We start from the raw sequence: 113,875 nt of genomic DNA, 5'->3' as shown, positions 1-113,875 counted from the left end.
ACCGCTCCGATCTCGCCGTCACCTTTGCCGCCAAGAACGCGCCGGCGGCGCTTTCTTCCACCGGCGAGCAGAAGGCGCTGCTGCTTGCCATCATCCTGGCGGAGGCGGAGCTCGTTGCCCGCGTTGCCGGAATGACGCCCATCCTCCTCCTCGACGAGGTCGCCGCCCATCTCGATGAGGGACGGCGTGCCGCACTTCTTGCGCGTCTCGAGGCGCTCGGCGGGCAGAGTTTTCTCACCGGCACCGACAAGGCCCTCTTTTCTGCCGTCAATGACAGCGGCCAGTTCATCGAGGTTGTCGACGGGCAGCTTTCGGTTGCTTAAAAGAGAAAAGCGAAAAGCATCGCGGACCGCCTTCATTGGCGTTGCCACAATCCCCATCTATAAGGGGAAATCCCATCTCTCTAGCCGATTCGAAAGCTTATGACGGACACACCCGAGACGCCACGCATTAGCCTCCCGTCAGATTACGGGGCGGGCTCCATCAAGGTCCTCAAGGGCCTCGATGCCGTGCGTAAGCGACCCGGCATGTATATCGGCGACACCGATGACGGCTCGGGCCTGCACCATATGGTCTACGAGGTCGTCGACAACGCCATCGACGAGGCGCTTGCTGGCTGGGCCTCCGAAGTGTCGGTCACGCTCAATTCCGACGGCTCGGTCACGGTGATGGACAATGGTCGCGGCATTCCGACCGATCTGCACCCCGAGGAGGGTGTTTCGGCCGCCGAAGTGATCATGACGCAGCTTCATGCCGGCGGAAAGTTCGACCAGAATTCCTATAAGGTTTCCGGCGGTCTGCATGGTGTGGGCGTCTCCGTCGTCAATGCGCTGTCCTCCTGGCTCAAGCTCAAGATCTGGCGCGACGGCAAAATCAACGAGATGCGTTTCGTGCACGGTGTCGCCGAGCAGCCGCTCGCGGTGATCGGTGAGGCGGGCGATATGACCGGCACCGAAGTCACCTTCATGCCGTCCACCGAAACATTCACGATGACGGAGTTCGACTTCGACACCTTGGAGCGCCGCCTGCGCGAGCTCGCTTTCTTGAATTCGGGCGTCAAGATCCGCCTGACCGATCGCCGTCATGCGGATGTGCGCGAGGAGCTCCTGGAATATGAAGGCGGCCTTGAAGCCTTCGTGCGCTATGTCGACCGGTCGAAGAAGCCGCTGATGCCGGCGCCGATCGCCGTCTATCACGAACGCGACGGCATCACCGTCGAGGCGGCTTTGTGGTGGAACGACAGCTATCACGAGACGGTGCTTCTCTTCACCAACAACATTCCGCAGCGTGACGGCGGCACGCATCTCGCCGGCTTCCGAGGGGCGCTGACGCGGCAGGTTTCCGCCTATGCGGAGAGCTCCGGCATCGTCAAACGCGAGAAGGTGTCCCTGACCGGCGACGATTGCCGCGAAGGGCTTTCCTGCGTCCTGTCCGTCAAGGTGCCCGATCCGAAGTTTTCCTCGCAGACCAAAGACAAGCTCGTCTCCTCCGAAGTGCGGCCGGTGGTGGAATCGGTCGTCAACGAGGCGCTCTCCACCTGGTTCGAGGAGCATCCGGCGGAAGCCAAGATCGTCGTCAGCAAGGTGGTCGAAGCCGCGGCTGCGCGTGAGGCGGCGAGAAAGGCGCGCGATCTCACCCGCCGCAAAGGCGCGCTCGACATCTCCTCGCTGCCCGGCAAGCTCAAGGATTGTTCGGAGCGCGATCCCTCCAAATCGGAAATCTTCATCGTCGAGGGCGACTCGGCCGGCGGGTCGGCGCAGATGGGCCGCGACCGCGGCTATCAGGCGGTGCTGCCACTTCGAGGCAAGATCCTAAATGTCGAGCGCGCGCGCTTCGACAAGATGCTCTCCTCCGATCAGATCGGCACCTTGATCACGGCGCTCGGCACCGGCATCGGCAAGGAAGAATTCAACGCCGACAAGCTGCGCTACCACACCATCGTCATCATGACGGATGCCGATGTCGACGGCGCGCATATTCGCACGCTGCTTCTGACCTTTTTCTATCGGCAGATGCGCGAGCTGATCGATCGCGGGCACATTTTTATCGCCCAGCCGCCGCTCTACAAAGTGACGCGCAACCGTTCCGAGCAGTATCTGAAGGACGAGCGGGCGCTCGAGGATTACCTCATCCGCGGCGGTCTGGAAGAGACGGTCCTGACGCTCGCCCATGGCGAAGAGCGGGCGCTCGAGGATCTGCGCGCCATCATCGACGAGGCGCGCGGCTTGCGCACGGCGCTCGACCGGCTGCATTCGCGCTACAATCGTGCCGTCGTGGAGCAGGCGGCGCTTGCCGGCGCTCTCGATGCGGAGCGCATGGCGGTGCCGGCGGAGGCGTTGCAGATCGCTGCGAAAACGGCAGAACGCCTCGATCGCATGGCCGATGAGACGGAAAAGGGCTGGCAGGGCGAGGTGCGCGACGGTGGCGTGCTCCTGCAGCGCACCTTGCGCGGCGTGACGGAGGTCGTGCGCCTCGATTCGGCGCTGATCGGTTCGGCCGATGCGAAGTCGATCAATCATCATGCCCAGCCGCTGATGGCCGTCTTCGACGAGCCGCCAAGGCTGCGACGCAAAGAGGTCGACAGCACGGTGTTCGGGCCGATGCAGCTTCTGGAGGGCGTCTTCGCCGTGGGGCGCAAGGGCATCACGCTGCAGCGCTATAAAGGGCTCGGCGAGATGAACCCGGATCAGCTCTGGGAGACGACGCTCGATCCGGAAAGCCGCTCGCTTCTGCAGGTCTCGGTCAAGGACGCGGACGCGGCCGAAATGATCTTCTCGGGCCTGATGGGCGACGATGTCGAGCCGCGGCGCGAGTTCATTCAGACGAACGCGCTGCAGGTGGCGAACCTCGACGTCTGAGGCTCGGCTCAGCGGTGGGCGCGCCCCGGTGCTTTGCCGGGGCGAGGTGCGTCTGCCGCTCGTTTCAAAGGCCGAAGATTTCGCCGATGCGTTCGAAGAACGTCGTTTCTTCGCGCACCAGCCGGATGCCGAGATTGGCGGGCGGGATGCCGACCGAACAGGCGCCGGCCGACGGGTTGCGCACGAAGCTCGTCAGATAGGCCCGGTGCTCGCCTTCGGCGATGCGCACGCCGCAGCTTTCATGGGTGCTCGCAACACCCTTTTCGTCGAGCCGGTGGCGCGTGAAACAGGTCGACGTCCATTCCCAGACATTGCCTGAGATATCCAACAGGCCGTTCTCGTTTTCACCGAAGCTGCCGACGGGCCGCGGTTCGGCCTCGACCTTGCGGGCGCGCGCGGCCTCTGCGTCATAGCTTGCCAGCCAGCGTTCCGCCGGATTATCCGTATCGGTCGTGACGCCGAGGCCATCGTCCTGAAAGCGCGAGCCGGCCGCGATCGCCCATTCCTCGTCCGTCGGCAGGCGGTAATGGTCGCCGGTCGTCTCCGACAGATACGCGGCATAGGCCATGGCATCGTCGTAGCTGACGCCGACGAGGGGGAGCGACGCTTCTCCCGCCTCGTCCAGCGCCCGGCAGGCGCCCGCGGCGACGCAAGCGGAATATTCGCCGCGCGTCACCTGCCGTTTCATGATGAAGAAGGCGCGATCCGGCGTGATCGTCGCAAGCGGGGGATCGACGGGGTGGCTGCCGCGAAGAAATTCGCCGGAGGGCCTGTAAGCGACTTCCTGGCTCTCGATGCGCACGAAGACGGGATCGTCCTGCGCCTTATCCGCGGCGATCGCGGGCTCGATGAAAACGGAACCGGAAAGGGCGAGGAGGAGCGCGCCTGAGGCCATGGCGTCGCGAAGCGTCTTATGAAGCTGCATCGTCCCCTCCTCGCATCTTGAGGGTAGGTAGGGCGGCCCGCCGGGGGGCGTGGCGGGCCGCTCCGCCGGCCTGTCGGTCGGCGGGAAGGTTCGTCCTCAGGTCTTCAGGCCTGGATCGGGCCCGGAGCGCTCACCTGGGTCATCAGGTCGTTGTCCCAGTCGCCTTCCACCTTCACATGACCGGTGGCGCCGAGCTCCGCCGCCTCGATCAGGTTGTGGTTGACGTAGGCGTAGATGCCGGGCTGGCGGAAGGTGTAGACGGCCGCCGCCGCGCTGCCGCCGCGCACGAACCAGGTCTCCTGGTCCTTCTGAGGGGCATTGGCGAATTTGCCGTTTTCCCAGACCCAATCGCCGTGCCCGCCGATGAGATGCGGGCGGCTGTCGCGGTTGGCGCAGGAATGGATGAAGAGCACCGTCTCGCCGACCTTGGCCGTCATGGCATTCTCGCCGGTCAGTGCACCGACCTTGCCGTTGAAGACGACATGGGTCGGAATGAGGCCGCGCATCACGTCGAGCGTGTCGGAATAGGATTCGCCGGGGCCGTCATAGGTCTTGTAATTCCCGTCCTCGTCGCGCGGGATGTAGAGGTCGAATTCCCCGATCGTGTAGATGCGGTCGTAGTGGAGTGGCTTGCCCTCGCCGTCCTTGAGGCCGTCGCGCGGCAGAACCAGAACCGCACCGCTCATGCCGGAGACGACGTGCCAGGGCACCATGCCGGTCGGCGCGCAATGGTAGATGAAGACGCCGGGGCGGAAGGCTTTGAAGCGCAGCACCGTCTGCTCGCCCGGATTGATGAGGGTGAGGCCGCCGCCGCCGAGCGCGCCCGTGGAGGCGTGGAAATCGATATTGTGCGGCATGGTGTTGGTTTCCGGATTGACCAGGGTCAGCTCCAGATAATCGCCCTCATGCACCACCATCGTCGGTCCGGGCATGGAGCCTTCGTAGGTCATGGCCTGGAATTCGGTGCCCTGGTCGTCGACGACGACCTTCTTTTCCTGCACCGTCATCTTGAATTCGACGATCTTGGGTCCGCCCTTGGCGACCTGGTCGTGCGCCATGACATGCGGCGGTGTCACGAGCTTGCCCTTCACGCGCGGCAGATCGCCGACCTTGGTCGCGGGAGCGAGGCCATCGGAGGCCTTCTCGGTGGCACGGGCAGGAGCGCTCGCCAGAAAGGCGGCTGTGGCGGCACTGGCGGCACCCATCAATGCGGAGCGGCGGGTGATCATCGATCTCGTCCTTCTATCTCGATCTCGTTCGATGACAGGAATGAACACCCGATCGTGGAAAGTGTTTTTGCGGAAAAGCAAAGAACCGAACGTTCGACCATTTGGGGTGGTGCGACATTCTGTCAGTAAAAGCGGGCAGGACGGTTGCGACATCCTGTCAAAACTGGTGCGGAGGCTCCCGATTTATTGGCCTTGTCGGCGGCGTCAGCGTGCTGCGGTGGCTCGGAAAGACGTGACAAGCAGGCTTCGGGCGCGTCGTCCTGTCCCGTGAGGTTCGCAGCAAAGGCCGCATTTGAGGCCTATGGAAAGCGCCTCCTTGCAGAGGGGCTTTGTGGATGAGCGATGCGGATCGAGAAGAGGCGTGTGAGCCGGCGTCGGTGCCCGGCCACATGTCCGGCGACCTGGCGGGGTATCGGTGGATGCGCGACAGTGTCGGTCAGTCGGGGGGGTCTGTCTTTCGGCTGCACGGCAAACCGAACGGCCCGGACGCGTTTGTGAAGCACGGCGAAGGTGGCCTTGCGGATGATCTGAGCGATGAAATGGTGAGATTGCGCTGGCTCGCCGGATACATATCGGTGCCGGCCCTCATCAGCTTCACGCGGACGTCCAGCGAGGCATGGCTTGTGACGACGGCTCTCCGCGGGAAGACGGCCTATCAGGTGTTGGAGGCCGATCCCGCGACGCGCTTGGCCATTGTCGACGCGCTGGCGGCATTCTTGCGCCGGCTGCACGCGATCCCGGTGTGCGTCTGCCCCTTCAAAAGCGATCACGCTTACAGCCTCGCCCGTGCGCGAGAGCGCCTCGATGCGGGCCTGGTCGATGTTGACGATTTCGACGCCGAGCGGAAAGGATGGACGGCCGAACAGGTGTGGGAGGAGATGCATCGCCTGTTGCCGCTTGCGCCGGATGCGGTCGTCACGCATGGCGACTTTTCGCTCGACAATCTCGTGATCTTCGAGGGCGAGGTGACGGGGTGCATCGATGTCGGGAAGGCCGGTGTCGCGGATCGATACCAGGACCTTGCCATCATGTGGAACTGCCTTGGTGAGTTCGACCGTTCGCTTCAGGAGCGGTTTCTCCAGCAATATGGCGTCGTCGACGTCGATTGGCGACGGCTGCAATTCCACCTCATGCTGGATGAGTTTTTTTAAGGGCAGGGAGAGACGGCCAGATTGGTGCGTCGTCCCTTCGCAGAGGAAGCCTCGCGTCCCCAGTTTGTGGTGGCGCAACGAGCGGCGGCGGTCGCCGGCCTAGATTTCAGCCCTGTTTGGAACGTGGAGGATGAAGGCATGACCGTTTCTGCCGCCGAGGACCGGCTCGTCGATTTGCGCGAGGTCACGAAGCCGATGCGCCGTGTCGCCTTCTTTGCCGCCTTCGATGAGCTTCAGACGGGCGAGGCCCTTCTCATCGTCAACGACCACGATCCGATGGGTCTGTTTCATTATCTGCAGATCGCCATCCCGGGCGACTTCACCTGGGAATATGTCGAGCGCGGCCCGGACGAATGGCGCGTCAGGATCGGCCGGATTTCGAGCTGAGCGATGTCTGCGTTTTCCGCTGCGGCCGCCGCGGATCCCGGTCGGCGGAGCGGCTGGTTTCTTGCTGCGCCCTTCCGACCGTTCTTCATCGGCGCCTCGCTTTTTGCCGCCTCGGCCGTACCCGTCTGGCTGTGGCTTTATCTGTTTGAGCCCGTCGAGGTTGCCGGCATGCCGGCACTTGCATGGCACGCGCATGAAATGGTGTTCGGCTATCTGCCGGCGGTGATGGCGGGCTATCTTCTGTCGCTTGCTGGCGAGGGTGCGGGGGAGGGGGCACTGCCCGGGCGGTCGCTCGCGCTTCTTTTCTTCCTCTGGATCGCCGGCCGCCTGCTGCCGCTCTTCGTGCCATTCGCCATCGGAACGGCGGTCGACGTTCTCTTTCCTCTCGCCGTTGCCGGCGTGCTCTTAAAGCTGTCGCGCTTTCCGGGCGCAAAACAGTCCAAGCACGGGCTCGTCCTCTTCCCCCTTCTTGCGGCGGCCTCTCTGGCGCATCGCGTCTTCGCTTTGGGTGATGGGGCGGCCGATTATGAGATGGTGGCACTTCTCTCCCGCCTCGGCATTTCCGTCGGGGCTCTCCTCATCGGGGCCGTCGGGGGGCGTCTCGTGCCTGAGCTCACGCGTCTCGCTCTCGGAGATGAAGCGGGTGGGCGCGTGCCGGAGCCCTATCGCCGCTTCGATCTGATCGCGCTTCTGTCTCTCTCAGCCGGTCTTGTCGCCTGGGTGCTCGTGCCGTCGCATCCGCTCACTTTCGTGCTGGCGGGGATGGCCGCCCTCATCAACCTTGCGCGCCTCCTGCGCTGGCGGGGCTTCCTTCTCGGTGATCTGCCGACGCTTGCCCTTCACGGCGGCTATCTCTGGCTGATTGCCGGGCTTTGCCTCGCCGCCCTCGCCGCGTCGCCTGCCTCTCTCGTGCCCGCCGATGCGGCGCTGCATGCGCTCTCTGCCGGGGCGATCGGCACGATGACGCTTGCCGTCATGGCACGCCTTGCGGTTTCGGTTGAGCCGGGGCGGCCGGTCGGGAAGGCGGTGCGGCTCGCCATTGTTCTCGTCCATGCGGGCGCCCTTTTGCGGGTTGCGGCGCCGCTCGTCGTCGATCTCTACCGTCCGCTCCTGGCGAGCAGCGGGACGTTCTGGTCGGCCGCCTTTTTTCTCTTTTTCGTCGTCCAGATCATGCCGCTCTTTGGGGGACGCGGCCGTATCCGCGAAACCTGAAAAGCCTCTCGCCTCACAGCGATTTGTCCAAGGCGCGCTGCCGGCGACCTGACAAGCGCCGTCTGCCTCCTAGTTTCGGTTGCGAGACTTGACCTTGAGGGAGGTTCGTATGCATCTCGACAGGAGATCACTTTTTCTCACCCTGGCCGCCGGGACAGCCGGTGCAGCCGCCTTGACGCGCGGCATCGGCAGAGCCGACGCGCAGAGCGCATCTGAAGGAAATCAAGAGATGGCCGGAATGTCGGCGGCGCCGGACGAGCAGCTTCCGAGCGCCTATCGCTATCAGCTCGGCGATTTCCTCGTCACGCAGCTCTCCGACGGCATGGCGGAGCGCCCGCTTCAGGACGGTTTCGTCGTCAATGCCGAGCTTCAGGACGTGAAGGCGGCGTTGCGCGAGGCGTTTCTGCCGGAGGACAAGCTCTTCATTCCGTTCACGCCGCTCACATTGCGCAAGGACGAGGATCTCATCCTCTTCGATACCGGCTTCGGCGAGAAAGGCCCGCCCACGGCCGGCCAGCTGAAGCGCGGCATGGCGGCGGCGGGCATGGCGCCGGAAGACGTCACCAAGGTGGTGATCAGCCATTTCCACGGCGATCACATCATGGGGCTCACCACCAAGGACGGCGCGCCGGTCTATCCGAATGCCGAAGTCTTCGTGCCGGAGCCGGAATATGCCTATTGGATGAGCGACGACAACAAGGACAATGCGCCGGAAGGGCGGCGCGGGAATTTCGATCTCGCGCAGCAGATTTTCGGCACGCTCGATGATCGCCTGACGCAGTTTTCCTGGGACGAGGAGTTTTTGCCCGGCATCACCGCGATCGACGCGCATGGCCATACGCCGGGACACACGGTCTTCGCGATCGCATCGGGCGACGAGAAGATGATGTTCCTGTCCGATACGACCAACCATCCGGCGCTTTTCGTCACTCATCCGGACTGGTCGGCGGTGTTCGATCAGGATGCCGATGCGGCACGCGAGACGCGCCACCGCATTCTCGACATGGTGGCCGAGGAGCGCATGCGCATCGCTTCCTATCACTTCCCGTTCCCGGCGACCGGGCATATCGGCAAGGACGGCGACGGCTATCGTTATGTGCCGGCGCAATGGATGCCGGTCTTGAAGGGCGTCAGCTGACGCGGCCCTTGAGCGGCGCAGGGGAGGCCTAACGTGCTTGCACCAAAATCTCCCGCCTTGCGCGGGAGATTTCTCCTGAGCCGGCGGATGGCCGCTAAAACCCGAGAAAGCCCGCCATTTCGTTGATCAGAACGCGCTGGAAAGCCCGGGCGCGCGGCGAGGGCTGCTGGCCCGCGATGCGCTCCTCCAGCGGATCCGGCGCATGGATCTGCGAGCGCGACAGTGTCTCGATGACCTGATGCCCGCAGAAGGGCACATGCAGCTCAGAATAGCCGCCTTCATGGACGACGACGAGGCGGCTGCCGCAGAGTTCGAGCGCCCTTTCCATCAGAATCCGTGTCATCTGGCGGAAGGTCGAGGCCGAGGTAAGCATGCGCCCGAGCGGATCGACGCCGGAGGAATCAAAGCCGCAGGCGACGATGATCGCGTCCGGCCGAAACCGGGTGAGGGCCGGGCTCACGATCTTCTCGAAGGCGTAGAGATAGGCGTCGTGGCCGCCGCCCGGCAGGAGCGGGACGTTGATGTTGTAGCCTTCGCCGGCTCCTTCGCCGCGGGCCTCGATCTGTCCCGAGCCGGGCGGGTAATTGTTTTCCTGGTGGAGCGAAATCGTCAGGACGTCGCTGCGGCCGTAGAAGATCTCCTCGGTGCCGTTGCCGTGATGCACGTCCCAATCGACGACGGCGATGCGCTCCGCCCGCCGCTCGGCGAAGGTCGTCTCGATGGCGATGGCGATATTGGCGAGAAGACAAAAGCCCATCGGCCGATCCGGCAGGCAATGATGTCCCGGCGGGCGCGACAGCGCATAGGCGTTGACCATTTCCTCACCGAGGACGGCGCGAAGCGCTTCTGTCGCAAGGCCTGCCGAGAGAGCGGCGATCTCGTAACCGCCCGGCCCGAACGGGGTGCGTTGACCGAGCTCGCCGCCGCCCGCGTCGGAGAGCTGTTTGAATTCGCGGAGATAATGTTCCGGATGGACCCGGCGCAGCATCTCGTCCGTCGCCGGTGCGGCAGAGCGCTGATCGAGCTCGGCGATGAGGCCGGTGCGCTCCAAGAGGTTCTTGAGCCGCCGTTTGCTCTCCGGGCTTTCCGGTAGCCCGTTCATGGGCTGAACCAGCCCGCCGGCCGGCACCATGAAGGCGTAATTGCCGCCACCGTGCCAGAAACAGGCCTCGTCGCTGAAGAAGCCGGTATGTCTCAGTCCATCGCTCATCCGATATGGCTAGACTGCCTGTTCTTGTCTCACAAGCAAAGAGAAGGCGAGCCGGGCATTTCGCCGGGGCTTACCTTCTCACCATTCGCCGCGTCTTTCTTTCTTCAGCGCGCCGCGGGCCTTCTTCGTCTGCAAGCGCCGCTCCTTTGAGGCGCGGGTGGGTCGTGTCGGGCGGCGCTTCTTGGGTGCGGTCAGAGCCTGGCGGATGAGCATGACGAGGCGCTTTTCGGCATCCTCGCGGTTCTGCTCCTGGCTGCGGAAGCGTTCGGCGCGGATGACGAGGACGCCATCCTTGTTCAGGCGGCGGCCGGCAAGGCCGGTGACGCGCTGCTTTACGTCGGGTGGCAGGCTCTGCGAGGCGGCAAGCGCAAAGCGCAGCTCCACCGCGCTCGCCACCTTGTTGACGTTCTGCCCGCCGGGGCCGGACGCCTGGACGAAGCGCTCTTCGATTTCGTCTTCGGCAAGCGCGATGTTGGTGGAGATGCGGATCATGCTCAAAGATCGCGGCCGGTTGTGTTGTTCTCAATCATCAAATGGCTTCGTCAGGCCGCCCGCCACCTTCCACGATTGCGCCTCAGCCGTGGTCTTCCAGAAAGGCGTCGAAGGCTCTGAGGGCCGCACCTCCATAGACCACCGAGGGGCCGCCGCCCATATGGATGGCGGTGCCGATCGCCTCGGCCACCTCCGCGCGCGTGGCGCCGCAATCGGCCACGGCTTTGGCATGGTAGGCGATGCAGCCATCGCAGCGCACCGATACGGCGATTGCGAGCGAAATGAGCTCTTTGACCTTCGGCGACAGGGCGGCCTCCTCGGAGGCGGCTTCGCCGAGCGCGCCGAAGGCCTGCATCAGGTCAGGGATGGCGCCTTGCAGAAGCTCGATGCCTTCGGTGACCTCCTGCAGGGTTTCCGGGAAGTTCTCGCTCATGGGCCTGCTCCTCTGTGCGGGGGCCGTGGCGCGGGGCCTTGGCAAGACCATGCTATCGCGGCTTTCGAGGGCAGGGCGTGACACGTATTGACGCGCTTGCGTCTCTCCCGAGACGGGACTGTCTCACGCGGCAGACAGCAGGCACAGCCGGCAGCGATAGCCCTCGCGTTCGTGATAGGGCGCTTCGATGAGCTCGTTGATGCGCAGATGTCCGTCCGCCTCGAAGCGGCTGAGCGCATCGGGATAGGCCTGCGCCTCCCAGACATTTTCGTGCACGGTGATGACGAGAGGCGCGTCCTTCTTCACCACGCGGGCAAGATCGGCGATCGCATCGGGGCCGACATGACCGGAAGTGAAAACCCCGACGCTGATCGCCGCGTCATAGCTGCCGTCGGCAATGTTCAAAGGCTCCGTCAGATCCGCCACGTCGAGATTGCGGTAGACGTTCTTCTCCGCCGCCACATCCAGCATGCCCGGCGACAGATCGATGCCATCGACGGCGCCCAGCCCATGGCGGGAGAGTTCTTCGCCGACGAGGCCCGTGCCGCAGCCGGCATCGAGCACGCGCGCCGTGGCGTCGACGAGGTCGGCAAGGGCCGCGGCCGCAAGCTTCGGCGCGACGTAGCCCATGCCGCGCAACGTGTCGGTGTCGTAGTCCCTGGCCCATGCGGCATAGACATTGCGCGTTTCGTCGCGGTCCCCGGCGAGCGCATAGACGCGTTTCAGGATCGGATTGTCGCTCACGGCTTTGTGCCTCCCTGCTTCGCTTGAGCAAGAACTAGGCAGATGTGGGGGCGATGGCAAATCGGCGCCGAGGCGGAGGGTGGTAACGCCCGCCGTGACGAGGAGAGTGCGGCGCCGAGCAAAGCGCTTCCGCGTTTGCTCTTCCATAAACGCGCCGCAGGCGTCGACACGCCGTTGCAGGCCCGCCTTTGATCGGTTACATGGGCGTGAGCAGCACCCGTAGCTCAGCTGGATAGAGCGCTGCCCTCCGAAGGCAGAGGTCACAGGTTCGAATCCTGTCGGGTGCGCCAAATTCCCCTTGAGGTTCCCGCAGCTTGACGTCCCGGCACGGTCGGGTGAGGGCAGTATCGGGCGTTGAGTGGCACAGGCGCGCCAGCATCACGTGAAAAAGCCGACTATGAGCACATTTCTGGCTTCTGCGCGGCAGTTGCTCGATCAATACCAGGACCACCCGCATCAGACGCCGGAGACGATCACGGCGCTGCCCGGCTACCACGAGATGCTGGAGGCGGCGGTGGAATGCGGGCTTAGCGGACCGGACGTCGAGTTCGACAGCGAGTTCTCCTGCCGATCACCGGAATGGATTGCCGGCGCCTCAGCGGAGGAGCGCCGCAAGTGGCTGCATTCCGTGGTGCGGGCGGAGCGGTGGAATAGCGAATGTCCGATGGCCGTTCTGGAGGCGCTCGAGGGCGGCCAGTTCGCGGCTCTGGTGCGGGGCATGGCAGTGGACGCTCCGGGGAAGTAGCCCAGGCTCGCAGCGTGCACGCGATCGTGGCTGGAGCGCTTCGCTCCCTCGCATTGCATCATTTCAACACGAAGATCCTCTCGCCAATCGCGACCTCCGCCGGGTCTCGGTGCGGGCTGTGGGGCGGGAGCGGTCTGCTCCCTCTGCCGTTCCAACAGGTCTGTGGGGCGTGAAAAACACCCGGCGGGCCTGGACGCGCCGGTTTCGCGCCGGTACGTCGCCTCGGGCGATAAAGGAGAAGCAGAATCATGACGTTGCACCGACTGGCATCGATGTCCGCTCTCATCGTGGCAAGCGCACTGATCGGTGCCTGCAGCCGCGAGCCGGTCGTTGAGGACAATGCCCAGCCTTTCAGCGTCGTCGGCGTGCAGCTCGGCATGGCGAAAGATGCCGCCATGGAAGCGATCGGCTTCTCCTTCTGCGACAACGACGCGCCGGATCGGGCCAAGTGCTTCTTTGAGGACAGCGAGCGCGACCTCCGTTTCTTTGGCCGCCATATCGATCTGGCCACGGCCGAGCTCCGCGATCCTTATACGACGATCACGCGCATCTCTTTCAGCTATGACGGGGACAGGCCAAATCCCTATGCGATCGAGGACGATTGGGGGCTCGACGGGCGTTGCCTCGACGAGTGGAACCTCGATCGCATCGTGGACAAGTCGGGCTCGTCGGACCTCGCGGCCGTCGCCCGCCAGCTGCGCGAATGGGGCGCGGCGCCGACGACGGGCGACGTCGTCTGTGTCTCGACCGAGGGTGAGTTTGTCGAAATCTCGGATTTCGGTGTGGATCAGGGGAATGTGGAGATGTTCTACATCAACGATACGCTGTTTCGGCTCTTCGGCTATGTGTTCGAGGCGCGCGAGGCTTCGGAGGCGGCCAAGCGCGAGCAGAACGAGCAGATCTTCGGCGAGCCAGAGAGCTGAATCCGAATCCCTGTCGAAGGGGATTCTCGCAGACGCATCATCCGCGTCGGAACGAGGAGCCATGGAGAGGTCCGCCACCTGCGTCTGGGACGCGCTCTGCGCCACACCTGAAGAGGCGCGGGAGATGCGTTCGCGTTCCAATTTGATGATGTGTCTCGCTCAGGCGCTCGACGGGCTCTCCGATGAGCGCGCGCAGCAGCTCCTCGATATTCCGGTGGAGCGCGTCCATGCGCTGCGTCGCGGCAAGCTCCACCAGTTCCCGCTTTTCGAGCTGACGAACCTGGCGAAGCAGGCCGGCATTTTTCTTGTCCGGATCGACGGCGAAGCGGCGGCCATCCAGCATCAGCCCGAAACCGGCCTGTATCGTGGCGTGTTCATCGCGCTCGCCGGCCGCCCCGAGTTTTGCGCGCCCGATTTCTCTGCCATTGAGCGCGACGACCTCGAACGCGCGGGGCGGTTGTCGCTCAAAGCCTATTCAGGGGCCTGATCCGGGAAGGAGCTGAGCGGTCCCTGCTCCCCCTCTCTCGGGCTCCCGCGCCCTTCACCGACAGCTTCACCCAGGATGTGCGCCGGACGCTCAGGCACGCGCGCTCGGGCATGTGCGCTCGGTGGTCGCGTGCGTCGGCCTTTGCCTGCTCTCTGCGGTGCAAACCCCGGATTTTGACACCCGTCCATGTCAGTCCAATTTGTACGACATGATTGTGCGTAGATTTAAAATCAAAATGTATCGTTATATAATGTTTGTATCTATTCCTAAATATAAGACTTCTTTCTATATTATATCCTTATAAATTACATATCGTGACCGGTTAAATTCACATAGCCGGCTACGATTTGCGGTCTATTCAAAAATGTTCTACCTGTAGATGCAGATCGAGTAGTAATGCGGCCATTAATCCTCTCGCAATAATTGTTGTCTAGCGCTGAGGACGACGTGCGGCAATTTGCTCGCCTCCCACCAAACAAGGAAGACGACCGCGATGGCAATTATCAACGGCAGCAACAACGACGACACCCTCCAAGGAACGGCTTTTGCCGACACCATCTACGGTCTAGAGGGTGCCGATTCGATCTCGGCGCTTGAGAGCAGCGATGACATCCGGGTGGTTGCCGATGCCGTAGGTGGCGGCGACACCATTGATGGTGGCGACGGGACGGACACTGCGCGGCTTGATGCGACCGGCATAGCCGCAGCTGTGGATTTCACGTGGGTCGATGGGGGCACCAGCCTCATGACGTCCGGCGCCGACACGCTGGCGAGCCTCACCACTGTCGAGCGCTTCGACATCTCAACATCTGGCGATTTTGATGATTCAATCGCAACCGGCACCGGGGGCGATACGATTTCGACCGGCGAAGGCGCCGATTCGATCGATGCCGGAGATGGCAATGACCGTATCAGTGTCATCGCCGATGTGAGCGGCGGTGACAGCATCGACGGCGGCGTCGGCACCGATACGCTGACGCTCAACGCCAGCGCGCTTGCGACCGACGTCAACTTCGTCTTCGACAATTCGGCATCCAGCGTCATGACGTCTGGGGCCGACACTCTTGCGACGGTCGACAACGTCGAGACCTTCAATATCAACACCGGCAGCGGTGCGGATTCGATCATCACTGGCGACGGAGGTGACACGATCGTCAGCGGCGGCGGCAATGATACCGTTGCTTCCGGAGCCGGGGGTGACACGATTTCGGCCGGCAATGGCGCAGATTCGATTGATGCCGGTGCGGGCTTCGATACCATCACCGTCCTGGCGGGCGACGGTGACAGCATCGACGGCGGGGCTGACACCGATCGGCTTTATCTGGACGCCAGCAACCAGGCCGGCCCGGTCATTTTCACTGGCGACAGCATCGATGGCGGGGTGATGACGGATGGTACTGGAGCGACAACGCTCTCGACCGCTGAAAACATCGAGCAGTTTTATGTGACGGGTACCTCGGCTAACGACACGTTGAGCGGCAATGTCGACAACGACACGCTGTTCGGCGGCGACGGTGCGGACAGCATCCTCGGCGGGGGCGGGAATGATTCCCTCAACGCCGGCATCGGCAGCGACATCGTCGATGGCGGTGACGGCAACGACAGCATCTATGTCGCGGCCGATGCCGGAGAGACCGATACGGTCGACGGCGGCGCGGGCACCGATACCCTCTACATCGATGCGAGCAGCAATGTGGGGCCGGTCGTCTTCACGGGTGACGATTCCCTGAGCGGGGTGATGACAGATTCCACCGGCGCCAGCACGCTGGTGGGTGCCGACAGCATCGAGTCTTTCAGGGTCGTCGGCTCCAGCGATAATGATACGATCAACTCCGGCGGCGGGACCGACACGCTCGTTGGCGGCGCGGGCGCCGATTCCATCAGCGGTGGCGGTGGCGCCGATTCGATCGACGGCGGTGCCGATGACGATTCCCTCGTCGGCGATGCGGGCGTTGACCGGATCTTGACCGGAACGGGTACCGATACGGTCAATGGTGGCGATGACGGTGATTACATCACCGTGCTTGCCGGTGGTGGCGACAGCATCAACGGCGGTGACGGCGAGGACACCGTTTATATCAGCGCGGAAGGCGGGACCGGCGTCGGGCTCGAAATGAGCGTCGATGGGTCCAACGTGGCCACCGTGACCGACGGAGCGGACACGCTTGCGACGTTCGAAAACGTCGAGGCCTTCAACGTCACCGGCAGCACGTCGGCCGCGGATACGATCACGGGCGGCGCCGGCAACGACACGCTCGACGGCAATGGCGGCAACGATACGCTCGATGGCGGTGCCGGCAACGATTATCTTTACGGTGACATCGGCGACGATTCGCTCATCGGCGGGGCCGGGAACGACTACCTCTACGGCGATGTGGGCAACGATACGGCCGAAGGTGGCGACGGGAACGACACGATCTACGGTGTCGACGGTGCCGACAGCCTGAGCGGCGACGCCGGCAACGATACGATTTACGGCGGCAACGACAATGATACCGTCCTCGGCGGTGCTGGGGCGGATTATCTCACCGGCAATGCCGGCAACGACACGATCTCCGGTGGCGATGACAACGACACCATTTATGGCGGCGACGGGGCGGACAGCCTCGATGGCGGTGCCGGAAATGACACGATTTATACGGATGCCGGTACGGATACCGTCGATGCCGGAGCCGGCAACGACTTTGTGTCCGTGTCGGTCGAGGGTAGCGACAGCATCGCTGGCGGCGACAGCATCGATCTTGGGGATGGAGCCGACACGGTCTCTCTGGCGACCTCGGTCACTGGAGCGCTGACCTTTAGTGTCGATAACATGAATGTCGCCACGTTCAGCGAGGGGGCCACAACCCTTGCGACGACGGAAAATGCCGAGAGCTACATTGTCTATGGCTGGTCGGGCGACGATACGTTGAGCGGCGGCAGCGCGGCCGATACGTTGCGCGGCAATGACGGTGCCGACAGTCTCGTCGGCAATGGCGGCAACGACCGGCTCTACGGCCTAAACGGCGACGACACGCTCTCCGGCGGTGCCGGGGCCGACACCCTCGATGGGGGCGCCGACGTGGACGTGATCTCCGGCGGCGACGGTGCCGATTTCATCGTCGGTGGCGCAGGGGCCGATACGCTGACCGGCGGTGCCGGCAACGACACGTTCTCGGGTTTTGCCTCCGAGCTCAACGGTGACACCATCACCGACTTCGGTCTGGGTGACGTCATCTCGGTGCAGCTACTGGGCGGCGAAACCATCGACTCGTTGGAGTACAGCAGTGGTTCGCTGACGATCAACGTCAATGGCGGCAGCACGCCCCAGGTCATCATCGACGTGCCGGATGATCTGAACGCCAGCTATTTCTCGTTCACCGGCGGAACGATTTCCTATCGAATGCCGGGTGGCGGCCCCTCGGAACCGACGCCTCCTGTCGGCACAGACGAAGACGATGATCTCCAAGGGTCGGATAATTCGGAATCGATCGCCGGCGGTCTCGGGGCCGATACGATCGAAGGCGGCGGCGGTGCCGATACGCTTTTCTCCGGTGACGGCGACGACCTCTCCTTCGGCGGCGACGGCGACGATCTGATGTTCGGCGGCAACGGCAACGACACGGCGGCCGGCGGCGAAGGCAACGACCAGATGTATGGCGGTGCCGGCGACGATGAGCAGGCCGGTGGTGGGGGCAACGACTTCATCGGTGGCGGGACCGGCAACGATCTCGGCTTCGGTGCGGCCGGGCAGGACGTGCTCTTCGGTGCCGAGGGAGCCGATACGACCTATGGCGGCGACGATGACGACACGAGCTATGGCGGCAACGAAGACGATGTCGTCCTGTCGGGCAACGGCAACGACGTCTCTGGCGGTGGGCTCGGAAACGACGAGCTTGGCGCCGGTGCTGGCAACGACACCATCTATGGTGGTGCCGGCAACGATACGATCTTCGCCTCCGACGGCGCCGATGTCGCCTATGGCGGCGCGGGCGATGACGTCATCTATCTCGGGGCCGATGACGGGGCGCAGGACATCTACGTCTCCGTCGCCGACAATGGCTCGGACATCGTCTGGGGCTTCGAGAACGGCACCGATCTCATCAACCTGACGGGATCGGGCTTTGGAAGCTTCGCCGATGTGCAAGGGTCGATCGGCAGCGATGCTGCTGGGAACGCCACGATCGAGCTCGGTGACGGCGACATTCTGACCCTCGTCGGGGTCAACGCCGCCGATCTCGATCAGGCTGACTTCCAGTTCTGATCGGCTGATACCGACATCAACGCTTAAAAGCGGCCCGGGGATGAGATCCATCCCCGGGCCGTTCGCTTTTGTGCGGCGGGTGTTTTTCGGGCGCGTGAGCTATTCGCTCGCGCCTATTCGCTTGGTTCGGGCCTATTCGCTTCGCTGGGGGAAGCCGCCTTCGTGGAGGCAGGTGGCGCTGGCGCGGCTTATGCCGGCCCTGGCCGCCTCCGCGTCGTCGGCGCCTTGAAGGCGCGCCACCAGGAAGCCTGCGATGAAACTGTCGCCGGCGCCCGTCGTGTCGACGGGGCTGATCGGCTCGGCTGGCAGATGCAGGCTGCGGCCTAAGGAAATCACGGAGGCGCCCTCTGCGCCGCGCGTGACGACGACGAGGCCTGCGCCTTTTTCGAGCAGGCCTTTGCCGAGCGTTTCTGCGGCCTGCGGTGAGCCCGGCTGCGAGCAGAAGGCGATGTCGAGGGCGTCGGGCGTCAGGTGCTCCGGCGCGTTGTTGACCGAGAGATCCTGGGAGAGCGAGCAGCCGGCCGCCTTGAGGCGCCGCTTCAGCGCACCGCCATCGTCGAACCAGCCGATATGGATATGCGCGGCTTCAAGAAGACGCTCAAACGCCGCTTCGCTCGGCCGGTAGCCGGCGCAGGCGCCGAAATCCTCAAGCGCGATGATGCGTTCGCCTTTGTCCGTCACATGCACCTGGGTGACGGAGGTCGACTTCGCCCGGCGGACGAGAAAGCTCGTATCGACGCCGTTGCGATGAAGCTCGCGGGCGATGATGTCGCCATTGGCGTCGCGCCCGACGGCGCCGAAATAGGCGGAGGGCAGGCCCAAGATCTGGGCCTGCACCGCGACGTTCACGGCATTGCCGCCGGCAAGCCGCACCGAGGGGTGGAAGCCGGCGCCTTCGTCCGGCTTCGCCCCGATTTCGTCGATGCAATTGTCACCGACGGCGGCAAGCCATGGCTCAGTATTCGACACGGCGATAATAGCGGCGCGTCGTGAGCGGATGGTCGCGCATCACCTCAAGGTGCGCACTGATGCGCTCCAGCATGGTGGCGAGGAAGGCCGGAGCGAGCAGCTCTCGCGCTTCCGCCGACAGCCCCTCGGTCGGGTAATCCTTGGTGTCGAGGATGGTGAGCGAGCCGCCGACCTTCGGCACGAAGGCTTCGACGCGTTCGGCCAGCGCCCGGTTCGGGCCTTCGCCCTTCATCAGGATGACGCTGACGCCCTTTTCCACGAGCTCCAAAGTGCCGTGGAAGAAATCGCCCGCATGGATCGGGCGGGTGCGGATCCACTGCATCTCTTCCAGAATGCACATGCCGTAATAGAACGCCTCGTACCAGACATTGCCGGCGCCGCAGACGATGTGCCAGTCGGAGCCCGCGATCACCTTGGCGTAATCTTCCGCCTTCGGCTCGACCGCCTTTTTCATGCGCAGAAGCTCGCGCGGCAAGTGCTGAATTTCGGCGACGAGGGCATCGTAATTATCGATCTCGCCGCGGTGTTTCATCACCGAAAGCGCGGCAAAGAGCGACTGGACGTAAAAACTCTCCGATGACGTGTCGTCGGCAGCGAAGTTGACGATCGCATGGTCGGCGTCGCGGCCGAGCGGCGTATCGGCGTGGCCGACGAGAGAGACGACCTCGGCGCCCCGTTTCTTGGCGAGTTCGAGGAAGGCAACGCTCTCCTTCGTCGTGCCGGACAAGGACGGGAGAATGACGAGCGAGCCCTTTTTGAGATTGGTGGAGCCGGCGGCGAGGAGCTCCGCCGTGTGGCCGCCAAAAACCGGGAAGGCGGAGCGGGCGCGCAGAAGGTCCACGGCGGGCTGCATCAGGATCGCCGCGCCGCCCGTGCCGAGGAAGAAGATGTTGGGCGCGCCGGCCTCGAGAGCCGCGCCCACGATCGCGTCGAGCTCTCCGGCCGTTGCAACCGCGCCCGATTGGATCGCGAGAAAACGCTTTTCGTCAAAATTGAGCATCAGCGGATGATCCTTCTTACCGTCCAGACAGGTCGCCTTTCGGTGACGGCCATGTTGTCTGACAAGTTGATGGCCCGACAACAGGCACTTGTCAACTCGCTACGTTCCGCCTTAGGCGGGTAAGGTGTCGATGCGGGCGCTCAGCGTCCGCGCATGGCAGGGATCGGGGCAGGGATTGAGGCAGGGATTCGGGAGGACCGACGACCCGATGCCGCAAAGAGGCGAGGACGCAGACATGGCTGGCGCTGGTGGGGGAGGGCAGACGACTGTCATGCGGTTCCGCGACGGCATTCTCAATCTCGTCGCGGAGCGGGGCCTGAAGGCTGGCGAGAAGATCCCGACGGAGGCTGAGCTCAAGGCGCATCTCGGCGGTTCGCGCCCGACCATCCGCGAGGCGCTCAAGCTTTTGGAGCAGGCGGGGATTCTCTCCGTCGAGCACGGGCGCGGCCGTTTTCTGACGGCGGCCGGGACGCTGCATGTCGCCCGCTCGATCACGCATTTCGAGAGCATTACCGAGATGGCCGGCCATTTCGGTTACAGCTATGAAAACCGTGTGTTGGGGTTTTCCGAGGAGACACCTGACAAGGCGGTGCGGGCGGCGTTGAAGCTGGCGCCCGGCGAAACCATCATCCGGCTGGAACGGCTGCGGCTGCATGAGCGCAAGCCGCTCATCTACTGCCTCGCCATGATCCGCCGCAGCCTCATTTCCGATCCGATCTACGAGGTGGATTGGAGCGGCTCGCTCAATGCCGTCCTGGAACGCTATGGCTACCCACCGCGCATGTCGACGGCGGAGGCGCGCGCGGAAATGCTGCCGGAAAGCGCCGTCTCCCGCCACGGGCTCTCCGATTTCGGCCCGGCCTTTCTGATCGACGAAACGGTTTTTACGCGCTCCGGCGAGCCGATCATGTTTGCCAGCGACTGGTACAAGGGCAGCCATTTCGCCTTCAATTTCGCGCGCAAGTGAGGAGGCTGAGGCGCCCGTAGAGGCCTGTTGCCGGTGGAGCGGTGCTGCCGCGGTATGTGCTCCTGAATTGTCAGACGTCTGATCTGCTGGTATCGATCGGCCGCGAAATCGCGTGACGAACAGAAAACCGGGCAGGGAAATCATGGCGAGGCTTGCGGCAGGTCAGCTTTGTGGGATGAACTTCCATTATTTCCGCCACTCCTTTGCGCGGTTTCTGGACGATGTCGCGGAAGCCGGTCTGACGCGTGTCGAGCTGTGGGGCGCGCAGCCGCATTTCTACCTCGGCGATCCGTGGCTCCAATCGGCGCGCGAGATCCTCGACGATCTTCGGGTGCGGGGGCTTGAGCTCGTCTGTTTCACGCCGGAACAATGCATCTATCCGATCAACATCGCGGCCGAAGAGGCTGTGATCCGCGAGCGCAGTTTGAGGTATTTTCTCGAGAGCCTGTCGGCCTGCGTCGAGCTCGAGAGCCCCTATCTCCTCGTGACGCCGGGTTGGGGCTATGCCGACCAGGATGCGGGAGAGGCCTGGAAACGCTCGGCTGACGGCCTTTCGCTGCTTTGCCGGCACGCTGAAAGGCTCGGTATCACGCTTCTGCTGGAGCCTCTGACGCGGGCCGAATCGAACGTCATCAATACGAGCGCCGATCTCGCCCGGATGATGGCGGAGCTTCGCTCGCCGGCCGTGAAGGCCATTCTCGATACGGCGGCGATGGTGGCTGCCGGCGAGACGATCGGTGATTATCTCGCGCGCTTCGGCCCCGATTTGGCGCATGTGCATTTCATCGACGGCGATGATGCGGGCGCCCATCTCGCCTGGGGCGACGGATCCTACCCGCTTCAAACGTTCCTCGCCGAGCTTCAGAGCGGCGGCTATGCGGGAAGTCTTTCGTTCGAATTCACCTCTTCCCAGTACTGGCTCGACCCTTTGCCGCCGATGCGCGACAGCGCGGCCTTGATCCGCGGCGAGCTTCAGAAGCTGTAAGGTCCGAGGCGAGGTGAGGCAGAGGGCAGGGCGGCGTCTCTTCGCGCGCCGGGCTTTCAGCGCTTGTCTTTTTTCATTTGCAAAGCACAATTTATTGCCCGCCGTTTCGGGTCGGAGCTACCGTAGCGTAGGGCCTTCTCTCGGATGCTGCTGTCCTGCTTTTCTCGGAAAAGCCAAAGAATGCAGGTTTCGGAACTCGCGAATGCTGCGTTGCAGCAATATTGAGCACGGCGAAATTTCCGCCTTGACACTCCGCCGACGGCAATGTTGTCTGACGTCTAATGGAAAGGGTCACCTCTTTTCAGCGACTTTGACACCATGCCAAAGGGGTTGGCGCGATGGGCTCAGGCGAGATCAGTGTTGCTGCGGCAACCCCTGTCGACGCCGGGCGCAACTTTGGCGCGGTGGCAGACGCAAACTGCTGCGCGCGTGCTTCCGCACAGCTCGCCAGCGCCCTGAAGGCTCGCAAGTCCGCCGATAACGCCGGTTTCCAGGCCTCTCTCCGTGTGCCTGCGCAGGATTTTCCACGCGCCTCGGAGGCGGCCCATGTCCGCCATGACGGCAGTCGTTGGGCGCGGGGAGCATGCGCGCTGCATTCGCTGCGACCTGCAATCGGTTCTCGATCCCGACGCTCGAACGCGGGCTGCCGCCCCTATGCCGCCGTCGCCTCTCGCTCAAAAGATGTCAGACTAGTTTTGCCGCAAACCCATTTGCCTTGCGGATGCGTGCCCATTGGGCGCCGGCCGCTCGATGTGCCGGCGGCAGCCCGGAATGGCCGCCTCGCCGACAGAAACCTCGCCCGCGGGGCGATGCGAACAATGGGTTCAACCGCACTGAAGGAGAAGCAATGAAGCATCCACTGAAGGCCGCGGTGATGGCAGGCGTCGCCGTCTCCGCACTGACCCTTTCGACGGCCGCGGGTTCGGCTGCACCGCTGAAAGAGGTCGTAGTGGCCGATCCCGACGCCCCTGTGACGTATGAGGGGACGATCTCCGTCCTCACGAAATTCGGTCTGGAGCAACTTTCGCCGTTCTTTGTGGATCTGGCGAAGAAATATGAAGAGCTGCATCCGGGCGTGACGGTCGAGCTCGACCAGGAGAGCGACGACAGCGTCAAGGGCAAGACGAAGACGCTCGTCGCCTCCAACTCGCTGCCCGACATCTATTTCACCTGGACTGGCAATTGGGGCCACAATTTCGTCCGCGGCAACCGCGCCGTCGATCTGACGAAGGTGATCGGACCGGGCACGGAATGGGGCGAGACCTTCGCGCCGGCTGCCGTCAAATCGTTCATCTACAACGATAAATATTTCGGCATCCCGCTTTATCTCGACGCCAAGTTCATGGGCTACAACAAAGCGATGTTCGAGAAGGCCGGCATCGACAAGCCGGAAACCTTCGACGAGCTGATCTCCGCCTGCGACGCGCTCAAGGAGACGGGCGTCACGCCGATCTCGCTCGGCAACAAGGAAGCCTGGCCTGTCGTTCATTATGTCGGCCAGCTGCTTGCCTACAACGTGCCGCAGGCGACGCTCGAGAAGGATTTCGATCCGGAACAGGCGGAATACGCGCATCCCGGCTACGTGAAGGCCCTCAAAGAGTTCAAAGAGATCGAAGAGCATTGCACGGACGGCGCCTCGATGAACGGCACGTCCTATGCGTCCGCTCTGCAGGCGTTCAGCAACGCTCAGTCGGCGATGTACTATCAGGAAATCCTGGAGTTCGATCAAAGCGCGACGGAGGATTCTCCTCTGAAGGTCGAGGATTTCGGCTTCTTCCAGCTGCCGGCGCCGGCCGATGCGGAGGGCGATCCGAAGGCCATCGAGGGGGCGCCGGAGGGCTACATGATCAATGCCCGCTCCTCCAACATCCCGCTTGCGATCGACTTCATGAAGTTCGTGACCTCGCCTGAGAATGCCAAGATCGTGTCGGCACCCCCTTACGGCCAGCCGACCGCGGTCAAGGGCGTCGTCAACGAAGAGGTGTCGAGCCCGACCGTTGTCGAGGGCATGCAGGATATCGCCGAGGCGTCCTACCTGATGCCCTGGCTCGACACGGCCAACACGCCGCATGTGGCCGCGGCGTGGCTGACCAGCCTGCAGGCGCTCGCCGGAGATACCATGACCCCGGAAGAGGTCGTGGAGAAGGTCCGGGAGGCGGCCAAGGCGGAGGCCCGTCGGTGAAAACGACAGGTTCGGATCTGGGGCGGCTTTCCGTCAGCACCGGAAACGAAGATGCGCTTGAAACGGTGGCAGGTGGACGCTGGCGCGTCCACCTGCGCAACGCCGCGTCGCTTCGCTGGGTGGCGATCTCGCTGATCGTCCTGTGTTGGTTCGTCTATTATCCGATCGTCGACAATTTTCTGATCAGCACGACCGAGGAAGACATTTTTACCGGCGAGGTCCTGCATGTGGGGCTCGCCAATTACGAGCGGCTGATCAACGACCCTGTCGTCTGGCGCGCGCTCTGGAACAATTTTGCCTATGCCGGGCTGTCGATCGTCTTCCAGGTCTTCGGTGCCTTCGTTCTGGCGGCGACCATCGAGGGGCTCGCAAGCGATCGCTGGCGGCGTTTCTGGCGCGCGGTCTATTTCATTCCCTCCGCCATTTCGATCACCGTCACCGGCCTTCTCTTCTATTTCATCTACCAGCCCAAAATCGGCCTCCTGAACGCGGCCCTCGAGAATGTCGGGCTCGGTTTTCTCATTCAGCCCTGGCTCGGCAGCGAACACACGGCGATCTACGCCATCATCGCGATGAGCCAATGGCAGGGCTTTGGCTATTCGACGCTCTTGTTTGCTGTCGCGATCCAGAAGATCCCGCGCGAATTGTTCGATGCGGCTATCATGGACGGGGCGGGCCCGATCCGGCGGCTGTGGAGCCTCACCTTTCCGCTCACCCGCGAGATGACCGGTCTCATGGTCATCGTCACCATCACCGGCGCCTTCCAGGTGTTCAACGAAGTCATGGTGATGACGGGCGGCGGGCCGAACAACAGCAGTCAGGTCCTGGGAACCTGGCTCTATCAGCAGGGCTTCATCGAGAACAATTTCGGTTATGGCGCGGCGATCGCGGCGGTGGTCTTCGTCGTCACGCTCCTCACCGGCATCGCCCAGCTCTGGTATACGAAGCGGCGGAGGGTGCAATGGTGAGCACGGAAACGGCGGCACCCGTCAAGGAAACCAGCATCTGGACGCCGCTCTCCAAGGCCTTCCTGTGGTCGTTCCTCATCTGCCTCGGGATCGTCGTCGTCTATCCGCTTCTGTGGATGGCGATGAACGGCTTCAAGAACAACGTCCAGATTTTTGGCGACCCGTTCGCTTTGCCCACGCATTGGTCCTGGCGGAACTACGTGCGTGCCTGGAACCAGGGTGTGCGCGATTATGTCGTGGTGAGCGTTCTCGTCACGGTCGCGTCCGCGATCTGCACGGTCATGATCAGCGCCTGGACGGCGTTCGGGCTGACGCGCAGCAAACTGCCGGGCAAGCCGATCGTTCTGATCGTGGTTCTGGGCGGCCTGATGCTCAGCCCGACCGTGGCGCTCATTCCGCTCGTCAAGATGTTTCAGGCGCTCGGCCTCTACAACTCCTTCTGGGCGCTCATCATCCTCTACACGGCGTTTCGCGTGCCGTTCACCACCTTCCTCATTCGTGCCTACATGCTCGATCTGCCGAGCGAGCTCGACGAGGCGGCGACGATGGATGGTGCGAGCGAAGGCCAAAGGTTCTGGCGGATCATCCTGCCGATGTGTCGGCCGATCATCGCGTCTTGCATCATCCTGCATGTCTTGTTCGCATGGAACGAATACATCTTCGCGATGGTGTTCACGAGCGGCACGGACATGACGACTTTGCCGGTCGGGCTGACGGCCATCATGGCCAAGCACGGCACTGACTATTCCGTCGTCTTCGCCGCGATGACCATCTCGGCTTTGCCGATCGTCATCATCTTCTTCGCGACCCAGCGCTACTTCATCCGCGGTCTTGCCGAGGGCATCGGCAAATAGGCGATGGGCGCGAGGGATCTTCGATATCTCGGGGGCCGGCAGGGGTCTGTCGTTGCGGACGGACTTGCCGCGGCCCCGGTCGCAAAGTCCGACTGCCTGACCGCGTCGTCCGGGCTTCCGCAATTCGTCGTTACGGCTAGGAAAATCTGATGGCCACAATCACTTTGAGGCAGCCGAGTGCCGCGCAACCGAGCGACCGGGCATTCTGGCTCCAGGATATCGGAGCGGATGCGGCAACGCCGCCGGTGGCGGGGAGCGTAGGCGCCGATATCGCCATCGTCGGGGGCGGGTATACCGGCCTGTGGACCGCCTTGCGGATCAAGGAAACCGCGCCCGACACCCGGGTCGTCCTTCTGGAGGCGGATTTCTGCGGTTCCGGCGCGTCGGGGCGAAACGGCGGTCAGGTGCATTCCTGGTTCGCCGAGATCGATCGGCTGAGCGCGGTCGTCGGCGAAGAGGAGGCCCGAAGTCTCTGCCTTGCCTCCGTCGATGCGATCGCCGAACTCGACGAGCTGCAGCGTTCCGGTCTCGTCGATATGGATCTGAGGCTCGACGGCTGGCTGTGGACGGCAAGTTCGATCGCGCAGGAAGGTGCCTGGGCGAAAGCCGTTGCCATGACCGAGGCGGCGGGCGCCGATCGTTTCGAGCTGCTCAGCGCAGAAGACATCGAGCGGCGCACCGGGTCGAGCGCATCTTATGTCGGCGTCGTCGAGAAAAACGCCGGCACGGTGCAGCCGGCGAAGCTGGCGCGCGGTCTTCGCGATCTCGCGATCTCGCGCGGTGTCACGGTCCATGAGCACAGCCCCGTGCAGGAGATCGCCCCCGGCGCGCCCTCAAAGTTGCGCACGCCGAACGGCGTGGTCGAGGCCGATAAGGTCGTGCTGGCGGCGAACGCCTGGCTGTCCGCCCTGCCGGAACTCAGGCGCCATATGTATGTGGTCGACAGCCGGGTGATTGCGACGGGCAGGACGCCCGACACGCTCGATCGCATCGGCTGGCGAGACGGGGCGGCCATCTGCGATTCCCAGGACCAGGTGCTTTATTACCAGCGGACGGACGAGGGGCGCGTCGTTCTCGGTCGCGGCACCGGCGGCGTCGCGTTCCGCGGCGATTTCGGTGCGAGTTTCAACCGCAACCCGCAGGGGGCCCGCGATAATGTGCGCGAGCTTCATCGCCTCTATCCGCAATTGCGTGGTGTGCCGATCGAATTCGACTGGGCCGGGCCGATCGACTGCGTGCCGGAACATGTGCCGGTGTTCGATCACCTGAAGGGCCACCCCAACATCTTCTTTGGCATGGGCTACAACGGCACGGGCATCGCGCAGGCGCCGATCGGCGGCCGTATCCTCGCGAGCCTGGCGCTCGGTCACAAAGATCGCTGGAGCCAGTGCGGGCTCGTGGGCCTTGCCGGACGTGCGAGCCTGCCGCCGGAACCGTTCCGTTATATCGGCGCGAAGCTCGTCGGGGCTGCGATCAACCGCAAGAACGAGGCGGAAATTCGCAACCGCGTTCCAGGTCCGCTGACACGTCTGGTGATCAAGCTGATGCCGGGCGCGTCAGAGCATTGAGCCGTGTCGAAAGAGCAGGCCGGGTGAGGCTTTCGCTCCGGCCGGGTTGTGAGAGAAGACGATTTTGGATTGCCCGGTGCCGCGCGAGGCAGCGCCACCGGAACGAAGCAACGAGGAAGTAAGCCATGGTGGGTGTTGCGCTCAAGCAGGTGAAGAAATCCTACGGCAATCACGAGGTTCTTCACGGCATCGATCTCAATATCGATCCTGGCGAATTCATCGTCTTCGTGGGGCCGTCGGGTTGCGGAAAATCGACCCTGTTGCGCGTCATCGCGGGTCTCGAGGAAATGACCTCCGGTGAGTTGCGGATCGGCGGCCGGCTCATGAACGACGTGCCGCCCGCCAAGCGCGGCATCGCCATGGTGTTCCAGTCCTACGCGCTCTATCCGCATATGACGGTCTACGACAACATGGCCTTCAGCATGAAGATTGCGCGCGAGAAGAAGGCGAAGATCGACGCGCGCGTGCGCCAGGCGGCGGAGATCCTGCAGCTCACCCCCTATCTCAACCGGCTTCCCAAAGCGCTTTCCGGTGGGCAGCGGCAGCGGGTCGCCATCGGTCGTGCGATCGTCCGCAATTCGGAGGTCTTCCTGTTCGATGAGCCGTTGTCGAACCTCGACGCAGCCCTGCGGGTGGCGACCCGTATCGAGGTGGCGAAGTTGAAGGAATCTCTGCCCGACACGACGATGATCTACGTGACCCACGATCAGGTGGAGGCGATGACCCTGGCCGACCGTATCGTGGTGTTGAAGGACGGCTTCATCGAGCAGGTGGGGACGCCGGAAGAGCTCTACCGAGAGCCGACGAACTTGTTCGTCGCCCAGTTCATCGGCTCACCGGCGATGAACCTTCTGCGGGCACGGATCGAGGAACCCGGTCCGAAAACGCTCATCGCCTATGCCAACGGCACGAAGATGCAGGTGCCGGTTCCAACGCCCGCTTCCGCCAAAGGGGCTGCCGTCGATGTCGGTGTGCGGCCGGAGGAGCTTCGCATCACCGAGGGCGAGCACATCTTCGAGGGCGTCGTCGATTATGCGGAATATCTCGGTGAGGTGCAGCTCGTCTATTTCAAGACCGAGGATGAAGAGCATCCTTTCATCGCCAAGCTTCCCGGCAACGTGCATGTCGAGCGCGGGGCGCGTCTCAAGCTCGGGGCGGATGTCGGCAGCCTGCATGTCTTCGATGCCGAGGGTCGGGCGTTTCGCGGCAAAGGCGGGACGGAAGGCGAGGGGGCCGCGCGTCCGTCTGTGATGGCAACGCACTCCTAGACGAGAGACGTATCCCGCGGCGGATGGTTTTCGCCACCCGGACCGGGTCTCGCGGCCGCCCGGCCGCCTGCGTTTCCAGTTTTCCGCTCCCGGCGCCGCGATGACCACGCCGCGCGCTGGGCCCCGCCGGTTGGCTTCTCCTGCTCGCCGCCCTTCGGCGTTTGTCTGGATTTCCCGGGCCTCTACCGGCGCGACGCCTTCCGAGACGCCATTCCTCCCGTTTGAGCCGTCATCGCTGCTTCCTGGTCCCCGGCTGGCTCCGGAAGGCGGAGTTAGGCGTTCTGGACCGTGAAAGCGGCTAAGTTCTAATTTTATCCAATAATTTCTATAAGTTTTTTGTAATTATCTTATGGTGAAGTAGAGTAAGCTCTATGATCTAAAGTTAACCAGAACATAACTGGTCGCAATGATGGCAGTTTCTTATCTCATTTCTAACAATCTGCGTGCCCTTGGTGGCCTCGAGTTTTTGCGGGCGGTCGGGCTCTGCTTCGGTCTCTTCGGCGCAGGTTCCGCCCCGGCATCAACTCCAACGGTCAACAACGGTTGGATTGATATGGCCTCCACGACACGCACGGGTGCGCTCACCGTCGATTTGAAGAGTGCGATGAGCGCCGATGCGTTCGTCGATACGATCGGCGTCAACACGCATCTGAACTGGACGGACACAGCCTATGCCCGCGCCGGGCTCGTCGAGAGCGAGCTCGCCTATCTCGGTATCGACAATCTGCGGGACGTCATCCCGCTCGATTTCCAGGCAAAGGTCTATGAGGATTTCGCGGCCAAGGGGTACGACTTCAACTTTCTCGTTCAGGTGGTCGACGGGACGCCTCTGATCGATCAAGGGGTCAAGACGGCCGCCGAATTTCTGAAAGCCCATCCGGGCAGCATCGACGCGATCGAAGCTCCCAACGAGATCAATCTCTGGCCCGCCAGCCTTGCGGGCAAATCGGGTCTTGCCGCCGGCAGCTCGATCCAGGCGCATCTTTATCAGGCGGTGAACGCCAATGCCGTCCTTGGCGATGTTTCGGTGGTCGGTCTCTCGGTGGCCTATGCCAACGAGAAGCTGATGACTTCGCTCGGCGATCTCTCGAAATGGGCCGATTACGGCAACGCCCACATCTACTTTCCGAACTCTTCGAAGCCTCAGGAGCAATGGGATACCATTCTTGACGCAAGCCGGATTCCAACCGGTGACAAGCCTGTCGTCGTGACGGAGACCGGCTTCTACACTCTCGCCGACACCACGATGGGCGTGAGTGAAGAGGTGCAGGCGAAACAGATCCTCAACGTGCTGATGGATGCGGCCGAGGACGGCGTCGAGAAGACGTATATCTATCAGCTGATGGACCCCTACAGCGATCGCAACCTCGATCCGGAGAATAATTGGGGGCTTTTCAACGCCGATGGCTCGCCGAAAATGGCGGCGACGGCTCTGCACAATCTGACGACGATCCTCGGCGACAATTCGGATGTTTCGGCGACAGTGCAGGGGACGCTGCAATACGGGATCGAAAACCTTCCCGACACGGCGAAGCATATGGTTCTGACGGAGGCCGACGGGACGGTCGATCTCGTCATCTGGAACGAGGAATTGATCTGGGACAGTGCGACGGCCAGCGAAAAGCCGGCTTCCGCCTATGTCTCGACGGTGACGGTCGAAAGCACGGCGGACCTCTCCGTCTACGATCCCATGATCAGCGGCACCGACGCGATCGCGCACACCGAAGACGGCAAGCGGGTTTCCTTCGAACTCTCCGATCATCCGATCGTCATCGAGATCAGCGACTATGACGGCGCAGTGGTGTCGCCGGCCGGCGGATCGCTTCCCGTCACACCGAAAGTGCCGCCGGCCGCGCCCGCCGGGCAAGATTCCTCCACGGGGCCGCGGAGCCTCTTCGGGGCGTTTGCAGCCCGCGCCGAGCAGCGTGGCGCGTCGGCGGCGGGTGAAGATCACGAGCCCGCCAGCGGTTTCATTGCCCACGCCGTCTCGCGGTCCGTCGCCAGCGCCGATCTCGGATTGGGCGTCGAGGCCTTCGACCATGCCGCGCACGGATTGGCCGATATCTTCGATGATGTGCTGCAATCGGACTGGCTGACGTTTTGACCGGCTTTTGATCGAGGCGAGAATCTCTCGGCCGTACCGGGTCAGATGATCTGCGGCACGGGCGGGGGACAATCCGGCTCGGGCAGGTGCGCGCTCCAAACCTCCTGGGATGTGTCCTCGGTGGGGCTGTTGCAGCGGGAGAGCGCCTCATCGAGGGCGCGCGCCATCTGGTCGAGGCCGAGGCCGCTCCAGATTTCCGTGTGGGTGCCTGCCACCCGTGCGTGGCTGAGGTTCCCCTGGACCAGCCCGGTCCAACCGAAGGCCTGGTCGATGAAGCGACTTTTCGGCTGATCGTCGCTCCAGATGGCGAGGACATCGCCGGGGTAATCCTGCGTCGCGTGCCTTTCGCCCGCGGCGTCGATCGCCCTGAAGATCGCAAGGTCCTCCGGATCGAGCGCCTGTTCCGGCTCGTTCATCATACGTCGAATGAGATTGCGCGCAGAGATCAGGCGCCGGCGCACCGTGTCGCTCCGTCGGTGGAGGTCGCGGAGCCCGGATATTCCGTTCGGCAGCGCCTCTCTCAGATGGGCCGAGGCGCGATGCAGGAAGAAGGCCGTTCGCCCGAGCATCGTCCCGCCGCCGGCGCGATAGCCCGGCGCCCAGCCGTCTACGACGATGACGAGAGGGATGGTCTCGCTCGCCTCTTTCAGCTGGCGCGCGATTTCGAGCGAGAGACGTCCCGCAAAGCAGAAGCCGATGAGGATATAGGGGCCCCGCGGGTGCGCATGGCGGATCGCGGTGACGAAATGCGCCGCGATTTCCGAATAGGACTGGGAAAGAGGATCGACCTCATCCGGCATCGGCACGGCGAGGAAGGGCTGGTCGCGGCCGAGCCTTTCTGAGAGCTCGCGGTAGATGACCGTATCGTGCACGGCGACGATCGGAATTCGGGAGCCTGTGGGCTGGAGGGCGATGGCGCGCGCCTGCGGCTCGCTTTTCGCGGCGATGATTCCGGCAACCGCCGTGACGGTCGGGGCGCGATAGAAGGTCTCGAGCGGAATGTTGCAGCCATAGAGCCTGCGGATCTGCGCAAGACAGCGATAGGCGGTGAGCGACGAGCCGCCGAGAGCGAAGAAATCGTCGTGCGGCCCGATCTCCGTCACATGCAGGAGGTCTTCCCACGCCGCCAAAAGTGCAGCGGTGATGGGCGCGTTCCCGCAGGCAGGATCGGACGATCGCGCCGGGGCGTCATCGCTCTGATAAGGCTCTTCCGGTTCAACGAAAGCGCCCTCCGGGAAGACGTTCTCAGTCAAGGTCGGGCTCCCTGAGATGGTGCCTGGTCGCGCTGTCCTCTCTCATGCGGCCTCTTCCCTCGCTGCCTTGTGCTGGGCCGGCGCCATGGCCGGGTCGCCGCCGTTCTCGCTGGACGGGTTTCCGGGAGGCTCAAAAAGCGTTGCGAGAAGTGCCGCCCGGTCGAGCTTGCCGTTCCGGTTCACCGGAAATCTTTCCATCACGATCAATCTTGCGGGGACGGCCTCCGGCGAGAGGGTCTCGCGCAGCCTTGCCATGATCGCCGCCTCGTCGGGCCAAGCCTGCGCAGGCCGCAGGAAGGCGACGACCTGCTTTTCGCCGGGACGGATCTCGCGCACCGACGCGACCGCGTCGGCGACGTTCGGCATCTCCTCCAGGATGGCTTCGATCTCGGACAGCTCGACGCGTTTGCCGTTGATCTTCACCTGCAGATCGGCGCGTCCGACGAATTCGATGTTTCCCGCGGCATTTCTGCGCACGAGATCCCCGGTGCGGTAGAGTTTCGCCCCGCTCTCTTCGGCAAAGGGATCGTCGAGGAACGACCGCTCGGTCCGCTCCTTGTCGGCGAAATAGCCGAGCGCCACGCCGAGGCCGCCGGTGTAGAGTTCGCCGACCGCGCCATCCGGGACTGGATGCATGTTGCTATCCAGAATATGCGCCGTGGTGCCGGAGATCGCCTGGCCGATCGGCGCCGGAGACGGCAGCGGGCCCGTCGATGGCAGTGTGTAGGTGGTGGTGAAGGTGGTGTTTTCCGTCGGACCGTAACAGTTCACCAGATGCACGTGCGGGAGCAGTCGGCGCGCCTTTTCGGCATGTGCGACGGAGAGAACGTCGCCGCCGGTCAAAATCTGCCGGAGGGGTGCGATATCCTCGGGCACCTCTTCGATCATCAGATTGAAGAGACCGGAGGTCAGCCACAATGTGGTGACGCCATGGCGGCGAACGGCCTCGCCGATATCGAGCGGCGAGGGCTTCGGATTGTCGACGAAGGCGAGTGCGCCGCCATTGAGAAGCGGTGCCCAGATCTCGAAGGTCGAAGCGTCGAAGGCGAGGGGGGCGAATTGAAGGAAGACCTCGCTGTCGTCCATCCGGGCGTAGTGGGCGTCTTTCACCAGACGCACGATGCCCCGATGGGGGACCATGACGCCCTTCGGCGTGCCGGTCGAGCCGGACGTAAACATGATGTAGGCGAGATCCTCCGCGCCGGGAGGAGGGCTTTCGAGGCGAGGGTCGGCAGTGTCGATCCGCTCGGCCTCATGCTGCGGACAGACGACGTCGCCGCTCCATTCGGTGCCTGCGGGAAGGCGGGCGAGCAGCTCTTCGTCGGCCATTGCGAGAGGCGCGTTCAACCGTGCGAAGAGCGCGCCGATCTGGCCGTCGGGCAGGTTCGGATCGACTGGCACATAGGCGGCGCCAAGCTTCAGAATGGCAAGATAGACCGCCACACTGGCCGGCCTCTGGAGGGTGAGGGTCGGGACGAGATCGCCGTGTCCGACGCCCCGTTGCCTCAGAACCTGGGCGATGCGGTTCGACCATTGGTCGAGCGCGAGATAAGTGATCGGGCCGCCGTCTGCGAGAAGTGCTGCGGCGGCGGGGCGCCGGGCAACCTGCTCGGCAAAACAGCTGACGACGGAGCGAGAGGCGGTCGATGCCTGGGAAATTCCAGCGTCATCTTCCATTTCCATAGGCCCTATCGGCCGCCCGGCCGCCCGCTCTGTCTGAGCTCGATTGCTGCCGCCGAACAGTGCTGCAAGCCTGCCGGCACCTCGTCCCGTGAAAGCCATTTTGCGTTCCTGTTGTTCGTTTCGAATGACGGCGAGGCGTCGTTTGGAAATTCCGCCGCCGTGCGATCAGTTGAGTTGCGTTGTGAAAAGCTCCCGCGGCAGCTCCAGCTTCACCTCGACGACATCGCCCGGCATCAGCCGCGCATCTTCGGAGGCGGGCATGCTCTGTGGCTCACCCTCTGGATCGCTGCGGTGGATGATGATCTCCGCGGGGGCGTGGCGGCGCACGAGGTCGGACTGCAACAGGCCGGCGTAGAGGAGTTTCTGACCCGCGGAGCGCAGCCCTGTCCGGGTCGTCTCCAGTTCTAGCCGGGCATCTTTCAGAGCTTCGAGCAGGGTCACCTCGCGCTCGGCGTCGAGGGTGTCGTAGCGGCGCGCGAGCCCGTCGCGCTCGACAGTCGCCCGCAGCTTTTCGACTGTGGTTTCGAGCTGCTGGCTGCTCGTCAGCAAGATGGCTCGGCGTGCATCGCTGATGCGCGTCGATTGCGCGAGGCCCTTCTTGTCCAGCTCCTTCAGATTGTCGAGTTCCGCTCGGGCTGCCGCCAGTTCAGCAGTCTGCATGTCGTCCCGCTCTTCCAAAGTCGCGATCTGGCGCTCGGTCTCCTTGAGGGTCTTGGCGAGCTGCTCGCGGTCCAAAACGTGATCGGAAAGGTCGAGGGAGAGCTGCTTTTTCTCCGTCCGCAGGATCTGGGAGACGAGTTCAGGGTCGACGGGGACGGTGGGAATGTCCGTGTGCCCGATGTCGTCGCGTCCCTTCAGCTCGGCTTCGAGGCGCCATACGGTCGCCTGCTGATGCGCGAAGGCGATCCACAGAGCTGCGTAATCGGTGCGGGCATTCTCCATCTCGATGAAGGGATCGGCCTGCCGCAGCCGTGCCACGTCGTAACCGCCAGCCAGCGTCACCGCCTGGCGGACCGTGAGATCGGGGCGATACGTGACTTCGCCCGGTTTGCCCACATCGCCGTGAACGTAGACGGGGCGGCTCGCAATGAGATCGAAGAAGACGTCCTCTGCCGTGATCGATACCACCTGCCCATTAGGATTTTGTAGTTTTGGACGATAACTTTTCCCCGGTGCATCGTGTTTCAGCCGCGTGCGCACCTGTGAGGGCGAAAGCCCTGAGACTTTGATGTCTCCAAAGAGAGGTAGTGAAACGACACCGTCTTCTGCAACCGTGGTGCGTCGCGTCAGATCCTGAACCCCAGTGACCGTCATTTCTACGGTGTCGCCGGCTTGCAGCAGGAGTTCGTCAGCCGCAGATACGGTGGTAAGCGAAAGCAAAAGAATGAGAACAACTAGTTTCATTAGCTTTCTCGCGCATTTAAACTTGTGGAGAAAGTGCGGCTCGAGAGGCGCATTCCTGTTTCACTCAAGTTTTGACTTAACGAGGATGTTGACAGGAATTCTAACAAATGTCTAACTGAAATTAGGATAATTTTAATCTTTGAGGCTGGTGCTGTCGATGAGCGAGCTTTCGGACTTCGAGTTTGCCTCGCGTCCCGGCAATGCGTCGGCCAGTCCTGTTGCCGTGCAGGAGGCCGCGATCCTGGCGCGGCGAATGCCTGTCCTCGTGAGGGGGGACTGTGATGTCGAGGTTGGAGAGGGCAACCCTTATCTCTTCGCGTCCTCCAAACGGACGGCCGACATTGTTATGGCTCTCGCGCTGATCGCGCTCTTTCTGCCGCTGATGGGGCTCATCTATGCCGTGGTCAGGATCACGAGCCGGGGTCCGGTCATCTTCCGCCAGGAGCGAAGCGGTCTGCGAGGGCAACCCTTCCAGATCTACAAGTTCCGCTCGATGTATTTCTCGATCGGCGAGGATTTTCGCCAGGCCGGTCGCAGCGACGGGCGCGTGACGCCGGTCGGCCGGCTTCTGCGCATGACGAGCGCGGATGAGCTTCCACAGTTGTTCAACGTGCTCTTCGGCGACATGTCGATCGTGGGGCCACGCCCCCATGTCGCGTCGCTCGATGCGGCGTATGCCACGCTCGTGCAGGGCTATCCTGGCCGTTTGCAGGCGCGACCGGGCATCACCGGGCTCGCCCAAATCCGCGGGCAGCGGGGCGAGACACCGACGGTGGAGGTGATGCAGGCGCGCGTCAATTCCGACCTGGAATATGTCCGCGAAGCCTCGCTCCTCCTTGATGCCCGAATCCTCGCCGTGACCATCATCTACGTGTTGTTCAGCAAAGATGCGTACTGACCCTTTCTCCATCGCCGGGGCGCAGGAGACGCCCGCTCAATCCGGCGTCGAAACCGGTGCCGGCAGTCTTCTGTGGATGCTCCGCCTCCTCGTCCGGCGCAAATGGGTGGTGGTGCTCGTCGCCGCGGTCGTCTTCATGGGGATGGCGGCGGTGATCGCGAAACTGACGCCGTCCTATCGCGCCACGGCTCTCGTCCTGCTCCCTTCGGTGCCGGTTGATGATCCACGGACGGCCGAGGAAAAGACCGTCTCACCCATGCTGCCTTCCTTCATCATCGCGTCGGAAGCGGCCGTTTTGGGCAGCGAGGAAGTTGCCCGCAGGGTCATCGAGACGCTCGATCTCCAGGACGAGCCGAGTTTTGCCGAGAAACCGTCCTGGCGAACCAGGCTGCGGAGCTGGAGCGCGCGCTTCCTCGGAGAAAACGAGGTGCGACCCTCGGCCTGGAGTGCCGACGAGCTCGAGCGGGACCGGCTTCTGCAAATCTATATGAAGAAGCTCTCCACCTATAATGACGGTTTGTCGACGGCGGCCCTGATCAGCTTCACCTGGAGCGATCCGCATCTCGCCGCAAAAATCGTCAACGCGCACGCGGCGGCCTATATCGGCATGCAGGTCGAGCGACGCACGCTCGCGCTCCAGCATGTCGTCGACCTTCTGAGCGGGCAGATGCAAGAGCGGCGTGCGGAGGTCGAAGCGGCGATGGATGCGCTGGCATCGGCTCAAGCCGTATCGGGCGGGAACGCGCCGCTCGCTGGTTCAGTCCTCGGTTCAGGGGCCGGTCCGGTGGCAGGTTCGCTCGGAGATTCGTTGCCGGATCTCCAAAGCGATCTCGACAGAGCCCGGGGTGCGCTGGCGCAGACACAAAGCCGGCTTGTCGAGGCCACATCGAGATTGCACGACGGCCAGCTGCAGAGCGCAGATTTCGTCGCCGACGATGCAAAAGTCGTGTCGCGGGCTTCGGTGCCCACGCGCCAGATCTTTCCCAAGGTGGCGCTTTTCCTCCTCCTTGCCGCCATCGTTTCCCTCGCGGCGGGCCTCGCGGTCGCGATGGTGGTCGATCATCTTGCAAGCCGGTGGCGGCGCAATGCCGCTCAGGTCGAAGGCATTGGTCTTCCGATCTTGGGGGCGATCTCGCTCAACGTCTTAAGCCGCCTACCGTCGAACCGAGGCAGCCGTGTGAGGTTCTGGGAGGAAATCCGTTTCGTCCGGAACCGCCTGCTTCATGACAATGGAAAACCCACGCGCGTGGTGCTTGTCGTCTCGGCGATGCCGCGGGAAGGCAGGTCGCTTGCCGCGGTCGCGCTCGCTCAAAGCTTCGCGGCGACAGGGAGAAGGGTTCTCCTGCTGGATGCCGACCTCCGGCATGGGGCGGGTGACCATGCGGCCGCGCCATCGGCTGGGAAAACCGGGCTCAGCGATCTTCTCGGTGCGTATGGCGGGAAGGGACAAGCCGGGCTGCGTGACGCGATCATGGCGGTCGAGGGGACCTCGCTTCATGTTCTCGCTGCCGGGAGTGCTGCTGGAAGTGATGCAAAGGCCATCGATGCTCTCGCATCGCCGGTCTTGCCGAAGCTCATCGAAGTCCTCAGACGTGACTACGACGTGATCGTCATCGACAGTCCGCCGCTCAACGTGGTCTCCGACGCGACCTCCCTCGCCACGCTCGCCGATCAAACGCTGCTTCTCTGTCATATCGGGCGTTTCTCGCCGGATGCCGTCGACCAGACGATCACGCTCCTGCGTGCCTGCCGCGCAGAGATCGCGGGTGTCGTTCTGACCGGCAACAGCGTTTTCGCGAAAGAGGGCATTTTGCGCCACGGCGCGCCGGTCTCGTCGCGGGCGCAAAAGGGGCTGACGAAACTGCGTCCGACCCTCGCGGGCGCCTCGCTCGTGAAGGCCTATCCTACCCCGCAGCCCGTTGGTGGGGCATCCCTGCCGGAAGCTGCGGCCGCCTCTCCGTCCTAGGATGAGCGCCGGGGGACCGGCGGTTCCGCCGCCGGCGAGCGACACTGGGCCAGATTGGGTCTCCGAGGGAGCGTCGCGCGCCCGTGCTTCCCCAAGCGGATCCGCGCCCGCCGGCGGTGGGCCGGGTCGTTTCGTTTCTGCTTCTGGCGGGCCTGCTTCGCGTGGACCTGCTTCTGACGGGCTTTTGGGCCGTGCCTTGCTGCAGGTGCAGGTTCTGGCGCTGATCGGGATCATGACGGCGCCTGCGTTCACGAGGGCGGCCGGCCTTCTGCGGCTTGGCCTTCCGGCGGGGGCTCTTGCCGTTGCCGTTTTCTTTCTGCTCCGGGGCGATATGAGGCGGTATATCGCCTTCTGCCTGTGGCTCTTCGTTCTGACGCCGTTCATCCGGCGGATGGTCGATTTTCACGCCGGCTTTCTCGATTACAGCCCTCTGCTGCTTTCGCCTTATGCGGCGCTCGCCCCGTCTGCCGGCGCCCTTGCCTTTGCCATGGCGAATCTCCGTCACCCAATGTCGGCCGGGCTTCTCCTCGTCGTTGCCGCTGCGGTCTATGGGCTGATGTTGGCCGCTCTCAACGGCCAGTTTCTCCCTGGTGCCTTTGATTTCCTTCTCTGGGTGTTGCCGGCCGCATTCGGTATGTTCGTGGCGTGCAACCCCTCCTGGGTTGGACAGCTGCGGCGCGATCTCACCGTGTTTTCGCTCTTCGCGGGCATCGTTCTCGGCCTCTACGCGCTCTATCAGTTTCGCTACATGCCCGGCTGGGACGCGCTTTGGATGAAGAAGACGCTCATGCCGACGATCGGCGAACCCTATCCCTATAAGGTTCGCGTCTTCGCCACGATGAACTCGCCCGCATCCTTGGCCTTGTTTCTGCTCCTGCCGCTGTCGATGCTCATCGTTTCAAAAGACGCCCTGCGCTGGGTCGCTTTGGCGCTCGGCTTCGTGGCGCTCGGCCTCACGGCGGTGCGGACCGCCTGGGTCGGCATCTTCATCATCGGTGCTTATTGTTTTCTCCTCGGCTCCGGCCGCATCAGAACCTCGATGCTTGCGCTCGCCCTCGTGCTCGTGGTGGTGGCGCCCATGGCCTTGCTGACCGACCAGGGGACGAGGATTGTCAGTCAGCGGATTGAATCCATGCTTGATGCCCGCTCCGACGTCAGTGCCAATGAGAGGCTTCACGTCTATTCGGCGGCGTTCGAGGAAATGGAGCGGCATGTTTTCGGCTCCGGTCTCGGGGGATCGCGGGCCGATCCGGCCACCAAGAGCGGCGTTCAGGCGATGCAGATCGATAGCGGCCCGATCGCCGCGATGCTGGCGGTGGGTGTCGTCGGCGCTCTCGTTTATTACGTCGGGATCGGCTTCGTCGTTGCCTTTCTCTTCGTTCAGGGCGCCGCGTTGAAGGCGGAGGAGAGGGCGCTCGTTCTCGCCTCGCAGGCGATCGCCGTGTCCTATCTCGTGATGAGCCTCCTGATCCCGGCCACTTTCGGGGAGCATGGGGTCGTCTTCTGGTTCATGCTCGGGATGGGGGTGGCGCAGATCACGGCTGCGCGTGCGAAGATGCGCCTGCCGTCACAGGATCGAGCCTCGCTGGATGCCGGCGTCGTGGCCGGCCCTGTCGCCGCCACCCTGCCCACGCACCCCTGATTGCCGCTTTCAGGCCGGGATCGATGGCCGGCAGCGTGCCGCCTGGTGCCTCTTACAGATGGATGAGCCGATCACGCAGATAGCGGAGGTCCGCAAGGGTCAGATAAGGACGCGGCAGCGGCAGCTTCAGCGAGATTTTGATCCCGATCAGGATGAGGGTGAGGCGGAGAAGCGTGACCGCGAGGATCGCCCAGGCCGCTCCGAGTGCGCCGTCACGGGAGGCCATCACGTAAACCGAGACCAGCATGGCCGCAAAGCATGTCGCCTCCACGGCGGAGACATAGCCCGGGCGGTTCAAGGCCTGGAAGAGCTGCGCGCTGATATTGGCGAGGCCGAAGATGATCGCCTCGGCAAGAAGGACGTGGAAGATTGGAACCACGGGCGCGAATTCCTGGCCATAGAGCAGCACCAGGAGCGGCGGTCCCCACCACATGCCTGCCAGCCAGGTGATCAGCAGAAGGGCAAGGGCAAAGCGAAAGGTCTGGTCGAAATGGCATTTCGCAATGTTCGCTTCGGCCCTCGCCATCTTGGAGAGGAGCACGCTGTTGATCGGCATGATCCACGCCATGGCGATGCGTGAAAAGCTGAAGGCGATCACATAGAAGCCGAGCTCTGCGGGGGCGACGAGGCCGATCAGGATCAAACGGTCGGTATATTCCGCACAGGTGGTGACGATGTCGGCGGGCCCGGCGCGCAGGCTGTAGGAGAGCATCGATCGTGCATGGCGTCGAAAATCGCCTCGTGCGACGCCCATGCGGACCAAGAAGGCCGGAATCTGCGTGACGACAGCCAGGCTGATACCCGCAATCGACGCCAGGACGGCGGCTTGCCAATTCAGGTCGGCGAAGCCCAGCACTCCCATCAGCGCGAAGAAATAGAAAAGGTTGGGGGCGAGGCGGCCGTAATTGTTGAAGGTGAAGGCGCCCAATCCGATGAGGACGCAGCACAGAAGCGCCTGCGAACCGCCGAAGACAGAGGCAAGAGCTGCGATGCGGGCGTAGAGGATCGCTTGCTGATCGTACTGCGTCATCAGGTGGGGGATCGCGAGGAGCGCGACCGTCAGAACGAGGCTTCCCCAGCCGGCCGCCAGCATAAAAGCGATCTGCGCGATCCTTGCCCGGTCATCGCGGTTCTTGGCCACATGATAGGTCGTGGCGGCGCCGATGCCGGCCGTGGAGATCAAAGCCAGGAACTGCGTCCAGAGCACGACCGCGGAATAGATGCCGCGACCATCCGGCCCGAGCAGCCGCGCGGTGATGATGCCGGTGACGATGTTGACGAAGAGGATGGCGGCAAAGGTCGCCATCGATTGCATGACGGCATAGATGGCGGTGGGCGCTTTGAAGATCCGGCCCGGCAGATGCAGGAGGCTTGCGGCGATAATGGCGCGCATGGATGGGGCGGCCGCGGCGCCATCGCCACTGATGGGCGCGATGTCGGCTTTCGCCTGATCGGCTCCTACAACCACAGGGCGGGCTTCCGGGTGCATTCGGGCCCTTCTTGATTGGCGGTGCCGGGATTGCCTTTGATGAGAGCCGGGTTTGCCTGTGAGGAGTCCGGCCGAGAGGCCGCGAACAGGCCCAGATGCCAGCGCGGACCCGGGGTGGTTTCTTCGCAGGCGAGCCGCATCCTGCGGTCGCCGAGAACCCTCTCGTAGATCTCGGCAATGCGGGCCCGGAAGACGTCCGGCGAAAACTGCTTCCGCGCGATGCTCGCGACAAAAGAGGCAGGTACGTGCTCTTGCTGTCTCAGGACCGCGAGCACGGCCTCAGCCACGGCGTCCGCGTCGTCCCTGGGGACGAGAGTGCCTCCTGTCTCCGTGCAGACGGCCTCGCGCACGCCGCCGATATCCGTGGCGACGACCGGTCGGCCCACGATTTGTGCCTCGGCGAGGACCATGCCGAAGGATTCGTTGCTCGTTGAGGTCAACGCCACGACATCCATCCCGGCCATCCACGATGGCATGTCGGCCTGAAAGTCAGTGAAACTGACCCGGCCGCGCAAGGCCGGGGTCTCCGCCACGCGATGGAGACGCTTTGCGTAGTCTTCCTTGTCTTTGAGGGCGAGCGGTCCGACGACCCAGAAATGCGCGCCGGGCTCCTGAGCTGCGATCTTCTCGGCAGCCTCAAGGAAAATATGCTGCGCTTTTCGCGGCTCGATGACGCCGAAGATGCCGATATTGTAGCGTGCGCCTTTTTCGACGATCGGCGCGGCAGGGCGTGCTCTGGCCGCCTTTTCGATGAATTCCGGATCGACGCCGTTCGGGACGATCTCGATGCGTTCGTGGGAGACGCCGATCGTCTCGAGAAGTTCGCGGCTCGCTCCGGAAACGCAGATGAAGCGGTCGACATGACGGGCGGTCCAGCGGAGCGCGAGGCGGTGCTGTGGTTTGATGGGCAGGACTTCATGCACATGCATGACGACCGGAATGCCGAGGCGACGGGCGGCGGGGAGCGCGTACAGCGCACCGACCGGGTGGTGAACGTGAACGAGCTTGATCTCTCCGGAGGCGAGCAGTCGTCCAATCTGGCGGCTGCCGGCTCGCCACGCCTGGAGATAGTGCCATAGTGCGAGAGGGTCCGAGGTGGCGCGCATCCGCTCGAAGCCGCAATCGGCAAGCGGGATCGAAAGCGAGCGGGCCGCCGCCGCAAGATCACCGCCGCCGGGGCAGGCGAGGACAGGGGAATAGCCGTAAGGCTCCATTCCTCGCGCGAGCGTCAGGATCACGCGCTCGGCGCCGCCGAGAAAGCCGACGCGGCTCACATGGAGAATGGCGCGCTCTGCACACATGCTGGGACCTCTGTCTTCAACCCTTGGCGCACGGGCGCGGACCCGTGCCGAGCGTCTGCTCACAACGGTGTGCCGTTTGGCTAAGTTTTTAGATGAAGACGGAATATTCTTGGCGCAGTCAATATAGAATGCTAATTAAATTATAATTATGCTAATTCCTGGATGGGCCAGGCGCTCGAATGGTGGAAAGCCGTCGCAGAGCGGGTGCTGCGGGATCGGGGCTGCGGTTGGGACGCACGCGTGTGGTCGCTGTGCCAGCCGGCCGTCGTCTCCTTCGGAAGCGGCAGGGCGAGGGGTTTTCGGGTCTGGAGGGAGAATGCGGGTTGCTCTGATCCACGAAGCGCTGACCGTCTACGGCGGGGCGGAAAAAGTGCTCGAGGAGCTGATGCGGATGTTTCCGGAGGCTCCCGTCTTCGTTCCGCTCTACGAGCCGTCGGCGTTTCCTGAGATTTTCCATAAGGCCGATATTCGTGCCACTTGGATCAACCGGCTCCCGCTGGTGCGGCGCCATCACCGCGCGCTCTTTCCCCTCTATCCCCTGCTGATGAGCTCGATCGACCTCTCCGGCTACGATCTCGTCATCAGCAGCTCTTTCAACTTCGCGCACAACGTGGTCACGCCACCGGAGAGCTGCCATGTGTGCTACTGCCATTCCCCGCCCCGCTTTCTCTGGGATTACAACGCCTATGCCCGGCGCGAGGGCTTTGGCGTCTGGAAACGGCGGGTCGTGGAATCCATGCTGCCGCGGCTTCGTTCCATGGACCGGGCCGCGGCGCAGGGGGTCGATTTCTGGGTGAGCACGAGCACTCTCGTGGAACAGCGGATCCGGAAAACCTACCGCCGTCGCAGCACCGTCATCCCCCCGCCTGTCGATGTGAACGAGTTCCGGCCAGGAAGCGGTCGTGGCGAGTACTTCCTGCTCTTGATGCGTCTCGTCGGCTGGAAGCGGCCCGATATCGCCGTAAAAGCCTGCAGCGAGCTCGGCGTGAAGCTCGTCGTGGCCGGGGACGGCCGGGAGATGCGGCACCTCAAGGCCCTTGCCGGGCCGAGCGTCGAATTCGTCGGTCGCGTGGACGGGGAGGCGAAGGCCGAGCTTTATCGCAATTGTACCGCCCTGATCCTCACCTCGGTGGAGGATTTCGGCATCACGCCGCTTGAGGCGATGGCCTCCGGGCGTCCCGTGATCGCATTGGGTGAGGGGGGCGCTCTCGACACGGTCGTCCCCGGCGAGACCGGGGAGCTGTTTGACGAACAGACCTGCGAGAGCCTCAAACGGACCCTCCGACACTTCAATCCGGAGCGCTATGATCCTGCTTTCATTCGCCGGCATGCAGAAATTTTCGACAGCCGCCAGTTTCGGACAAAGCTGAACAGCTTTCTCGGTCGCTCGGTCCGCCTCTACTCTCAGAGGATGAGCGAAACCCGTGTCGCCAGCGTGGATGAGCCAGACCTCGGAGGGGGTCCAGAGGCGCGTGCTTCGGGCTGGCAAGAGAAGCCTCGGTTTCCGGCGCAAATCCAGCTTTAAGTTTTGTGTACTGATAGGTGTTCGATCGTTCAATCTTTCCAATCTACAAGGAAACCGGAAAGTTCCCTTAGAAAATAGATGGTATTTTAATTCAATTTGAAATCCATCTTGTTATGTCTCTCATTTCTCCATATAATTTTTCGAGGTGATTGCTTGTAGGTGCGTGTTTATGCCGTGTCGCGATATCTCCACTGGCGAAAGCTGTGAGCAATGCCGTTTCTGGGCGCGTCAAGGCAATAAATTTGCCGGGGAATGCCGCCGTTACCCGCCGCACTTTTCCGAAGGGTCACATGGTCGCCCGCTGGAATTGAAGCGGGTCTATCCCATGGTCCCTCCAACGGATTGGTGTGGAGAGTTCCGGCCAAGAGTGGCGGAGCTGCTTTAAGCACGGATCGCGCTTCAGTCGGGGCTCGGGCGCCGACATGTCGAGGCACATTCGATGATCACACCGCTGTCTCCGGAGGTCGGCGGTGCGCGATTTCGGGATGCGTGATTTCGGGGATGCCGCGCAGAGGCCGCTATGAGCGCCGATCATTTTCCCAGATCGTGTGGATGCGATGCGCGCTTGGTGTCGAGATCTGAAACAGTCTTGCCACTTCGATCTGTTTCATGCCGCGATCGAAGGCGGCATAGACCGCGGTCTTGCCGAGGCGCGTCAGCCGGTCGCCCTTTTTCCAGGCGGGGTTGAACGCGCTGAGGTCGACAGGGCTGGCCTGCCCGCCCGGGCGGAGTTGTGCGATCGCCTCGTCGAGCGCAGCCGCCGCGGCGAGGCAATAATCGCGCTGCGCCTCCAGGTATCTGACTTTCGTCTCCGGTGAGAGGATGTCGTACTCAGGCCTCTCCAGGAACGGCCGCATCATCATGTTCGAAATTCTCCCTCCGGATTGGTGATCGGAAACGTCAGGTGGCCTGCCGGGCGTCCCGAATCGTTGGTTTCCAGCCTAAATCTTGTTCATGGGGGCGCGAATTTCTAGAGCAATAGGATAAAATTGAGGCCTCTACTGCTACATTTTGTTGACTTTTTCTATTTTCTTGATGTGATGCCAGCCTACGTAATCCGCGACCCCTGCCGTCTCGGACCGATGCCGCTGCGGATTGAAGGTGTCGAGGATATGTTGGCGTATCGGGGCCTCTTCCTTGTCTGTGCTGCTGCCGGGTGCTGGTTCGCCTTGTATTGGGTGGTGGGCTGTGCCGCCTCGGCAGAAAGCGGTTCGTGTCGGGTGCCGGATCCCGAGCGGATGGCCGTTCCATTCGAATTCGCCCGGACGTTCCTCTCTCCTTTTTACCCGAGCTATGCGCTGAATATCGGTGTCCTCCTGCCGCAGGTCGCGGCCTATCGAATTGTCCTCACGGGTAGCAAGGCAGGAGGTCTCATCGAGAGAGAAGCAGGTATGAGCGGGGTTCTGCTCCGCCGGAGTGGGTGATGCCGTGTCACCTTCGCTGGTTGAAGATGACATCCACATCTGGACCTGGCGGCTTGACAGCGAATTCCTGAGTGCGTGCGGTGACTGGCTGACCGCTGAGGAGCGAGATCGCTGCGCAGAGCTGCCTGAGCCCCATGCTCAGATCCGCTTTGCAGCGGGCCGCAGCGGTCTCCGATTTCTGCTGGCCCGTTATCTCGGGGGCGAGCCTTCGGACGTCATTTTGAAAGAAGATCGGTTCGGGAAGCCTTGCCTCGGCTTGGACGCCAGCCTGGCGTTCAATCTCTCGCATGCCGGTGACATCGCTGCCGTCGCACTGTGCCGTGGCGGTGAAGTGGGGATCGATATCGAGGTGGAAACGGCGGGGCATATCGAGCTCCGCGGGATCCTCTCTGCGGAGGAGAAGCGGCAACTTCACCTGCTCGGCCTGCCGCTCGACCGTTCCGTTCTGCTTCAGATCTGGGTTTGGAAGGAGGCGGTGTTGAAGGCGTCGGGTCTTGGTCTGTCGGTTGATCCCGCCAAGGTCGTTCTCACTTTCGAGCGGCAGGGACGCCGGCTCGTGGCACGAAACGGTACGGTGCCAGGTTTTGGCTCTTATGAGCTTCGGAGTTTTGTGCCGGTGCCGGGGTTTGTCGGGGCGGTGGCCGTGACGCGGGAAGGTCTGCGGATGCTCTCTTTCTCGCTTTGCCGCGAACATCTGAACGAGGCATGCCGGATGTGGTCGGACTTGGGTCGGAGCAAGGCCTCATAACTTGCCCGGACCGCCCTCCGTGTAGCCCATCTCCAGAGAGATCCGTGACGCGGCGTTGCAGACCTGCCTGACCAATTCATCCTGACGGGCTTCGTCGAAGCGGTACATGGGCAGCGTGACGGTGATGGCACCGACAGGGCGGTGCTGAAGGTCGCGCACGATTGCGGAAATGCCGCCGGCATCTTCGGAAAGCTCGCCGCGATTGATGGCGAAGCCGCGCATACGGATCTCGTCGATCTGGCCGCGAAGTGCCTGCGGGTCCGTGATTGTGCATGGTGTGTGGCGCGGCAGGGTTTCTGCAAGGATCGCTTCGATCTCTGCTTCGGGCGCGAAGGCCAGTAGCAGCTTGCCCGACGCCGTACAGTGGGGTGCGTTGCTCTGGCCGGGTCCTGCATAATGCGTAATCGCGTTGGTGCCGATGACCTGGTCGAGGCTGATCGCTTCCAGCCCGTTCCAGACGCTGAAACTCGCCGTCTCGCCTGTGTCGTGCGCCAGCCGCTCCATGTGCTTGTGCGCGATCGTGGAGATGCCGCGGCTCGTGAGGATCGGCGCTGCGATGGCGATCAGGCCAATGCCCAGGATGATGCGTTCGCTCGCCGGCTCGCGCTCCAGAAGCCCCTCGTCTTCGAGCGTGGCGACGACCCTTGAAATCGAGCTTTTGTGGAGCCCGATGCGGCGCGCGATCTCGTTGATGCCGATGCTTCCCCCTGCCTGCGACACGCAGCGCAGAACCTCCACGGCGTGCCTTGCTGCGACAACCCCGGGGCGGCGGGCGGCTGGTTCTGCTGAATTCTTGGGCATCGCTGCATTCTGACCTTTTCGAGGCATCTCGTGCTTGACCTCTGTCAGATGAAAGTCAATCATAGCTAAACGCAACAGCGTTGCGCAATGCGCAACAACAGGAAACGATTTGATGAAGGCCAAAACGGCATTCCGTGAGGTGGTGCGAGAACTCGAGGCGCGAGGCGCCCTTGCAACCGTCTCGCGGCAAGTTGATCCCAAGCACGAACTGACGGCTGTCATGCGGCAAATGCAGAAGAGCGAGAACAAAGCGCTTCTGTTTCGTTCCGTTGCCGGTTCCGACCAGCCGGTCGTAACCAATGTCTTCGGTTTCCGCAGCCACGTGGCGGCTGCTCTCGGTCTCGAAGAAGCCGATCTGCTTTCTTCGCTCGTCCAGTTGGAGAACCAGCGTCTTCCGACAGAAAGAGTAGACGAGGCTCCCGTTCAGGAAGTCGTCGTGGCTGGCGCCGATGTCGACGTCTCCCGCGATATTCCGCAGGTGGTGTTCTCGGAGCTCGATGCCGGGGCCTATCTGACGGCCGGTGTGTTGATCGCGCCGCATCCGGAGACCGGTGTCTACAATGCCTCATGGAACCGTTGCCAGCTCGTTGGCGGCGACCGGATGCGGGTGCGGATGATGCCGCCTCAGCATCTTGGGCGCTATCATCAGGTGGCGGAGGAAAAAGGGCAGAATCTTCCCTGCGCCATCGTCATCGGAGCGCCTCCGGGAGTGATGTTTTCAGCTGCTTCGAAAGTGCCCTTCGAAGTGGATGAGCTGGAAGTGGCCGGCGCCTGGCAGGGCAGTCCCTTGCGCGTCACGCGCTGCAAGACGATCCCCGTCGATGTGCCGGCGGATGCGGAGATGGTGATCGAAGGGGAAGTCATCGCCGGCGTGCGCGAGGATGAGGGTCCCTTCGGCGAATTCACCGATGGTTACGTGCCGGTGATGAAGAACCACGTCTTTCGTGTGACCGCCATCACGCGGCGCCGCGATGCGATCTATCATGCGATCCTCGCCGGCGGCACCGAAGATCTCAATCTCGTCGGCGTTCCGATCCAGACCGAGATCTACAAAAAAGTCTCGTCCTTCGTGCCGCGCATCCGCGACATCGCCACTCCTGGCTATGTCTTCGGCTGCGTGATCTCCATCGAGAAGAAGAGCGAGGATCAGTCGAAGAATGCCGTGCTTGCGGCTCTTGCTGCCTATTCGTGGACAAAGGTTGTCGTTGTCGTCGATGAGGACGTTGATCCTTTCAACGCGGCCGATGTTCTATGGGCGATTCAAACGCGTGCGACGCCCGATACCGGCGTTTACGTTTTTCCGCGTGTGCCGAGCTATACACGCGAGGACGTGCGGGAGGTGCATCGCGGCAAGATCGGCATCGATGCGACCGTGCCGCTGCATATGAAGAAATTGTTCGAGCGACGGCGCTTTCCGGGAGAATCTGACGTGCGTCTGGAGGAGTATATCGATGGCGGGTGTTAGCCTCGAGAATATCGGCGAGGCGATCGACCATCTGGTCACGGCGCCCATGTCGAATTGGACGATCCTGAAAGGCATTCCGCTTCTGAAGCTATATGCGAGGGCCCGGGAGAAAGCTGGCGGGGAGGCGGTGACGCTCACCGCCACGCGCCTTCTGGAGAGCCGCGTTGGGCCAGGTGACCGGGTCCTCGTCTTGAGCGGCTTCATCATGCGAGATTACGGGCTGCCGGAAACGGATGGGCCGATCGGCGCGGCCGTTCTGGCCCGAGCCCTTGCCGTCGCTCTCGGCGCCGTGCCGGTCGGTATCTCCGAGGCCTCGGTGGTGCCCTGCATGGAGGCGTGTTTTTCGGCTGCGGGTCTGATCCCGGCCACGCCTGATACCCTCGGCTCCGGACGCAATCGCTGCGCACTCCTCGACTTTCCTGTCGATGCGGCCGAGGCGGAGCGCGCGGCGGCCGAACTTCTCGACCGCTATCAGCCGAAAGCCGTCATCGCGGTCGAGCGGCCGGGCGCCGGCGCGGACGGGCATTATCACGGCGGCGGCGGTTTCGAGATCTCTGGCTTCACGGCCAAAACAGACGTTCTCTACCGGATGGCACGCGAGCGTGGCATCGCCACGATCGGTATCGGCGATCTCGGCAACGAGCTCGGTATGGGCACAGTCGCCGACGAGGTCCGGGAATATGTGCCGCTCGGCGAGACGATCGCCGCCGAACAGCCGGCCGACGTGACGGTCGTCGCCAATATCTCCAACTGGGGCGCTTACGGGATTGCCGCCTGTCTCGCCGCCTCGACTGGACGCGAAGCCGCTTTCCACGACGGGCGAGAGGAAGAGCGGCTGATCGAGGCTTGCGTGCGCGCAGGCGCGATCGACCCCGTCGGCGGGCAGTTCCGGCTCTATGTCGACGGGACCGACGCGCGCACCAATGCGGCCATGGTCGATCTGTTGCGCTCGCTGGTCGTCTTGAGCCGGGAAGGTGCCAACGTCACAGACTATCAGACGTCATGGCAGAAGCGGTGACCGCGGGCTCCGCTCTCTCCAGGCGCCGCGTCGGCCTCATCGTGCCGTCGGTCAATGCGGTGATCGAGCCGGATTGCGCGCGTATCGCCTGGCCCAATGTCACCTTTCATGCGACGCGCGTCATGCTGCGCGAGACGACGCCCGAGGGCCTTCGTCAGATGAACGATGGCGTTGCGGCCGCCGCCGATCTCATCGCTTCCGTCACCCCCGATGTCGTCGCCTTCGCCTGCACCAGTGGCTCCTTCATCGACGGCGAGGAGGGCCTCGCCCGCCAGATCGCTTCGATCGAGGCGCGCGTCGGTTGTCCCGTCGTTTCAACTTCGCGCTGCATCGTCGCAGCGATGGCCCATCTCAACGCGACTAAGGTCGCCCTTGCGACGCCTTATCTCGACGAGGTGAATGCGGCCGAATTGGCCTTTCTTGAAAGCCATGGCCTGACGGTGACCAAGCTGCGCGGGCTCGGGCTTTCCGGAAAGGCGATCCGCGAAGTGCCGCCTGAGCGTGTGAAGGAGCTGGTGCGTGATGTCGATACGCCGGACAGCGAGGCGATTTTCGTGAGCTGCACCGATCTGCGGGCGCTCGAGGTCGCCGAGGAGCTTGAACATGAATGCGGCAAGCCGGTTTTGACGAGCAACCAGGTCACATTGTGGGGCGTCCGCAATGCTCTCGGCGGGGTTCCGGCGGTCACAGGTTACGGGAAGCTGCTCGCATGACGCTCAACCCGCAAAGCGCCGAAATGTCTTCGACGCGCCTCTACGAAGCCGAGACCTCTCCTGATTTGATCGCCGAGCGGTACGGTCTTGCCCGCGAGGCCGTCATCGACTTCTCCCTCAATGTGAACCCTTTCGGCCCGCCGTCCGCTGCCGTCGAAGCCGCGCGGCGTGCCTGCGGTGCCATTCACCTTTATCCCGACCTCAATTATTCGCAGCTGCGGCGGGCGCTTGCCGCGCGCCACCGCGTCGACGAGGCGATGTTCTTCTTCGGCGCCGGGCTCGACGACGTCATCAAGCTCATTCTGCAGGCCTGGACGAGCGCGGGCGACGATGTCCTCGTGCATCTGCCGACGTTTCCGCGTTACGAGCTCGAGGCCTCTCTGCGCGGCTGCCGGATCGTTGCGGTGGAAAATGACGAGCCGGAGCTGATCGACGCGGGGCGGATCGAAAGCGCGCTCGTGGCGCACAAGCCGGCGCTCGCCTTCATCTGTTCGCCGAACAACCCGACCGGCGCGCGTCTCACCCGGAGCGAGATTGCGCGGCTCGCAGAAGCGGCGCCGGAGACCATCCTGGTCGTCGACGAAGCCTTGATCAATCCGGCAGAGGAGGGGGCCGTCGGCCTCGTCGCCAATCACCGCAATCTCGTTGTCCTGCGCACCTTCTCGAAATATTTCGGCATTGCCGGAATGCGTGTCGGCTATGCGATCGCGAGCCCGGATCTCGTGGCCGTCGCCGAGGTCGGGCGGCCGCCTTTCAACCTCGCTTTGCCGTCGCTCGACGCGGCGATCGCGGCCCTTTCAGACCGTGAGTTTCTCGCCCGCTGCAAAGCGACCTTTGCGGAAGAATTCGCGCATTTCCTGACGGAGATCGCGTCCGATCCACGCCTCAAGGTGCGCGGCCACAACGCCAATATGATCCTCCTCGATCTCGGCGGGCGCGATCCGGGAGAGGCGGCCGAAAACCTCGCGCGCCGCGGCCTCATCGTCGCCGACGCCACATCCTTCCACGGGCTTGAAAAGGATCATGTCCTGCGCATTTCTCTGCGCTCACGGGCGGACAACGACAGGCTCATCAAGGCCTTGAAGGAGCTGCCATGACCGCCTCGTCGGGACGGGCCGAGAAAAAGGGGCGGGGCAAGGCGCGCCTGCCCTTCGACAGCCTCATTCTGTGCCTTGCCGTCGTCCTCGCCTGGCAGGCGGTCACATATTTCGGCGATGTTCCCGCCTATCTCCTGCCGCCGCCTTCGGCGATCGCGGAGCGCATCTATTCCGATTTCGGACTGCTCTTCAGCCATTCTCTGGTCACCGCCAAAGAGGTCCTGATCGGCTTTCTTCTGTCGATCGTGATCAGCGTCCCGCTTGCCGCGATCCTGGCGCAGTTCCCACTGGTCGAGCGGATGCTCTATCCGCTTCTCGTCGCCTCGCAGACGGTGCCGAAGGTGGCGATCGCGCCGCTGCTCGTCGTCTGGTTCGGCTTTGGGCTGTTTCCCAAGATCCTGATTGCCTTCCTCATCTGCTTCTTCCCGATTCTGGTCGATTCCCTCGTCGGGTTTCGCTCCATGCCCAAGGAAATCGCCTGGCTCGCCCGCTCCACCGGGGCCTCGCGCTGGAAGGTCTTCCTGCATTTCCAGGTGCCGGCAGCCCTGCCGAACATCTTCGCCGGCGTGAAGGTGGCTTCGACACTCGCCATTGTCGGGGCAATCGTCGGGGAGTTCGTCGCCGCCGACAGCGGGCTCGGCTATCAGCTCATCGTGGCGAATGGTTCGCTCGACGTGACGCTTTCATTCAGCATCCTGATCGTCTTGAGCGTTATGGGGATGCTCTTGTTCGCCCTCGTCGATCTCGCCGAGCGCCTGGCTCTCCCCTGGCATGTCTCGCAGCGCTCGTGAGGAGACGGTGACAATGGAGCCCGCCCTCGATTTTTCCGCCGTCAGCAAGACCTTCACGACATCCAGCGGGCCGGTGAAGGCTCTCGACGATGTCAGCTTCTCTATCGCAGAGGGCGAATTTCTCGCCGTCCTCGGGCCGAGCGGCTGCGGCAAGAGCACACTCCTGTCTCTCGCCGCCGGTCTGGAGCGTCCGACCTCCGGGGGCGTGAAGACGGCGGGCCGGGTTATCGATCGGGCCGTCACCGACATCGGCATCGTCTTTCAGACCGATGCGCTGCTCGATTGGCGCAGCGTCCTTCAGAACGTGATGATCCAGCCGCAGATGCGCGGCCTCAGGACGAGCGAGTATGAAGGCAAGGCACGCGAGCTTTTAGAACTTGTCGGGCTTGCCGGCTTTGAGGAGAAATATCCCTACGAGCTCTCGGGCGGCATGCGCCAACGAGTCTCCATCTGCCGTGCGCTCGTGCACAATCCTTCGCTTCTTCTGATGGACGAGCCTTTCGGGGCGCTCGACGCGCTGACGCGCGAACAGATGGTGATGGAGCTACATCACATCTGGCTTCGCACCCACAAAAGCGTGATGTTTGTCACGCATGATATTCAGGAAGCGGTTCTCTTGGCACAGCGTGTGCTGGTCATGACGCCGCGGCCTGGCCGAATTGCAGAGATCATCGAGGTGGATCTCCCTCTCCAGCGCACACCAGACATTATGGAGAGCGAGAAGTTCACGCAGAAAGTCGCCCATATCCGCCACCTCTTCGAGGCACATGGTGTGCTGAAGAAGTACTGATATTTGGAGAAGGATCGAATGAAACTCACGCGACGCACTCTTCTTGTCTGCGCGACGGCGCTCGGATTGACCCTTCCCGCGGGGATGACCGAGGCCCTGGCGCAGGACAAAGACCTCAAAAAAGTCACCGTCCGTCTCGCCTTCAACTACAACGGCCACCGTTCGCCGTACCTCCTGGGGGTCGACAAGGGCTTCTACGAGGAAGAAGGCCTCGATGTGGAAGTCCTCGAGGGCAAGGGCGTGACATCGTCCATGCAGCTCGTCGCCAACAAGCAGGACACTTTTGCCATCATCGATCCCCCCTCGCTGATGCTGGGTGCGGCCCAGGGTATGCCGCTGCGCATCGTGGCGCAGCTCTACCAGGTGAGCCCCAATGCGGTGATTAGCTGGAAGGAAGAGAACATCAAGAAGCCGGCCGATCTCGTCGGCAAGACCGTCGCCACATTGCAGGGCGATACGACCACGACCATGCTCTATGCGCTTCTCGCTCGTAACGACGTGGAGCGTAACGAGGTCAAGATCGTGGCGACCGACGGCGGCACTCGCAATCAGACATTCCTGGCGAAGCGCGCCGCAGCGCTGACCGGCTTTTCCAACGACTCCTATCTCGGCATGAAGGCGACCACCGAGGATGATGTCGACTACTTCATGTATTCCGATTTCGGCATCGACACGATGGGCGACGCGCTTGCCGCCAATACCGATACGATCGAAGAAGATCCGGAAATGGTCGCCGCCTTCGTCAAGGCGACCTTGCGTTCCTATTCCTACGCCCTGGAGCATCCGGAAGAGGCGATCGAATCCCTGATCAAGCGTTCGCCGACCGGCGACAAGGATGTGGCGGTGGAGAAGCTCAAGGCGACGGCGGAGCTGATGACCTCCGACGTGACCGAAGAGCACGGCATCGGCTATTCCGACAAGGCGCGCTTCGAACAGACGCAGGAGCTGATGGCGGAATTCGGCGGGCTGACCAAGACGGTGGACGACGTCTCGGTCTATTACACCAACGATTTTCTCCCGAAGAACTGAAAGAGGTAGGTAAGTTCTCGTGCGCAAGCGTCTCGTCGTCGGTATCAGTGGTGCATCCGGTGTCATTTACGGGGTTCGGGCTCTCGACCTGCTTCGCGAGCTCGACGTCGAAGTGCATCTGGTGATGACCAAGTCCGCACAGATCACGCTGGCGCACGAGACGGACCTGAAAGTGGCCGATGTCCACGCCCGCGCCGATGTCGTTTACAAGCCTGAAGACATCGGCGCGGCAATCGCCAGCGGTTCCTTCCGCACGGAGGGGATGCTGGTGGCGCCGTGTTCGATCCGCAGCCTTTCCGAAATTGCCTGGGGTGTTACGGCAGGGCTCCTGAGCCGCGCCGCCGACGTCGTCTTGAAGGATCGCCGGCGTCTCGTCCTCATGGTCCGCGAGACACCTTTGCATCTCGGGCATCTGCGCACGATGACCCAGGCGACGGAAGCCGGCGCTATCATCATGCCACCGGTTCCCGCGTTTTATGCCAAGCCCCGATCGCTCGACGATATGGTCGAACAAAGTGTGGCTCGCGCCCTCGACCTTCTCGGTCTCCACAACGACAAGGTCCGTCGCTGGGGCGAGCCGACGCCACACGCCGAGGCCTGAATGTCTGAAGGCGGCGAAAACGGGGATGCTGAGCCCGACCGGCTGGCGGAAGACGCTCTTCCCGACCCCCGCATCAACGCGTTTCTCGCCTCGCACCACGTCCTCGCGCTTGCCTGCTCGGACGGGGAGGAGGTTTGGGCCGCGAACTGCTTCTATCTATGGCTGCCGCAATGGACTTCGTTCGTAATCTTGACCGATGGCTCGACCCGCCATGCGGAGATGATGCGCGTGCGAGACCAGGTGGGGGGCTGCGTCGCGGGGCAGCCGGAGAAGGTCGAGGATATTAAAGGCGTGCAATTCTCCGCGCGTGCGACATGTCTTCCCGATGCGTCTGCCAGCGCGGTGCGGGCTCTCTATGAAGAGCGCTTCCCCGTTGCGAGCAAGATGCCGGCTCCGGTCTGGCTCCTCGCGGCGGACTTTCTCAAATACACCGACAACAGTCTCGGCTTCGGCACGAAAATCCTCTGGAGCCGCAAAGACTGACCAGCTTGGTGGAGAGGAAATCTCCTCCGTCGCAACGCTTCCAAGCGCCTTGCACGACGGCGAAGCGCTCGTGCAGGTGCCTCCCGTTTCTCCCGCAACCGCGATACGGCAGAAGCGCTGGAGCAGGTTCCGCTTGAATCCCGTCTGCACGAAAAGGTTGTGCGTCAGCCCGGACCGCGCCAGCAGTGACATGTAATGATGCCGGTTCAATGCGCTCCGGCTTTGGCTATCATCCTTATTTTTAATAGAAATGATCGACCAGACATCTCGCAGAGCGATCTCTCTGCGACAATAGACTCATGGTCGAGCCACGACCCTGGGTTTATATATCTTCCGGTTGCAGCAGGCAGGATCCAGGCGGTTGCGAGAATTGCCGTGGTGTCGGTGTCTCAAATTCGTTGTGTCTCGTCGGCGGGGCATCTCAAAGCGATACACTGTGTGATTTGCTGCCTGCATAATGAAACAAAAATCGTTTATCTTGTTGTCTGAGAGAATTGATTAGCCAAAGGATCATCTGCGAATGCAGCAGAGAAAGCTTGGGCGCTATTCCGTATCGGCCGTTGGTCTTGGGTGTATGAGCATTTCGCACGCCTATGGGACGCCGTTGGCGCGCGCAGATGCTGAACGTCTCCTCAATCAGGCGCTTGAGTGTGGATATAGTCTCCTGGACACCGCGGTGATCTACGGATACGGGGCCAACGAAGCGTTGATCGGCGAGGCTCTCAATGGCCGGCGGGACGAGTTCGTGCTCGCCAGCAAGTGCGGCATCTTCCGTGCAGATGACGGGAGCCGTGTGATCGACAATCGCCCCGAGCGGTTAAAGCGCGCCTGCGAAGACAGCCTGAAGCGCCTCAAGACGGATGTCATCGACCTCTATTATCTGCACCGCTGGGACAAAGTGGTGCCGATCGAGGAGAGTGTGGGCGCGTTGTCGGAGCTCGTCCAGGAAGGGAAGATCAAGGCGATCGGCCTCTCGGAAGTTTCGGTGCCCACTCTGGTGCGCGCCCATGCGGTGCATCCGATTTCTGCGGTTCAAAGCGAGTATTCGCTTTTCACGCGGAACCCTGAAATCGCGATGCTGGCAGCCTGTCGACAGCTCGACATTACATTTGTTGCCTTTTCGCCTCTCGCACGCGGCCTTTTGAGCGGCCAGCTGCGCGATCCTGCGAAACTCAAGCCCGGGGATTTGCGCCGCAACATGCCGAGATTCCAGGGGGCCAATTTCGTTGCCAATATGCAGCTCATCGACGGTCTCAAGGAGATTGCCGACGACGCCGGCTGCACGATGGCGCAGGTCGCTTTGGCTTGGCTTCTCGCCAAGGGCGACGACATCATTCCGATCCCGGGTACGACGTCGAGAGCGCATCTTCGGGAGAATGCCGAGGCGGGCGATATCGTCCTGCCTGCCGGAGCGCTTCCACGTCTCGATGCCCTGATCAACGAGAAGACCGTGCGCGGAGCGCGCTACAGCGCCGCCGTCCAAGGTGAGATCGACACCGAGGAATTCGGCGTCTCATGTGGAGCCCCTTAGGCTGCCGGATAACTGCATGCAGAAGCCGGCGGTAGAATTCTTCGGATGTGCAGTCTTCGGCGGGCGTGTGTTTTTCCTCGTTCGGTGGGGGCTGTGCTGCGGCGGCCGAGGCGGCGCAAACGAAACCGCTGGGTGACGCGTACGGCCAAGCCCAACCTCCTCATTCCAGGCACAAAGGGAAAGCCGGAGCCGCCGTGGCGCTCTCGGCCGTCATGCTTCGGGGGCAGGAGGGCAGGGATCTATGTACCGGTTGCGCTTATGGTCCGTGCGCCATTCCAGGGGGCTGGAGAGGCTCTATAAGTGGGTCGAGGGCACGATGGTAGCACTTGACCCGCTCTTCTCTCGGCTCGGTTACGACCGCGTCGAGCGTCCGATCGCCTTCGTCGAGCGCAACGTCAAAGGCCTCCTCTTCGATTGCGAGATGTGCGGCCAGTGCGTGTTGTCGTCGACAGGCATGTCCTGCCCGATGAACTGCCCCAAGCAGCTTCGAAATGGTCCCTGCGGCGGCGTCAGGCCCGGGGGCTTTTGCGAGGTGCGGCCATGGATGCGCTGCGTCTGGGTGGATGCCTGGAGTGGCGCGCAGACAATGCGCAACGGCGCCTGGATCGAAGAGGTCCTGCCGCCGGTCGATCGCAGTCTCAAAGGCTCGTCCTCCTGGCTCCGCGTGGCGCGCGAGAAAGCGGCTGCACGGCGGGCCGCGCCGGTGCGAAGCAGGGCGCGCGCCATCGTCGCCCGCGCCTTTTCCGGCGCCAGGCGCAATGAGCCTGCCTCCGCACCGCTTGCCGAGGAGCCGTCGAGCGCCGTCAATCAGGAGGCGCAGCGGTGAGCGGGTCGAGCGAATTCACCCATCCATTCCAGGCTTACGAGGTGCCGCCGCCTGGGCATTCCTCCGGAAGCCGGTTGGAGCGGGTCCTGCGACAAGGCCGTTTTGCCGTGACGGCCGAATTGAACCCGCCGGATTCCGCCAATGCGGAGGATGTGTACGAGGCGGCACGGCCTCTTGCCGAGGTTGTCGATGCGATCAACGCGACCGATGCGTCCGGCGCCAATTGTCATATGTCGTCGATCGGCATCTGCTCGCTTCTGACCCGGGCCGGCTATGGCACGATCTATCAGATCTCCTGCCGGGATCGGAACCGTATCGCCATCCAGGGCGATGTCCTCGGGGCTGCGGCGATGGGGGTCAAGAATGTCCTCTGCCTGACCGGCGACGGCGTCGGGGTGGGGGATCAGCCTGGGGCGAAGCCAGTTTTCGACCTCGATTCCATCTCGCTCTTGCGGGCGCTCAAGACGATGCGGGATGAGGGGGCTTTTTTGTCGGGCCGCAAGATCAGCAGCCCGCCGCATCTCTTCCTAGGAGCGGCGGAAAACCCCTGCGTGCCGCCGCTCGAATGGCGCCCGGAGCGGCTGCGCAAAAAGATCGAGGCCGGGGCGGAATATATCCAGACCAATTATATCTTCGACATGCCGGTCTTCGAGGCCTTCATGGCGCGTGTGCGCGATCTCGGTCTCGACAAGAAGGTGTTCATCCTCGCTGGTGTCGGTCCGCTTGCTTCGGCGAAAGCGGCGCGCTGGATGCGCTCGAACGTTCCCGGCATCCATATCCCTGATCATGTCATCGAGCGCCTGGAGAAGGCCGAGAAGCCCGGCGAAGAGGGCAAGCGTCTGGCGATCGAGCTCATTCGGCAGATCCGGGAGATCAAAGGCGTCGCCGGGGTGCATGTCATGGCCTATCGCCGCGAACATCAGGTTTCCGAGATTATTCTGGAATCCGGCGTCCTGAAGGGGCGGAGACCCGAAGGGTCGAGGCGGGCGCGGACAGCGGCCGGCTCCAGGTCAGGCAGAGAGGCGGGAGAAGACGCTTCCGCGGCCTCGATGGGGGTGCGTCCATCTGACGGCGGGGCGCGCTGAGAGCCTGCGGCTGCCCGGGGCATCCCTTTGTCGACTGCGGCTGTTCCGAATACGAAACGGGCGCAGCCTTGCGACTGCGCCCGTCATCTCGTCGCCGCGCGCCCTTCAGGCGAGCGTGATGCGATTGTCTTCCGTCAGCGCCGTACGCAGCTTCTCCAAGGCACGGCTTTCGATTTGGCGCACGCGCTCTTTGGAAATGCCGAGTTCCTGACCCAACGCTTCGAGCGTCGCGCCGTCTTCTTCGAGACGGCGTCGGCGGACGATCTTCAATTCGCGTTCGTTGAGCACGCTCAAGGCCGAATAGAGCCAGCCCGACCAGCGCTCTGAATCGATATAGTTGCCCACCGTCTCGTCCTGGAGAGGGGCGTCCGAGGCGATGAAATCCTGCCGATCGGCGCTAGAGCCGTCGGATTCGATGATCGGCGCGTTGAGGGAGGTATCCGGGCCGGAAAGCCTGGAATCCATCAAGGCGACATCGTTGGTGGACACGCCGATCGCCTGCGCTATCTCGTTATACATCTCCGGTGCATTGATCATCTCAGACCCGCGGGAGAGGCGAGCTCTGAGCCGCCGGAGATTGAAAAAGAGCGATTTCTGTGCCGACGATGTTCCGCCGCGCACAATCGACCAGTTGCGCAGGATGTGATCTTGGATCGAGGCGCGGATCCACCAAGTTGCATAGGTGGAAAAGCGCACTTCCCGTTCCGGCTCGAAGCGAGCCGCAGCTTCCAGGAGCCCGACATGGCCTTCCTGGATGAGATCGTTCATGGACAGCCCGAAATGCCGGAAGCGTGCTGCGATCGAAATGACCAATCGCATATGGGCCGAGGTCAGGCGATGCAGTGCCTGCTGGTCCCGTTTTTCCTTCCACGCGACCGCGAGTTCGCGCTCTTCATCGCGTTCGAGATAGGGGGCCTTCATGGCCGCCCGGACTATCTGGCGTCGTGAGTTGCTGGAATCGTTCATGCCAACCTTCCCGCCTGTGTGAAACTCTGCCCGTCTTCGTCCCTTCCCTGTAACACTTCTAAACACCGTTTTGTTTCCGCTGAAACAGAAAAACCCGACCTGCCGATCGGGTTCCCTGTTCACAAAAGCGTTTTTGGCCCTAAATGGGCCGCGCCCCGGATTTAAGCGGCTTCTTCGCGCGCCTCATCCTCTTCCTGAGCGCGCTTGCGCTTGGGGCTCGCCTCAATCATTTTCTCGATCTTGCGCTGCGCTTCCGTCTCGGAGGTCTTCTCCACGGCGGCCACTTCGCGCGCCATCCGATCGATGGCGGCTTCATAGAGTTGACGCTCGGAATAGGATGGCTCCGGCTGCGCCTCTGAGCGATAGAGATCGCGGACGACCTCCGAAATGGCGATGAGGTCGCCGGAATTGATCTTGGCTTCGTATTCCTGCGCGCGGCGGCTCCACATGGTGCGCTTGACGCGTGCGCGTCCGCAGACAGTGTCGAGGGCCTTGGCGACGGTCGGTTCGTCCGCAAGCTTGCGCATGCCGACAGAAGCCGCCTTGGCGACAGGGACGCGCAACGTCATCTTATCCTTGTCGAAGTCGATGACGAACAATTCGAGGCTCATTCCGGCGACTTCCTGCGTCTCCACATCGACGATGCGGCCGACGCCGTGGGCCGGGTAAACAATGCTCTCGTTCGTACGAAAACCCTGACGCTTCAACGTCTTCTTTGTTGTCATACGCGTGCGACTCCTGAGTTCGGAAAAGGCAGCTTCGCCGGGGGCGTGGTGCCGAGGGCGCTTTAGTCTGCGCGGGGGACCTTTCTGACGACACAGGGCTGACGACACAAAGTTTACCGCTGCCTCTAGCAGCGGCTATCATCCTGTCGTTATTCCATGCCGGAATTATGAGATCGGAACACGAGCACGTCCGATCTTCCGAACATAGTTCAAAAGGGCGTAGAAATCAAGGATTTGTTGCACGCGCACGGCAAACGTGCGCGGGGGCGGGGTGCCTCCGCGCCGTCAGGTGCAGAATTGGGCGGCCGGCTTAGTCGCCTTCACCGGCTTCCGGCGAGAAGTACTTCTCGAGCTTGTTTTCCTCGCCATCGTGTTCCTTGGAGTCGGGCAAAGGATCACGCTTCATGGTGAGGTTCGGCCATTTCTCCGCGTATTCGGCGTTGAGCGTCAGCCACTTCTCCAACCCCGGCTCGGTATCTGGGCGGATCGCATCGGCCGGGCATTCCGGCTCGCACACACCGCAATCGATGCATTCGTCAGGATGGATGACGAGCATCGTCTCGCCTTCGTAAAAACAGTCGACCGGGCACACCTCGACGCAATCGGTATATTTGCACCGGATGCAATTGTCGGTCACGACGTAGGTCATTCTCTACTCCGCGTCAGCGCTTGCGTTCGGGGCCTAATGGCTTTTCGGCGAGGGTGCAAGGGTGTGCGGCCAACCCAGACATGCAGCCGCAGGCGCTCTAATAATGAGCGTGCCCGGAGAGTTAGCAGCGCCTGTCAGTTCCGCCGCTTCATCGCAATGAGCGCCCGCCGTTCGCGTGGGCTCGGGCGGTGCTGGGGTGCGGGCGGAGGCGCGTCGTCGGGTGCTGGGGCCGTTTCACCGGAGGACGTCTCAACGCTCGCGCCGACGTCGCGGTAAAGCGTCGTCGCGAGCGAAAAAGAGCCGCGGCGCTCGCTGAAGCCAAGCGCTTCCACGACCTTCACACCGCCGGGCAGAGCGAGGGTGAGAACGTCGCCGATGCGCACCAGACGGCTCGCCTGATCGACCTTCTGCCGGTTGATGCGCACATGCCCGTCGCTGATGAATTTCTGCGCGGCGGAGCGCGTCCGCACGAAGCGCGCGTGCCAGAGCCAGCGGTCGAGCCGCTGCGCCTCTGTCATGCCCGCTTCGTCCGTCGACGCTTTCGCCAATCGCGCTCCTTCTCGGCCTTTCCGGCTCTCCTACTTGTCGGAGGAGCCGAGCTTCTCCTTCAGCGCGGCAAGGGCCGCGAACGGGCTGTCGGGATCGGCCCGCTTTTCCCGTTCCTGCCTCTGGGGACGCTGGGGCGGACGCTTGGGTAGCCCCTGTTCGCCGCGGTGGCGGAACTTGCCCTTCTTGTGCTGCGGTTTGGACGGGGCCGGGCCGTGCGGGGCCGCAGCCGCTTCCCCGCCTTCGGTTGCCGGCTTCTGGGGGCCGCCACGGCCTGTGGCTCGGCGTGGAGAGCGCTTCGCTTTGCTGGGCCGACGCTCCTCGCGCCGGGGCATGCCGCCATAGCGCCAGATCTCCAAAAAGGCCGGCTCGGTCTTTTCTTCGGTCTCAGGCTGCCCTTCGGTCTCCGGCTGTGCCTCGCCTATCCCCTCGGACGAAGCGTCTGCATTTGTGAAGTCTGTCGTTTCCGCGATTTGCTCCGCTGTGGGGTCCGTCTCGGGCGCAGGTGCTGCGTCTTCCGGTGCGAGCGGGGTCGGCGCGCCTTCATCGGCGACCATGCCTGCTTCAGATCCTGCCCCGGTTGCGGCCTCGCTCCCCTCCAGGGGCGTTTCTTCGCGGGGGGCTTCTTCGATTTCGGTACTTTCTACGGGCGCGGGTGTCGCGGCTTCGGAGGCAGCGACGGGCGCTTCGGTTCCTGACGCCTCGGCGGTCGCGGCCACGTCCAGGCCGTCCGCTGTTGCGGCGGCTTCAGCCTTCTGCGCCGCCTCTTCCGCCGCAGGCGTCTGCGGCAAGGGGCGCCGCTCGACGCGGTAGCCGAGGCCGTTCAGGATGACACCCATATCTTCGCCCGAGGCGCCTAGGAGGGACGTCATCGCGGATGTGACGGTGAAGCCGCCGCCTTCCTCGATCGCGCCCGCGGGCGGTTCGATCTCGCGACCGGGCCGCCAGGTGAGGGCGGGACGGATGAGATCGGCCAGCCGCTCGAGAATATCGATGCGCACGGCGCGACGACCGAAGATGCGGTAGCCGAACCGGTGGTAAATGGCCGGATCGATCTCTGGGTCGACGTTGACGGAGGTGCGGCCGGATGCCGAGACGGAGGCCACCTCGGCGATGCTGTCGCGGTCGTCGCGGCCTTTGTGCAGAGCTTCGAGCTCCGCCAGCAGAGTTGCCGGCGCGGGCTTCAGCAGCATCGGCAGATAAATATGGTAGGCGCCGAAACGGACGCCATGGCGCCTCAGACCGGCGCGGGCGTCCTGGTCCAGGGAGCGGACTTCTTCGAGCACGTCGCGGCGGTCCAGAATGCCGAGCTTTTCCTTCAGCTGATAGGCGATGCCGCGGGCCAGACCGGAGAGGCTCTCATCGGCTTCCAGTTCGAGAAGGGGCTTCAAATGCGTGCTGATCTGATTGGACAACCAGACGGTCAGCCGGGCCTCGACTTTCTCGCGGCTCGGGCCTGTGAGCTGCTCGTCAGCAAGAAGCAGGATCCGCGGCTTCAAAGGTTCAGATTCGGCGATCAAACGCGCCACGGGTTCGCCGTGCCAGCGGATGATCGCGCCGGACGTCAGCAAGAATCCCGCATCGTCTGAACGTGACAGACGCTCAGCCCGTTCGGCGACCGCCGTGCCCAGCGCCTTTGCTGCCGCTGTGCGAACCGTTTTTGCATCCGACCCCTCCGCCTTGGCGTCGGGTGTGAAGCGAAAGCCGATCAGCGTGCCGACATGCTCGCCCTCCACCAGCACGTCGCCCCCCGGGGTGATCTCGGCCTCAAGCATTGTATTCTCCTTCAACCGGCGCATCAGAACGCTAGTTCGCCGATCGACAAAGCGTTTTGTAAGCCTGTCGTGAAGTGCGTCAGATAGCCTATCCTCAACGCGCTTCGTCTCTTCGCGCCAATAAGTCGGGTCGGCAAGCCAGTCCGGCTGATTGGCCACAAAGGTCCACGTACGAATTTCTGCAATGCGCGCCGACAATGTGTCGATGTCGCCATCGGTGCGGTCGGCCCGCTTCACCTGCGGCGCAAGCCAGTCGGGTGGAACGGAGCCTTTGTCCATAAGAAAAGTGAAGATCGAACCGATCAGTCCGGCATGCTGAGCAGGCGCAATGCGTCGATAATCGGGCAGCCGGCAGATATCCCACAAACGCTCCACGGCCTTGGGGTGCGTCAGTCGGTCGGTGATGTCGTCATCGCGCACCAGAAGCTCAAGCGCGACCTGGTCGGCCGCCGGCGGCGATTTCGTCAAAAAGGGATGCTTCGGTGCCTGCTCCAGCGAGGCGCGCAGGGCTTCGTGGGACGAGAAATCGAGGCGGTCGTTGCGCCATTGCAGCACCCGGACCCCTTCGAAACGGTGGCTTTCCAGCGCTTCCACCAGGGGCGGCTCGAAGGGAGAGACCGTTCCCGTCACGCCGAACGTGCCGTCGCGCATGTAGCGCCCGGCGCGCCCGGCGATCTGGCCGAGTTCGGCGGCCGTCAGCGGGCGGTGCTGGTATCCGTCGAACTTTCGGGCCGAGGCGAAGGCGACATGGTCGACATCGAGATTGAGGCCCATGCCGATCGCGTCCGTGGCGACCAGAAAGTCGACATCGCCTGACTGATAGAGCTCCACCTGACGATTGCGCGTGCGTGGCGAAAGGGCGCCGAGAACGGCTGCCGCACCGCCGCGCTGGCGGCGCATCAGCTCGCCGATCGCATAGACCTCGTCGGCCGAGAAGGCGACGATCGCGGAGCGTTCCGGCAGGCGTGTCAGCTTCTTCTGCCCGGCATAAGCAAGGACCGACATGCGCGGGCGTGTGACGATATGCGCGCCCGGCAAAAGGCCTTCGATGACGTCGCGCATCGTCGATGCGCCCAGCAGCAAGGTTTCCTGGCTGCCGCGCAGCGACAGGATTCGGTCGGTGAAGACGTGGCCGCGTTCGAGATCGGCGGCGAGCTGAATCTCGTCGATGGCCGCAAAGGCGGCATCCGTGTTGCGCGGCATCGCCTCCACTGTGGAGACCCAATAGCGCGGTTCCGCCGGGACGATCTTTTCCTCGCCGGTGACGAGGGCCACCTTGTCGGCGCCGGCGCGCTGCGCGACGCGGCTATAAACCTCCCGCGCCAGAAGCCTGAGTGGCAGGCCGATGATGCCGGTCTCGTGACCGAGCATGCGCTCGATGGCGAGATGCGTCTTGCCGGTATTGGTGGGGCCGAGCACCGCTGTGACGTTGCGGGCGCTCCACTGCCGTGGATTGTCGGATGTCACATTCATCAGGCGATGGCGAAAACCGTTGGGACGAGTACGAATGCGCGAGCGCGGCTTGACTTAATGGTTCCGGTCCGACTCGAACGACTCTTGAACAAAAGCGGATCGAATCGACGACTCTTCCGGATTCAGGATTCGTTCCACGGGCTCGACCGTGAAGCCCACAAGCGTGTTAGCGAGAGCAGGTGACATATGCGGTCAGGGCCTTGAAACAAGGTTAGCAAAAAGCAAACGCCCGCTCGCCGCAGGACGGCAGATGGTTCAAGCATAGGCCATTTTGACGAACGAATCGCCGACGAATCGGCAGGGTCAACAAGTTCAACTTACGTTCTCTCCACATATGGGGGATAACGTCCGCAGAGCGCAAGATCTGCGGGCCACCGTGCGGCCATGCGCCCTCAATGATCAAGGGGGCAAAGGCGCTTCTTAACGATTTCGTCTCAAAACGGCACATTCACCGCACATTGACACGGTCGGCGGTGGCTGTGAGAAAGCCCCATTCCGTTCGCACCCGCATCTTCACGGGGACCGCAAGGCCGACAGTCTCCATTGGTGCGAGCCAGACTTCCATATCTTTGTTTGCCGCCATGAAGCGCTCGCTCTTCTTGTGTGCGCGGTGGCCGGCGATGGGAACATAGCGAACGGCACAGACGACGACCGGGCCGGAATAGCTCTTGCTGCCGCCGTTGTAACGCTCCGTGCGCGCAAAGCGCATCGTGATATCGAAGCGTTTGTTGTTCTCGAAGACCGGCGTCCGTTCTTCGCACAGGTCTTTTCCGCTGCGGCCGGCGATTGGCATCACGAGCGCGCTCAAAGGATCGATCACACCTGTCTTGTGCTCCGGTTTCACCGGCACGCGATCGGCATATTCTTTGGGAGGCTTGTCGGCTTTGAAACGAAGATCGCTCACATGACCATTGGCGAAGGAGAGCGACAAATCCTCAGCCTTTCCATCCTCGACCCAATGGCGATGATAGCTCTGCGCCTCTGGGGCATCCGTGAGGGTGCCGGTGGCTTCGGCATTGACGCGCGCATCGGAGAAAAGCCGGCTGAAGCCGGTTGCCTTCGCGTATCCTTCCGCATGGTAGCTGCGTTTGTCGACGCTCAGGGTGGCCTTCACCTTGCCGACCGGGACGCCCATCAGAGAGGCGCCGTAGCGCACCGTCAGTGTGGCAGCCGCAGCCGTGGGGGCGGAAAGTGCCGCACCCCCCAGCATGGTGAGGACTGCGACCATCGGCAGGAAGAAGGCGCTTCGAGTGTGCGGATGCCGCATTGGCGGAAGCTCCATTTTGGTGGCGGGGCACCATTGTCTTCTGCCTAAGGACGAAAGCCGGCCTTTTTCGGGCCCATATTGCGGGTTTATGCCAGCCCCGCTGTGGCTGATGACTTGACCCTTGCGGCCACACTCCTTATAGGAGCGCTTTCGAAAAACCGGGCTTGAAGTGCCGTCCCGGCTGCGTCATGCGCAGGACGGTCCGCCCTCCAGATCAGATCATGAGGTTCTCCATGGCGCGCCGTTGCGAGCTGACCGGCAAGGCCGTCCTGACCGGCAACAATGTGAGCCACGCCAACAACAAGTCCCGGCGTCGGTTTCTTCCCAATCTGTGCAATGTGTCGCTGATGAGCGATGCGCTCGGGCGCGCTGTGCGGATGCGCATCTCTGCTGCCGCTCTGCGCAGTGTGGAGCATCGTGGCGGGCTCGACGCTTTCCTTCTTAAGGCGCAGGCGGACGAGCTGTCGCCGAAGGCGAAGCTTCTCAAGCGCGAGATCGCCAAGAAGGCGGCCAGCGCGGAAGCTGCTGCGGCCTGAGTTGACGGCGATCTTCCCAACGCACCGGAGACGCGGTTTTCTGACCGCGGTCGGCGCCATGGCTGCGGTCGTGGTGGCGTCGAACATTCTTGTTCAGTACCCGGTGCATGGGCACATCGGCGGTTACAACCTGGCCGATCTTCTGACGTGGGGCGCGTTCACCTATCCGCTCGCGTTCCTCGTCAATGATATGACCAACCGCACCTTCGGGCCAAAGGCGGCCCGTCGGGTCGTGTTCGTTGGTTTCCTTCTGGCTGTGATCGTTTCCACCGTTCTCGCCACGCCGCGGATCGCGGTCGCCTCGGGTTCGGCTTTTCTCGCCGCTCAGATGATGGATGTCGGTATCTTTCATCGCCTGCGGGCCGGGCGCTGGTGGCGCGCGCCTGTGGTGTCGAGCCTTATTGGCTCCGCCCTCGATACGGTGATCTTCTTTTCGCTCGCCTTCGCTGCTGTCTTCGGGATTCTCGGCGCGAACGATGCTTTCGCGATTGAGACGGCGCCCCTCTTCGGCGCCATTTCTCTGATCGAGGTGCCGCGTTGGGTGTCCTGGGCGCTCGGCGATTTTTCCGTGAAGCTTCTGCTCGCGGCTCTGGCGCTCGTTCCCTACGGATTCCTCATCCGTATGGTGACGCCCTGGCAGCCGCATACCGGGGTTGCGCGCGGCTGACGTGGATCGGGGCGGGGCTCTGGCAGTTGGCGGATAAAGCGGGCGAGGCCCGCTTTTTTTGTTTCTGGCGTTTCGAAGCTCTGAGCCTCGTTAGGCGGCGCGATTGCGGCGCGTTCGCGGGGGACGCGTAACGCCAGGAATGTCCGCTTCAAACAGCTCCGCGAGCTTTTCCGTCATGGCGCCGGCAAGCTCCTCTGCATCCACGATCGTGACGGCACGCTTGTAGTAGCGCGTCACGTCGTGGCCGATGCCGATCGCCATAAGCTCAACCGGCGAGCGGTTCTCGATCTCGTCGATGACGTGGCGCAGATGCTTTTCGAGGTAATTGCCGGAATTGACCGAGAGCGTGGAATCGTCGACCGGCGCGCCGTCGGAAATCACCATCATGATGCGCCGCTGTTCCGACCTTGCCAGAAGCCGCTGATGCGCCCAATCGAGCGCCTCGCCGTCGATATTCTCCTTCAACAGCCCTTCGCGCATCATCAGCCCGAGATTGCGCCTTGAGCGCCGCCAGGGCGCGTCGGCGCTTTTGTAGATGATGTGGCGGAGATCGTTGAGACGGCCGGGATGCGGCGGCTTGCCGGCGCGCAGCCATTCCTCGCGCGCCTGACCACCTTTCCATGCCCTCGTCGTAAAGCCCAGGATCTCCACACGGACACCGCAGCGTTCGAGCGTTCGGGCGAGAACGTCGGCGCAGATCGCGGCAACAGTAATCGGGCGCCCGCGCATGGAGCCGGAATTGTCGAGAAGCAAAGTCACCACGGTGTCGCGAAATTCCGTGTCGCGCTCCTGCTTGAAAGACAGAGAGGCGAACGGATCTGTGACAACGCGCGACAGCCTTGCGGGATCGAGCACGCCTTCTTCCAGATCGAAGTCCCAGGCGCGGTTCTGCTGCGCCAGAAGCCGCCGCTGCAGCCGATTGGCGAGGCGGGCAACGGCGCCTGCCAGGCTCACCAGCTGCTTGTCGAGATAAGAGCGCAAACGATCGAGCTCTTCGGGCGGACAGAGATCCTGCGCGGCCACCACCTCGTCGTGTTTTGTGGTGTAGACGTTGTAATCGCTGACCAGGGTGTTCTGACCGTAGAAGTCCGGCCGGCGTCCATCGGCAAAGGGGTCGGTCTCGGCCGAATCCTCAGCCTCCAGAAACTCTTCGGTCGTCTGCTCGGTGCGCTCGCTCTCGGAGACCTCGTCGTCGTCCTCGCCGGAAGCTTCCGTTTCTTGCGGCTCGGCGGAGGCGTCATTGTCGTCATCGGCTTCGCCGCGCGCCCCCTCGCTCGTGTCGGAGGTCTCGTCGCTGTCGTCTCCGCCGTCATCCTCCTCGCTTTCGCCGTCCTGGCCCGCTTCGCTGCCCATGTCGAGGGAAGCGAGCAGATCGCGGAGTGCGCGAGCAAAGGCATTCTGGTCGGAAATCGATTGCGACAGCCGGTCGAGTTCGGCGCTGGACCGCTCCTCGATGAAGTCGCGCCACAGCTCGACAACTTTTTCGGCGCTTTTCGGCGGCGCCTGACCGGTGAGCCGCTCGCGCATCAGCAGAGCGAGCGCATCTTCCAGTGGCGCGTCGGCGCGATCGCGGATCTCTTCGTACTGGCTGCGGTGGTATTTGTCCTCCAGCATCGCGGAGAGGTTTTCACGCACGCCCGTCATGCGCCGCGCGCCGATCGCCTCGCAGCGGGCCTGTTCCACGGCATCGAAGATTGCTCGCGCCTGCTCACCTTGCGGCGCAAAGCGACGGTGCATTTTATCGTCATGGCAGGCGAGGCGAAGCGCCATGGCATCGCCAAGCCCTCGGGTGATGGCGATGTCGTTGGCGCTCATGCGCCGGGCGGGCTCTGGCAGGCGCACACGGTGGCCGAGAAGCTGCGGCCGATCGGACGCGAAGATGACCTCGAGTTCGCGGTCGCCGGCCACCGCCTTCACACAGGACGACAGAGCCCGCTTGAACGGGTCTGTCGGAGTTTCCTTGTTGCGTCCGCTCATGCCGTGTGCCGCGCCTCAGCTCAGAACCAGGTTGGCTGCCGATTCCGGCAGCTCCTTGCCGAAGCAGCGCTGATAGAATTCGGCCACAAGCGGCTGCTCGAGCTCATCGCATTTGTTGAGGAAGGTGACGCGGAAAGCGAAGCCCAGGTCGGAGAAGATCTCAGCATTCTCCGCCCAGGTGATCACCGTCCGCGGGCTCATGACCGTCGACAGATCGCCGTTGACGAAGGCGTTGCGGGTCATATCCGCGACACGCACCATACGGCTTGCCTGGTCGCGGCCTTCCGGATTGCGCAGATGCGCAACCTTCGAGAGAACGATGTCGACCTCGTTGTCGTGCGGCAGATAATTGAGCGTGGTGACGATCGACCAGCGGTCCATCTGACCCTGATTGATCTGTTGCGTGCCGTGATAAAGGCCCGACGTGTCGCCAAGCCCGACCGTGTTGGCGGTCGCAAAAAGACGGAACGCGGGATGCGGGCGGATGACCCGGTTCTGGTCGAGAAGCGTCAGACGACCGGAAACTTCCAGCACGCGCTGAATGACGAACATCACGTCCGGCCGGCCTGCATCGTATTCATCGAAGACGAGGGCGGTGTTGGTCTGGATCGCCCAGGGCAGGATGCCGTCGCGAAATTCGGTCACCTGCATGCCGTCGCGCACGACGATCGCGTCCTTGCCGACGAGATCGATGCGGCTGATGTGGCTGTCGAGATTGACGCGCACGCACGGCCAGTTGAGGCGCGCCGCGACCTGTTCGATATGCGTCGACTTGCCGGTGCCGTGATAGCCCGTGACCATGACACGGCGGTTGTGGGCAAACCCTGCCAGGATTGCCAAGGTCGTCTCGCGGTCGAAAAGATAATCCTCGTCGAGATCGGGGACGTGCGGATCACCCTGCGAAAAGGCCGGCACGTCGAGGTCCGAATCGATGCCGAAGACCTGCCTGACCGACACCTTTATATCGGGGGCGGCGGGGGTGTTCTCGACGGCTTCCTGCATGACAAATTCCTTCTTTCGGCGCCGTATGCGCCGGCTCTTTTCACGGCGTCAGAGACCCCTGATCTAGCAGAAACCGACGCTCTTCAAATAGCTGTAGGCCTGGATAATTTCCCGGAGTTTCTCCTCCAGAGAACGGTCGCCGCCATTGGCATCGGGGTGATGGCGCTTCACGAGCGTCTTGTAGCGAGCCTTTACTTCGTCGGGGCCAGCGGTCTCGTCAAGGCCAAGAGTCGCCAGCGACTTCCTCTCCATATTGCGCACAGTGCGTCGGGTCGGCTCTTCTGACGGGCGGCTTCTGAAGCCGTCGCCAAAAAGATGGAACGGGTCGTCGGTCTTGCCGGTAAAGCCGTATTTGGCGCGTCCTCCGGGTCGCGGGCCCTCATCGGAGCGCGCATTGGAGCCCATTCGCCAGGTCGGCCTGTGGCCGATGATCGATTCCTTCTGGAAGGATTGGACGTCGTTGTCGTCGAGGCCGGCGAAATAATTGTACGATTTGTTGTAGGCGCGCACGTGCTCCAGGCAGAACCAAAAATACTCGCCTTCTGCGTCGCGTCCCTTGGGTGCGCGATGCGTCGCGGGCGCATTGCAGCCTTCGGCTTCGCAGACGCGCGTCGCCCTTTCTTCCTGCTTGGGCTTCTTCGTTCCCTTGCGGGTTCTAATCTTGTCGAACAGGTCCGATTCAAGCTTCATGGAATCAATATGCCCGCCCCGGCGGGCCCTCTCAAGCCGTACCTCAACGCCAATCAGACAGAACCGGAGGAACGATGAGCGTTCGTGAAAAAATGGAAGACAAACTTAATGGTGCCCTTTCCCCCGAGGAGCTGACCATTACCGATGAATCGCATCTTCATGCCGGTCATGGTGGCGCGCATCCTGATGGTGAGAGCCACTTCCGCATCCATATTGTGTCTGCGGCCTTCGAAGGGAAGAGCCGCGTTGAACGCCATCGCATGATCAATGAGATCCTGGCTGAAGAGCTGAAGGCCAGAGTGCACGCGCTGGCCGTAAAGGCGTATGCGCCGGGCGAAGGCCGGTAGGCGGCCGGCCTCCTGAATGGATCGGGTGGCCTAGACCGGCAAGCTCGTCGCCTGTGTCGTCGCCACCGGCGTGACCGGGGTCACCCTTATCTGCGTCAGTCGGTTCCGTGTCTTGCGCAGAACCTTGAAGCGGAAGCCGTGGAAGGTGAATTCCTGTCCCGCTTCGGGAATGGTCTGCGCTTCGTGGATCACCAGGCCCGCCATCGTTGTCGCCTCTTCATCCGGCAGGTTCCAGTCGAAGGCGCGGTTGAGATCGCGGATCGGCACCGTGCCTTCCACGATAATGGAGCCGTCCGGCTGCTGGCGCACGCCCTGGATCTCCACGTCATGCTCGTCGGCGATCTCGCCGACGATTTCCTCCAGAATATCTTCGAGCGTGATCAGGCCCATCACCTCGCCATACTCGTCGACGACGAGCGCGAAGTGAATTTTGCGGCGCAGGAACTCGTTGAGCTGCGCCTGCAGAGAGGTCGTGTCGGGCACGAACCAGGGCTTCGAGGCGACCGCCATGATATCGAGAGCGGTTGCATCGCCGCCGGCTGCCGCTAGGGCCCTCAAGACGTCCTTGGCATGCAGGATTCCGACAATGTTTTCGGTCTCGCCGCGCCACAAGGGCAGGCGTGTGAAGGGGCTCTCGATCACCTGGGTGACGAGCTTCTCTGCCGGATCATCGGCGTTGAGGGCCTGCATCGCGGTGCGGTGAACCATGACGTCGGAGACGTCGAGCTCGTTGAGGTCCAAAAGGCCGCCCAGCATGTCGCGAGCACCCTTTTGCACGCTGCCTTCGCGGTGCAGGAGATCGACGGCGCCGCGAAGTTCCTCGTGGCCGGACAAGAGCACGTCATGGCTCGCGGCGACGCCGAAAAGACGCAAGAGGGCCGAGACGAAGCGCTGAACTGCCATCACGACAGGCGCAAAAACCCGGACGACCGTTGAGACGAAGGGCGAGACGGCAAGCGCGAAGCGGTCCGGCGTCGTGATTGCCCAGGTCTTCGGCAAAACCTCTGCAAAGACGAGGACCAGGACCGTCATCACGAAGGTCGCCGCCGCCACACCCGCATCGCCCAGAATGTCGATGAAGGCGGCCGTTGCGAGGGCGGATGCCAGGATGTTGACGAGGTTGTTGCCGAGAAGCAGCGACGAGATCATGCGCTCGCGGCGATCGATCAGACGCGAAACGATGCCCGCTCGGGCATCGCCCGACCGCTCCATCTGGTGCATGCGGGCGCGTGATGCCGCCGTCAAAGCGGTCTCCGATCCGGAGAAGAAGGCGGAAAGGAAAAGCAGAATGACAATGGCAAGCAGAGTGGCTGCGAGCCACATGGGTTATTCTCCTGTCTGAAGGGCGGGTGCAGGCTCGGCCGCGAGCTCATCGGCGAGGAACGTCTCAACCGAGTGAGGCGCGACATCCTCCGCGATGAAGGCCTCACCGATCCCTCGGCTCAAGATAAAGGTGAGGCGGCCAGCTTTGACCTTTTTGTCCTGGGCAATGTGATCCATCAATTCCGAGGTGGAAAATCCGCTTCCCGGAATGCTGTTCATGTGGGTTGGCAGACCCGCGGCGGCAAGATGCCTCTCGACGCGCTCCGCCGCCTCCGGCGCACAAAGGCCCTGCTGGACCGAAAAGCGATGGGCCATGGCCATACCGATGGCCACACCCTCGCCGTGGATGATGCGGCTGGCGTCGTAGTTGCACGCAGCCTCAAGCGCATGTCCGAAGGTATGTCCGAGATTGAGGAGGGCGCGTGTTCCCGCTTCACGCTCGTCGGCGGCGACGACGCGCGCCTTTGCCGCGACGCTGCGGCGGATGGCTTCTCCGCGTGCCTCCTCGCCGGCGAAGACGGCCTCTCTGTTGTCCTCGAGCCACGAGAAGAAATCCGCATCGTCGATCAAGCCGTATTTTGCGACTTCGGCATAACCGGCACGAAACTCGCGTGGCGGGAGGGTATCGAGTGCGCTCGTATCGGCCAGGACCAGCCGTGGCTGGAAGAAGGCACCGACGAGGTTTTTGCCTTCCGGCGTATTGATGCCGGTTTTGCCGCCGACGGATGAATCCACCTGTGCAAGAAGGCTTGTCGCCACCTGGACGAGGCTCATGCCTCGACGGGTGATCGCAGCCGCAAAGCCCGCGAGGTCGCCAACGACGCCGCCGCCAAGCGCGATGACGATGTCGGAGCGTTCGAGCCGGGCTGCGAGCAGCTCTCTCACAACGCGTTCCAGGGTGGAGAAGCTCTTGGAGGCTTCCCCCGGCGCGACGACGATCTCGACGCTGTCGATTTCCGCATCGCTCAGGGCCTGGCGGACGGGGTCAAGGTAAAGACGGCCGACATTCTCGTCTGTGATGATCGCGGCGCGGCGGGCGTCCATCCGCGCGGCCATGTGGCGTCCGAGATTGGGGATGAGGTTGGCGGCGACGAGGACGTCGTAGCTGCGCTCGCCAAGGTCCACATGTACGGAACTCATGATGGGTTCTCGCTGGTCAGAAATTTATCGAGGGCGGAAAGAACGTCTGCCACGACGGTGTGGTGGGGCACGTCGCGCGAGGCGACCGTGAGCGTGGCGAGGGCGTAGGTGGGTTCTCGGCGGGCGAGGAGATCCGCGAGGATTTCCTTCGGGTTCGGTTTGCGCAAGAGCGGCCGGTTCGACCGGCGCCTGACACGGTCGAAAAGGAGATCGAGATCGGCCTTGAGCCAAATGGAGACGGCGTCATTGGCGATCGCCTGACGTGTCTCAGCGTCTTCGAAGGCACCTCCGCCGGTCGCGATCACTGTCGGGCCGGTGGTGAGAAGACGCCGGATGACTTTTTTCTCACCGTCACGAAAATGCGCCTCGCCGTAAGTTGAGAAAATGTCGGCGATGGTGAGGTTGGCGGCTGCTTCGATTTCCTGGTCGGCGTCTTTGAAAGGCAGGTTGAGTGTCGCAGCAAGGCGGCGGCCGACGCTGGTCTTGCCAGCGCCCATCATCCCCACGAGGACGATGTTTCGCGCACCCAAACGCTCGACGACGCGTTCCGCGGCGCCTTCCTCGATGCGTGAATATTTCTTGCTGTCAGTTCGCAACATGCCCCGTCCCGGCCCACAATCGGCTCGCTATAAAGCTTTATCTGTTGCCGTGCATCCCTTGAAATAGCAGCGGAAGCGGCGATAAGGGGCTCACGTAAACGGGCGGTTCGAATGCCAAGTCTCTTTCGCTTCTTGTTTGTCATCGCGGTTCTGGCCGCGATCGTCTATGGTGGCATGATAGCGCTGACGCTTCTCGTGGAGCCCAATCCCAGAGAGATGAGCGTGCGTATTCCTGCGGAGCGGGTCAATCAGTGAGTGCGGCCTCGTCCCCAGCGGGGGATGCTGGGCCGCGCCCGCGCCGACCGCGCGATCTTCTGGATATCGAAGCGTTTCTGGAGATGCTGGCGGCTGAGCGCGGGGCTTCCGCCAATACGCTTGCGGCCTATCGGCGCGACCTTCTCGATGCGCTTGGCACCGTCAGCGACCTGCGCGAGGTCGGCGGCGACGGGGTGCGCGACTATATCGCCACACTTGCAGCACGCGGCATGAGCCCGGCGACACAGAGCCGACGGGTTTCTGCGCTGCGCCAGTTCTTTCGCTTCCTCCTGTCCGAAGGGTTGCGCAGCGACGATCCGACGATCGTCCTCGATCGTCCGAAGCCACGGCGCGGCCTGCCAAAGACCTTGTCCGTCGAAGAGGTTGGTACCTTGCTGGATACGGCACGCGCGCGGGCAGGTCGCGAGGCGCCGCCCGCACGGCGCCTGGCCGCGGCACGCACGCGGGCGCTTCTGGAGCTTCTTTATGCCACCGGCCTTCGGGTTTCGGAACTCGTCGGGCTGCCGGCGAGTGCGGCGACCGGCGAGCGCCCTTTCCTGATCGTGACCGGCAAAGGGGGGCGTGAGCGGCTCGTGCCTTTGAACGAAGACGCCCGCCTTTCGATGCGCGCTTACCGTGCACTCCTCGATGAGCGGCAGGCGGGCCGAAGCCCGTTTCTGTTTCCGGCGGCGTCGGCCTGCGGGCATCTGACGCGCCAGGCTTTCGCGCGCGACTTGAAGGATGTCGGCATTGAGGCCGGCATATCGCCCGCGCGCCTGTCGCCCCATGTCTTGCGTCATGCTTTCGCGACGCATCTCCTGTCAGGCGGCGCCGATCTCAGGGCCGTGCAGACATTGCTCGGCCATGCCGACATTTCGACCACACAGATTTATACCCATATTCTGGAGGAGCGCATGAAGACGCTCGTCCAGGAGCATCACCCTCTCGAGCGCATGCGCTGATGATGTCGCCCTCAAAGCCGGCTGGCGATGAGATGGGGGCCGATTGTCGCCTCCGCTTGACTTGACAACGCCCCATCGCCAGTTTGCGGCCACCTTAAGGATCAACTGCCTTACATGCGCCACTTCCTCGATTTCGAAAAACCCGTTGCCGACCTCGAAGGCCAGATTCAGGAGCTGCGTCGGCTGCAGGAAAGTGATGACAGCGTTTCCACCGACGAGGAAATCGCCAATCTGGAAACCAAAGCGCGGGATGCGCTGAAGGGCCTCTACGCCAAGTTGACGCCCTGGCAGAAGGCGCTCGTCGCCCGCCATCCCGACCGGCCGCATGCGAGCCGTTACATCTCCTCGCTGATCAAGGATTTCACGCTGCTTGCCGGCGACCGGAAATTTGCCGAGGACCGCGCGGTCCTCGCCGGTCTCGGGCGGTTCCGTGGCGAGCCTGTGGCTGTCCTCGGCCAGGAGAAGGGTTTCGACACGCAGTCGCGGCTTAAACACAATTTCGGCATGGGCCGGCCGGAGGGCTATCGCAAGGCGGTCAGGCTCATGGAAATGGCCGATCGTTTTGGCCTGCCGGTGATCGCTTTCGTAGATACGGCAGGGGCTTACCCGGGGATCGGGGCTGAGGAACGCGGCCAGGCAGAGGCGATCGCGCGCTCCACGGAAGCCTGTCTCGGGCTCGGCGTGCCGAATGTCTCCGTCATCATCGGAGAGGGCGGATCGGGGGGCGCGATCGCGCTCGCGACGGCCAATCGCGTCTATATGCTCGAGCATGCGATCTATTCGGTGATTTCGCCGGAAGGCGCCGCATCGATCCTGTGGCGGGATTCCACGCGCGCCGAAGAGGCCGCCACCGCGATGAAGGTGACGGCCGAAGATCTCAAGAATCTCAAGGTGATAGACTCTATCATCAACGAGCCGGTGGGCGGTGCGCACCGCGATCCGGACGCCGTGATCGCCGCCGTGGGCGACGTCATAGCCGGCGCGCTCGGCGAATTCCGCGGCCTGCCGGCGCACGATATCCGGCTGCAGCGACGGGAAAAATTCCTGGCGATCGGACGCAGTCTCGGCTGATTCCGCGGTCTTGAGCCGCGTCGGGAGAGTTTTGGCCAATTTGACCGGGGAAAAGTGCCAGACACCGCGAAATTCGCGGTGTCTGCGACGATTCCGTCACACTCGGCGAAATTCGCGGTCTCTCCAGCAGGAAATCGCCGCATTTCGTTGGCTTAAACCTCCCGGCAACGATATGCCTTTAGAAATCCGCAAGAGACAGGGGAAGAGGCTCTTCGGGTCATGATGACAGCACTGTTTTCACGCGCTGCGCGCGTCGCGGCTTTCATCGTTACAGGTCTGGCGGTACTCATCCTGGCCGGCTGCAACGATTTCGAGGGCATGGCCAAACATCTTCGGCCGCTTTCGCATTCCACCAAATCGCTCATCGCCAAAAAAGGCATGAGCGAAACGAGCCCGATCCTGGTTCGCCTGTTCAAGGAGGAATCGGAGCTCGAGGTGTGGAAGCAGGAGAAGGCGACCGGCCGCTACGCGCTCCTCAAAACCTACGACATCTGCAAATGGTCGGGTAAGCTCGGGCCGAAGCAGCAGGAGGGCGACCGCCAGGCGCCGGAAGGTTTTTATACCATCACGCCGGCGCAGCTGAACCCGAACTCCTCCTATTATCTGTCGTTCAACATGGGCTACCCGAACGCCTATGACCGTTCGCTCGGGCGCACCGGCTCGCATCTCATGGTGCACGGCGCCTGCTCGTCGCGCGGCTGCTATGCCATGGACGACGACCAGATCCAGGAAATCTACACGCTGGCGCGGCTCGCCTTTCAGGGCGGCCAGAAATCCTTCCAGGTGCATGCCTTCCCGTTCCGCATGACGCCGGAAAATCTCGCCAAGCATCGCCGCAATGAGAATTACGCCTTCTGGAAGATGCTGAAGGAAGGCAGCGACGTCTTCGAACTCACCCGCCAGGAGCCGAAAGTCGCCGTGTGCTCGAAGCAGTATGTCTTCGGCACCGAGCGCCAGGCCGGGATGAGCTATTCGCCGAGCGCCTCCTGCGCCCCGAAGGTGGACGATTCGGTTCGTCTCGCGGTCGCCAAGAAGCGCGCCGAGGACGAGCTGCGCGAAGACAAGATCGCGAGCAATCTCAACGACCGCGACTATGCCAAGATCGCCGTCGCCGACCTGATGCGCGATCCGCGGCAGAAGAACGAAGTACCGCCGACGCTTCTGGCGCTTGCCCGCGGCACGATGCCGGCCGAGGCGGCGACGCCGAGCGCTCCGCAGAATGCCCCGATGTCGACGCCGGCCGATGCGCCTGTGATGACGGCGAGCATTCCGGAACGTTCCGAAAGCGGCAAGACGGGTGCGCAGACGCAGGTCGCCTCCGAGACGCCGACGGGCGGAGAGCCCCCGATGGCGACCGCCTACGCGCCGCAGCAGGAAGAGGACGCCGGCCTCCTGTCGAGGTTGATCAAGAAGGTCTGGTAGCGCGCGCCTCGCTGGCCGCGGCCTTCCGGGCCAGGCCAGCGATTTCAAAAGATGGCTTCAACGCACAAAAACGGCGCGGGCGACCGCGCCGTTTTTTGTTTGGCGCACGCTCATTCTCCGGTTTCTCTCGCGCATTCTCGGCGCTGCCGTGGGGCATTGTCGCGACCCCCGGTTTTCGCCCGCTATGCCGTTCACGCGCGATCCGGGCTTAAAGTGGCGCGGGCTTTCGGCCGCGGCCTTATCGGGCCTCGGTGCATCTTCGGGCGGCCGGAGCCCCGAAAAGGCCGACGCGCTCGTAGCCCATCATCCCGGCCGCGAGCCCGATAGCGGCAAAGACGATGACCGCCTGATCCGGCCCGAAGGCGTCCAGGATGAAACCGAAGAGGGGCGCTCCCGCCGTCTGGCCGATGGCGATGGTGAGAAAGCCGATCATCAGCCCCGTCGCCGGGCGATCGGAAAGCGCCGCCACACCCCAGACGAGGTAGATTCCGGTCAGCATCACATAGGCTGCGCCGAAGAGAGCGCCGCCTGCGAGCGTCGTTGCGGGGGTGGTGAGGGCCGAGCCAGTCGCGAGGATGCCGAGCGCCATCATCGCCAGAAAGGCGCGATGCGTCCGGTCGATGCCGAAGCGTTTCACCAGGGCGCCGGCCGAGGCGCCGGCAATTCCCGCAATGCCGATGGCGGTCCACAAAACGCCGATGCCGCTCGTGCCCCAGCCGAGCCTTTGCGATGCGAGCTCGCCGCCGAAGGACCAGAGGGAGGTGCTTGCGGCGCCCATGAGGAAAGAGGCTGCGACGAGGCGCATCAAAGGTCCGGTTACGGGTGGCAGGTGACTGCCTTTCGCGGAGTTGCGCCGCGTCGACGGAACCGCGACAGCGGCTGCGAGCGCCACGACAACGGCAAGTGCGGCGAAGCCCGCAAAGGCGAGACGCCATTCCCCGCCGATCGCCAGGGCGACGGGGCCGGAGAGTGCGACACCAGCACTGGTGCCCGCATTGATCGCGGTGTTGGTGGCGTCCTGCCGCTCGGCCCGGACCGCGGCAGCGACGGCCGCGGCCATGGGCGGAGAGGCGAGGCCGGTGCTCGACCCTGCCAAAAGCACGGCGCCGGCCAGCCAGGCGGCATTGGGCGCGGCGGCGATCGCGGCCATGCCGGCCGCGGCGACGAGGGCCGCCGCAATCGCCACGGCGCGCGCCCCGAAACGCTCGGTGAGGACGGCCGAGGCAATGATCGTGAGGCAATAGCCGAGAAAGGATCCGCCCGAGAGGACGCCAGACAGCGCCGGGCCGAGCGATAGATCGGCATCGACCTCCGGCAGAAACAGACCGAAGGCGAAACGCGCAAAGCCGTAACAGACGGCGATCAGGCCGAAACCGACGGCGCCCAGGCGAAGGGCCGGGTTCACGGGCGTTGTCCGGCGTCAGCGTCGGCGACAAGGATTGCCGCTGCCCGGCGTGCCGCCGCGACCGCGGCCGGGCCCCGATAGACCGAGGCTGCCGTGGCGCCCTCGTAGAGAACCAGGATCTCTTCCGTGAGGTGCGCGCTTGCCGCCTCGCCGAGTTCGGTCACGAGGATCTCGGTCAGGCGTTTGCGGAAGGTTTCTTTGTGGGCGAGAACGGCGGCACGCACTTCCGGGATGTTGCCGCCGGTCTCTCCGAAGGCTCGCAGGAAAAGGCAGCCGCGGGCGCCTTCTTCCCGCACCCACGTCTCCAAAGCCGCAAAGATGCCGTCGACGCTCTCGACGCCCTTGAACGTGCGCATGAAGCGGTGATCGCGCTCGGCGAGGACGGCGGCCATCAGGTCGGTTTTGCTGCCGGCGTGCTTGTAGAGGGTGCGCGTGGACATGCCGGCGGCTTGCGTCAGCCGGTCCATTCCGGTGGCGGTGAAACCGTTCAGGTCGAAGAGCTGTTCGGCGGCGGCGAGGATCCGGGTTTTCGTTTCCATCGCAGGGCATGTAAAACGTACGTTTTACATTTCAAGGATCGGCTTCGAAATCCGCTCGGCGTGCGTGGTGTGCGGGCACGGACGGCTGCCGTTCGGCCGATGGGTCGCTCTCACAGAGTGTGAGGGACAGGGAGGCCGTTCAGGGAGGGCGATTTAGCCGCCCGCAGGCAGATGCCCCTCATCGGATTGCGGAGGTGTGGGAGGAGGGGGGATCGCGATCCGGTAGAATCTCGTATCGACGTCGACGAGCGGGAAGGCTGGCGGCAGTTCGGTCTTGTCGATCTCCGCAAAGCCGTTCTTCTCATAGAAGCGGTGGGCCGCGAGAAACTTTGCCGTCGTGCCGAGGAAGATCTCGGCGAGGCCGCGTTCCGCCGCGGCGGCGAGCGCGGTTTGCAAGAGCCCTGAGGAGACGGAGTGCGGGCGACCGCGATGGGTCGCCGCCACGAACATCTTGCGCAAAGCGGCCTGGTTGTCGCCGATGTCCTTGAGCGCGATCGTGCCGACGACGCGCTCCCCCTCCTTCGCCACCCAGAAATCGCCCTTGCCGACCCGGTAGAAACTCTCGATGGCGAGAAGATCCGGCTGTTCCTCCAGCGTGATCGGGATCGCAAATTCGCGCTGCTGGATCGGCAGGATGAGATCGAGCACGCCCTGCTGGTCGGCTTTCTCGTAAGGGGAGATCGTGGCGGGCATGGATTTCTCAGAGCTCAGAAGGGGTGTTTGGATCCGCGCGGGAGACGGGGCTTATCGAGACGGCGATGCCTTCTCCAAGAGGAATACAGCAATCCACTCGGTCATCGTCAGGGCGCCTATCGGTATCTTTCGCATCGATCACGTGCTCTCCTCGAGCGACCAATAACGCCACTGCCGGTGCTGGATCGGCGAAAAGCGGGTGTATTGCGGGCCGATGGGCTCGCGCACAACGTGCCAGCGATGTGGCGCTGCTTATGAGCCGCCGAACAATGCGGTGGCGGAGAGTTGCTTACAAGTGTGGCCGAAAATACGTTGCGTGACTTCGTGCCCCATGCGCAAATACCGTGTAGGTGACCCGCTATCGTCTGGAGGGGGAGTCATGCTGGCGCAAGGCGCCTGCGATTCCTATTTATGCACCGTGATGACATTTCGAATCTTCGAATGGGCGACGCTGAAGGACTACGACAACGCGAAAGCTGCCGCGACCGATCGCATTATCAAGAAGCAGTCGCGTGGGAACGTTTCAGCGCAAAACGGCTGGTCCATGACCATGCCGCAGCTCCTCAAACAATCACGGGACGCCGACAAGGCGATGGATTCGCTTCGGCGAGCGATGCCCTCTGATTGAGGCTGTTGTTGTCGTGGAACTGGGGGGTGACGCGGAAAAGCAGCTCGGCCTCGTCTGTGACGAGTGGAATCGAGCTGAAAAGGCCATAAAGCTGGCCGAGCAAGTAAATGGCGAGATCATCAATCCCGCTATTTACGAGCTTCGTTACGCTGGTCGGCGCATCGTGGAGGCGATACAGCGCCTACCTGACGGGGAGGATCCGGAGGCTATCGCTCTCCTGCGGGATGCCTATTTCGACTGCAGTCGCGCACGCCACGACGCGATTGATGCTGCGACCTCCAAGATTGCCGCGGACCTTGCGATTGCGGTCGACAAACTTGGGCCGGAAGCCGTCCTCGAAGGCTTTCCCTCATTCTCAAAGCTGAAATCCAGACTGGATGTCACCCGGCGGCTGATTTCGATTTCTCGGGAGGACCGAGAAAATCGCGCCAGGATCTATGAGACCCTCGAAAACGATCATCTCACAGAGATCGTTGAGGGATATAATGAATTTACTGCAAGCGAGCCGATCCTCAGGCGATATGCTCTGAGGCGACGAAGAGGACTCTTGATCGAGCGTGCGATGTGGCTTGCGGCCATCATCGTGGGAGTGTGGGCAACCTGGGCCTTCAGCTGAAGCGTGCTGAGCCGCCTGTTCTGAAGGTGACTCTTGCCTGCTCTTTCCCGACGTGCATCTCCACCACGCGTCGTCTGGTGCGGTGCGAAGCAATGATCTCTGGCGCTATGGGGAGAGAAAGATAGACGCTCTCCGGTAATCTTACCCCTTGGCGCGGACGGCGCGGTTGGCCAGGAAATCCATTTCGGCGGCGCTTTCGCGCGGGCGATGGGCGCGCTTTTTCGAGAGTGCGCTCGGATCCCCGGTTTCCATGACCGGCTCGGGGAGGCGGTGCGGTGTCGGCCCCGCCCAGGCATAGAGCGCCACGGGCTCCGAAAAGCCCCTGAGCGTGTGTTCGCCGAGGGGCGTCCAATGGGCGGGGGCGTGGTCCGCGACTTTCTGGACGGCAAGCGCCGGCACGCCGAAAACCTTGGTCATCGCCTGAACGCGCGCAACCTGATTGACGATCGGGCCGATCACCGAAAACGACAGACGCGAGGCCGTGCCGATATTGCCGAACATGACGTTGCCGCGCGTCAGCCCGACGCCGTAATCGAGCGGCTCTTCACCGGCCGCGATTCGGGCCTCGTTCAAGAGCGCGAGCTTCTGCCAGCCCTTTTCGATGGCGCGGCTTGCCGCCTGCGCCGCTTCCGTTTCCGATGCCCAGCAATCGAGCGAGAACAGCGCGATCACGGCGTCGCCGATGAAATTCAGGATGTCGCCGCCTTCCTCTTCGATGGAGGCGGCGATGCAATCGAAATAGGAATTCAACAGGTCGATGTAATCGGCGCGCGGGATGCGCTCGGCGAAGGCGGTCGAATTTCTGAGGTCGCTGTAGAGGATGATCGCCGGCACGGTTTCGCCGTCGCCGCGATGGATCTGGCCGCCGAGCACGCGCGGACCGGCGCGATGGCCGAGATAGGTTTCTGCGATCGTATCGGCCATGCGCGACAGGATCATCACCTTGCCGGAGAGGGCGAAGCGGCGGGTGACACGCTGAAGCGCCGCGATCTCGCCATCCGAAAAGCCGGTCGGGCGGGTGCAGCAATACGAGACGATGATGCCGCTGCGTGAATTCGCCAGGCCGGTGCCGGGGATGGCGAGATCAATCGCAAAGGCGACATAATCGGTGAAACCTTCGTCGGCGAATTCCTGCAGGACAGGAAAATCGACGAGTTTCTCCGGCCCCTGGAGGGCGCGGCGGAAAACGTCGCCGCCGCTCTCTGCAAGCACCTTGAAGGGGCTTTGCCGCCACGCCTCGCTGATATGGTCGGGCTCGGGATTGTAGGCGATCTGCTCGAAGGCCACTTCCTGGCCCTCGCGCCAGATGACCGCTTCCACCTGAAAGAGCGGGTGGAGCGTGGTCCAATTGACCATGGCGCGGCCGATCGGGATGCCGACGCCGAAGATGCGGTCGCACATGCCTTGAAAAAGCTCGGTCGGGTCGGGCTCGCCAAAGGCCTGCTCGACCAGCCAGGAGGTGACGCTGTCGACGAGTGTGCTTGAGGACATGAAAGATCCTTGGCCGACACCGAGAGCCGCCCGCGCCTGTGGCACGAGCGGGGATGTCATCCTGAGCTGATGTTCAAAACAATTCTAGCCGGCCGTGGGTGGGCCGGCTAGAGCGCTGGTTGTAGGGGAGGGCTCTTTAGACGAGCGCGCCGTGGCAGTGCTTGAACTTCTTGCCGGAGCCGCACGGGCAGGGCGAGTTGCGCCCGACCTTGCCCCAGGTGGAGGGGTCGTCCGGGTCGATCGTGGCCGCGCCTGCGCCTTCGCCGCCGGCGTAAGCACTGCTTGCGGCGACCGCACCCGCACCGACGGGAAGCGCGCCGGCGCCGGCTCTCTCCGATCCGCCGCCATCGGTCATCTCGAATTCATCCTCGCCGGTGGTTGCATCGACGTGATGGGCGATGCCCTCCGGCGGGCGCAGCGTTTCTTCAAGCGGCTCACGCTCGGCGAGCTCGACATGCATGAGCTGTGCGGTGACGGCACGGCGAAGCTCCGACAGCATCGCCTCGAAGAGCTCGAAGCCCTCGGTCTTGTACTCGTTCAACGGATCGCGCTGGCCGTAGCCGCGGAAGCCGATGACGGAGCGCAGCTGATCGAGCTGTGCCAGATGTTCGCGCCAGAGCTGATCGAGCGTGCGCAGGAGGATCTGCTTTTCCACCATGCGCATGAGCTCGGGGCCGAAACGGCTCGCCTTGCGGGCCATCAGCTCGTCGCCGGCCTTTTCGATGCGCTCGCGCATCTCCGCATCGGCGATGCCTTCCTCCGCCGCCCATTCGTCGATCGGCAGATCGAGGGCGAGGATCTGTGCGACTTCCGCCTTCAGGCCCTCCACATCCCATTGCTCGGCATAGGCGCGCTCGGGGATGTGCTTGGAGACGATCTCGTCGATCGTCTCGTGGCGCATGTCGCGGACGGTCTCCGCCGTCTCCTCCTGGCGCATCAGATCGATGCGCTGCTCGAACACGACCTTGCGCTGGTCGTTCATGACGTCGTCGTATTTGAGAAGGTTCTTGCGGATGTCGAAGTTGTGCGCCTCGACCTTGCTCTGCGCCCGCTCCAAGGCCTTGTTGATCCAGGGATGGACGATCGCCTCGCCCTCCTTGAGGCCGAGCTTCGTCAGCATCCCGTCCATGCGGTCGGAGCCGAAGATGCGCATCAGATCGTCCTGCAGGGACAGATAGAATTGCGAACGGCCGGGGTCGCCCTGACGGCCGGAACGGCCGCGGAGCTGATTGTCGATGCGCCGGCTTTCGTGGCGCTCGGTGGCGAGCACCATCAGGCCGCCGGCATCGAGCGCCTCGCGCTTCATGCGTTCCAGATCGGCCTTGATCGCCTGGGTCTTGGCGTCGCGCTCCGGCCCTTCCTCCATCTCGCCGAGCTCTGCCGCGAGGCGCATGTCGACATTGCCGCCGAGCTGAATGTCGGTGCCGCGGCCGGCCATGTTGGTGGCGATGGTGATGGCGCCGGGCTTGCCGGCCTGGGAGATGATGATGGCTTCCTGCTCGTGATGGCGGGCGTTGAGGATGTTGAAGTCCTTGACGCCGCTCGTCTTCAGGCGCTCCGCCAGAAGCTCCGACTTTTCGATCGAGGTGGTGCCGACGAGAACCGGCTGACCGCGCTCGCGGCAATCTTTGATCGTCTCGATGATCGCGGCGTATTTTTCTTCCACCGTGCGGAAGACCTGGTCGTCCTCGTCGATGCGGGCGACCGGGACATTGGTCGGCACCTCGACGACGTCGAGGCCGTAGATGTCCATGAACTCGTCGGCTTCCGTCATCGCCGTGCCGGTCATGCCGGCGAGCTTTTCGTAGAGGCGGAAATAATTCTGGAAGGTGATGGAGGCGAGCGTCTGGTTCTCCGGCTGGATCTTGACGTGCTCCTTGGCCTCGAGCGCCTGGTGCAGGCCTTCCGAATAGCGCCGACCTTCCATCATGCGGCCGGTGAATTCGTCGATGATGACGACCTGGCCGTTCTTGACGATGTAATCCTTGTCGCGCTGGAAGATCTTGTGCGCCTTCAAGGCGTTGTTGAGGTGATGGACGACGGCGACGTTTTCCACGTCATAGAGGTTGTCGCCCTTCAGGAGGCCGGCCGCCTCCAGGAGACGCTCGGCATGCTCGGTGCCGTCTTCGGTGAGCGTGGCGGAGCGGACCTTCTCGTCGATCTCGTAATCTTCCGGCTTCAGCTGCGGGATGATGGCGTCGATCGCCTGATAGAGCTCCGATTTGTCTTCCACCGGACCGGAGATGATGAGCGGCGTGCGCGCCTCGTCGATCAGGATGGAATCCACCTCGTCGACGATGGCGTAATGGTGCCCGCGCTGCACCATGGCACCGAGGTCGTATTCCATATTGTCGCGCAGATAGTCGAAGCCGAATTCGTTGTTGGTGCCGTAGGTGACGTCGGCGCGGTAGGCGCGGCGGCGCTCGTCCTGCGACAGGCCGTGGACGATGACGCCGACGGACAGGCCGAGGAAGCGGTAGATGCGGCCCATCCAGTCCGCGTCACGGCTCGCCAGATAATCGTTGACGGTGACGACGTGGACGCCCTTGCCGGTGAGCGCGTTCAAATAGACCGGCAGGGTGGCGACGAGCGTCTTGCCTTCACCCGTCTTCATTTCGGAGATGGCGCCTTCGTTCAAAACCATGCCGCCGATGAGCTGCACGTCGAAGGGGCGCTGGCCGAGAACGCGCTTGGCCGCCTCGCGCACGGTGGCGAAGGCCGGCACCAGGAGATCGTCGACTTTGGCGCCGTTTTCGAGCTGCTGGCGAAATTCCAGCGTGCGGCCGGCGAGCTCTTCGTCGCTCAGCCTTGCCGTCTCGTCCTCGAGCGCATTGATCTGATCGACGAGGGGACGATACTTTTTGACGCGGCGGTCCGACGGGGTGCCAAAGACCTTGCGGCCCAAACTGCCCAAGCCCAGCATAAATACATCCTCTTCGTCGGCAAATTACCGATGTCGGCGTGTCGTGAGGCCGCTCATCGCTTCTGAAGTGGCGCGGGGATCAGCGTTGAAAGCCGTCGAGCCGGCGCCCCCGCTTCTGGACGGCGGGCCGGGGGAGAGATAAGAACGCAGGTGAATCATGTCAATCTGCGGCGCTTGCGCAGACATCGCGCCGATGTCGATCGAGGACCTATCATGACCATCCGGAACACGTCGTACAAGATCGGCGGCGCGAGCGGCGCCCTCGCCGCTCTCGTCATCGCGACCGGTGCCTTCATGGCGTCAGCCCAGGCGCAGGACGCGCCGTCACCCGATGCCGTCGCACGCGTCGGCGATACGATCATCACCGAAAAGGATCTGTCGGAAGCGGCGAACGATTTCTCCGACGAACTCGACCGCGTGCCCGGCCCGCGCCGGCGCGCCGTTCTCGTCGACGTCCTCGTCGACATGGAGCTCCTGGCGGAGGCGGCACGCGAGAAGGGTCTCGACAAGACCCCCGATTTCGACCAGCGCCTGGAATTCCTGAAGACCCGCGCGCTCAGGAACGAGTATGTGGAGAAGGAGATCGTCAACGCCGTCACCGACGACGAGGTGAAGGCGGAGTACGACAAGCAGATTTCCGGCTTCAAACCCGAGGAAGAGGTGCATGCCCGCCACATCCTCGTGACGACCAAGGAAGAAGCCGAAGAGATCATCAAACAGCTCGATGCCGGCAAGGATTTCGCCGAGCTCGCCAAGGAAAAGTCGACCGGTCCGAGCGGCCCGCAGGGTGGCGATCTCGGCTATTTCCCGAAAGGCCGCATGGTGCCGGAATTCGACAAGGCCGTGTTCGCGCTGGAGCCCGGCGAATACAGCAAGGAGCCGGTGAAGTCGGAATTCGGCTGGCACGTGATCAAGCTCGAAGACAAGCGCATGTCGAGCCCGCCGCCGCTTGACGACATCAAGGAGCAGCTGCGCGGCGTTCTGGTGCGGCAGAAGTTCAACGAGGTGATGACGAAGCTGCGCGACGACACCACCATCGAAGTCTACAACAAGGCGAATGCCGAGCCTGCGGCGGATGGAGAAGCCGGGTCCGATGAAGGTGCGTCCGAAGAGGGCGCTTCCGATGAGGGGGCTGGCGAAGACGGGGCTCCTTCCGATTCCGATGCGGGACAGAACCAGTAAGAATGAGCGCAAGCGTTTCGCCGCTGGCGCCCCGCGAATTCGCGGAGCTGCCGCAACTTGAGGGAGTTCGGCTTGCGACGGTTGCGGCCGGCATCCGCTACAAGGGCCGCACCGACCTCCTTCTGATCGCCTTCGATCCGCCGGCGACGGTCGCCGGTGTCTTCACGCGGTCGAAATGCCCGTCTGCGCCGGTCGATTGGTGCCGGGCGCAGCTTCCGCGCGGACGTGCCGCGGGGCTCGTGGTCAATTCCGGCAATGCCAACGCTTTTACCGGCGCCAAGGGCGCGGCCGCGACGAAGGCGAGCGCAGAGGCGGCTGCCGAGGCGCTCGGCTGCGCGCCGGAAGACATCTTTCTCGCCTCGACCGGCGTGATCGGCGAGCCGCTCGATCCAGAGCCGTTCCGGCGGCATCTCGGCCCGCTCGCTCAAGAGGCACGCGGCGATCGTTTCCGCGAGGCGGCGGAAGCGATCATGACCACCGACACGTTTCCGAAGCTCGCCCACAAAGAGGTGACGATCGGGGGCCGGACGGTGAACGTGCAGGGCATCGCCAAGGGCGCCGGTATGATCGCGCCCGACATGGCGACGATGCTCGCCTTCGTTTTCACCGATGCGAAGATTTCGCCGATGGCCTTGCAGACGGCTTTGTCGGAGGCCGTGAAAACGAGCTTCAACGCGATCACCGTCGACAGCGATACCTCCACGTCGGACACGCTACTCGCCTTTGCGACCGGCACCGCCGGTGCGGAGATCGTGCCGGGAAGTGGCGATTTTCAGAGTTTTATGGAGGCTTTGACCGAGGTCTGTCGCGAGCTTGCCTTCCAGGTGGTGAAGGACGGGGAAGGCGCGCGCAAATTCCTCGAAGTCACCGTGACGGGCGCCGAAACAGATGCGTCGGCGAAGACGATCGCGCTTTCGATCGCCAATTCGCCCCTGGTGAAGACGGCCGTTGCCGGCGAGGACGCCAATTGGGGCCGCGTGGTGATGGCCGTCGGCAAGGCGGGCGAGCCCGCCGACCGCGACCGGCTTTCCATCTGGTTCGGTCCGCATCGCGTCGCCGTCGACGGTGCGCGCGACCCGGATTACTCGGAAGAGGCGGCCTCCGCCTATATGACGGGGGACGAACTTGCGGTGAAGGTCGATCTCGGTCTCGGAACCGGCCAGGCGACCGTCTGGACCTGCGACCTCACCAAGGAATATGTCGCCATCAACGGCGATTATCGCAGCTGAACGAGGCCGCGATGAAGCTTCTCCTCGTCGTTGCCGTGGCGCTTGTCGATCCCGACGGGCGCGTGCTTCTGGCCCGTCGCCCGGACCATAAAGAATTCGGCGGCATGTGGGAGTTTCCCGGCGGCAAGGTCGAGGCAAGCGAAAGTCCCGAAGCTGCTCTCATCCGGGAATTGCGCGAAGAACTCGGGATCGATGTGCAGGAAGCCTGTCTGGCGCCGTTGACGTTCGCCAGCCATGCTTATCCAAATCTTCATCTGCTGATGCCACTCTACGTCTGCCGACGCTGGTCTGGCGTGGCGCAGGCTCTCGAAGGACAGGAACTGCGCTGGGTCCGGCCGCAAAAGATGAGAGAGTTTGCCATGCCGCCAGCTGACGAACCGCTGATTTCCCATCTGCTCGATCTGTTGTGATCGACATGCTGAGATCGCGCCTGCGCGAACTCGCTTTGGTGTTGACCTCGCTCCGGCGTGATGAATCCGGCGCGACGGCGATCGAATACGCTCTCATCGGCTCACTGGTCACCATTGCCCTGCTGGCAGGTTTCAGCGTTTTCATTCCCGCGCTGACGGCCCTTTACGAGGGTATCGCGGCGCATTTTGCCGAGATCGGCTGGGGGTAAAGCGGGCCTCTCGGCCGGCGCAGTCCGGCCCACTCATTCCCAACCCATTCAGTCTCGGCCCATTCAGTCTCGGCCGCTCATTTCCGGTTCTTCTCTTCCAGAAGATGGGCAAGACTCACCTGCGCCGAACCGCGTTTCGCAGGCTTCTGCTGGCTTTCATGCGGCGCCCAGCCGGACACAGCGTAAAGCTCGAACGTCGCCGGCACCCGTCCTTCTCCATCGCCGTAGAGTTCGCGGTAGGCTTCCGCTGCACGGGCGATGAGCGCCCGCGTCGCGGGTTTGCGCGCGCGTTCAGACAGCACATTGGAGGCCCCCATCGCCTTCAGCTCCGCCATCAGCTTCAAGGGCTCGCGGTAGCGGACGGTCACCACTTCGCGGTCGACGACCGGCAGGGCAAAACCGGCCCGCTGCAGAAGCGCGCCGACATCGCGGATATCGGCAAAGGGCATGACGCGGGGGCTGACGCCACCCATCATCTCGGCTTCCGCGTGCATGAAGGCATGGCGCAGTTCGGCAAGCGTCCCGCCGCCCGGAAAGACGGCGAGGCAGAGACCGTCGGGCTGCAAGGCGCGGCGGATCTGAATGAGGGCGCCCGGTAGATCGTTGGCGTTGTGGAGGCTGAGGACGGAGGCGAAGAGATTGACGCTTTCGGGCGCAAGCGGCAGCGCCTCGTCGTCGGTGACGGTGACCTGAGCCGTGTGCAATCTCGCCGCTGCAAGGCTCTGCTCCAGGGACAGGATTTGATCCACCTTGCCGCTTGCCAGAAGGGCCTCTGCAAGTGCAGGGCCCCGGCCGAAGGCGGCGACCCCCCGTTCGAAACGGCGCTCCACCATGGCAAGGCGCATGGCGACTTCGTCGATCGCCCGTTGCATCAGGAAATCGATACCCTCCGGTGCGGGGGCGGCGCGCTCTTCGCGGCGGCGAAGGAGATGCTTGTCGAGGATCGGGGGAGCGGTCATGCTCGGGTTCTAGCGCAAGACGCGCGATGGTGAAGCGCAATGCGACGGGACATGTCTCTTCGTGCGGCGGGATCGGAGCCGGTCCGCGCCAGAAGCAGCCTCCGCGACATCGTCAAAGCGGGGGCGAGACAGGTCGCGGATCTGCTTTTGCCGCCGCTCTGCCCGGTCTGCCGGCGGGCCGTCGGCGCGCATGATCTCTTGTGCCCGCAATGCTGGGCGAAGCTGCGCTTCATCGAAGAACCGTTCTGCCCGGTGCTCGGCGTTCCCTTCGCCGCCGATCTCGGAGACGGGATTTTGTCGGCGCAGGCGATTGCCGATCCGCCGCCGTTTTCGCGGGCGCGTTCGGCCGTCCTCTTCGACGAAACGGCGCGCAATCTCGTGCATCAGTTCAAATATTACGATCAGGCGGCCGTCGCCCGCACGCTGGTCGCGCTGACTTTGCGACCGGCGCGAGACCTCGCCCGCGAGGGCACGCTCGTGGTGCCGGTGCCGCTCCACCGCTCGCGTCTGTGGCAGCGGCGTTTCAATCAATCGGCCGTGCTCGCCAAGGGCATCGCCGAGGAGCTCGGCCTCCGTTTCGTGCCGCGGGCGCTCATCCGCAGCCGGCGCACGCGGCAACAGGTCGGTCTGTCGCAAAAGGAGCGGCAGGCCAATCTGCGCGGCGCCTTCAAGGTGCGCGATGCGCAAAGAGGCGTCGTCGCCGGTCACCGCATCCTTCTCGTCGACGATGTCTACACCTCGGGCGCGACGGTGAAGGCGGCAACGAAGGCGCTTCTCAAGGCGGGGGCGCAGGAGGTCGACGTCGTCACCTTCGCGCGCGCCGGCGTCGTCCCGCTCGGGTGAGGCTCCGGTCCTGGTGCGCGGCGTTAAGCCGATGGTTCTGTTGCGGAAGTTTTCCGTGAGGCTATATCTGGGGCAACGCTTGGAGCATTCATGGCCAAAGTCACCATTTATACCCGGCAGTTTTGCGGCTTCTGCAGCTCGGCGATCCGCCTGCTTGAGGAGAAGGGCGCGGATTACGAAGAGATCGACGCCACCTTCGAGCCCGACAAGCGGGCCGAGATGATGGCGCGCTCGAAACGCCAGACGTTTCCGCAGATCTTCATCGGCAGCCGGCATGTCGGCGGCTGCGACGATCTTTACGCGCTCGACCGGCAGGGGCGGCTGGAGCCCATGCTTGCGGGCGAGGAGGCCGGGTCGTGAGTTTCAAGGCCGCCTGTCTGCAGCTCAATGCGACGAATGTCGTTTCCGAGAACATCGCCACGATCGAGCGGCTGGCGCGGCGCGCCGCCGAGGCGGGGGCGGATTACGTGCAGACGCCGGAGATGAGCAACATCATCGAGCGCGACCGCGAGAAGCTGTTTGCGGCGATCACGACGGAAGCGGACGATCCGACGCTTGCCGCCTGCCGGGCGCTCGCCTCTGAGCTCGGCATCGTCTTTCATGTCGGCTCGCTCGCCCTGAAAAGTCAGGATGGGAAGATCGCCAACCGCGGCTTCGTGGTGGGGGCGGACGGCGCCATCCTCGCACGCTACGACAAGATCCATCTCTTCGATGTCGATCTGCCGGGCGGCGAGAGCTGGCGGGAATCGGCGACCTATACGGCGGGCGGCGAGGCGGTGCTCGTGCCGCTCGCCTTCGCCACGCTCGGCGTCTCGATCTGCTACGACGTGCGCTTTCCGCAGCTTTACCGGGCGCTCGCTAAGGCGGGGGCGGATGCGTTGACGGCGCCGGCCGCCTTCACCCGCAAAACCGGCGAGGCGCATTGGCACGTTCTGCAACGTGCGCGGGCGATCGAGAACGGCGCCTTCATGATCTCCGCCGCCCAGGCGGGGACCCATCGCGATGGCCGGGAAACCTTTGGGCATTCCATCATCGTCTCGCCCTGGGGCGAGGTTCTGTCTGAGGCGGGCGGCGAGGGCGAAGAGGTGATCCTCGCCGACATCGATACGGCGCAATCGGCAGAGGCCAGAGGCCGCATTCCCTCGCTCGCCAACGAGCGTAATTTCACGCAGCCCTCAGTCGGGCCATCCCTTGCGCCATCCGTCGCGCCGCCGATGAGGTCGGCATCATGATCCATTACGATTTGCGTTGTGACGAGGGCCACGGCTTCGACGCCTGGTTTGCAAGTTCGAAGGCCTTCGAAGAGCAGCAGGGGGCCGGGCTTCTCTCCTGTCCGCATTGCGGCTCGGCGTCCGTCGAACGCGCCTTGATGGCGCCGGCGATCGCGGGCGGGCGCGAGCGCGAGCCGGTCCACGCCGTTGCGTCCGAGCAGGGTGCGGCGGATGCGCCTGCCGCGGCCGGCGGCGGCAAGGGGCAGCAGGTGGCGACCACCGTGCCGGCGCCGCTTCTGGAGGCGATGCGCGAGGTGCGCAAATATGTTCAGGCGCATGCCGATTACGTCGGCAACCGCTTCGCCGAAGAGGCGCGGCGTATCCATTACAAGGAAAGCGATCCGCGCGGCATCTATGGCGAGGCGAGCCGCGAAGAGATCAAAGAGCTCAAGGACGAGGGCATCGAGTTTCAGCCGCTGCCGGTCCTGCCGGAAGATTTCAATTAGGCCGCGCCCGTCCCGCGTGAAAGCAATCTAGACCTTTTCCGTCGAGTTTTCTAAACCGGCGGGGATTGGCACGGGAGGCTCCCATCGGCGGACATCACGATCATCATCATGGGCATGATAACGCGCACGGGCATTCCCATGCTCACGGCCATGCGCATGCGCACGGGGCGGGCGGCAACGAAAAGCGCATGGCGATCGCCGCCGCGCTCACCGGCTCGTTCATGCTCGCTGAAGCGATCGGCGGTTTTCTCTCAGGCTCGCTCGCCCTTCTCGCCGATGCCGGCCACATGCTCACCGATTTCGCGTCTTTGTCGCTCGCCTGGTTCGCCTTTCGCATCGCGCGGCGCCCGGCGGATTGGAAGCGCACTTATGGCTTCGATCGCTTTCAGGTTCTGATCGCCTTCGTCAACGGCATCGCGCTTCTCGCCATCTGTGTGTGGATCATCGTGGAGGCGGTGCGGCGCTTCAATGCGCCGGTCGAGGTGATGGGCACGCCGATGCTGGTGATCGCCGTCCTCGGCCTCATCATCAACATCGCCGTCTTCTTCGTGCTGCACAGCTCCGAGGAGCAGAACCTCAACATGCGCGGCGCCATCCTGCATGTGCTCGGGGATCTCCTCGGCTCCGTCGCGGCGATCATCGCCGCACTCGTCATCCTGACGACGGGATGGATGCCGATCGACCCGATTTTGTCGCTTCTCGTCTGCCTCCTGATCCTGCGCAGCGCCTGGTATGTGACGAGCCAGTCGGGGCATATCCTGCTTGAAGGCGCGCCGGCGGGCGTCGATGTCCGGGAGATCGAGCGTGATCTGCCGCAATCGGTCGAAGGCGTCCTCAACGTGCATCACGTGCATGCCTGGGCGATCAGCGAGGAGCGGCCGATGGTGACACTGCATGCGCGGCTGGCCGACGGGGTGGCGACCGATATCACCGTGCGGGCGATCAAGGCGCGCATCGCCGAGCGCTTCGACATCGATCATGCGACGATCGAGGTGGAAGGCCTGCATTGCGCCGACGAGGCGATGAAGCGGGCGTCTTAGGCAAAGATCGTTGCCCGCGGTCTTTGCGACCTCGAGCCTGCCTGCCGAAACAACACAGAAAAGACCCGCCACGCGGGCGGGTCTCTGGGCTGAGTCTTTGCGGGCCGGGGGAGGCCTGCTGTGGGGTTGAGAAGCCCTGGAGGCCGGGCCTTCTCATGCGGGATCAGCGGACGACGTAGACGATGCGGTGGCTGCCCGGTTCGACGAGGACGGGCTGGCCGTTCACATAGGCGTATTCGTAGTCGTAATCCGGGATCGGCGTCAGCGTGACGGTTTCGGGCACGCCGGCGCCGACCACCACTTCACCGTCGAGATAGACGGGCTGAACCGGGTTCGTCTGCACATAGGTGGTGACGGTCTCGGGCGGATCGATGAGGGCGCCGGCCGCAGAGCCGCCGACCGTCCCGGCGGCACCGCCGATCGCGGCGCCGGCCGCCGCACCCACCGGACCGCCGATCAAGGCGCCGGCGACTGCGCCGCCGACCATGCCGGTCGCACCGCCTGCCGTGCCACCGGTTTCGGCGCCCGAGGGCTCGTAGGTGGTGACGGGAACGCCGGCATCGGCGTAATGGTCGGTCATGACGACGGGCGAGCCGCTGATCGGTGCCGTCAGATAATCGGAATAAGCCCAGCCTTGAGTGCCTTCATGGGTGACGGTGCACCATTTGCTGCCCTGGAGGCAGCCGTTCACGGTGACCTCGTCCTCGCCTGGAATGTAGCCGACGATGGGATATTCCGGTCCCGGGCCTGAGCGGATGTTGAGGTCGGTGGTGGCGGTTGCCGCGCTCTGGGCGAGGGCGGTGGTCGAGAGCGCCGCAAGAGCGGCGGCTGCGAGCGTCGCGTTTTTTGCAAATCGCATTGATCGTCTCCGTTCAGATTGATGGCGCTACAACCTGAAGGCTGAAGAAGCGGTTCCGGCACGTTGCGCGCAACCGTTCCAGTCTGTGGCGGGCGCGCAACAGTCGCTGACGCAAGCGTGTTCGGCAGCCGCCTTGCTGCCGCAGTCGTGCCCGCTAAGTTTTTTCGAAAGCCAAAGATGAGCGAACAGGAGACAAGATGCGCAGAGCACCAGGGGTACGGTATTCGCCGGCGGAATTGTGGGCCGACGGGGTCGTGCACGGGCTCGGCCTGTCGCTTGCGATCGCGGCCGCGATCGCCGTGCCGCTTGCCTTGAGCGGGCGCGTGCCCGCCGGGGAAATGGCGGCGGTGGGCGTCTATCTCGGGACGCTCGTTCTCTCGCTCGGGATTTCGGCCGCCTACAATCTGTGGCCGGCGGGAAGCGTGAAGGCCGTCTTGAGGCGGCTCGACCATTCGGCGATCTTCCTTTTGATCGCCGGCACCTACACGCCCTTCATGGCGGTGAGCGAAACCTGGTGGCTTCTCGCCTTCGTGTGGAGCGTGGCGGCGGCGGGCGTGTTCGGAAAGCTTTTCGTGCCGCACCGTTTCGACCGCGTCGCGCTCGTCGCCTATCTCGGCCTCGGCTGGTCGGGCATCGTTGCCTACGGACCGCTGACGGAGGCGCTGTCGTCGTCCGTCGTCTGGCTCGTGATCGGCGGCGGGATCGTCTATTCGGCGGGCGTCATCTTTCACGTCTGGGAGCGGCTTCTCTTCCAGAACGCCATCTGGCACGCCTTCGTGGTGGCGGCCGCCTCCATCCATTTCGTCGCCGTGTTGAAGAGCGCGGCCGCGTGAGCGGCCAGGTCGCCGGGTCGGGCTCTTAAGCGACGACCGTGGCGATCTCTTCGACGCCTTCCCAGATCATGTGGCCGGCCACATAGACGATGATCAGAAGACCGACGTAAGCGATCCAGCGCTGCTTGTGCAGGAGGTCGGCGATGAGGCTTGCCGCAATGCCCATCAGCGCGACCGACAGGACGAGGCCCGAGGCGAGCACCCAGGGGTGCTGGTGCGCGGCACCGGCGACGGCGAGCACGTTGTCGAGCGACATCGACAGGTCCGCCAATATGATCTGAAAGACCGCCTGAGCCATGGATTTGGGTTGTGGCTTGTCGATCGTAGCCGCGTGCGGCCCGCTCTCGTGGCTGGCCTTGCGGTCGGCCTCGAGTTCCCGCCACAGCTTCCACGACACCCACAGAAGCAGGATGCCGCCGGCCAGCAACAGGCCGATGATCTCCAAAAGTTCGACGGCCACGAGCGCAAAGGCGATGCGCATGACGGTCGCCGCGGCGATGCCGATCGCAATGACTTTCGTGCGCTGCTTCGCAGGCAGGGACGCCGCCGCCATACCGACGACGACGGCATTGTCGCCGGCAAGCACGACGTCGATCATGACGACGGTCAGAAACGACCAGATCTCGGCGCTGGTGATCACGTGACTGGCAGGTTCGAAAAGAAAAGGCTCAAACGTGCGGGCTGTCGACGCTCAGCGTGCCGGCCGCTCTGCCAGCATCATATAGTTCACATCCATGTCCCGTGACAGGCGCATTCTGTCCGTCAGCGGGTTGTAGACGACGCCGGTCTCGTCCTTGATCGTGAGACCTCCCGCCATCAAGGCGTCGGCCAATTCGCGCGGCTTGACGAAACGATGGTGCTCATGCGTGCCGCGGGGCAGCCAGCCGAGCACATATTCGACGCCCACGATGGCAAGCGCGAAGGATTTCATGGTGCGGTTCAAGGTGGCGAGGAACATGAGGCCGCCCGGCTTCACGAGCGCTGCGGCGGCCGCGATATAGGCTTCCACATCAGTGACGTGCTCCACCACCTCCATCGACAGGACGACATCGAAGAGAGCGCGTTCGGACGCGAGATCCTCCGCCGCCGCACAGCGGTAATCGATGACGAGGCCGCTTTCGGCGGCGTGGCCGGTCGAGACTTCGATGTTGGCGGGGGAGGGATCGATACCCGTCACCTTGGCGCCGAGACGCGCCATCGGCTCGGCGAGAAGCCCGCCGCCGCAACCGACATCGACGATGTCGAGCCCCGAAAACGGTTTTGGGGCACGCGGGTCGCGGTCGAACTGCTCGCAGACATGGCGCACGATATAATCGAGCCGCACCGGATTGAGCTTATGCAGCGGGCTGTTCTTGATGCCGCCCCACCAATCCTGAGCGCTCTGCTCGAATTTGGCGACTTCCTTGGGATCGATGGTGGATGAGCCGGCCTGCATGATGTCCTCCGCTTGGGCGCGTGCGGAGAAGAGGTGGCGAACGGGTCGGAAGTCAAGCCTTCCCGGCTGCGACCTGCTTTCCAGGTGCGCGGGAAAGGCGCTTTTTATCATGTGCCGCCTTCGGCGATCTCACGCGCCTCGACCTTGATCGGACGGTGCTTGAAGGTGGCGCAGATGACCCCGTGGTCGCTGGTGCCGCTCTCTTTGTGGTCGTCGTAATCGAGGTGGTCGTTGGCGACCGTCATGCCGTCAAACATCCACAATCGGCGGCGGCTGTTGTCGTAGAACTCTTCGCTGACCAGAATGTGGTCGAGGGATTCCCGGAATTCCTTGTAGATGTGCGTGTAATAGACATCGCGGGTGCTGCGGTATTCCTGCAAAGTTTGGGCCGTGTAGAGGCTGACATCTCCACCGCCCTTCGAATCGCCGACGAGATAACGCGGTTGCTCTGTCAGGATGTTGGCGGTGTTGGAGTGCTGCCCGTCATTGATGTCACCAAGGACGATGACGGGGGTCCGGGTTCCTTTCATCTCTTCCGACAGGAGGAAGCGGAGCGCTGCGGCCTCGGCGGTGCGGCGGATCGTGGAAAGGGCCGCGCCGAGATTGTTCTGGTGTTTTTTGTAGATGTCCTCGTCTTCGTGAAACCAGGCCTCGCGGTAGACCTTTGCTGGCGATTTCGATTTCAGGTGGCAGACATAGACTTGCACGGCCGGCTCGTCCTCACGCGGGCGGATGCGGAAGTGCAGCACCGGGCGTGAAAAACTCTCAATGGCGACACTGATTTCCGGCGTCTGGGGATCGTCGCCCGTGCTTCTCAACAGAAACCTCTCCGGAAACGCCACGATCCAATCGGGATCGCCTTCGAGAAGACCGCGGCGGACGATGGCGGCGCAGACGATCTTTTGGCCATCGGCGTCGTCCGGCACGAGCATGTCGTAATCGTCCGCGAGGCCGGAAGCTTGAAGAGCGGTCTTGAGGGAGTCGCGGTGCCACAGCTCCTGGAATCCCAGGATGTCGGGCCGAAGCAGGCCTATGACATGCTGGGTCCACGCGATTTTGCGGCGGTAGGCCTCGCGCGACCAGCCGTCTCGGTCGGAATAGATCGGCAAGCCAGGCTCGTTGAGATTGTAGAGATTAAACGTGCCGATGCTGAGCGTGCGCTTTTTCATGAGCGGTCTCCCGTTTGAGCGGAGACTACCGCTGGTCCATGACAATCAATCTGTAGGTGCAATTTATATCCGGCTTCTCTTTTGTGCCGCCCCTAGATTGTGTTTGGCGACGAGCACCCTGGTTCCGCCAAAGGTGAAAGCCTCGCCGCCGCGCCGATTGCCCCCGGGCGCATTCCCGGCTAAAAGCGGGCGCGCCGGGGTGCCCGGCCGCGGCCTTGCGCCATTTTTGTTGGCGGGTCGTACCCACAAATTCCATCAGGCCTAGCCGAGCCGAAAATGTCCCGCCTCGTGATGAAATTCGGCGGCACTTCTGTCGCCGATCTCGACCGCATCCGCCGTGTTGCGCGCCATGTGAAACGTGAAGTCGATGCCGGCCACGAAGTCGCCGTCGTCGTTTCCGCGATGGCCGGCGAGACGAACAAGCTCGTCAAATTGTGCCGTGAAGCGTCGCTCATGCACGACGCGCGCGAATACGATGCCGTCGTCGCCTCGGGCGAGCAGGTGACGGCCGGGCTTCTCGCCATCGTCTTGCAATCGATCGGCGTCGATGCGCGCTCCTGGCTCGGCTGGCAGATCCCGCTTCGCACCGATGCCGCCCACGGCGTGGCGCGCATCGCCGACATCGATTCCCGCACGCTTCTCGAGCGCATGAGCCGCCAGCAGGTGGCGGTCGTTGCGGGCTTCCAGGGCGTCGCGCCCGACAACCGCATTGCCACGCTCGGCCGCGGCGGCTCGGATACGAGCGCGGTGGCGCTCGCGGCGGCCCTCGGGGCGGAGCGCTGCGACATCTATACGGACGTCGACGGCGTCTATACGACGGATCCGAGAATCGTATCGGGCGCCCGGCGCCTGCCGAAGATCGCGTTTGAGGAAATGCTCGAAATGGCGTCTCTCGGCGCCAAGGTGCTGCAGGTCAGATCCGTCGAACTCGCCATGGTGCACGGGGTCAGAACCTTCGTGCGCTCCTCCTTCGACGACCCGGAAGCGCCGCAGGTCGGCGAGGGCAATCTGCCCATCGGCACGCTCATTTGTGACGAGGACGAAATCGTGGAAAAGCAGCTTGTCACCGGCATCGCCTATTCCAGGGACGAGGCGAAGGTCACGCTCCGACGCGTCGAGGATCGACCCGGCGTCGCCGCGACCATTTTTGGCGCGCTCGCCGACCAGGCGATCAATGTCGACATGATCGTGCAGAACATTTCCGAGGACGGGCGCACCACCGACATCACCTTCACCGTCACCACGACCGATTTCGACCGTGCGCTCGCCCTCATCGAGGGGATGCGGCCGGGCGTGGCGATGGAGATGGTCTCGGGCTCGAGCGACGTTGCGAAAGTCTCCGTCATCGGCATCGGCATGCGCAGCCATGCGGGAGTTGCGGCGGAAGCGTTCAAGGCGCTCGCGGCGCGCGGCATCAACATCCAATTGATCACCACCTCGGAGATCAAGATCTCCATCCTGATCGACGCCGCCTATACCGAACTTGCCGTACGCACCCTCCATTCAATATACGAACTGGACAAGACGTGACGGGCTAACGTCGAATACGGCGCCCACGGGGGACGGGGCGGCCGGGAGAGACTGTGCACGCCGACGGGATGAGGGGGTCTGCCCGCAATGCGAGAGACGCTTGCCGGACCGAGAGTGCTGCTCAGGCGGCTCCGCGAAGTCATGGCGGAGCCGATCGGCGCACAAGATCGTCTGGATAAGATCGTCAGGCTGATCGCCGCCAACATGGTGACGGAGGTCTGTTCCGTCTACATCCTGCGCGCCGACGGGGCGCTCGAACTCTTCGCCACCGAAGGTCTGAAGGCCTCGGCCGTTCACCGCGCCACCTTGCGCGTCGGCCGCGGCCTCGTCGGCCTGATCGCGGCGGAGGCGCGACCGCTCAATCTCCCCGATGCGCAGAAGCATCCGGCCTTCGCCTATCTGCCGGAGACCGGGGAGGAGATCTACAATTCCTTCCTCGGCGTGCCGGTGCTGCGTGCCGGCCGCACTCTCGGCGTACTCGTCGTCCAGAACCGCGCCCACCGCTCCTACACCGAGGAGGAGGTGGAAGCCCTGCAGACGACAGCCATGGTGCTCGCCGAAATGTTTGCCGCCGGCGAAATCGAAGACCTCGCCACGCCCGGCGCCGACCTCGATCTCAACCGCCCTTTTCGTCTGGAAGGTGCGGCGTTTTCGGAAGGAATCGGGCTCGGAAAAGTGCTTCTGCACGAACCGCGCGTGGTGGTGACGCAGCTGATCGCCGAAGACGTCGATCAGGAGCTCGTGCGCCTCGACGAGGCGATGCGGAGCCTGAGACTTTCCGTCGACGATCTTCTGGCGCGCGGCGTGGAGGCCGGACAGGGTGAGCATCGCGACATTCTCGAAGCCTACCGGATGTTCGCGCAGGATCAGGGCTGGGTGCGGCGGCTGCGCGAGGCGGTGGCGGCGGGCCTGACCGCCGAAGCGGCGGTGGAGAAGGTGCAGAGCGATATGCGGGCTCGGCTCGCACGCAGCGCCGATCCTTATCTGCGCGACCGGCTGCATGACCTCGACGATCTCGGCAACCGGCTGTTGCGCACGCTGATGGGCCGCCCGCACGGCCCGGGCAGCGCACAGATGCCGTCCGATGCGGTGGTCGTCGCGCGCAATATGGGGGCGGCCGAACTTCTCGATTACGACCGCGACAAGCTGCGCGGCGTGGTGCTCGAAGACGGGGCGCCGACGAACCATGTGGCGATCGTGGCGCGGGCCCTCGGCATCGCCACCGTCGGCCAGGTGGAAAACGTCGTGGCGCTCGCCGAATCGGGCGATCCCGTCATCGTCGACGGGGAGACGGGCGAGGTGCATCTGCGCCCGCCGGGTGATATCGAGCTCGCCTATGTCGACAAAGTGCGCTTCCGGGCACGGCGGCAGGAGCAGTTCCGCCGTCTGCGCGACACGCCGGCCTCGACCAAGGACGGCGTCGATGTTTCCTTGATGATCAATGCCGGCCTGATGATGGATCTGCCGCATCTCATGGAATCGGGGGCGTCGGGCATCGGGCTCTTCCGCACCGAATTGCAGTTCATGATCGCCTCGTCGTTTCCGCGGCTCGGCGAGCAGGAGGCGTTTTATCGCGACGTCATGGAAGGGGCCGGCGACAAGCCCGTGACCTTCCGCTCGCTCGATGTCGGCGGCGACAAGGTGCTGCCCTATATCCGCACGCATCCGGAAGAAAATCCGGCGCTCGGCTGGCGCGCAATCCGGCTCGGCCTCGACCGGCCGGCGCTGTTGAAGACGCAGATCCGTGCTTTGCTGAAGGCGGCGGCGGGACGCACTTTGCGCCTCATGTTCCCGATGGTGACGGAGGTGTCGGAATTTGAACGCGCCGCGCAGATCGTTCGGAGCGAAGAGGCGCATTTGCGGCGCCACGACCATCCGACCGCCGACAAGGTGGAGCTCGGCGCGATGCTGGAGGTCCCGTCGCTTCTCTGGCAGCTCGACGAGCTTCTGGCGAAGGTCGATTTCCTGTCGGTCGGCTCCAACGATCTGTTTCAGTTTTTGATGGCGTCCGACCGCGGCTCGACGCGGCTTGCCGGCCGTTTCGATGCCTTGTCGCCGGCGTTTCTGCGCCCCTTGCGCAAGATCGCGCACCGGGCCCACGATATGGGCAAGCCGGTTTCCGTGTGCGGCGAAATCGCCGGGCGGCCGCTCGAAGCCATGGCGCTTCTGGCACTCGGCTACCGGTCCTTGTCGATGGCGCCGTCTTCGATCGGGCCGATCAAGGCGATGATCCTGGAATTGCGGCTCGAACCCCTTGCCGAACGGCTCAATGCCATGCTGGACGGAGATGTGAGCGGCTCAGAACTCCGCACCGAATTGCGGGCCTGGGCGAATATCGAACGCATCCCCGTGTGAGCGAATTCTCGCTATAGAGAGCGGATGATACCGAAAGAACGACTGGACGGGCTGATTGCCCGCCGCAACGCCATCACCACGGAACTCACCAAGGCGCCGGAGACGGAGGTCTTCATCCGCCTGTCGCGCGAGCTTGCCGAGATCGAGGAGGTGGCCGGCAAGGGCGAGGAGCTGCTTGCGGCCCAGCAGGAGCTCGAAGACGCCGAGGCGCTGACCGCCGACCGCGACAGCGATGCGGAGATGCGCGAACTCGCCGAGGAAGAGGCCTATGCGCTGCGCAAGCGCATCGCCGTGCTCGCCGACGAGATTCGGGTTCTGCTTCTGCCGCGCGACGAGGCGGATTCCAAAAGCGCCATCCTGGAAGTCAGAGCCGGCACCGGCGGCGACGAGGCGGCGCTTTTTGCCGGCGACCTTTTCCGCATGTATTGCCGCTATGCCGACCTCAAGAAATGGAAGGTCGAAATCCTCTCCGTCTCGGAGGGCGAAGTCGGCGGCTACAAGGAAGTGATCGCCTCCATCTCCGGGCGGAGCGTCTATGCGCGGCTCAAATTCGAATCGGGCGTGCACCGGGTGCAGCGCGTGCCGGAGACGGAAGGCGGCGGCCGCATCCATACCTCGGCGGCGACGGTCGCCGTCCTGCCGGAGGCGGAGGACGTCGATATCGAGATCCGCCAGGAAGATCTTCGCATCGACACGATGCGTGCTTCGGGCGCCGGCGGGCAGCACGTCAACACGACCGATTCGGCGGTGCGCATCACGCATCTTCCGACCGGCATCGTCGTCACCTCGTCGGAGAAGTCGCAGCACCAGAACCGGGCGCGCGCCATGCAGGTTCTGAAAGCGCGGCTTTATGACATGGAGCGCGAGAAGGCCGACAGCGAACGCGCCTCGGCCCGCAAGAGCCAGGTCGGTACCGGGGACCGCTCGGAGCGCATTCGCACATACAATTTCCCGCAGGGGCGGGTGACCGACCACCGCATCAACCTGACGCTCTACAAGCTCGACAAGATTCTGGCCGGCGAAGCGCTCGACGAACTGGTCGACGGGCTCGTTGCCGACGACCAGGCGAACCGGCTTGCCGCGATCGAAGCCGAGCCGGCGTGAGGGCGGGGAAATAGCGAGAAGTCCGGCCGGTCGCGGGGCGCCAAGCCGCGACGCGCTTTTGAAGCAAGCGCGCGCAACCCTGAAGGCGGCCGGCATCGCCGATCCGGGGCGCGACGCGCGGCTGCTTCTTGCTGCCGCCTGTGGGATTTCCGCCGAACAGCTGATCTCGGCCGGCGATGCGCCGGTGACAGACGAGGAGGAGGCGCGGTTTTCCGCCTTCATCGCCCGCCGCGTGGCGCGCGAGCCCGTCGTCCGCATCCTCGGAGAAGCGGAATTCTGGGGGCTTTCCTTTCTGGTCGGGCCGGACGTTTTGACGCCGCGGCCGGAGACGGAGCATGCCGTCGAAACCGCACTCGCCTTCCTTGGGTCCGAGGGGCGTGGCGAGCCGCTCCTCTTCGCCGATCTCGGCACGGGAAGCGGGGCCATCGCGGTGGCGCTCTTGCGGGAGCTTCGCGAAGCGCGATGTGTCGCGGTCGATCTCAGCGCCGCAGCGCTCGATGTGGCCCGGCAGAATGCCGCAAGGCACGGGGTGGACGAGCGATTTTTGCCGTTTCACGGCGACTTTCGCGATCTCGGAGAGGTGGTCGCGCCGCAAAGCCTGACTTTTATCGTTTCCAATCCACCCTATATAGAGAGCGACGTCGTCGCGACGTTGATGCCGGAGGTCGAACGCTTCGATCCGAAGATGGCGCTCGATGGCGGCGAAGACGGGCTGGCCGCCTACCGTGCGATCGCAGAGGTCGCTCCCGAATTTTTGAAACCGGGCGGTGCACTTATCCTTGAGATCGGCGCGGGCCAGGCGGAGAGTGTCACGGCTCTTCTCAAGGAAAACGGACTTTCTGCATGTTCCGAGACAGTCGATCTTGCCGGAATCGTGCGTGTGGTCAGCGCCAGGAAAGCTTGTGATGACAGTGTTGCAGACGCTGCTTTCGCCTGCCGCAATGCGAAAAAATAACTTGGAAATCCAAGTCAATCTCGCTACGGTCAAGAGGCGATCCGGGGCACAACGCCACACAAATGTCCTTGAGACAGGCGAAGTTATCGCCCCCAGCGCGGATCGTTTGCACGTCTTCGCCACCGATGGTCATGAACGACACGGGCAGCTCCGGCTGAATTGGGAATCGTGCGATTGGAAAACTCAGCTTCGGTCAAGCCGTGGCGAGTAGGGGCACGGATCAAAAAGCTCTAAACCAGCGAGAACGGTTGATGAGGCATAATCAGAACAGGCGGTCGCGGGGACGCAACCGCAAGGGGCCTAATCCTCTTTCGAGAAGCTATGAATCGAATGGGCCGGACGTCAAAGTTCGTGGAACGGCTCAGCACATCGCCGACAAATACGCCTTGCTGGCACGCGATGCGCTTTCTTCGGGGGACAATGTCTCGGCCGAGAACTATTTTCAGCACGCAGAACACTACAACCGCATCCTGATGGCTGCGCAGGCGAACATGCCGCAGCAGCAAAACGTCAACAATCAGGATCAGGACGACGACGACGATAGCGACGACTACCGTCCGATGAACGGCCATCGCCAACCCTCGCGCAACGATTCGCGCCAGGACGACCGCGATTCCGACGAGCGCGAGACGCGCGGCTCGGGAAATCGGGACGATAACCGCCGTGACGATAACCGTCGTGATGATGGACGCCGCGATGATGGACGGCGGGGAAATCGCGACGGCCGCAATCGCGACGAACAGACCGCATCGAGCGACAACGACGACGACAACGAGGGTGATGGCGAGGAGCGCAGCGAGCGCCGTCCGCGTCGCACCCGCCGTCGTCCGGCCGCGGTCGCCGAGAGCGCCGAGACCGGCAATTCGGACGATTCCAGCACGGATGAGCCCGCCGCCGAGAAGCCCAAGCCTGCCCGGACGCCGAGGGCCCGCAAAACCGCCAAGGCGGAAAATGCCGAAGCGGCCGACAGCGGAACGGATGAGGGGACGGGCGAAGCTGCGCCGGCTCCGAAGCCGCGCCGCCGCACCAAGAAGGCGGCTGCTGCCGACGGCGAAAGCAGCAATGGCAACGGCGAAGCCAAGGCCGAGATGAAGGCCGACGGCAAGAGCGACGAAAAAGGCGAGCCGACGCGCGACGGTGCCGCGGCTCTGGCAGCCTTTCCGGAATAAGTTTCGGCTCATCGAAACAGCGATATCAGGCGCGGGTCCCGGCCCGCGCCTTTTTCGTGTCCGCTATCGGGTCGGGGGAATGGGCGGATGGCCTTGCCGCCCTGCGCAATTCATGGGTTCGGCGCCTGCCTCACCCTGCCGTCTCAGGCCGTCAGGCCGGAGGCGAAAACGCGTCGCCCTCGCGTAGCGAGCCGGCGGTTGCGGCCGTGAGATAGATGCCGAAATCGGAATGGCCGTAGAGCTCCAAGAGGGCTCGCGGGAGGGCCGCGTCGCGCGCGCCCGTCTTTGGATCGACATTGGTGGCGGCGCAGCGCTGCGTGCGCTTTCGACCCGAGAGAGTGATCTCCGGCAGGTCCAGCGTCTTGCCGATCCAGTCGAATTCGGCAAAGGGCGGCGCCCCGTCGATGACGATGTTGGGCCGGAAACGCAGGGGATCGAGGCTGCGGCCGAGCTTTTCTTCGAATGCGCGCAGGCTTGCGAGATTGACGAGATGCAGCGATTTCGTGCGCACGTCGGAAAAGGAATGACCGGGCACGCGCAGAAGCCGCGGCGGACCGCGCAGCTCCGCGGCGAACTCTTCCGCCACCCAGGCTTCGAGCGCCGCACGGCCTTCCGGCGTGGCCAGCGAGCCTGAAAAACCGGCCGAGCCGCCATCCTTCGGCGTGATCGAGAGCTCTTGCGTCGCCTCGTCGAAGCGGCTTTCGAAGGTGGCGAGCCGCTCGTTCTTCATCAGCATCAAAAAGCGGATCTTCGGCAGATGCTGAGGGTTTTCCGGATCGAAGCCCGAGGGGCCGTTCTCGATCGCAAAGGCGCGGTCGAAGGACATGGTGGCGCCCTTTTCGAGCGTCACGTCCGAGAGGCGTTCCGGGGACAGCCCTTTGACGGGATAGCGGTAAAGCGCGGTGACCTTGATCATGGGATTTGGCTTCCGCTGCGGTGGTGGCAAAGTCAACCGACGGTGTGCACCGAAGGACGGAGACGTGCGTGTCCAGGAGGCGCCGGCTGCATAACCGCGGGCGTTTCGGTCCCTCTCAAAAGAGCGGTTGCCGAGGCTCGAAAATCGGCGCCGCGACCATTGCGTGGCAAATCAGCCACACCCATATGAGCATCCGGTACGGGGCGCTTCCGAAGAAGGCCTCAATCTCATGTCAGGTGCGGGATGCTACGGGTCCCGGCGCCGGAAGGGGTCAAACGATGAATTTTGAAAAATACACAGAACGCGCGCGCGGCTTCATCCAGTCTGCGCAGACTTACGCGCTGGGACAGGGGCATCAGCAGTTCCTTCCCGAACATCTTCTGAAAGTTCTCCTCGACGATCCGGAAGGCATGGCGGCGGGCCTCATTTCGCGCGCCGGCGGCCGTCCGAAGGAGGCGCAGCTCGCCAACGATGCGGCGCTCGCCAAGCTGCCGAAAGTGTCCGGCGGCAACGGCCAGCTCTATCTGGCGCAGCCGCTCGCCAAGGTTCTGCAGACCGCCGAGGATGTGGCGCAGAAGGCGGGCGACAGCTTCGTCACCGTCGAACGGCTGCTTCTCGCTCTCGCCATTGAAAAGGGCGCGGCGACCTCCGGCATTCTCTCCAAGGCCGGTGTGACGGCAAACGGGCTCAACGACGCGATCAACGACATCCGCAAGGGGCGCACGGCCGATTCGGCTTCCGCCGAGCAGGGCTATGACGCTTTGAAGAAATATGCGCGCGACCTCACCGAAGAGGCGCGGGCGGGCAAGCTCGACCCGGTGATCGGCCGCGACGAGGAGATCCGTCGTGCCATCCAGGTGCTGTCGCGGCGCACGAAGAACAACCCGGTTTTGATCGGCGAGCCGGGCGTCGGCAAGACCGCGATCGCGGAGGGTCTGGCGCTGCGCATCGCCAATGGCGACGTGCCCGAGAGCCTGAAGGAGAAGAAGCTTCTCGCCCTCGACATGGGTGCGCTCATCGCCGGCGCGAAATATCGCGGCGAGTTCGAAGAGCGGCTGAAGGCGGTTCTCTCGGAAATCGAGGCGGCGGCCGGCGGCATCATCCTCTTCGTCGACGAGCTGCACACGCTGGTGGGCGCGGGCAAGGCGGAAGGCGCCATGGATGCCTCGAACCTTTTGAAGCCGGCCCTGGCGCGCGGCGAGCTGCACTGCGTGGGTGCGACGACGCTCGACGAATACCGCAAATATGTCGAGAAGGATGCGGCCCTGGCGCGGCGCTTCCAGCCGGTCTTCGTCAACGAGCCGAACGTCGCCGACACGATCTCGATCCTGCGTGGCCTCAAAGAGAAGTACGAGGTGCATCACGGGGTTCGCATCACGGATTCGGCGCTCGTTTCCGCGGCGACGCTTTCCAACCGCTACATCACCGACCGGTTTCTGCCGGACAAGGCGATCGATCTGATGGACGAGGCCGCCTCCAGGCTCCGCATGCAGGTCGATTCCAAGCCGGAAGCGCTCGACGAGCTCGACCGGCGCATCATCCAGCTCAAGATCGAGCGGGAAGCCTTGAAGAAGGAGACGGATGCGGCCTCGCATGAGCGGCTCGAAAAGCTGGAGAAGGAGCTTGCCGACCTCGAAGAGGAATCGGCCGCGCTCACCCAGCGCTGGCAGGCGGAGAAGGAAAAGCTCGCCGGTGCCTCCAAGCTCAAGGAGGAGCTCGACCAGGCGCGCTTCGATCTCGAACAGGCGCAGCGCCGCGGCGATCTCGCCAAAGCGGGCGAGCTTGCCTATGGCGTCATCCCGCAACTCGAGAAGAAGCTGAAGGAAGCGGAAAAGCGCGAGGCGCAGGCCTCCAGCGGTGAGGGCGGCGGCGGACTGGTCGAAGAGGCGGTGACGCCCGACCATATCGCCCATGTCGTGTCGCGCTGGACCGGCGTTCCGGTCGACAAGATGCTCGAAGGCGAACGCGACAAGCTCCTCAGAATGGAGGACGAGCTGTCGCGGCGGGTCATCGGCCAGGCCGAGGCTGTGCATGCGGTTTCGACCGCAGTCAGGCGTGCGCGCGCCGGGCTGCAGGATCCGCACCGGCCGATCGGCTCGTTCATGTTCCTGGGCCCGACGGGCGTCGGCAAGACGGAGCTCACGAAGACGCTCGCCGACTTCCTGTTCGACGACGAGAGCGCCATGGTGCGCATCGACATGTCGGAGTTCATGGAGAAGCATTCCGTGGCGCGGCTGATCGGTGCGCCTCCGGGATATGTCGGCTACGAGGAAGGCGGCGTTCTGACCGAAGCGATCCGGCGGCGGCCCTATCAGGTCGTGCTTTTCGACGAGATCGAAAAGGCACATCCCGACGTCTTCAACGTGCTTCTGCAGGTGCTCGACGACGGCAGGCTGACAGACGGCCAGGGCCGCACCGTCGACTTCCGCAACACGCTCATCATCATGACCTCCAATCTGGGCGCGGAGTTCCTCTCCAACCTCAAGGAGACGGAAGACGTCGACGCGGTGCGTGAAGAGGTGATGCAGGTGGTGCGGGCGAACTTCCGGCCGGAATTCCTCAACCGTGTCGACGAGGTGATCCTGTTCCACAGGCTGAAGCGCCAGCAGATGGCGGCGATCGTGGAAATTCAGCTGAAGCGGCTCGAGACGCTCCTGGAGGACCGCAAGATCGAGCTCTCGCTCGACGACAGCGCCACGGCGTGGCTCGCCGAGAAGGGCTACGACCCCGCCTATGGGGCGCGGCCGTTGAAGCGGGTGATCCAGAAGCAGGTGCAGGACCCGCTGGCGGAAAAAATCCTCGCCGGCGAAATCCGCGACGGCGCTGCGGTCAAGGTGACGGCGGGTTCCGACCGGCTCCTCTTCCATGTCGTCGGCTCGAAGACCGGCACGGAAGGCGAATCGATCGCCGCCTGAGCCCGTTTGGTGAAGGCGCCCCGCTCCGGCGAGGCGCCGTCCCTTTCCATAAAAGACACGAACGCCCGTCCCGCACACCGGGGAGGGCGTTTTTATGCGCGCCCGCATTTCCTCCGGCCCCTCGCGCGCGACCGCGCTCGATCGGCGGGGCGCGCCTCTGCCGGGAACTCCCCTGGCCCTTAAGACTTTGTCCTTCCCGGCTGCGCTAACCTCGCAGCGTTTGGATGACAGGGCAGGGGCATATTCATGCTTTCAATGAGACGCGTTGTTGCCGCGGCGGTTTTCGCCTGCGCGGCGGCAGGTTTTTCCGCCACGACGCAGGCCGCATCCTGCGGGAACGGGCCGGCGGGCTTTCCGGCCTGGCTGCAGGATTTCAAGCAGGAGGCGGCACGGGCCGGCATCTCACAGCGGGTGATCGATCGGGCGCTTTCGGGCGTCTCCTATCAGTCGAAGGTCATTCGCCTCGATCGCGGCCAGCATTCCTTCAAGCTCTCCTTCGACGAGTTTTACCGCAAGCGGGTGAACGACGCGATGATCCGCAAGGGGCGGAAGCTCATCGGCCAGTATTCGTCGCTCCTGTCGTCGATCGAAAAGCGCACCGGCGTGCCGCCGGAGGTGATCGTCTCGATCTGGGGGCTGGAGACCGGCTATGGCCGCAATTCCGGATCGATGGCGACGTTCCCGTCGCTTGCCACGCTCGCCTATGATTGCCGGCGCTCCGCCTTCTTCACCGGCGAGCTTCTGGCGGCCCTCAAAATCGTTCAGCGCGGCGACATCGCTCCCTCGCAGATGCGCGGCGCCTGGGCCGGCGAACTCGGCCAGACGCAGTTCCTCGCCTCTTCCTATCTGCGCTTCGCCGTCGACGGCGACGGCAACGGGCGGCGCGACCTCATCAATTCGGTGCCGGATGTGCTCGCCTCCACAGGCAATTATCTCCGGGCCTATGGCTGGAAAGCCGGGCAGGGCTGGGAGCCGGGTACGACCAATTACAACGTGCTGCACCAGTGGAACAAAGCCGACGTCTACGTGAAGACGATCTCGGTGATGGCCTCGAAAATGGCCGGGCGAAGCTGACGCCGCATCGCCCGGATGAGGCCTAAATCGGCGCGCGGAAGATGAAAAACGCGCCGAGCCCGATGAAGGCGAAGCCGACGAGCTGGTTGAGCGTGATCGGCTCTTTCAAATAGATGGCGGAGAAGCCGACGAAGACGACGAGGGTGATGACCTCCTGAATCGTCTTCAGCTCCGCCGCACTATAGGCGCGGTAGCCGATGCGGTTCGCCGGCACGGCGAAGCAATATTCCAACAGCGCGATCATCCAGGAAACCAGGATGACGAGCGGCAGCGGCCGGTCGGTGAAGCGCAGATGCCCGTACCAGGCGACCGTCATGAAGAGATTGGATGCCGACAGAAGCAGGATCGGCGCGACCTGCGGCGGGATGGAAAACGTCATCGTGACCTTAAGACAAGGCGGGATGCCGACAACGCTCCCGCGAGCGAAGCAATGAAGAAGACCGCCGAAACGTTCCCGCCGTGGTGATGAAACGCGGACGGGACAGGCGTCTCAGATGCCGAAACAGCCGGGCAGGCCCGAGACCAGCACCGACATGAAGATCGCATCCGATTTCAGCTGCCAGCCGAGAAAGACGGAAACGATCGCGGCGAGCGCGAGCAGGGCCGAGGCGGCGGTGAAGGCGAGCGAGCCGTCGAAGGGAAGCTTCATGGAGGAGATGTTGCGCCGGCGCCCGCTCCACCGTCAAGCGCGGCCGTCAAGCATGGGTCAAGCGGGGGCCGTCAGGCAGGCGTTCAAGCAGCGCCGTCAAGCAGTCGGTTGAGCTTGGCGAGCGCTGCGTCGCGGTCCTCGTTGAAATTGATGGTGCCGGCGAGGCGGCCGTCCCGGTCGAGCAGGAAGACCGAGGCGGTGTGGTCCATGGTGTAGTCGCCGCCCTCCGTCTCCACCTTGCGATAGAAGACATGATAATCGTCGAGCATGGCCCGCACCTTGTCAGGCTCGCCGGTGATGCCGCGGATCCCGGCATCGAAAGCTGAGACGTAATCGGCCATCACTTCGGGCGTGTCGCGCTCCGGATCGACGGTGACGAAGACGAGGGCGAGATCGTCCGCCTTGTCGCCGAGCGCTTCGCGCCAGCTCGCCATGTCGGCGAGCGTCGTCGGGCAGACATCGGGACAATGGGTGAAGCCGAAGAAGACGGCGGAGGGGTGGCCCTCAAAAATCTCTTCAGTGACCGGCGCGCCTTTTTCATCGACGAGGGTGAAATCGGCGCCGAGCCGATCGCCGCCGGCGATGCCCCCCTGGTTGCGCGACAGGACCCAGAGGGCCGTGACGCCGACGAGGGCGGCGGCAACCGCGATCCAAAGTCCAATCAAGATGCCGCGTCGCATGTCGTCAGGCTCCTTTCAGGCGGGTTTCGCCGCGAGAGATCGGGCACCTTCTGGAGCGGCGCCCGGGCTGCGGGCTCAGTCGGTAAGGGTCGCGACGCGGGAGGAATTGTCGCGTGCGAGCAAGGCGTCGATGCGCTGACGCTCCTTGTTGAAACGGGCGAGTTCGGCGCCGGTCAGAGTGTGGCCGCGCGGGACGCGGATCTTCATCGGATCGACGAAGCGGCCGTTGACCAGGACCTCGAAGTGGCAATGCGGCCCGGTCGAGAGACCCGTGGAGCCGATATAGCCGATGATCTGTCCCTGATGGACGCGCATGCCGACCTTGATGCCTTTGGCGATGCCCGACATGTGGTTGTAGGTGGAGACATAGCCGTTGGCGTGTTTGATCTCGACGCGCCGGCCGTAGGTGGAGAACCAGCTGGCGCGCTCGATGATGCCGTCGCCGGCGGCGATGATCGGGCTGCCGCGCGGCGCCGCCCAGTCGACGCCGGAATGCAGCTTGTAGCGGCCGAGGATCGGATGCTTGCGCATGCCGAAGGGCGAGCGGAAAACGCCGTTCGGCACCGGCTTGCGCAGGAGGAACTTGTCGGCGCTCTTGCCGTCGGGATCGTAATAGCCGATCGAGCCGTCTTCCTCGTTGCGGTAGCGATAAAAACGATGCTTGGCGCCGTTGACGGTGAGCGAGGCGTAGATGAGCTCCTCCGCGTCGGGATCGCCCGTGTAGACGGCCTCGAATTCGTCGCGCCTCGATGTGCGGCTCTGCAGATCGGTGTCGAAGGAGAAGATGCGCACGAGCTTTTCGGCAAGCTCGGGCTTCATGTCGAGGCTGAGGGCGGAGCGCCAGAGCGCGCTGTAGACGCTCGGAAGAGAGGAGCGGGAGCGCGTATCGGCGGCGTTCGCAGTCTCGAAATCGCCTTCACTGAAGTTCGGCTCGGCCGCCGCCACATAGGCGCCGCCATCGGAGAGCGCCACCGTCGCCAGATGCTGGCCGTTGGAATAAAGGCTGACGCGCACCGGACGGACGCGGCCCGCGTCGTCTTCGGCAAGACCGAGGCGCAGCTTCTGGCCGGCACGAAAATCGAAGGCGAAATTGGCGATCATCGTCGACTGGATCTCGGCCGCCTCCACCTCGGTGGCGCCTTCGGCCTCCAGGAGCTTGGTGAGCGCGTCGCCGGTCGCGACCTGGACGATCTTTTCCTCGATCGCCTCGTCGACGGGTGCCTCGTCGTTCTTCTCGATGAGAGAGACGTTTTCCGGCACGATGGCGACGGCGAGGTTGTTGAGGGAGAGGGGATCGGCCGAACTCACGTCGAAGCGGCCGGGATCGACATAGGGAAGCGAGGCGACTTCCACGGCGCCTTCGGCGAGGAAGGGGGCGTTCTCACGGATGATGCGCTCCACTTCGGCCGTCTTCAGCGCCGCCGTCTCATCGTAACGCGTGGCGTTGACGGGAAAGGGCTCGCTCTTGATGGTGACTTCGCCGTCGACCTCGGCGCCGTAGATCGTCTCGGCCGCGGCCGTTTCGGCCGGCTCCGGCGAATTGCCCTCCGCAAACAGAGCGAGCGCGTTGAACTTCGGCACCCGGGCGACGATGTCTTCTGAAACCGGGGCGGCGAGCGCGCGCCTGACATGCACGAAGGGGCGGACCTTGATGTGTTCGCGGTCGTCGACGCGGGTGACGGTGGAGACCTGGATGACGCGCTTCAGCTCTTCGCCGTCGGGCTCGACGCGAATGCGGTCGCTCTTGCGCCCGACGGTTCCGCCGATGAGCCGACCCGGATCGATGGCGGCAAGCGCCGGACGGATGATGCCTTCCGGCTTCAGTCCGATCGCCGCCTGCAGCGCGCCGCCCACCAGGATCACCGAGAACACGGCCGTGACGACAGATCCGCCCAGCCAGCGCAGGCTGAGCCGGCGCCGGTCCGGCCGCCGCTTCAGCGAGAGATGATAGAGCGGCTCCTCGTCACCAAGATCGACGGACGGAACCGGGCGCTGTTTTACGAAAGGGTGCACCCCGTCGTTTTCCTTTCCCCGCATGCGCGCCGCATGCGCGTCTCTGTATAGCTCGCGTGCGCGATGTGTGACAGCCTTCCGATAGGGTTGCGAATGTGACTGCTTCGTGACGCGTCGTGCCAGCGGGGGTGCCCCCTGTCAACGCGACCGAGTGAAAGCCGCGGAAATCCGGGCTTTCGACGGCTTTTTCTGAAAAGCGCCGATGTTTTTAAAACTCGGTGTTGACAGGTCGGAGAGGTCTGAATATATACCGCGACACCGGCGGCGGGGAGCACTGCTCTTCGGGGCTCGACGCTTCATCGCCGGCTTCCATTCTTATCCAGGGCGTATCCCGGCTT

General features: G+C 63.5%; 102 protein-coding genes, 1 tRNA gene and 2 pseudogenes (1 of these 105 cut by a window edge). 62 read left to right on the top strand and 43 right to left on the bottom strand.

Features of this window, described 5'->3' with window-relative positions; genetic code table 11:
• A protein-coding gene (gene recF, locus NYQ83_RS13580) for a DNA replication/repair protein RecF (RefSeq protein ID WP_261215327.1) crosses the window boundary here: on the top strand, positions 1–323 show its 3' end. The gene continues 823 nt to the left of window position 1, outside the view; the window shows 323 of its 1,146 coding nt (coding positions 824–1,146); its start codon lies off the left edge, out of view; it ends in the stop codon at positions 321–323.
• A 99-nt stretch (positions 324–422) separates the two neighbouring features.
• On the top strand, positions 423–2,858 hold the full coding sequence (gene gyrB / locus NYQ83_RS13575; RefSeq protein WP_261215325.1) for a DNA topoisomerase (ATP-hydrolyzing) subunit B: 2,436 nt from the start codon (positions 423–425) through the stop codon (positions 2,856–2,858).
• 64 nt (positions 2,859–2,922) lie between these two features.
• On the opposite strand, the gene NYQ83_RS13570 is transcribed toward gyrB, so the two are convergent.
• Positions 2,923–3,783: a formylglycine-generating enzyme family protein gene (locus NYQ83_RS13570; RefSeq protein WP_261215323.1), complete on the bottom strand. Its 861-nt coding sequence runs from the start codon at positions 3,781–3,783 to the stop codon at positions 2,923–2,925.
• A gap of 104 nt (positions 3,784–3,887) precedes the next feature.
• Positions 3,888–5,012, bottom strand: a complete 1,125-nt coding sequence (nirK, locus tag NYQ83_RS13565) for a copper-containing nitrite reductase (RefSeq protein WP_128290809.1) — start codon at positions 5,010–5,012, stop codon at positions 3,888–3,890.
• Positions 5,013–5,347: 335 nt separating this feature from the next.
• Between nirK and NYQ83_RS13560 the strand changes: the two genes are divergently transcribed.
• The 4 genes from NYQ83_RS13560 (at position 5,348) to NYQ83_RS13545 (ending at position 8,900) form a co-directional block, all read left to right on the top strand.
• Positions 5,348–6,163 carry an APH(3')-I family aminoglycoside O-phosphotransferase gene (locus tag NYQ83_RS13560; RefSeq protein ID WP_261215319.1) on the top strand — a complete coding sequence of 272 codons (816 nt, stop codon included), beginning with the start codon at positions 5,348–5,350 and terminating at the stop codon, positions 6,161–6,163.
• Positions 6,164–6,301: 138 nt separating this feature from the next.
• A complete protein-coding gene (locus NYQ83_RS13555) occupies positions 6,302–6,550 on the top strand; it encodes a DUF2249 domain-containing protein (protein WP_128290810.1) in 249 nt (82 codons plus the stop codon).
• A 3-nt stretch (positions 6,551–6,553) separates the two neighbouring features.
• Complete coding sequence (locus tag NYQ83_RS13550) at positions 6,554–7,762, top strand: NnrS family protein (protein WP_261215316.1); 1,209 nt, start codon at positions 6,554–6,556, stop codon at positions 7,760–7,762.
• A gap of 229 nt (positions 7,763–7,991) precedes the next feature.
• Positions 7,992–8,900: an MBL fold metallo-hydrolase gene (locus tag NYQ83_RS13545; RefSeq protein ID WP_261215315.1), complete on the top strand. Its 909-nt coding sequence runs from the start codon at positions 7,992–7,994 to the stop codon at positions 8,898–8,900.
• Between the two features lie 94 nt (positions 8,901–8,994).
• Here NYQ83_RS13545 and NYQ83_RS13540 read toward each other — a convergent pair whose 3' ends face one another.
• The 4 genes from NYQ83_RS13540 to NYQ83_RS13525 form a co-directional block, all read right to left on the bottom strand.
• The gene (locus tag NYQ83_RS13540; RefSeq protein WP_261215314.1) at positions 8,995–10,110 is read right to left on the bottom strand and encodes a class II histone deacetylase; all 1,116 of its coding nucleotides are present in this window, start codon (positions 10,108–10,110) and stop codon (positions 8,995–8,997) included.
• A gap of 78 nt (positions 10,111–10,188) precedes the next feature.
• The gene (gene arfB / locus NYQ83_RS13535; RefSeq protein WP_128290814.1) at positions 10,189–10,602 is read right to left on the bottom strand and encodes an alternative ribosome rescue aminoacyl-tRNA hydrolase ArfB; all 414 of its coding nucleotides are present in this window, start codon (positions 10,600–10,602) and stop codon (positions 10,189–10,191) included.
• Positions 10,603–10,684: 82 nt separating this feature from the next.
• Entirely contained in the window at positions 10,685–11,035 is a 351-nt protein-coding gene (locus tag NYQ83_RS13530; protein WP_261215313.1) for a carboxymuconolactone decarboxylase family protein, read from the bottom strand.
• Positions 11,036–11,158: 123 nt separating this feature from the next.
• The gene (locus tag NYQ83_RS13525; RefSeq protein WP_261215312.1) at positions 11,159–11,779 is read right to left on the bottom strand and encodes a class I SAM-dependent DNA methyltransferase; all 621 of its coding nucleotides are present in this window, start codon (positions 11,777–11,779) and stop codon (positions 11,159–11,161) included.
• A 213-nt stretch (positions 11,780–11,992) separates the two neighbouring features.
• On the opposite strand from NYQ83_RS13525, the gene NYQ83_RS13520 reads away from it, so the two are divergent.
• From NYQ83_RS13520 to NYQ83_RS13500, 5 genes are all read left to right on the top strand, one after another.
• Positions 11,993–12,069, top strand: a tRNA-Arg gene (locus tag NYQ83_RS13520).
• A 107-nt stretch (positions 12,070–12,176) separates the two neighbouring features.
• Positions 12,177–12,524 (top strand): hypothetical protein, encoded by a 348-nt coding sequence (locus tag NYQ83_RS13515; protein WP_261215311.1) that lies wholly within the window; start codon positions 12,177–12,179, stop codon positions 12,522–12,524.
• 248 nt (positions 12,525–12,772) lie between these two features.
• Entirely contained in the window at positions 12,773–13,447 is a 675-nt protein-coding gene (locus NYQ83_RS13510; protein ID WP_261215310.1) for a hypothetical protein, read from the top strand.
• A gap of 61 nt (positions 13,448–13,508) precedes the next feature.
• Positions 13,509–13,934, top strand: coding sequence for a hypothetical protein (locus tag NYQ83_RS13505; protein ID WP_261215308.1), 426 nt, complete (start codon positions 13,509–13,511; stop codon positions 13,932–13,934).
• Positions 13,935–14,427: 493 nt separating this feature from the next.
• Entirely contained in the window at positions 14,428–18,177 is a 3,750-nt protein-coding gene (locus NYQ83_RS13500; RefSeq protein ID WP_261215306.1) for a beta strand repeat-containing protein, read from the top strand.
• A gap of 132 nt (positions 18,178–18,309) precedes the next feature.
• Here NYQ83_RS13500 and NYQ83_RS13495 read toward each other — a convergent pair whose 3' ends face one another.
• Together NYQ83_RS13495 and NYQ83_RS13490 are read right to left on the bottom strand one after the other, a co-directional pair.
• On the bottom strand, positions 18,310–19,146 hold the full coding sequence (locus tag NYQ83_RS13495; protein ID WP_261215304.1) for a PfkB family carbohydrate kinase: 837 nt from the start codon (positions 19,144–19,146) through the stop codon (positions 18,310–18,312).
• The gene (locus NYQ83_RS13490; RefSeq protein WP_261215302.1) at positions 19,133–20,146 is read right to left on the bottom strand and encodes an SIS domain-containing protein; all 1,014 of its coding nucleotides are present in this window, start codon (positions 20,144–20,146) and stop codon (positions 19,133–19,135) included. The genes NYQ83_RS13495 and NYQ83_RS13490 overlap by 14 nt, the downstream gene beginning before the upstream one ends.
• A 271-nt stretch (positions 20,147–20,417) precedes the next feature.
• Between NYQ83_RS13490 and NYQ83_RS13485 the strand changes: the two genes are divergently transcribed.
• From NYQ83_RS13485 to NYQ83_RS13450, 8 genes are all read left to right on the top strand, one after another.
• The gene (locus tag NYQ83_RS13485) at positions 20,418–21,113 is read left to right on the top strand and encodes a GntR family transcriptional regulator (protein WP_261215300.1); all 696 of its coding nucleotides are present in this window, start codon (positions 20,418–20,420) and stop codon (positions 21,111–21,113) included.
• A 142-nt stretch (positions 21,114–21,255) separates the two neighbouring features.
• Positions 21,256–22,098: a sugar phosphate isomerase/epimerase family protein gene (locus NYQ83_RS13480; protein WP_261215298.1), complete on the top strand. Its 843-nt coding sequence runs from the start codon at positions 21,256–21,258 to the stop codon at positions 22,096–22,098.
• An 847-nt stretch (positions 22,099–22,945) separates the two neighbouring features.
• On the top strand, positions 22,946–24,280 hold the full coding sequence (locus tag NYQ83_RS13475; protein ID WP_261215296.1) for an ABC transporter substrate-binding protein: 1,335 nt from the start codon (positions 22,946–22,948) through the stop codon (positions 24,278–24,280).
• Complete coding sequence (locus NYQ83_RS13470; protein ID WP_234629186.1) at positions 24,277–25,248, top strand: carbohydrate ABC transporter permease; 972 nt, start codon at positions 24,277–24,279, stop codon at positions 25,246–25,248. Before NYQ83_RS13475 ends, NYQ83_RS13470 begins: the two co-directional genes overlap by 4 nt.
• Positions 25,242–26,102 (top strand): carbohydrate ABC transporter permease, encoded by an 861-nt coding sequence (locus NYQ83_RS13465; RefSeq protein WP_261215295.1) that lies wholly within the window; start codon positions 25,242–25,244, stop codon positions 26,100–26,102. Before NYQ83_RS13470 ends, NYQ83_RS13465 begins: the two co-directional genes overlap by 7 nt.
• A gap of 149 nt (positions 26,103–26,251) precedes the next feature.
• Positions 26,252–27,670, top strand: coding sequence for an NAD(P)/FAD-dependent oxidoreductase (locus NYQ83_RS13460; RefSeq protein ID WP_261215294.1), 1,419 nt, complete (start codon positions 26,252–26,254; stop codon positions 27,668–27,670).
• 125 nt (positions 27,671–27,795) lie between these two features.
• The gene (locus NYQ83_RS13455) at positions 27,796–28,938 is read left to right on the top strand and encodes an ABC transporter ATP-binding protein (RefSeq protein WP_261215293.1); all 1,143 of its coding nucleotides are present in this window, start codon (positions 27,796–27,798) and stop codon (positions 28,936–28,938) included.
• Between the two features lie 406 nt (positions 28,939–29,344).
• Complete coding sequence (locus tag NYQ83_RS13450; protein WP_261215292.1) at positions 29,345–31,042, top strand: hypothetical protein; 1,698 nt, start codon at positions 29,345–29,347, stop codon at positions 31,040–31,042.
• A gap of 41 nt (positions 31,043–31,083) precedes the next feature.
• Here NYQ83_RS13450 and NYQ83_RS13445 read toward each other — a convergent pair whose 3' ends face one another.
• The 4 genes and pseudogenes from NYQ83_RS13445 to NYQ83_RS17840 all read right to left on the bottom strand — a co-directional run.
• A complete protein-coding gene (locus NYQ83_RS13445; protein WP_261215291.1) occupies positions 31,084–32,295 on the bottom strand; it encodes a thioesterase domain-containing protein in 1,212 nt (403 codons plus the stop codon).
• 42 nt (positions 32,296–32,337) lie between these two features.
• A complete protein-coding gene (locus tag NYQ83_RS13440) occupies positions 32,338–33,978 on the bottom strand; it encodes an amino acid adenylation domain-containing protein (protein WP_261215290.1) in 1,641 nt (546 codons plus the stop codon).
• A 165-nt stretch (positions 33,979–34,143) separates the two neighbouring features.
• Complete coding sequence (locus tag NYQ83_RS13435) at positions 34,144–35,106, bottom strand: hypothetical protein (RefSeq protein WP_261215289.1); 963 nt, start codon at positions 35,104–35,106, stop codon at positions 34,144–34,146.
• A 42-nt stretch (positions 35,107–35,148) separates the two neighbouring features.
• Positions 35,149–35,382 (bottom strand): annotated as a pseudogene (locus NYQ83_RS17840) (polysaccharide biosynthesis/export family protein); the annotation flags it as partial.
• A 157-nt stretch (positions 35,383–35,539) separates the two neighbouring features.
• On the opposite strand from NYQ83_RS17840, the gene NYQ83_RS13430 reads away from it, so the two are divergent.
• The 3 genes from NYQ83_RS13430 to NYQ83_RS13420 all read left to right on the top strand — a co-directional run bounded on the left by NYQ83_RS13430 (position 35,540) and on the right by NYQ83_RS13420 (position 39,888).
• A complete protein-coding gene (locus tag NYQ83_RS13430; protein WP_261215287.1) occupies positions 35,540–36,280 on the top strand; it encodes a sugar transferase in 741 nt (246 codons plus the stop codon).
• Positions 36,270–38,246: a polysaccharide biosynthesis tyrosine autokinase gene (locus tag NYQ83_RS13425; protein WP_261215285.1), complete on the top strand. Its 1,977-nt coding sequence runs from the start codon at positions 36,270–36,272 to the stop codon at positions 38,244–38,246. Before NYQ83_RS13430 ends, NYQ83_RS13425 begins: the two co-directional genes overlap by 11 nt.
• 184 nt (positions 38,247–38,430) lie before the next feature.
• The gene (locus NYQ83_RS13420) at positions 38,431–39,888 is read left to right on the top strand and encodes an O-antigen ligase family protein (RefSeq protein WP_261215283.1); all 1,458 of its coding nucleotides are present in this window, start codon (positions 38,431–38,433) and stop codon (positions 39,886–39,888) included.
• Between the two features lie 52 nt (positions 39,889–39,940).
• On the opposite strand, the gene NYQ83_RS13415 is transcribed toward NYQ83_RS13420, so the two are convergent.
• Positions 39,941–41,377 carry a lipopolysaccharide biosynthesis protein gene (locus tag NYQ83_RS13415; protein ID WP_261215282.1) on the bottom strand — a complete coding sequence of 479 codons (1,437 nt, stop codon included), beginning with the start codon at positions 41,375–41,377 and terminating at the stop codon, positions 39,941–39,943.
• Positions 41,347–42,678, bottom strand: coding sequence for a glycosyltransferase (locus tag NYQ83_RS13410; RefSeq protein WP_261215280.1), 1,332 nt, complete (start codon positions 42,676–42,678; stop codon positions 41,347–41,349). Before NYQ83_RS13410 ends, NYQ83_RS13415 begins: the two co-directional genes overlap by 31 nt.
• Before the next feature lie 316 nt (positions 42,679–42,994).
• Between NYQ83_RS13410 and NYQ83_RS13405 the strand changes: the two genes are divergently transcribed.
• Positions 42,995–44,203, top strand: a complete 1,209-nt coding sequence (locus NYQ83_RS13405) for a glycosyltransferase (protein ID WP_261215278.1) — start codon at positions 42,995–42,997, stop codon at positions 44,201–44,203.
• A 518-nt stretch (positions 44,204–44,721) separates the two neighbouring features.
• On the opposite strand, the gene NYQ83_RS13400 is transcribed toward NYQ83_RS13405, so the two are convergent.
• Positions 44,722–45,066, bottom strand: coding sequence for a hypothetical protein (locus tag NYQ83_RS13400; protein ID WP_261215277.1), 345 nt, complete (start codon positions 45,064–45,066; stop codon positions 44,722–44,724).
• A 553-nt stretch (positions 45,067–45,619) separates the two neighbouring features.
• Here NYQ83_RS13400 and NYQ83_RS13395 point away from each other — a divergent pair.
• Positions 45,620–46,375 (top strand): 4'-phosphopantetheinyl transferase family protein, encoded by a 756-nt coding sequence (locus NYQ83_RS13395; RefSeq protein ID WP_261215275.1) that lies wholly within the window; start codon positions 45,620–45,622, stop codon positions 46,373–46,375.
• Here NYQ83_RS13395 and NYQ83_RS13390 read toward each other — a convergent pair.
• On the bottom strand, positions 46,370–47,176 hold the full coding sequence (locus NYQ83_RS13390; RefSeq protein WP_261215274.1) for an IclR family transcriptional regulator: 807 nt from the start codon (positions 47,174–47,176) through the stop codon (positions 46,370–46,372). The two genes, NYQ83_RS13395 and NYQ83_RS13390, sit on opposite strands and share 6 nt — an antisense overlap.
• A 112-nt stretch (positions 47,177–47,288) precedes the next feature.
• Here NYQ83_RS13390 and NYQ83_RS13385 point away from each other — a divergent pair, with 112 nt between their 5' ends.
• The 12 genes and pseudogenes from NYQ83_RS13385 (at position 47,289) to NYQ83_RS13330 (ending at position 58,605) form a co-directional block, all read left to right on the top strand.
• The gene (locus NYQ83_RS13385) at positions 47,289–48,641 is read left to right on the top strand and encodes a UbiD family decarboxylase (RefSeq protein ID WP_261215272.1); all 1,353 of its coding nucleotides are present in this window, start codon (positions 47,289–47,291) and stop codon (positions 48,639–48,641) included.
• Complete coding sequence (locus tag NYQ83_RS13380; protein ID WP_261215270.1) at positions 48,628–49,659, top strand: DUF4392 domain-containing protein; 1,032 nt, start codon at positions 48,628–48,630, stop codon at positions 49,657–49,659. The genes NYQ83_RS13385 and NYQ83_RS13380 overlap by 14 nt, the downstream gene beginning before the upstream one ends.
• Positions 49,644–50,372 (top strand): hypothetical protein, encoded by a 729-nt coding sequence (locus NYQ83_RS13375; RefSeq protein ID WP_261215268.1) that lies wholly within the window; start codon positions 49,644–49,646, stop codon positions 50,370–50,372. Before NYQ83_RS13380 ends, NYQ83_RS13375 begins: the two co-directional genes overlap by 16 nt.
• On the top strand, positions 50,369–51,469 hold the full coding sequence (locus tag NYQ83_RS13370; protein ID WP_261215267.1) for a pyridoxal phosphate-dependent aminotransferase: 1,101 nt from the start codon (positions 50,369–50,371) through the stop codon (positions 51,467–51,469). The genes NYQ83_RS13375 and NYQ83_RS13370 overlap by 4 nt, the downstream gene beginning before the upstream one ends.
• Positions 51,466–52,260, top strand: coding sequence for an ABC transporter permease (locus tag NYQ83_RS13365; RefSeq protein WP_128290880.1), 795 nt, complete (start codon positions 51,466–51,468; stop codon positions 52,258–52,260). The genes NYQ83_RS13370 and NYQ83_RS13365 overlap by 4 nt, the downstream gene beginning before the upstream one ends.
• Positions 52,261–52,273: 13 nt before the next feature.
• Complete coding sequence (locus tag NYQ83_RS13360; protein WP_128290881.1) at positions 52,274–53,050, top strand: ABC transporter ATP-binding protein; 777 nt, start codon at positions 52,274–52,276, stop codon at positions 53,048–53,050.
• Positions 53,051–53,068: 18 nt separating this feature from the next.
• Positions 53,069–54,079 carry an ABC transporter substrate-binding protein gene (locus NYQ83_RS13355; protein WP_261215265.1) on the top strand — a complete coding sequence of 337 codons (1,011 nt, stop codon included), beginning with the start codon at positions 53,069–53,071 and terminating at the stop codon, positions 54,077–54,079.
• Positions 54,080–54,098: 19 nt separating this feature from the next.
• Positions 54,099–54,680, top strand: a complete 582-nt coding sequence (locus NYQ83_RS13350) for a UbiX family flavin prenyltransferase (protein ID WP_261215264.1) — start codon at positions 54,099–54,101, stop codon at positions 54,678–54,680.
• A complete protein-coding gene (locus NYQ83_RS13345) occupies positions 54,681–55,163 on the top strand; it encodes a hypothetical protein (RefSeq protein WP_261215263.1) in 483 nt (160 codons plus the stop codon).
• A 520-nt stretch (positions 55,164–55,683) separates the two neighbouring features.
• Positions 55,684–56,694, top strand: a complete 1,011-nt coding sequence (locus tag NYQ83_RS13340) for an aldo/keto reductase (RefSeq protein WP_261215262.1) — start codon at positions 55,684–55,686, stop codon at positions 56,692–56,694.
• A gap of 142 nt (positions 56,695–56,836) precedes the next feature.
• Positions 56,837–57,394: pseudogene (locus NYQ83_RS13335) on the top strand (methylenetetrahydrofolate reductase C-terminal domain-containing protein); the annotation flags it as partial.
• A 122-nt stretch (positions 57,395–57,516) separates the two neighbouring features.
• Positions 57,517–58,605: a methylenetetrahydrofolate reductase gene (locus NYQ83_RS13330; protein WP_261215261.1), complete on the top strand. Its 1,089-nt coding sequence runs from the start codon at positions 57,517–57,519 to the stop codon at positions 58,603–58,605.
• Between the two features lie 105 nt (positions 58,606–58,710).
• Here NYQ83_RS13330 and NYQ83_RS13325 read toward each other — a convergent pair whose 3' ends face one another.
• From NYQ83_RS13325 to NYQ83_RS13300, 6 genes are all read right to left on the bottom strand, one after another.
• Entirely contained in the window at positions 58,711–59,571 is an 861-nt protein-coding gene (locus tag NYQ83_RS13325; protein WP_128290888.1) for an RNA polymerase factor sigma-32, read from the bottom strand.
• A 161-nt stretch (positions 59,572–59,732) separates the two neighbouring features.
• Entirely contained in the window at positions 59,733–60,296 is a 564-nt protein-coding gene (locus NYQ83_RS13320; protein WP_128290889.1) for a CarD family transcriptional regulator, read from the bottom strand.
• A 310-nt stretch (positions 60,297–60,606) separates the two neighbouring features.
• Positions 60,607–60,945: a ferredoxin FdxA gene (fdxA, locus tag NYQ83_RS13315; protein WP_092814553.1), complete on the bottom strand. Its 339-nt coding sequence runs from the start codon at positions 60,943–60,945 to the stop codon at positions 60,607–60,609.
• Positions 60,946–61,079: 134 nt separating this feature from the next.
• Positions 61,080–61,493, bottom strand: coding sequence for an RNA-binding S4 domain-containing protein (locus NYQ83_RS13310; protein WP_261215260.1), 414 nt, complete (start codon positions 61,491–61,493; stop codon positions 61,080–61,082).
• Between the two features lie 30 nt (positions 61,494–61,523).
• On the bottom strand, positions 61,524–64,739 hold the full coding sequence (locus NYQ83_RS13305; RefSeq protein ID WP_261215259.1) for a helicase-related protein: 3,216 nt from the start codon (positions 64,737–64,739) through the stop codon (positions 61,524–61,526).
• A gap of 448 nt (positions 64,740–65,187) precedes the next feature.
• On the bottom strand, positions 65,188–66,006 hold the full coding sequence (locus tag NYQ83_RS13300) for a DUF3108 domain-containing protein (protein WP_261215258.1): 819 nt from the start codon (positions 66,004–66,006) through the stop codon (positions 65,188–65,190).
• Positions 66,007–66,239: 233 nt separating this feature from the next.
• Here NYQ83_RS13300 and rpmB point away from each other — a divergent pair, with 233 nt between their 5' ends.
• Positions 66,240–66,542 carry a 50S ribosomal protein L28 gene (gene rpmB / locus NYQ83_RS13295; protein ID WP_128290893.1) on the top strand — a complete coding sequence of 101 codons (303 nt, stop codon included), beginning with the start codon at positions 66,240–66,242 and terminating at the stop codon, positions 66,540–66,542.
• Positions 66,543–66,600: 58 nt separating this feature from the next.
• Positions 66,601–67,209 (top strand): VUT family protein, encoded by a 609-nt coding sequence (locus NYQ83_RS13290; protein WP_261215257.1) that lies wholly within the window; start codon positions 66,601–66,603, stop codon positions 67,207–67,209.
• A 90-nt stretch (positions 67,210–67,299) separates the two neighbouring features.
• Here the strand turns inward: NYQ83_RS13290 and cobT are convergent, their stop codons facing one another.
• The 3 genes from cobT to NYQ83_RS13275 all read right to left on the bottom strand — a co-directional run bounded on the left by cobT (position 67,300) and on the right by NYQ83_RS13275 (position 70,878).
• Complete coding sequence (gene cobT, locus NYQ83_RS13285) at positions 67,300–69,186, bottom strand: cobaltochelatase subunit CobT (protein ID WP_261215256.1); 1,887 nt, start codon at positions 69,184–69,186, stop codon at positions 67,300–67,302.
• Between the two features lie 15 nt (positions 69,187–69,201).
• Positions 69,202–70,188 carry a cobaltochelatase subunit CobS gene (cobS, locus tag NYQ83_RS13280; RefSeq protein ID WP_261215255.1) on the bottom strand — a complete coding sequence of 329 codons (987 nt, stop codon included), beginning with the start codon at positions 70,186–70,188 and terminating at the stop codon, positions 69,202–69,204.
• 63 nt (positions 70,189–70,251) lie between these two features.
• Positions 70,252–70,878, bottom strand: a complete 627-nt coding sequence (locus NYQ83_RS13275) for a J domain-containing protein (protein ID WP_261215253.1) — start codon at positions 70,876–70,878, stop codon at positions 70,252–70,254.
• 74 nt (positions 70,879–70,952) lie between these two features.
• On the opposite strand from NYQ83_RS13275, the gene NYQ83_RS13270 reads away from it, so the two are divergent.
• Entirely contained in the window at positions 70,953–71,225 is a 273-nt protein-coding gene (locus NYQ83_RS13270) for a BolA family protein (RefSeq protein ID WP_261215252.1), read from the top strand.
• 30 nt (positions 71,226–71,255) lie between these two features.
• Here the strand turns inward: NYQ83_RS13270 and NYQ83_RS13265 are convergent, their stop codons facing one another.
• Genes NYQ83_RS13265 through NYQ83_RS13255 form a run of 3 tightly spaced genes read right to left on the bottom strand, consistent with a single transcriptional unit; the run spans position 71,256 to position 74,287 of the window.
• Positions 71,256–72,548 carry an HlyC/CorC family transporter gene (locus tag NYQ83_RS13265; RefSeq protein WP_128290898.1) on the bottom strand — a complete coding sequence of 431 codons (1,293 nt, stop codon included), beginning with the start codon at positions 72,546–72,548 and terminating at the stop codon, positions 71,256–71,258.
• A 3-nt stretch (positions 72,549–72,551) separates the two neighbouring features.
• Positions 72,552–73,688 carry a 3-dehydroquinate synthase gene (aroB, locus tag NYQ83_RS13260; protein WP_261215250.1) on the bottom strand — a complete coding sequence of 379 codons (1,137 nt, stop codon included), beginning with the start codon at positions 73,686–73,688 and terminating at the stop codon, positions 72,552–72,554.
• Positions 73,685–74,287, bottom strand: a complete 603-nt coding sequence (locus NYQ83_RS13255) for a shikimate kinase (protein ID WP_128290900.1) — start codon at positions 74,285–74,287, stop codon at positions 73,685–73,687. The genes aroB and NYQ83_RS13255 overlap by 4 nt, the downstream gene beginning before the upstream one ends.
• A gap of 111 nt (positions 74,288–74,398) precedes the next feature.
• Between NYQ83_RS13255 and NYQ83_RS13250 the strand changes: the two genes are divergently transcribed.
• The 4 genes from NYQ83_RS13250 to NYQ83_RS13235 all read left to right on the top strand — a co-directional run bounded on the left by NYQ83_RS13250 (position 74,399) and on the right by NYQ83_RS13235 (position 77,997).
• Positions 74,399–74,542 carry a histidine kinase gene (locus tag NYQ83_RS13250; RefSeq protein ID WP_092814517.1) on the top strand — a complete coding sequence of 48 codons (144 nt, stop codon included), beginning with the start codon at positions 74,399–74,401 and terminating at the stop codon, positions 74,540–74,542.
• Between the two features lie 59 nt (positions 74,543–74,601).
• Positions 74,602–75,504, top strand: a complete 903-nt coding sequence (locus NYQ83_RS13245; RefSeq protein ID WP_261216168.1) for a site-specific tyrosine recombinase XerD — start codon at positions 74,602–74,604, stop codon at positions 75,502–75,504.
• 114 nt (positions 75,505–75,618) lie between these two features.
• The gene (locus NYQ83_RS13240; protein ID WP_261215249.1) at positions 75,619–76,575 is read left to right on the top strand and encodes an acetyl-CoA carboxylase carboxyltransferase subunit alpha; all 957 of its coding nucleotides are present in this window, start codon (positions 75,619–75,621) and stop codon (positions 76,573–76,575) included.
• 219 nt (positions 76,576–76,794) lie between these two features.
• Positions 76,795–77,997, top strand: coding sequence for a L,D-transpeptidase family protein (locus NYQ83_RS13235; RefSeq protein WP_261215247.1), 1,203 nt, complete (start codon positions 76,795–76,797; stop codon positions 77,995–77,997).
• Positions 77,998–78,235: 238 nt separating this feature from the next.
• Here the strand turns inward: NYQ83_RS13235 and NYQ83_RS13230 are convergent, their stop codons facing one another.
• From NYQ83_RS13230 to NYQ83_RS13220, 3 genes are all read right to left on the bottom strand, one after another.
• The gene (locus NYQ83_RS13230) at positions 78,236–79,402 is read right to left on the bottom strand and encodes an MFS transporter (protein ID WP_261215246.1); all 1,167 of its coding nucleotides are present in this window, start codon (positions 79,400–79,402) and stop codon (positions 78,236–78,238) included.
• Positions 79,399–79,941 (bottom strand): TetR/AcrR family transcriptional regulator, encoded by a 543-nt coding sequence (locus NYQ83_RS13225; RefSeq protein WP_261215244.1) that lies wholly within the window; start codon positions 79,939–79,941, stop codon positions 79,399–79,401. The genes NYQ83_RS13230 and NYQ83_RS13225 overlap by 4 nt, the downstream gene beginning before the upstream one ends.
• Before the next feature lie 153 nt (positions 79,942–80,094).
• Positions 80,095–80,634: a GNAT family N-acetyltransferase gene (locus NYQ83_RS13220; protein WP_261215243.1), complete on the bottom strand. Its 540-nt coding sequence runs from the start codon at positions 80,632–80,634 to the stop codon at positions 80,095–80,097.
• A 379-nt stretch (positions 80,635–81,013) separates the two neighbouring features.
• Here NYQ83_RS13220 and NYQ83_RS13215 point away from each other — a divergent pair, with 379 nt between their 5' ends.
• Positions 81,014–81,262, top strand: a complete 249-nt coding sequence (locus tag NYQ83_RS13215) for a hypothetical protein (protein WP_234629146.1) — start codon at positions 81,014–81,016, stop codon at positions 81,260–81,262.
• Positions 81,263–81,275: 13 nt separating this feature from the next.
• Complete coding sequence (locus NYQ83_RS13210; RefSeq protein WP_261215242.1) at positions 81,276–81,878, top strand: hypothetical protein; 603 nt, start codon at positions 81,276–81,278, stop codon at positions 81,876–81,878.
• A 141-nt stretch (positions 81,879–82,019) separates the two neighbouring features.
• Here NYQ83_RS13210 and NYQ83_RS13205 read toward each other — a convergent pair whose 3' ends face one another.
• Positions 82,020–83,369, bottom strand: a complete 1,350-nt coding sequence (locus NYQ83_RS13205; RefSeq protein WP_261215241.1) for an adenylate/guanylate cyclase domain-containing protein — start codon at positions 83,367–83,369, stop codon at positions 82,020–82,022.
• Positions 83,370–83,505: 136 nt separating this feature from the next.
• Positions 83,506–86,292 (bottom strand): preprotein translocase subunit SecA, encoded by a 2,787-nt coding sequence (secA, locus tag NYQ83_RS13200; RefSeq protein WP_261215240.1) that lies wholly within the window; start codon positions 86,290–86,292, stop codon positions 83,506–83,508.
• A 213-nt stretch (positions 86,293–86,505) separates the two neighbouring features.
• Between secA and NYQ83_RS13195 the strand changes: the two genes are divergently transcribed.
• The 4 genes from NYQ83_RS13195 to NYQ83_RS13180 are packed head-to-tail and all read left to right on the top strand — an operon-like array spanning position 86,506 to position 89,322.
• A complete protein-coding gene (locus NYQ83_RS13195; RefSeq protein ID WP_261215239.1) occupies positions 86,506–87,474 on the top strand; it encodes a peptidylprolyl isomerase in 969 nt (322 codons plus the stop codon).
• A gap of 2 nt (positions 87,475–87,476) precedes the next feature.
• Positions 87,477–88,703 carry a bifunctional glutamate N-acetyltransferase/amino-acid acetyltransferase ArgJ gene (gene argJ, locus NYQ83_RS13190; protein ID WP_261215238.1) on the top strand — a complete coding sequence of 409 codons (1,227 nt, stop codon included), beginning with the start codon at positions 87,477–87,479 and terminating at the stop codon, positions 88,701–88,703.
• 11 nt (positions 88,704–88,714) lie between these two features.
• Positions 88,715–89,113 (top strand): 8-oxo-dGTP diphosphatase MutT, encoded by a 399-nt coding sequence (mutT, locus tag NYQ83_RS13185; RefSeq protein WP_128290911.1) that lies wholly within the window; start codon positions 88,715–88,717, stop codon positions 89,111–89,113.
• Positions 89,114–89,118: 5 nt separating this feature from the next.
• On the top strand, positions 89,119–89,322 hold the full coding sequence (locus NYQ83_RS13180) for a Flp family type IVb pilin (RefSeq protein WP_128290912.1): 204 nt from the start codon (positions 89,119–89,121) through the stop codon (positions 89,320–89,322).
• Between the two features lie 77 nt (positions 89,323–89,399).
• Here the strand turns inward: NYQ83_RS13180 and NYQ83_RS13175 are convergent, their stop codons facing one another.
• Positions 89,400–90,281, bottom strand: coding sequence for a methyltransferase domain-containing protein (locus NYQ83_RS13175; protein WP_261215235.1), 882 nt, complete (start codon positions 90,279–90,281; stop codon positions 89,400–89,402).
• 51 nt (positions 90,282–90,332) lie between these two features.
• On the opposite strand from NYQ83_RS13175, the gene NYQ83_RS13170 reads away from it, so the two are divergent.
• The 5 genes from NYQ83_RS13170 to NYQ83_RS13150 all read left to right on the top strand — a co-directional run bounded on the left by NYQ83_RS13170 (position 90,333) and on the right by NYQ83_RS13150 (position 93,881).
• Positions 90,333–91,124 (top strand): ComF family protein, encoded by a 792-nt coding sequence (locus NYQ83_RS13170; RefSeq protein WP_261215234.1) that lies wholly within the window; start codon positions 90,333–90,335, stop codon positions 91,122–91,124.
• Positions 91,125–91,214: 90 nt separating this feature from the next.
• Entirely contained in the window at positions 91,215–91,484 is a 270-nt protein-coding gene (gene grxC, locus NYQ83_RS13165; protein WP_128290915.1) for a glutaredoxin 3, read from the top strand.
• Positions 91,481–92,356: a carbon-nitrogen hydrolase family protein gene (locus tag NYQ83_RS13160; protein WP_409977001.1), complete on the top strand. Its 876-nt coding sequence runs from the start codon at positions 91,481–91,483 to the stop codon at positions 92,354–92,356. The genes grxC and NYQ83_RS13160 overlap by 4 nt, the downstream gene beginning before the upstream one ends.
• Entirely contained in the window at positions 92,353–92,841 is a 489-nt protein-coding gene (locus NYQ83_RS13155; RefSeq protein ID WP_261215232.1) for a DUF1178 family protein, read from the top strand. Before NYQ83_RS13160 ends, NYQ83_RS13155 begins: the two co-directional genes overlap by 4 nt.
• A gap of 188 nt (positions 92,842–93,029) precedes the next feature.
• Positions 93,030–93,881 carry a cation diffusion facilitator family transporter gene (locus NYQ83_RS13150; RefSeq protein WP_261215231.1) on the top strand — a complete coding sequence of 284 codons (852 nt, stop codon included), beginning with the start codon at positions 93,030–93,032 and terminating at the stop codon, positions 93,879–93,881.
• Between the two features lie 163 nt (positions 93,882–94,044).
• Here the strand turns inward: NYQ83_RS13150 and NYQ83_RS13145 are convergent, their stop codons facing one another.
• Positions 94,045–94,740, bottom strand: coding sequence for a DUF1236 domain-containing protein (locus NYQ83_RS13145; protein ID WP_261215230.1), 696 nt, complete (start codon positions 94,738–94,740; stop codon positions 94,045–94,047).
• 197 nt (positions 94,741–94,937) lie between these two features.
• Between NYQ83_RS13145 and trhA the strand changes: the two genes are divergently transcribed.
• Positions 94,938–95,573 (top strand): PAQR family membrane homeostasis protein TrhA, encoded by a 636-nt coding sequence (gene trhA, locus NYQ83_RS13140; protein WP_261215229.1) that lies wholly within the window; start codon positions 94,938–94,940, stop codon positions 95,571–95,573.
• Positions 95,574–95,598: 25 nt separating this feature from the next.
• Here the strand turns inward: trhA and NYQ83_RS13135 are convergent, their stop codons facing one another.
• The 3 genes from NYQ83_RS13135 to NYQ83_RS13125 form a co-directional block, all read right to left on the bottom strand.
• Positions 95,599–96,171, bottom strand: coding sequence for a YjbE family putative metal transport protein (locus NYQ83_RS13135; RefSeq protein ID WP_409977021.1), 573 nt, complete (start codon positions 96,169–96,171; stop codon positions 95,599–95,601).
• Between the two features lie 93 nt (positions 96,172–96,264).
• Positions 96,265–97,011, bottom strand: coding sequence for a bifunctional 2-polyprenyl-6-hydroxyphenol methylase/3-demethylubiquinol 3-O-methyltransferase UbiG (gene ubiG, locus NYQ83_RS13130; protein WP_261216163.1), 747 nt, complete (start codon positions 97,009–97,011; stop codon positions 96,265–96,267).
• Positions 97,012–97,115: 104 nt separating this feature from the next.
• Positions 97,116–98,177 (bottom strand): endonuclease/exonuclease/phosphatase family protein, encoded by a 1,062-nt coding sequence (locus NYQ83_RS13125; RefSeq protein ID WP_261215227.1) that lies wholly within the window; start codon positions 98,175–98,177, stop codon positions 97,116–97,118.
• A gap of 276 nt (positions 98,178–98,453) precedes the next feature.
• On the opposite strand from NYQ83_RS13125, the gene NYQ83_RS13120 reads away from it, so the two are divergent.
• From NYQ83_RS13120 to NYQ83_RS13100, 5 genes are all read left to right on the top strand, one after another.
• Entirely contained in the window at positions 98,454–99,707 is a 1,254-nt protein-coding gene (locus NYQ83_RS13120) for an aspartate kinase (RefSeq protein WP_261215226.1), read from the top strand.
• An 87-nt stretch (positions 99,708–99,794) separates the two neighbouring features.
• The gene (ptsP, locus tag NYQ83_RS13115) at positions 99,795–102,062 is read left to right on the top strand and encodes a phosphoenolpyruvate--protein phosphotransferase (protein WP_261215225.1); all 2,268 of its coding nucleotides are present in this window, start codon (positions 99,795–99,797) and stop codon (positions 102,060–102,062) included.
• A gap of 24 nt (positions 102,063–102,086) precedes the next feature.
• Positions 102,087–103,166, top strand: coding sequence for a peptide chain release factor 1 (gene prfA, locus NYQ83_RS13110; RefSeq protein WP_128290923.1), 1,080 nt, complete (start codon positions 102,087–102,089; stop codon positions 103,164–103,166).
• 58 nt (positions 103,167–103,224) lie between these two features.
• The gene (gene prmC, locus NYQ83_RS13105) at positions 103,225–104,121 is read left to right on the top strand and encodes a peptide chain release factor N(5)-glutamine methyltransferase (RefSeq protein ID WP_261215224.1); all 897 of its coding nucleotides are present in this window, start codon (positions 103,225–103,227) and stop codon (positions 104,119–104,121) included.
• Positions 104,122–104,372: 251 nt separating this feature from the next.
• Positions 104,373–105,290, top strand: coding sequence for a DUF4167 domain-containing protein (locus NYQ83_RS13100; protein WP_261215223.1), 918 nt, complete (start codon positions 104,373–104,375; stop codon positions 105,288–105,290).
• 151 nt (positions 105,291–105,441) lie between these two features.
• On the opposite strand, the gene NYQ83_RS13095 is transcribed toward NYQ83_RS13100, so the two are convergent.
• A complete protein-coding gene (locus tag NYQ83_RS13095; RefSeq protein ID WP_261215222.1) occupies positions 105,442–106,206 on the bottom strand; it encodes an MOSC domain-containing protein in 765 nt (254 codons plus the stop codon).
• Positions 106,207–106,484: 278 nt separating this feature from the next.
• On the opposite strand from NYQ83_RS13095, the gene clpB reads away from it, so the two are divergent.
• Positions 106,485–109,121, top strand: a complete 2,637-nt coding sequence (gene clpB, locus NYQ83_RS13090) for an ATP-dependent chaperone ClpB (protein ID WP_261215220.1) — start codon at positions 106,485–106,487, stop codon at positions 109,119–109,121.
• A gap of 246 nt (positions 109,122–109,367) precedes the next feature.
• Positions 109,368–110,195, top strand: a complete 828-nt coding sequence (locus NYQ83_RS13085) for a lytic murein transglycosylase (protein ID WP_314733307.1) — start codon at positions 109,368–109,370, stop codon at positions 110,193–110,195.
• Positions 110,196–110,217: 22 nt separating this feature from the next.
• Here the strand turns inward: NYQ83_RS13085 and NYQ83_RS13080 are convergent, their stop codons facing one another.
• The 4 genes from NYQ83_RS13080 to NYQ83_RS13065 all read right to left on the bottom strand — a co-directional run bounded on the left by NYQ83_RS13080 (position 110,218) and on the right by NYQ83_RS13065 (position 113,537).
• Positions 110,218–110,574 (bottom strand): DMT family protein, encoded by a 357-nt coding sequence (locus NYQ83_RS13080; RefSeq protein WP_261215219.1) that lies wholly within the window; start codon positions 110,572–110,574, stop codon positions 110,218–110,220.
• 111 nt (positions 110,575–110,685) lie between these two features.
• On the bottom strand, positions 110,686–110,844 hold the full coding sequence (locus NYQ83_RS13075; RefSeq protein WP_164879548.1) for a hypothetical protein: 159 nt from the start codon (positions 110,842–110,844) through the stop codon (positions 110,686–110,688).
• 83 nt (positions 110,845–110,927) lie between these two features.
• Positions 110,928–111,524 carry an SCO family protein gene (locus tag NYQ83_RS13070; protein WP_261215216.1) on the bottom strand — a complete coding sequence of 199 codons (597 nt, stop codon included), beginning with the start codon at positions 111,522–111,524 and terminating at the stop codon, positions 110,928–110,930.
• 75 nt (positions 111,525–111,599) lie between these two features.
• Entirely contained in the window at positions 111,600–113,537 is a 1,938-nt protein-coding gene (locus NYQ83_RS13065; RefSeq protein WP_261215214.1) for a M23 family metallopeptidase, read from the bottom strand.
• Positions 113,538–113,875 lie beyond the last annotated feature (338 nt).

This window comes from Afifella sp. JA880, assembly GCF_025379905.1.
GTDB classification, from domain to species: domain Bacteria; phylum Pseudomonadota; class Alphaproteobacteria; order Rhizobiales; family Afifellaceae; genus Afifella; species Afifella aestuarii.
Note: the sequence above shows the minus strand (reverse complement) of the source record. Positions and strands in the feature narration are given on the sequence as shown.

Bases quoted from the DNA above. Each gene is read 5' to 3' on its own strand.
- gyrB (WP_261215325.1), top strand. From the start codon at position 423: ATGACGGACACACCCGAGACGCCACGCATTAGCCTCCCGTCAGATTAC.
- NYQ83_RS13570 (WP_261215323.1), bottom strand. From the start codon at position 3,783: ATGCAGCTTCATAAGACGCTTCGCGACGCCATGGCCTCAGGCGCGCTC.
- nirK (WP_128290809.1), bottom strand. From the start codon at position 5,012: ATGATCACCCGCCGCTCCGCATTGATGGGTGCCGCCAGTGCCGCCACA.
- NYQ83_RS13560 (WP_261215319.1), top strand. From the start codon at position 5,348: ATGAGCGATGCGGATCGAGAAGAGGCGTGTGAGCCGGCGTCGGTGCCC.
- NYQ83_RS13555 (WP_128290810.1), top strand. From the start codon at position 6,302: ATGACCGTTTCTGCCGCCGAGGACCGGCTCGTCGATTTGCGCGAGGTC.
- NYQ83_RS13550 (WP_261215316.1), top strand. From the start codon at position 6,554: ATGTCTGCGTTTTCCGCTGCGGCCGCCGCGGATCCCGGTCGGCGGAGC.
- NYQ83_RS13545 (WP_261215315.1), top strand. From the start codon at position 7,992: ATGGCCGGAATGTCGGCGGCGCCGGACGAGCAGCTTCCGAGCGCCTAT.
- NYQ83_RS13540 (WP_261215314.1), bottom strand. From the start codon at position 10,110: ATGAGCGATGGACTGAGACATACCGGCTTCTTCAGCGACGAGGCCTGT.
- arfB (WP_128290814.1), bottom strand. From the start codon at position 10,602: ATGATCCGCATCTCCACCAACATCGCGCTTGCCGAAGACGAAATCGAA.
- NYQ83_RS13530 (WP_261215313.1), bottom strand. From the start codon at position 11,035: ATGAGCGAGAACTTCCCGGAAACCCTGCAGGAGGTCACCGAAGGCATC.
- NYQ83_RS13515 (WP_261215311.1), top strand. From the start codon at position 12,177: ATGAGCACATTTCTGGCTTCTGCGCGGCAGTTGCTCGATCAATACCAG.
- NYQ83_RS13510 (WP_261215310.1), top strand. From the start codon at position 12,773: ATGACGTTGCACCGACTGGCATCGATGTCCGCTCTCATCGTGGCAAGC.
- NYQ83_RS13505 (WP_261215308.1), top strand. From the start codon at position 13,509: ATGGAGAGGTCCGCCACCTGCGTCTGGGACGCGCTCTGCGCCACACCT.
- NYQ83_RS13500 (WP_261215306.1), top strand. From the start codon at position 14,428: ATGGCAATTATCAACGGCAGCAACAACGACGACACCCTCCAAGGAACG.
- NYQ83_RS13490 (WP_261215302.1), bottom strand. From the start codon at position 20,146: ATGCTCAATTTTGACGAAAAGCGTTTTCTCGCGATCCAATCGGGCGCG.
- NYQ83_RS13485 (WP_261215300.1), top strand. From the start codon at position 20,418: ATGCGGTTCCGCGACGGCATTCTCAATCTCGTCGCGGAGCGGGGCCTG.
- NYQ83_RS13480 (WP_261215298.1), top strand. From the start codon at position 21,256: ATGGCGAGGCTTGCGGCAGGTCAGCTTTGTGGGATGAACTTCCATTAT.
- NYQ83_RS13475 (WP_261215296.1), top strand. From the start codon at position 22,946: ATGAAGCATCCACTGAAGGCCGCGGTGATGGCAGGCGTCGCCGTCTCC.
- NYQ83_RS13465 (WP_261215295.1), top strand. From the start codon at position 25,242: ATGGTGAGCACGGAAACGGCGGCACCCGTCAAGGAAACCAGCATCTGG.
- NYQ83_RS13460 (WP_261215294.1), top strand. From the start codon at position 26,252: ATGGCCACAATCACTTTGAGGCAGCCGAGTGCCGCGCAACCGAGCGAC.
- NYQ83_RS13455 (WP_261215293.1), top strand. From the start codon at position 27,796: ATGGTGGGTGTTGCGCTCAAGCAGGTGAAGAAATCCTACGGCAATCAC.
- NYQ83_RS13450 (WP_261215292.1), top strand. From the start codon at position 29,345: ATGATGGCAGTTTCTTATCTCATTTCTAACAATCTGCGTGCCCTTGGT.
- NYQ83_RS13440 (WP_261215290.1), bottom strand. From the start codon at position 33,978: ATGGAAATGGAAGATGACGCTGGAATTTCCCAGGCATCGACCGCCTCT.
- NYQ83_RS13430 (WP_261215287.1), top strand. From the start codon at position 35,540: ATGAGCGAGCTTTCGGACTTCGAGTTTGCCTCGCGTCCCGGCAATGCG.
- NYQ83_RS13425 (WP_261215285.1), top strand. From the start codon at position 36,270: ATGCGTACTGACCCTTTCTCCATCGCCGGGGCGCAGGAGACGCCCGCT.
- NYQ83_RS13415 (WP_261215282.1), bottom strand. From the start codon at position 41,377: ATGCACCCGGAAGCCCGCCCTGTGGTTGTAGGAGCCGATCAGGCGAAA.
- NYQ83_RS13410 (WP_261215280.1), bottom strand. From the start codon at position 42,678: ATGTGTGCAGAGCGCGCCATTCTCCATGTGAGCCGCGTCGGCTTTCTC.
- NYQ83_RS13405 (WP_261215278.1), top strand. From the start codon at position 42,995: ATGCGGGTTGCTCTGATCCACGAAGCGCTGACCGTCTACGGCGGGGCG.
- NYQ83_RS13400 (WP_261215277.1), bottom strand. From the start codon at position 45,066: ATGATGATGCGGCCGTTCCTGGAGAGGCCTGAGTACGACATCCTCTCA.
- NYQ83_RS13390 (WP_261215274.1), bottom strand. From the start codon at position 47,176: ATGCCCAAGAATTCAGCAGAACCAGCCGCCCGCCGCCCCGGGGTTGTC.
- NYQ83_RS13385 (WP_261215272.1), top strand. From the start codon at position 47,289: ATGAAGGCCAAAACGGCATTCCGTGAGGTGGTGCGAGAACTCGAGGCG.
- NYQ83_RS13380 (WP_261215270.1), top strand. From the start codon at position 48,628: ATGGCGGGTGTTAGCCTCGAGAATATCGGCGAGGCGATCGACCATCTG.
- NYQ83_RS13375 (WP_261215268.1), top strand. From the start codon at position 49,644: ATGGCAGAAGCGGTGACCGCGGGCTCCGCTCTCTCCAGGCGCCGCGTC.
- NYQ83_RS13370 (WP_261215267.1), top strand. From the start codon at position 50,369: ATGACGCTCAACCCGCAAAGCGCCGAAATGTCTTCGACGCGCCTCTAC.
- NYQ83_RS13365 (WP_128290880.1), top strand. From the start codon at position 51,466: ATGACCGCCTCGTCGGGACGGGCCGAGAAAAAGGGGCGGGGCAAGGCG.
- NYQ83_RS13360 (WP_128290881.1), top strand. From the start codon at position 52,274: ATGGAGCCCGCCCTCGATTTTTCCGCCGTCAGCAAGACCTTCACGACA.
- NYQ83_RS13355 (WP_261215265.1), top strand. From the start codon at position 53,069: ATGAAACTCACGCGACGCACTCTTCTTGTCTGCGCGACGGCGCTCGGA.
- NYQ83_RS13345 (WP_261215263.1), top strand. From the start codon at position 54,681: ATGTCTGAAGGCGGCGAAAACGGGGATGCTGAGCCCGACCGGCTGGCG.
- NYQ83_RS13340 (WP_261215262.1), top strand. From the start codon at position 55,684: ATGCAGCAGAGAAAGCTTGGGCGCTATTCCGTATCGGCCGTTGGTCTT.
- NYQ83_RS13325 (WP_128290888.1), bottom strand. From the start codon at position 59,571: ATGAACGATTCCAGCAACTCACGACGCCAGATAGTCCGGGCGGCCATG.
- NYQ83_RS13320 (WP_128290889.1), bottom strand. From the start codon at position 60,296: ATGACAACAAAGAAGACGTTGAAGCGTCAGGGTTTTCGTACGAACGAG.
- fdxA (WP_092814553.1), bottom strand. From the start codon at position 60,945: ATGACCTACGTCGTGACCGACAATTGCATCCGGTGCAAATATACCGAT.
- NYQ83_RS13305 (WP_261215259.1), bottom strand. From the start codon at position 64,739: ATGAATGTGACATCCGACAATCCACGGCAGTGGAGCGCCCGCAACGTC.
- NYQ83_RS13300 (WP_261215258.1), bottom strand. From the start codon at position 66,006: ATGCGGCATCCGCACACTCGAAGCGCCTTCTTCCTGCCGATGGTCGCA.
- rpmB (WP_128290893.1), top strand. From the start codon at position 66,240: ATGGCGCGCCGTTGCGAGCTGACCGGCAAGGCCGTCCTGACCGGCAAC.
- NYQ83_RS13290 (WP_261215257.1), top strand. From the start codon at position 66,601: ATGGCTGCGGTCGTGGTGGCGTCGAACATTCTTGTTCAGTACCCGGTG.
- cobT (WP_261215256.1), bottom strand. From the start codon at position 69,186: ATGAGCGGACGCAACAAGGAAACTCCGACAGACCCGTTCAAGCGGGCT.
- cobS (WP_261215255.1), bottom strand. From the start codon at position 70,188: ATGCAGGAAGCCGTCGAGAACACCCCCGCCGCCCCCGATATAAAGGTG.
- NYQ83_RS13275 (WP_261215253.1), bottom strand. From the start codon at position 70,878: ATGAAGCTTGAATCGGACCTGTTCGACAAGATTAGAACCCGCAAGGGA.
- NYQ83_RS13270 (WP_261215252.1), top strand. From the start codon at position 70,953: ATGAGCGTTCGTGAAAAAATGGAAGACAAACTTAATGGTGCCCTTTCC.
- NYQ83_RS13265 (WP_128290898.1), bottom strand. From the start codon at position 72,548: ATGTGGCTCGCAGCCACTCTGCTTGCCATTGTCATTCTGCTTTTCCTT.
- aroB (WP_261215250.1), bottom strand. From the start codon at position 73,688: ATGAGTTCCGTACATGTGGACCTTGGCGAGCGCAGCTACGACGTCCTC.
- NYQ83_RS13255 (WP_128290900.1), bottom strand. From the start codon at position 74,287: ATGTTGCGAACTGACAGCAAGAAATATTCACGCATCGAGGAAGGCGCC.
- NYQ83_RS13250 (WP_092814517.1), top strand. From the start codon at position 74,399: ATGCCAAGTCTCTTTCGCTTCTTGTTTGTCATCGCGGTTCTGGCCGCG.
- NYQ83_RS13240 (WP_261215249.1), top strand. From the start codon at position 75,619: ATGCGCCACTTCCTCGATTTCGAAAAACCCGTTGCCGACCTCGAAGGC.
- NYQ83_RS13235 (WP_261215247.1), top strand. From the start codon at position 76,795: ATGATGACAGCACTGTTTTCACGCGCTGCGCGCGTCGCGGCTTTCATC.
- NYQ83_RS13225 (WP_261215244.1), bottom strand. From the start codon at position 79,941: ATGGAAACGAAAACCCGGATCCTCGCCGCCGCCGAACAGCTCTTCGAC.
- NYQ83_RS13220 (WP_261215243.1), bottom strand. From the start codon at position 80,634: ATGCCCGCCACGATCTCCCCTTACGAGAAAGCCGACCAGCAGGGCGTG.
- NYQ83_RS13215 (WP_234629146.1), top strand. From the start codon at position 81,014: ATGCTGGCGCAAGGCGCCTGCGATTCCTATTTATGCACCGTGATGACA.
- NYQ83_RS13205 (WP_261215241.1), bottom strand. From the start codon at position 83,369: ATGTCCTCAAGCACACTCGTCGACAGCGTCACCTCCTGGCTGGTCGAG.
- secA (WP_261215240.1), bottom strand. From the start codon at position 86,292: ATGCTGGGCTTGGGCAGTTTGGGCCGCAAGGTCTTTGGCACCCCGTCG.
- NYQ83_RS13195 (WP_261215239.1), top strand. From the start codon at position 86,506: ATGACCATCCGGAACACGTCGTACAAGATCGGCGGCGCGAGCGGCGCC.
- argJ (WP_261215238.1), top strand. From the start codon at position 87,477: ATGAGCGCAAGCGTTTCGCCGCTGGCGCCCCGCGAATTCGCGGAGCTG.
- mutT (WP_128290911.1), top strand. From the start codon at position 88,715: ATGAAGCTTCTCCTCGTCGTTGCCGTGGCGCTTGTCGATCCCGACGGG.
- NYQ83_RS13180 (WP_128290912.1), top strand. From the start codon at position 89,119: ATGCTGAGATCGCGCCTGCGCGAACTCGCTTTGGTGTTGACCTCGCTC.
- NYQ83_RS13175 (WP_261215235.1), bottom strand. From the start codon at position 90,281: ATGACCGCTCCCCCGATCCTCGACAAGCATCTCCTTCGCCGCCGCGAA.
- NYQ83_RS13170 (WP_261215234.1), top strand. From the start codon at position 90,333: ATGTCTCTTCGTGCGGCGGGATCGGAGCCGGTCCGCGCCAGAAGCAGC.
- grxC (WP_128290915.1), top strand. From the start codon at position 91,215: ATGGCCAAAGTCACCATTTATACCCGGCAGTTTTGCGGCTTCTGCAGC.
- NYQ83_RS13155 (WP_261215232.1), top strand. From the start codon at position 92,353: ATGATCCATTACGATTTGCGTTGTGACGAGGGCCACGGCTTCGACGCC.
- NYQ83_RS13150 (WP_261215231.1), top strand. From the start codon at position 93,030: ATGGCGATCGCCGCCGCGCTCACCGGCTCGTTCATGCTCGCTGAAGCG.
- NYQ83_RS13145 (WP_261215230.1), bottom strand. From the start codon at position 94,740: ATGCGATTTGCAAAAAACGCGACGCTCGCAGCCGCCGCTCTTGCGGCG.
- trhA (WP_261215229.1), top strand. From the start codon at position 94,938: ATGCGCAGAGCACCAGGGGTACGGTATTCGCCGGCGGAATTGTGGGCC.
- NYQ83_RS13135 (WP_409977021.1), bottom strand. From the start codon at position 96,171: ATGATCGACGTCGTGCTTGCCGGCGACAATGCCGTCGTCGTCGGTATG.
- NYQ83_RS13125 (WP_261215227.1), bottom strand. From the start codon at position 98,177: ATGAAAAAGCGCACGCTCAGCATCGGCACGTTTAATCTCTACAATCTC.
- NYQ83_RS13120 (WP_261215226.1), top strand. From the start codon at position 98,454: ATGTCCCGCCTCGTGATGAAATTCGGCGGCACTTCTGTCGCCGATCTC.
- ptsP (WP_261215225.1), top strand. From the start codon at position 99,795: ATGCGAGAGACGCTTGCCGGACCGAGAGTGCTGCTCAGGCGGCTCCGC.
- prfA (WP_128290923.1), top strand. From the start codon at position 102,087: ATGATACCGAAAGAACGACTGGACGGGCTGATTGCCCGCCGCAACGCC.
- NYQ83_RS13100 (WP_261215223.1), top strand. From the start codon at position 104,373: ATGAGGCATAATCAGAACAGGCGGTCGCGGGGACGCAACCGCAAGGGG.
- NYQ83_RS13095 (WP_261215222.1), bottom strand. From the start codon at position 106,206: ATGATCAAGGTCACCGCGCTTTACCGCTATCCCGTCAAAGGGCTGTCC.
- clpB (WP_261215220.1), top strand. From the start codon at position 106,485: ATGAATTTTGAAAAATACACAGAACGCGCGCGCGGCTTCATCCAGTCT.
- NYQ83_RS13085 (WP_314733307.1), top strand. From the start codon at position 109,368: ATGCTTTCAATGAGACGCGTTGTTGCCGCGGCGGTTTTCGCCTGCGCG.
- NYQ83_RS13080 (WP_261215219.1), bottom strand. From the start codon at position 110,574: ATGACGTTTTCCATCCCGCCGCAGGTCGCGCCGATCCTGCTTCTGTCG.
- NYQ83_RS13075 (WP_164879548.1), bottom strand. From the start codon at position 110,844: ATGAAGCTTCCCTTCGACGGCTCGCTCGCCTTCACCGCCGCCTCGGCC.
- NYQ83_RS13070 (WP_261215216.1), bottom strand. From the start codon at position 111,524: ATGCGACGCGGCATCTTGATTGGACTTTGGATCGCGGTTGCCGCCGCC.